The 89,485-nt window shown below is 65.0% G+C and carries 78 protein-coding genes, 1 tRNA gene and 1 pseudogene; 40 read left to right on the top strand and 40 right to left on the bottom strand.

The window, feature by feature from the left end; all coding sequences use genetic code 11:
• Positions 1 to 226 precede the first annotated feature (226 nt).
• On the top strand, positions 227 to 1,093 hold the full coding sequence (locus DB708_RS05810; protein WP_108920966.1) for a 3-hydroxyacyl-CoA dehydrogenase family protein: 867 nt from the start codon (positions 227 to 229) through the stop codon (positions 1,091 to 1,093).
• On the opposite strand, the gene DB708_RS05805 is transcribed toward DB708_RS05810, so the two are convergent.
• From DB708_RS05805 to DB708_RS05795, 3 genes are read right to left on the bottom strand one after another with little or no spacing between them, the layout of a single operon-like run.
• Complete coding sequence (locus DB708_RS05805; protein ID WP_108920965.1) at positions 1,090 to 1,326, bottom strand: hypothetical protein; 237 nt, start codon at positions 1,324 to 1,326, stop codon at positions 1,090 to 1,092. The genes DB708_RS05810 and DB708_RS05805 overlap by 4 nt on opposite strands.
• Positions 1,327 to 1,380: 54 nt before the next feature.
• Entirely contained in the window at positions 1,381 to 1,998 is a 618-nt protein-coding gene (locus DB708_RS05800; RefSeq protein ID WP_108920964.1) for a TetR/AcrR family transcriptional regulator, read from the bottom strand.
• A 3-nt stretch (positions 1,999 to 2,001) separates the two neighbouring features.
• Entirely contained in the window at positions 2,002 to 2,772 is a 771-nt protein-coding gene (locus tag DB708_RS05795; RefSeq protein WP_108920963.1) for an SDR family NAD(P)-dependent oxidoreductase, read from the bottom strand.
• 64 nt (positions 2,773 to 2,836) lie between these two features.
• Here DB708_RS05795 and DB708_RS05790 point away from each other — a divergent pair, with 64 nt between their 5' ends.
• From DB708_RS05790 to DB708_RS05775, 4 genes are read left to right on the top strand one after another with little or no spacing between them, the layout of a single operon-like run.
• Positions 2,837 to 4,090: an alkyl sulfatase dimerization domain-containing protein gene (locus DB708_RS05790; RefSeq protein WP_108920962.1), complete on the top strand. Its 1,254-nt coding sequence runs from the start codon at positions 2,837 to 2,839 to the stop codon at positions 4,088 to 4,090.
• Positions 4,087 to 4,836, top strand: coding sequence for an SDR family NAD(P)-dependent oxidoreductase (locus DB708_RS05785; protein ID WP_108920961.1), 750 nt, complete (start codon positions 4,087 to 4,089; stop codon positions 4,834 to 4,836). Before DB708_RS05790 ends, DB708_RS05785 begins: the two co-directional genes overlap by 4 nt.
• Positions 4,837 to 4,840: 4 nt before the next feature.
• Complete coding sequence (locus tag DB708_RS05780; protein ID WP_108920960.1) at positions 4,841 to 6,034, top strand: sulfotransferase family protein; 1,194 nt, start codon at positions 4,841 to 4,843, stop codon at positions 6,032 to 6,034.
• The gene (locus DB708_RS05775) at positions 6,031 to 7,041 is read left to right on the top strand and encodes a zinc-dependent alcohol dehydrogenase (protein WP_108920959.1); all 1,011 of its coding nucleotides are present in this window, start codon (positions 6,031 to 6,033) and stop codon (positions 7,039 to 7,041) included. Before DB708_RS05780 ends, DB708_RS05775 begins: the two co-directional genes overlap by 4 nt.
• Here the strand turns inward: DB708_RS05775 and DB708_RS05770 are convergent.
• Complete coding sequence (locus tag DB708_RS05770; RefSeq protein WP_108920958.1) at positions 7,038 to 8,459, bottom strand: phytoene desaturase family protein; 1,422 nt, start codon at positions 8,457 to 8,459, stop codon at positions 7,038 to 7,040. The two genes, DB708_RS05775 and DB708_RS05770, sit on opposite strands and share 4 nt — an antisense overlap.
• Positions 8,460 to 8,597: 138 nt before the next feature.
• On the opposite strand from DB708_RS05770, the gene DB708_RS05765 reads away from it, so the two are divergent.
• Positions 8,598 to 9,173: an HdeD family acid-resistance protein gene (locus DB708_RS05765; protein WP_108920957.1), complete on the top strand. Its 576-nt coding sequence runs from the start codon at positions 8,598 to 8,600 to the stop codon at positions 9,171 to 9,173.
• A 285-nt stretch (positions 9,174 to 9,458) separates the two neighbouring features.
• Complete coding sequence (locus DB708_RS05760) at positions 9,459 to 10,343, top strand: cyclopropane mycolic acid synthase family methyltransferase (protein WP_108920956.1); 885 nt, start codon at positions 9,459 to 9,461, stop codon at positions 10,341 to 10,343.
• Positions 10,344 to 10,346: 3 nt separating this feature from the next.
• Here DB708_RS05760 and DB708_RS05755 read toward each other — a convergent pair whose 3' ends face one another.
• Both DB708_RS05755 and DB708_RS05750 read right to left on the bottom strand, forming a co-directional pair.
• Complete coding sequence (locus DB708_RS05755) at positions 10,347 to 10,835, bottom strand: YbaK/EbsC family protein (protein WP_108920955.1); 489 nt, start codon at positions 10,833 to 10,835, stop codon at positions 10,347 to 10,349.
• 4 nt (positions 10,836 to 10,839) lie between these two features.
• A complete protein-coding gene (locus DB708_RS05750; protein ID WP_108920954.1) occupies positions 10,840 to 11,688 on the bottom strand; it encodes an SDR family oxidoreductase in 849 nt (282 codons plus the stop codon).
• Between the two features lie 303 nt (positions 11,689 to 11,991).
• Here DB708_RS05750 and DB708_RS05745 point away from each other — a divergent pair, with 303 nt between their 5' ends.
• Together DB708_RS05745 and rsrA are read left to right on the top strand one after the other, a co-directional pair.
• Positions 11,992 to 12,654, top strand: a complete 663-nt coding sequence (locus DB708_RS05745) for a sigma-70 family RNA polymerase sigma factor (protein WP_165839741.1) — start codon at positions 11,992 to 11,994, stop codon at positions 12,652 to 12,654.
• Positions 12,651 to 12,947 (top strand): mycothiol system anti-sigma-R factor, encoded by a 297-nt coding sequence (gene rsrA / locus DB708_RS05740; protein ID WP_108920952.1) that lies wholly within the window; start codon positions 12,651 to 12,653, stop codon positions 12,945 to 12,947. The genes DB708_RS05745 and rsrA overlap by 4 nt, the downstream gene beginning before the upstream one ends.
• Before the next feature lie 31 nt (positions 12,948 to 12,978).
• On the opposite strand, the gene DB708_RS28305 is transcribed toward rsrA, so the two are convergent.
• On the bottom strand, positions 12,979 to 13,053 hold the full coding sequence (locus DB708_RS28305) for a 50S ribosomal protein bL37 (protein ID WP_011728008.1): 75 nt from the start codon (positions 13,051 to 13,053) through the stop codon (positions 12,979 to 12,981).
• A gap of 214 nt (positions 13,054 to 13,267) precedes the next feature.
• On the opposite strand from DB708_RS28305, the gene DB708_RS05730 reads away from it, so the two are divergent.
• A complete protein-coding gene (locus tag DB708_RS05730) occupies positions 13,268 to 13,483 on the top strand; it encodes a biotin/lipoyl-binding carrier protein (protein ID WP_108921016.1) in 216 nt (71 codons plus the stop codon).
• 49 nt (positions 13,484 to 13,532) lie between these two features.
• Positions 13,533 to 15,035, top strand: coding sequence for a sensor histidine kinase (locus tag DB708_RS05725; RefSeq protein ID WP_108920951.1), 1,503 nt, complete (start codon positions 13,533 to 13,535; stop codon positions 15,033 to 15,035).
• A gap of 25 nt (positions 15,036 to 15,060) precedes the next feature.
• Here the strand turns inward: DB708_RS05725 and whiB1 are convergent, their stop codons facing one another.
• Together whiB1 and DB708_RS05715 are read right to left on the bottom strand one after the other, a co-directional pair.
• The gene (whiB1, locus tag DB708_RS05720) at positions 15,061 to 15,315 is read right to left on the bottom strand and encodes a transcriptional regulator WhiB1 (protein WP_036467351.1); all 255 of its coding nucleotides are present in this window, start codon (positions 15,313 to 15,315) and stop codon (positions 15,061 to 15,063) included.
• 275 nt (positions 15,316 to 15,590) lie between these two features.
• On the bottom strand, positions 15,591 to 16,556 hold the full coding sequence (locus DB708_RS05715) for a diacylglycerol/lipid kinase family protein (RefSeq protein ID WP_108920950.1): 966 nt from the start codon (positions 16,554 to 16,556) through the stop codon (positions 15,591 to 15,593).
• A gap of 117 nt (positions 16,557 to 16,673) precedes the next feature.
• Between DB708_RS05715 and DB708_RS05710 the strand changes: the two genes are divergently transcribed.
• A complete protein-coding gene (locus tag DB708_RS05710; RefSeq protein ID WP_108921015.1) occupies positions 16,674 to 17,102 on the top strand; it encodes a hypothetical protein in 429 nt (142 codons plus the stop codon).
• Here the strand turns inward: DB708_RS05710 and DB708_RS05705 are convergent.
• Genes DB708_RS05705 through DB708_RS05695 form a run of 3 tightly spaced genes read right to left on the bottom strand, consistent with a single transcriptional unit; the run spans position 17,054 to position 19,235 of the window.
• A complete protein-coding gene (locus DB708_RS05705; RefSeq protein WP_108920949.1) occupies positions 17,054 to 17,536 on the bottom strand; it encodes a GNAT family N-acetyltransferase in 483 nt (160 codons plus the stop codon). The genes DB708_RS05710 and DB708_RS05705 overlap by 49 nt on opposite strands.
• Entirely contained in the window at positions 17,533 to 18,633 is a 1,101-nt protein-coding gene (locus DB708_RS05700; protein ID WP_108920948.1) for an isochorismate synthase, read from the bottom strand. Before DB708_RS05700 ends, DB708_RS05705 begins: the two co-directional genes overlap by 4 nt.
• Positions 18,630 to 19,235: an acid phosphatase gene (locus DB708_RS05695; protein WP_108920947.1), complete on the bottom strand. Its 606-nt coding sequence runs from the start codon at positions 19,233 to 19,235 to the stop codon at positions 18,630 to 18,632. The genes DB708_RS05700 and DB708_RS05695 overlap by 4 nt, the downstream gene beginning before the upstream one ends.
• 74 nt (positions 19,236 to 19,309) lie before the next feature.
• On the opposite strand from DB708_RS05695, the gene DB708_RS05690 reads away from it, so the two are divergent.
• Entirely contained in the window at positions 19,310 to 20,110 is an 801-nt protein-coding gene (locus tag DB708_RS05690) for a ParA family protein (protein WP_108920946.1), read from the top strand.
• A gap of 44 nt (positions 20,111 to 20,154) precedes the next feature.
• Here the strand turns inward: DB708_RS05690 and DB708_RS05685 are convergent, their stop codons facing one another.
• Both DB708_RS05685 and DB708_RS05680 read right to left on the bottom strand, forming a co-directional pair.
• Positions 20,155 to 21,366, bottom strand: a complete 1,212-nt coding sequence (locus DB708_RS05685) for an Rv3212 family protein (protein ID WP_108920945.1) — start codon at positions 21,364 to 21,366, stop codon at positions 20,155 to 20,157.
• A gap of 24 nt (positions 21,367 to 21,390) precedes the next feature.
• The gene (locus DB708_RS05680) at positions 21,391 to 22,890 is read right to left on the bottom strand and encodes a DEAD/DEAH box helicase (RefSeq protein WP_108920944.1); all 1,500 of its coding nucleotides are present in this window, start codon (positions 22,888 to 22,890) and stop codon (positions 21,391 to 21,393) included.
• Positions 22,891 to 23,146: 256 nt separating this feature from the next.
• Between DB708_RS05680 and DB708_RS05675 the strand changes: the two genes are divergently transcribed.
• Complete coding sequence (locus DB708_RS05675; protein WP_108921014.1) at positions 23,147 to 23,842, top strand: ferritin-like fold-containing protein; 696 nt, start codon at positions 23,147 to 23,149, stop codon at positions 23,840 to 23,842.
• A gap of 3 nt (positions 23,843 to 23,845) precedes the next feature.
• On the opposite strand, the gene DB708_RS05670 is transcribed toward DB708_RS05675, so the two are convergent.
• Positions 23,846 to 24,619, bottom strand: coding sequence for an MmpS family transport accessory protein (locus tag DB708_RS05670; RefSeq protein WP_235616646.1), 774 nt, complete (start codon positions 24,617 to 24,619; stop codon positions 23,846 to 23,848).
• Positions 24,620 to 24,816: 197 nt separating this feature from the next.
• Between DB708_RS05670 and DB708_RS05665 the strand changes: the two genes are divergently transcribed.
• Entirely contained in the window at positions 24,817 to 25,089 is a 273-nt protein-coding gene (locus DB708_RS05665) for a DUF3107 domain-containing protein (RefSeq protein ID WP_108920942.1), read from the top strand.
• Positions 25,090 to 25,298: 209 nt separating this feature from the next.
• Here the strand turns inward: DB708_RS05665 and DB708_RS05660 are convergent, their stop codons facing one another.
• From DB708_RS05660 to DB708_RS05640, 5 genes are all read right to left on the bottom strand, one after another.
• Positions 25,299 to 26,255 carry a HEPN domain-containing protein gene (locus DB708_RS05660; protein WP_133250978.1) on the bottom strand — a complete coding sequence of 319 codons (957 nt, stop codon included), beginning with the start codon at positions 26,253 to 26,255 and terminating at the stop codon, positions 25,299 to 25,301.
• A gap of 319 nt (positions 26,256 to 26,574) precedes the next feature.
• Positions 26,575 to 27,621, bottom strand: coding sequence for a type II toxin-antitoxin system HipA family toxin (locus DB708_RS05655; RefSeq protein ID WP_235616638.1), 1,047 nt, complete (start codon positions 27,619 to 27,621; stop codon positions 26,575 to 26,577).
• Positions 27,622 to 27,832: 211 nt separating this feature from the next.
• Complete coding sequence (locus DB708_RS05650) at positions 27,833 to 28,183, bottom strand: helix-turn-helix transcriptional regulator (protein WP_108920939.1); 351 nt, start codon at positions 28,181 to 28,183, stop codon at positions 27,833 to 27,835.
• Between the two features lie 553 nt (positions 28,184 to 28,736).
• Positions 28,737 to 29,342 (bottom strand): hypothetical protein, encoded by a 606-nt coding sequence (locus tag DB708_RS05645; protein ID WP_108920938.1) that lies wholly within the window; start codon positions 29,340 to 29,342, stop codon positions 28,737 to 28,739.
• Positions 29,343 to 29,618: 276 nt separating this feature from the next.
• On the bottom strand, positions 29,619 to 30,305 hold the full coding sequence (locus tag DB708_RS05640; protein WP_108920937.1) for a TetR/AcrR family transcriptional regulator: 687 nt from the start codon (positions 30,303 to 30,305) through the stop codon (positions 29,619 to 29,621).
• Between the two features lie 198 nt (positions 30,306 to 30,503).
• Here DB708_RS05640 and DB708_RS05635 point away from each other — a divergent pair, with 198 nt between their 5' ends.
• The 3 genes from DB708_RS05635 to DB708_RS05625 all read left to right on the top strand — a co-directional run bounded on the left by DB708_RS05635 (position 30,504) and on the right by DB708_RS05625 (position 33,718).
• Positions 30,504 to 31,532 carry a DUF3152 domain-containing protein gene (locus DB708_RS05635; protein WP_108920936.1) on the top strand — a complete coding sequence of 343 codons (1,029 nt, stop codon included), beginning with the start codon at positions 30,504 to 30,506 and terminating at the stop codon, positions 31,530 to 31,532.
• Between the two features lie 77 nt (positions 31,533 to 31,609).
• Complete coding sequence (moeZ, locus tag DB708_RS05630) at positions 31,610 to 32,788, top strand: adenylyltransferase/sulfurtransferase MoeZ (protein ID WP_108920935.1); 1,179 nt, start codon at positions 31,610 to 31,612, stop codon at positions 32,786 to 32,788.
• Positions 32,789 to 32,863: 75 nt separating this feature from the next.
• Positions 32,864 to 33,718: a TIGR02569 family protein gene (locus DB708_RS05625; protein WP_108920934.1), complete on the top strand. Its 855-nt coding sequence runs from the start codon at positions 32,864 to 32,866 to the stop codon at positions 33,716 to 33,718.
• Between the two features lie 78 nt (positions 33,719 to 33,796).
• Here DB708_RS05625 and DB708_RS05620 read toward each other — a convergent pair whose 3' ends face one another.
• Both DB708_RS05620 and DB708_RS05615 read right to left on the bottom strand, forming a co-directional pair.
• Positions 33,797 to 34,099, bottom strand: coding sequence for an MGMT family protein (locus tag DB708_RS05620; protein ID WP_108920933.1), 303 nt, complete (start codon positions 34,097 to 34,099; stop codon positions 33,797 to 33,799).
• Between the two features lie 2 nt (positions 34,100 to 34,101).
• Complete coding sequence (locus DB708_RS05615; protein ID WP_108920932.1) at positions 34,102 to 34,887, bottom strand: alpha/beta fold hydrolase; 786 nt, start codon at positions 34,885 to 34,887, stop codon at positions 34,102 to 34,104.
• Positions 34,888 to 34,967: 80 nt separating this feature from the next.
• On the opposite strand from DB708_RS05615, the gene DB708_RS05610 reads away from it, so the two are divergent.
• From DB708_RS05610 to nudC, 4 genes are all read left to right on the top strand, one after another.
• Positions 34,968 to 38,090, top strand: coding sequence for an ATP-dependent helicase (locus tag DB708_RS05610; protein WP_108920931.1), 3,123 nt, complete (start codon positions 34,968 to 34,970; stop codon positions 38,088 to 38,090).
• Positions 38,057 to 41,371: an ATP-dependent helicase gene (locus DB708_RS05605; protein WP_409347558.1), complete on the top strand. Its 3,315-nt coding sequence runs from the start codon at positions 38,057 to 38,059 to the stop codon at positions 41,369 to 41,371. Before DB708_RS05610 ends, DB708_RS05605 begins: the two co-directional genes overlap by 34 nt.
• Positions 41,372 to 41,460: 89 nt before the next feature.
• Positions 41,461 to 42,531: a potassium channel family protein gene (locus DB708_RS05600; protein WP_108920929.1), complete on the top strand. Its 1,071-nt coding sequence runs from the start codon at positions 41,461 to 41,463 to the stop codon at positions 42,529 to 42,531.
• A gap of 54 nt (positions 42,532 to 42,585) precedes the next feature.
• Positions 42,586 to 43,509, top strand: a complete 924-nt coding sequence (gene nudC, locus DB708_RS05595; protein WP_108920928.1) for an NAD(+) diphosphatase — start codon at positions 42,586 to 42,588, stop codon at positions 43,507 to 43,509.
• 4 nt (positions 43,510 to 43,513) lie between these two features.
• Here nudC and DB708_RS05590 read toward each other — a convergent pair whose 3' ends face one another.
• Together DB708_RS05590 and mrx1 are read right to left on the bottom strand one after the other, a co-directional pair.
• Positions 43,514 to 44,176 (bottom strand): sensor domain-containing protein, encoded by a 663-nt coding sequence (locus DB708_RS05590; RefSeq protein ID WP_165839739.1) that lies wholly within the window; start codon positions 44,174 to 44,176, stop codon positions 43,514 to 43,516.
• An 81-nt stretch (positions 44,177 to 44,257) separates the two neighbouring features.
• Positions 44,258 to 44,512, bottom strand: a complete 255-nt coding sequence (gene mrx1, locus DB708_RS05585) for a mycoredoxin Mrx1 (protein WP_108920926.1) — start codon at positions 44,510 to 44,512, stop codon at positions 44,258 to 44,260.
• A gap of 105 nt (positions 44,513 to 44,617) precedes the next feature.
• Between mrx1 and DB708_RS05580 the strand changes: the two genes are divergently transcribed.
• The 3 genes from DB708_RS05580 to DB708_RS05575 all read left to right on the top strand — a co-directional run bounded on the left by DB708_RS05580 (position 44,618) and on the right by DB708_RS05575 (position 47,417).
• Positions 44,618 to 46,717, top strand: a complete 2,100-nt coding sequence (locus tag DB708_RS05580) for an ATP-dependent DNA helicase UvrD2 (RefSeq protein WP_165839738.1) — start codon at positions 44,618 to 44,620, stop codon at positions 46,715 to 46,717.
• 141 nt (positions 46,718 to 46,858) lie between these two features.
• Positions 46,859 to 47,005 carry a hypothetical protein gene (locus tag DB708_RS27195; RefSeq protein ID WP_165839725.1) on the top strand — a complete coding sequence of 49 codons (147 nt, stop codon included), beginning with the start codon at positions 46,859 to 46,861 and terminating at the stop codon, positions 47,003 to 47,005.
• Positions 47,006 to 47,147: 142 nt separating this feature from the next.
• Positions 47,148 to 47,417 (top strand): WhiB family transcriptional regulator, encoded by a 270-nt coding sequence (locus tag DB708_RS05575; protein WP_108920924.1) that lies wholly within the window; start codon positions 47,148 to 47,150, stop codon positions 47,415 to 47,417.
• Here the strand turns inward: DB708_RS05575 and DB708_RS05570 are convergent.
• The 4 genes from DB708_RS05570 to DB708_RS05555 all read right to left on the bottom strand — a co-directional run bounded on the left by DB708_RS05570 (position 47,414) and on the right by DB708_RS05555 (position 52,038).
• Positions 47,414 to 48,754: a macrolide-binding ATPase MABP-1 gene (locus DB708_RS05570; protein WP_108920923.1), complete on the bottom strand. Its 1,341-nt coding sequence runs from the start codon at positions 48,752 to 48,754 to the stop codon at positions 47,414 to 47,416. The two genes, DB708_RS05575 and DB708_RS05570, sit on opposite strands and share 4 nt — an antisense overlap.
• 108 nt (positions 48,755 to 48,862) lie before the next feature.
• Positions 48,863 to 49,717 carry a cyclodehydratase gene (locus DB708_RS05565; RefSeq protein ID WP_108920922.1) on the bottom strand — a complete coding sequence of 285 codons (855 nt, stop codon included), beginning with the start codon at positions 49,715 to 49,717 and terminating at the stop codon, positions 48,863 to 48,865.
• Between the two features lie 64 nt (positions 49,718 to 49,781).
• Positions 49,782 to 50,543 carry a C39 family peptidase gene (locus tag DB708_RS05560; protein ID WP_108920921.1) on the bottom strand — a complete coding sequence of 254 codons (762 nt, stop codon included), beginning with the start codon at positions 50,541 to 50,543 and terminating at the stop codon, positions 49,782 to 49,784.
• 109 nt (positions 50,544 to 50,652) lie between these two features.
• The gene (locus DB708_RS05555; RefSeq protein WP_108921013.1) at positions 50,653 to 52,038 is read right to left on the bottom strand and encodes a zinc-dependent metalloprotease; all 1,386 of its coding nucleotides are present in this window, start codon (positions 52,036 to 52,038) and stop codon (positions 50,653 to 50,655) included.
• Between the two features lie 78 nt (positions 52,039 to 52,116).
• On the opposite strand from DB708_RS05555, the gene DB708_RS05550 reads away from it, so the two are divergent.
• The 3 genes from DB708_RS05550 (at position 52,117) to DB708_RS05540 (ending at position 57,101) form a co-directional block, all read left to right on the top strand.
• Positions 52,117 to 53,139: a YlbL family protein gene (locus DB708_RS05550; protein ID WP_108920920.1), complete on the top strand. Its 1,023-nt coding sequence runs from the start codon at positions 52,117 to 52,119 to the stop codon at positions 53,137 to 53,139.
• A 71-nt stretch (positions 53,140 to 53,210) separates the two neighbouring features.
• Positions 53,211 to 56,195 carry a UPF0182 family protein gene (locus tag DB708_RS05545; protein WP_108920919.1) on the top strand — a complete coding sequence of 995 codons (2,985 nt, stop codon included), beginning with the start codon at positions 53,211 to 53,213 and terminating at the stop codon, positions 56,193 to 56,195.
• A gap of 6 nt (positions 56,196 to 56,201) precedes the next feature.
• Entirely contained in the window at positions 56,202 to 57,101 is a 900-nt protein-coding gene (locus DB708_RS05540) for an SDR family oxidoreductase (RefSeq protein WP_108920918.1), read from the top strand.
• A 13-nt stretch (positions 57,102 to 57,114) separates the two neighbouring features.
• On the opposite strand, the gene DB708_RS05535 is transcribed toward DB708_RS05540, so the two are convergent.
• On the bottom strand, positions 57,115 to 58,086 hold the full coding sequence (locus DB708_RS05535; protein ID WP_201263423.1) for a GlxA family transcriptional regulator: 972 nt from the start codon (positions 58,084 to 58,086) through the stop codon (positions 57,115 to 57,117).
• Positions 58,087 to 58,191: 105 nt separating this feature from the next.
• Between DB708_RS05535 and DB708_RS05530 the strand changes: the two genes are divergently transcribed.
• The 4 genes from DB708_RS05530 to DB708_RS05515 all read left to right on the top strand — a co-directional run bounded on the left by DB708_RS05530 (position 58,192) and on the right by DB708_RS05515 (position 60,266).
• The gene (locus tag DB708_RS05530; protein WP_108920916.1) at positions 58,192 to 58,842 is read left to right on the top strand and encodes an HD domain-containing protein; all 651 of its coding nucleotides are present in this window, start codon (positions 58,192 to 58,194) and stop codon (positions 58,840 to 58,842) included.
• Between the two features lie 10 nt (positions 58,843 to 58,852).
• Positions 58,853 to 59,548, top strand: coding sequence for a nitroreductase family protein (locus DB708_RS05525; protein WP_108920915.1), 696 nt, complete (start codon positions 58,853 to 58,855; stop codon positions 59,546 to 59,548).
• Positions 59,549 to 59,592: 44 nt separating this feature from the next.
• Positions 59,593 to 60,120: a cupin domain-containing protein gene (locus DB708_RS05520; RefSeq protein ID WP_108921012.1), complete on the top strand. Its 528-nt coding sequence runs from the start codon at positions 59,593 to 59,595 to the stop codon at positions 60,118 to 60,120.
• Positions 60,121 to 60,192: 72 nt separating this feature from the next.
• Positions 60,193 to 60,266: transfer RNA gene (locus DB708_RS05515), tRNA-Met, on the top strand.
• 54 nt (positions 60,267 to 60,320) lie between these two features.
• Here the strand turns inward: DB708_RS05515 and DB708_RS05510 are convergent.
• The 9 genes and pseudogenes from DB708_RS05510 to DB708_RS05470 all read right to left on the bottom strand — a co-directional run bounded on the left by DB708_RS05510 (position 60,321) and on the right by DB708_RS05470 (position 72,897).
• Positions 60,321 to 60,560 (bottom strand): hypothetical protein, encoded by a 240-nt coding sequence (locus tag DB708_RS05510; RefSeq protein WP_108920914.1) that lies wholly within the window; start codon positions 60,558 to 60,560, stop codon positions 60,321 to 60,323.
• Between the two features lie 9 nt (positions 60,561 to 60,569).
• Positions 60,570 to 60,854 carry a hypothetical protein gene (locus DB708_RS05505; protein ID WP_108920913.1) on the bottom strand — a complete coding sequence of 95 codons (285 nt, stop codon included), beginning with the start codon at positions 60,852 to 60,854 and terminating at the stop codon, positions 60,570 to 60,572.
• Between the two features lie 103 nt (positions 60,855 to 60,957).
• Entirely contained in the window at positions 60,958 to 63,849 is a 2,892-nt protein-coding gene (locus DB708_RS05500; protein WP_235616645.1) for an MMPL/RND family transporter, read from the bottom strand.
• 39 nt (positions 63,850 to 63,888) lie between these two features.
• Positions 63,889 to 68,120: pseudogene (locus DB708_RS05495) on the bottom strand (AMP-binding protein).
• The gene (locus tag DB708_RS05490) at positions 68,117 to 68,356 is read right to left on the bottom strand and encodes an acyl carrier protein (RefSeq protein ID WP_108921011.1); all 240 of its coding nucleotides are present in this window, start codon (positions 68,354 to 68,356) and stop codon (positions 68,117 to 68,119) included. Before DB708_RS05490 ends, DB708_RS05495 begins: the two are co-directional and overlap by 4 nt.
• 4 nt (positions 68,357 to 68,360) lie before the next feature.
• On the bottom strand, positions 68,361 to 69,959 hold the full coding sequence (fadD10, locus tag DB708_RS05485) for a fatty acid--CoA ligase FadD10 (RefSeq protein WP_108920911.1): 1,599 nt from the start codon (positions 69,957 to 69,959) through the stop codon (positions 68,361 to 68,363).
• 20 nt (positions 69,960 to 69,979) lie between these two features.
• Positions 69,980 to 70,540, bottom strand: coding sequence for an FcoT family thioesterase (locus DB708_RS05480; RefSeq protein ID WP_108920910.1), 561 nt, complete (start codon positions 70,538 to 70,540; stop codon positions 69,980 to 69,982).
• A complete protein-coding gene (gene scoE, locus DB708_RS05475) occupies positions 70,537 to 71,406 on the bottom strand; it encodes a (3R)-3-[(carboxymethyl)amino]fatty acid oxygenase/decarboxylase (RefSeq protein ID WP_108920909.1) in 870 nt (289 codons plus the stop codon). The genes DB708_RS05480 and scoE overlap by 4 nt, the downstream gene beginning before the upstream one ends.
• Positions 71,407 to 71,475: 69 nt before the next feature.
• Positions 71,476 to 72,897 (bottom strand): PPE domain-containing protein, encoded by a 1,422-nt coding sequence (locus tag DB708_RS05470; RefSeq protein ID WP_108920908.1) that lies wholly within the window; start codon positions 72,895 to 72,897, stop codon positions 71,476 to 71,478.
• Between the two features lie 574 nt (positions 72,898 to 73,471).
• Between DB708_RS05470 and DB708_RS05465 the strand changes: the two genes are divergently transcribed.
• On the top strand, positions 73,472 to 74,284 hold the full coding sequence (locus tag DB708_RS05465) for a class I SAM-dependent methyltransferase (protein ID WP_108920907.1): 813 nt from the start codon (positions 73,472 to 73,474) through the stop codon (positions 74,282 to 74,284).
• Here the strand turns inward: DB708_RS05465 and DB708_RS05460 are convergent.
• Complete coding sequence (locus DB708_RS05460) at positions 74,231 to 76,525, bottom strand: heavy metal translocating P-type ATPase (protein WP_108920906.1); 2,295 nt, start codon at positions 76,523 to 76,525, stop codon at positions 74,231 to 74,233. The two genes, DB708_RS05465 and DB708_RS05460, sit on opposite strands and share 54 nt — an antisense overlap.
• Positions 76,526 to 76,698: 173 nt before the next feature.
• Here DB708_RS05460 and DB708_RS05455 point away from each other — a divergent pair, with 173 nt between their 5' ends.
• The 3 genes from DB708_RS05455 (at position 76,699) to DB708_RS05445 (ending at position 79,893) form a co-directional block, all read left to right on the top strand.
• Positions 76,699 to 77,259 carry a zf-HC2 domain-containing protein gene (locus DB708_RS05455; RefSeq protein WP_108920905.1) on the top strand — a complete coding sequence of 187 codons (561 nt, stop codon included), beginning with the start codon at positions 76,699 to 76,701 and terminating at the stop codon, positions 77,257 to 77,259.
• A 77-nt stretch (positions 77,260 to 77,336) separates the two neighbouring features.
• A complete protein-coding gene (locus DB708_RS05450) occupies positions 77,337 to 79,310 on the top strand; it encodes a cytochrome c oxidase assembly protein (RefSeq protein ID WP_409347557.1) in 1,974 nt (657 codons plus the stop codon).
• A 64-nt stretch (positions 79,311 to 79,374) separates the two neighbouring features.
• Positions 79,375 to 79,893, top strand: a complete 519-nt coding sequence (locus DB708_RS05445; protein WP_108921010.1) for a hypothetical protein — start codon at positions 79,375 to 79,377, stop codon at positions 79,891 to 79,893.
• A gap of 41 nt (positions 79,894 to 79,934) precedes the next feature.
• Here DB708_RS05445 and DB708_RS05440 read toward each other — a convergent pair whose 3' ends face one another.
• Positions 79,935 to 80,423 (bottom strand): glutathione peroxidase, encoded by a 489-nt coding sequence (locus DB708_RS05440; protein ID WP_108920903.1) that lies wholly within the window; start codon positions 80,421 to 80,423, stop codon positions 79,935 to 79,937.
• Positions 80,424 to 80,579: 156 nt separating this feature from the next.
• On the opposite strand from DB708_RS05440, the gene DB708_RS05435 reads away from it, so the two are divergent.
• The 4 genes from DB708_RS05435 to DB708_RS05420 form a co-directional block, all read left to right on the top strand.
• Positions 80,580 to 80,825, top strand: a complete 246-nt coding sequence (locus DB708_RS05435) for a hypothetical protein (RefSeq protein ID WP_108920902.1) — start codon at positions 80,580 to 80,582, stop codon at positions 80,823 to 80,825.
• 47 nt (positions 80,826 to 80,872) lie between these two features.
• Positions 80,873 to 82,366 (top strand): DHA2 family efflux MFS transporter permease subunit, encoded by a 1,494-nt coding sequence (locus tag DB708_RS05430; RefSeq protein WP_108920901.1) that lies wholly within the window; start codon positions 80,873 to 80,875, stop codon positions 82,364 to 82,366.
• A gap of 130 nt (positions 82,367 to 82,496) precedes the next feature.
• Complete coding sequence (locus DB708_RS05425; RefSeq protein ID WP_108920900.1) at positions 82,497 to 83,435, top strand: methionyl-tRNA formyltransferase; 939 nt, start codon at positions 82,497 to 82,499, stop codon at positions 83,433 to 83,435.
• A gap of 53 nt (positions 83,436 to 83,488) precedes the next feature.
• Positions 83,489 to 89,485, top strand: a 5,997-nt coding sequence (locus DB708_RS05420; RefSeq protein WP_133250981.1) for a non-ribosomal peptide synthetase, incomplete at its 3' end; no start/stop codon positions are given.

Raw genomic sequence — 89,485 nt, 5'->3', positions numbered from 1 at the left:
CTCCGGGTTGCACAGCATCTGCGTATCGGCGCCCAGGACGGTTTCCAGCGCAGTGTCGAGCACATCGAAAGCCGCCGAAAGCGTCTCCCCGTCCGCGATGACACCCGTACCCATACCCCCGAAACTAAACCGACCCACCGACAAAACACCCCGCCGGGAAACCACTGAAACACGTGTGACACAAGAGGTTTCACAAAGCGGTAGCGGGCAGAGCTAACATGCACTTGTGACTGGTTCCTACACCTACGCCTTCGACGACATCCGAAACCGTCCGGTCGCGGTGATCGGGGCGGGCACTCTGGGCCGCCGCATCGCCCTGATGTTCGCGACCCGCGGCGGAACCGTGCGCATCTATGCGCGCCGCGCCGAACAGCGTGACGAAGCGACGCAGTTCGTGACTCAGGCACTACCCAAGCTGGTGGCCGACCGAGGATTTGGCGATGTCGGCGTCGTAACCGCCACCGGGTCGCTCGACGAGGCGTTGGACAGAACCTGGCTAGCCGTGGAGTCGGTCCCGGAGAAGCTCGACATCAAGATTGCGCTGTGGGGACAGATCGACCAAGTGGCCCCAGCGGGCACCATTTTCGGAACCAACTCGTCGTCCCTGCCCTCGCGCCTGATGGCCGAAAACGTGCACGACAAAACACGTTTGTGCAACATGCACTTCTACATGCCACCGGACATCAACGCGCTCGAGTTGATGTCGAACGGACAGACCGACCGCGGTCTGCTCGAGACGCTGCTAACCGTGCTGCCCGAATTCGGCGTGCATCCCTTCGAAGTGCGCAAGGAGAGCACCGGTTTCATCTTCAATCGCGTCTGGGCCGCCATTAAGCGCGAGTCGCTGGCCGTGGTTGCCGAGGGCGTGGCCCGACCCGAGGATATCGACGGGATGTTCAAGCTCGCCTTGGGTGTGTCGGTCGGCCCGTTTCAGATGATGGACCTGGTCGGCCTCGATGTCGTGCTCGACATCGAAAACCATTACGCCGCAGAGTTTCCGCACCTGCCGCTCAACGTGCGCGAGCTGCTGGCGTCCTATATCGACGCGGGCAAGCTCGGCATCAAGACCGGCGAGGGCTTCTACACGTACTAGTTGCTGAGAACCAGGCGCCAGTTGCCCTGAGCATCACGGTCCGGAACACACCAGAAGTTGTTCCAGCCACCCGGCGTCGTCGCCTTCACGCCCGGTCCGGCATCCTGGCATGCCTGCCGAGACGGATAGCTGCCCTCGGTCTGAATCGTGTCGGCGTTGCTGATGCCCAGCCCGGCAGTCATCAACCCCGCAACGGCCAGCGCACCGGCGGCAAAGAGTCGCTTCATGTTCATGGGCATCACGCTAAGCCTTGTCAGACGTCTGCACAGGGCTTTTGGCCATCATGGCTATGCGCGCTGCAGCGACACCGCGGTCGCGACGGCCTCGAGCAGCCGGGCGAGTTGCTCGGCGTTGCTGATCGTGCGGTCCCCGCCGGCAAGCCGGGTGAACACGCCCGCGATAAACGTCATGACGGCCGTCGTCTGCGCGTCGAGCAGCGCGGGATCGTCGGTGCCGGGTTGCAGGTGCGCGATCGCCTGACGAGTCATCGCGTTCATCCGGGCGACGAACGCCTGTGACGTCTCTGCGAGACCGGGATCGCGCACCGCTGCCATCAGCAATTCGTGCCGCGCGCGGTTCAGCATCAGTCCGGGTCCGTCGGCCTGCATCATGGTCAGCTCCGCCAGGTGCGCGAACGGCGAAAGCGGTTCCAGCGGCGCGTCGATCACCGATTGCAGATTGGCGACATCGATCTCGGCGACCCGCTTGCCGACGCCCCGCAACAACGCCGCTCGGGTGCGGTAGTAGTACGAGGTGGTGCCATCCGGTACTTCCGCGCAGCGATCGACCTGCCCGTGCGTCAACCCGCGCGACCCGTGCTCGGCCAGCACCTGGATCGCGGCGTCACACAGTTCGCGCCGGCGTTCGTCGCCGTTGCGCTTGCGGGATCGTGAGCTGGCTGCCATGGGTCACCGAAGGACGGTGCCGCCGTCGATGTTGACGACCTGACCGTTGATCCATTCGCCTTCCTCGGACAGCAGGAAGGCGACCAGCGCGGCGATGTCCTCGGGATCGCCGACCCGCGTCCCGCGAATGCGCTTGAGCGCCCCGGACTGCAGCTCCTGCCATTGCGTAACGGAGCGGATGGCCTCGGTCGCGGTGAATCCCGGTGCCACCGCGTTGCAGCGGATGCCTTGCTTGCCCCACCGGGAGGCGACATGGCGGGTCAGCGCGCCGATTCCGGCTTTCGCGGTGGCGTAGGCCGGTCGCGCGGGCTCGCCCTGAAACGCCGCCGCCGACGACATGTTGACGATTGCCCCGCCGCCGCTGGCGAGCATGCGCGGGATGGCGTATTTCATCGCGGCGACGTACCCGCGCAGGTTGACCGTCATCACGCGATCCCATACGTCGAAGTCGATATCGACCACATCGGAGTCGGCACGGATCGTGCTCATGTCGGCGCCGACATTGAACAGCAGGTCGACCCCGCCGTAAGTCGTTGCCGCAGTGTCGATCAGGTCGGAGACCGACGCGGGATCCGCGAGGTCGAACGCGACGTGCGATGCCGTGCCGCCGGCTGCGACGATGCGTGCGGCGGTCTGCTCCGCGGCGCCGGCCGCGACGTCGCCCACGACGACCCGGCAGCCTTCGGCCCCGAGCCGGGCGGCGGTCGCGGCACCGATGCCGGTGGCGCCGCCGACTACCACCGCAACTCGTTCGGCCAGACCGCGCAGTCCCATCAATCACCTTTTCCCGCGTCGAGGATATTGACTTTACCTCTAGAACTGTAGAGGATCGCAAGTCATGGCCGGAATTCACCGGGAGCGTCCCGGGGCCGCCGATCTGGCGGCGGCAACCGACACTCCTGCGACGCCGCTGGGCAACGACATCTGGATGTCGCCCGGCGTCTCCAACTCCTACGCCGTCGCCACCGATGAGGGTCGGGTCATCGTCAACGCCGGACTGGTGTTCGAAGGCCCGTTGCACCGCAAGGCTTTTGCCGACATTGCGGGCCTGGTGCGGGCCATCGTGGTCACCCAGGGGCATGCCGACCATTGGGGCGGGGTGACCACGCTGCGCGACGACGGCACCGAGCTGGTGATGCATCGCAACTACCGGTATTGGCGCGACGACAACAATCTGCTGATGGGCTATCGCGTGCCCAAGACGTCGTTCGCCTTCCAGAAGTTCTCCGACGCGGTCCTCGAGCACTTCAAGACCATCGATCCTGCGACGATTGACTTCTCCTTTCCCGAGCCGACAACGACGTTCGACCGCCACCATGAATTCACGGTCGGCGGAAGGGCTTTCGAGCTGTCCTGGACGCCGGGCGGCGAGACCACCGACGCGCTGGTGGTGTGGCTGCCCGAAGACCGAATCTTATTCAGCGGCAATCTGTTCGGGCCGCTGTTCGGCCACGTGCCGAATCTGATGACCATCCGCGGCGACCGGTATCGCGACCCGATTCTCTACATCGAATCGCTGAACACCGTGCTGGACTTCTCCCCGCAGCGCCTGATTACCGGACACTTCGCTCCGATCGAGGGTGCCGATCGCATCGCCGAGGAGGTCACCGCGATGCGCGACGCCATGCAGGCCGTACACGATCGCACCGCGGAGCTGATGAACTCCGGCGCCGACATCCACACCGCTATGCGCGACGTCAAGGTGCCCGAGCAGTTCGACATCGGCGAGGGCTACGGCAAGACGTCGTGGAACGTGCGCGCCATCTGGGAGATGTACACCGGATGGTTCCGGCATCGCTCCACCACCGAGCTCTTCGGTGTGCCAGCTGATTCCGTTGCGGCCGATGTGGTCAACGCCGCCGGCGCCGACGCGCTGGCCGAGGCGGCCCGCGGCCACGTCGACGACGGGCGGCCGCTGCAGGCGATTCACCTGACCGACCTTGTCCTCACCGCCCAACCCGCGCACCCCGGAGCGCGTGCCGTCGCCGCCGACGCCCATGAGGCCCTGCTCGGCGACAGCGAAAACTTCTGGGAAAGGGCCTGGCTCACCAAATCCATCAACGAATTAAGGACCTCGAAAGGACCCGCATGAACTCCATCAGGTTCGACTTCACCGGCGCCAATGTGCTGGTGACCGGTGGCACCAGCGGCATCGGTAATGCGATTGCCGCCGAGTTCGCCAAGGCGGGCGCTGACGTGACGGTGACCGGTACGCACGGGTCGACCGCCGACTATCCCGAGACGGACCTGAGCGCATTCACCTACCGTCAGTGCCAGATCCAGGATCCCGATGCCGTCGACGCTTTGGCCGACTCGCTAGGTGAACTCGACGTCCTGATCAACAACGCCGGCGGCCCGTACCCCGCCGGCGACGAATACGACCCGGATGGCTACGTCGCGTCGGTGACGCAGAACATGTTGGGCCCCATGAGGTTGACGATGCGCTGTCATGAACGCCTGAAGGCGAGCAAGGCGTCCGGCGGCGCAAGCGTCGTCAGCGTGGTCTCGATGTCCGCATTCCGCTCTGCCGTCTTCGTTCCGGGCTATGCGTCGTCGAAGATGGGTCTGGTCGCGTTGACGATGAACCTCTCCCGTCGGTGGGCCAACGACGGGATCCGGGTCAACACCATCGCGCCCGGGCTGATCGACACCCGAATGACGCACCCGGCCATGGCCGTGCCGGAAATCATGGACGTCGAGATCGGCTTCCACACCCCGCTGGGCCGACCCGGTACGCCGCAGGACTGCGCCGGCGCGGCGCTGTTCTTGTGTACCGATGCCGCGTCGTACATCACCGGCAGCACCATCGCCGTCGACGGCGGATACCTGACGGTCTAGCGCCATGAGCGATCAAAAAGACTACGACAACATCGCGACCACCGACGACGTCTTCAAGCTGGCGTCACAACGCACCGGGCTCAGCGAAATCGATTCCGACTCTTGGCGGGACGGACTGCAGCTGATCCTCGACGACCTCAACAATTCGCCGGCGTTCACGCAGTTCGGCCGGGAACGCATCCTCGACGACTCCACCAATGCGTTGGGACGTCGGATGCAGGTGCACGGCTACATCCAGCAGCACCCGGAGGTGCTCGACGCGCCCGTCGAGCGGCCACTGATCGTGCTTGGCATGCCGCGCACCGGCACCACGGTCATCAGCTACCTGCTCGACCGGGACCCGGGCCGCCGCTCGCTGCTGCACTGGCAGTGCGTGGACCCGATACCGCCGGCGCCCACCGAGTCGCTGCGCACCGACCCTCGCTGCCTGGCGCTGCTGGAGGAGCAGGCCAAGATCCTGGAGATGGTCACGCAGGCGAAAGTGGCTCTCCCACACTGGGAAGACGCCGACGGCCCGACCGAGGACATGTTCATTCACAACCAGGACTTCAAGGGCCTGTCCTGGGATTCGTTCCTGTCGACCTCGCGCTACTCCGAATGGCTCTTCGACGAGACCGACATGACGAGCACCTACGAGTACCAGAAGCGCTATCTGCAGGTGCTGCAGTCCACCGCGCCGGGCGCCTGGAGCCTGAAGATGCCCTCGCATTCGGTGCACATCGAGGCGCTGCTGAAGGTCTTCCCGGACGCCCGGCTGGTGTGGGCGCATCGCGACCCCTACAAGGCGACCGGGTCGCTGGCCAACCTGTGGAAGCTGCCCAAGGGGATGACACACAATCCCGAGGCCATCGACTCCGAAGCCATGGGGCGCAACGCGATGTGGCAGATGCGCTATCACGTGGACCGGCCGCTGCGGGCCCGTGAGCGCATCGGCGACGACCGCTTCTTCCACATGTACTACCACGAGATGATGCGCGACCCGATGGATGTGATGCGCCGCATCTACGCGTGGGCCGGCGATCCGCTGACAACCGAAGCCGAAGCGAGCATGCGCAATTGGCTCGCCGAACATCCGCAGGACAGGTTCGCGCTCAACTCCTACAGCCTGGACCAATACGGCCTGAGCGTCGAACAACTCGAGCCGGTTTTCGCCGAATACCTTGACACCTTCGACATCGAACTCGAGGCAGCGCCATGAAAATGTCAATCGTCACCGGACCGGGCCAGGCAGAGGTCATCGACGCCGACCGCCCGCAAGCCGGCCCGAACGACGTCCTGGTCCGGATGCGCGCCTGCGGCATCTGCGGTTCCGACGCCTTCTACATCACGATCGGCGGCATCCCGCCACGCCAGGGACACACACCGCTCGGGCACGAGCCGGCCGGTGAAGTCGTCGAGGTCGGCGATCAGGTGTCGGGTATCGCCGTCGGCGATCACGTCGTGATCAATCCGATGGTTGCGCCGGGCGGCATCATCGGCAACGGGGGAGCGGCCGGAGCGCTGGCGGATTACCTGCTGATCGAAAACGCGGTTCGCGGAACCAGTCTCGAGGTCATCCCCAGCCACATCCCCTGGGAGGTGGCCGCGCTGAACGAGCCGATGGCCGTCGCCCGCCACGGTGCCAACCAGTGCAAGCCCAAGCCGACCGACAAGGTTGTCGTGTTCGGAGCCGGGCCGGTCGGGCTGGGCGCCACGCTGGCCTTCAAATCCCTTGGCGTAAGCCATGTGGTGGTCGTGGACCTGATCCCCGCCCGACTGGAGAAGGCGCTACAGATCGGCGCCGACGCCGTGATCAACTCCGCCGAAGAGAGCGTCGTGCACCGCCTCATCGAATTGCACGGTGAGGGCGAATCGATGTTCCCCGGCAAGGCCGGCACCGATATCTACCTCGACGCCGCCGGGGCATCCGCGGTCGTCGATACCGCGCTGCTCGCCGCCAAGAAGGGCGCAACCCTGGGAATCGTTGGCGTCCACAAAGAGCCGGTACCCGTCGAGTTCGTCAACATCATGAGCAACGAGATCACCATCGTCGGATCGATGGGATATCCCGACGAAATCTTCGAGGTGACCAAGGACATCGTGGCGAACTGGGAGAAATACGCGCTGATCGTCAGCCACACCATCCCGTTCGACAGCGTCGGCGAGGCGCTCGAACTGGCCAGCACGCCCGGCTCCGCCGACAAGGTCGTGGTGACTTTCCCCTAACCCCGCCCGGTCAGGTAGTCGAGGGCGAGCCGCGCGGCGTTGGCGCCGCACATGCCGTGCGCGCCCGGTCCGGGTGGAGTGGCCGCCGAGCAGATGTACATGCCTGGTACACCAATGGTATAGGGCGACAGCGTGATTCGCGGTCCGAAAGTCAGCTGGCGAATGTCCTTCGAGCCGGTCATGATGTCGCCACCGGCGTAGTTGGCGTTGAAGGTGGCCATCTGCGTCGTCGTGCGAACGGTGTGGCCGACGATGCGGTCGCGGAAGCCCGGCGCGAACCGCTCGATCTGGGCGATGATCGCCGCCGTCGCGTCGCCGGTGTAGCCGTTGGGGACGTGCGCGTAGCTCCACACCGGGTGGGTATTGCCGACCGACCGTTGTGGATCGGCCAGGTACTGCTGACCTATCAGCACGAAGGGCCGCTCGGGCATTCTTCCGGCGTGAACGTCTCGCTCGTTGGCGGCGAGTTCCGCGTAGGTGCCGACCAGATGCACGGTCCCGGCCCGATGCGCGTCGGGGTTCGTCCACGGCACGCCGCCCTCGACGGCGAAGTCGACCTTGAACGCGCCGGGGCCCCGCCGGAACTTGGTGAAGGCGGCCGAGATTCGGCGCGGGAGACGATCCCCGAGGATACCCGCGACCGCGCTCGGCGCCAGGTCGAACATCGTGACGTCCGTCGGCGGCAGCTGCGACGAATTCTGCACCCGGACAGCGGTTTCGATCTTGCCGCCCAAGTCGGTCAGCAGCGTGGCCATCGCGTTGGCGATCGACTGCGATCCGCCCTCGGCCACCGCCCAGCCGTGCCGGTGCCCGGCCGCGAGCAGGCCCATTCCGATGGCCGAGGTCATCGGGTAGTGCAGCGGCCGGAAGGCATGGGCCGCAACACCTCCGAACAACCCCCGGCCTTCTTCGGTGCGGAACGCCCGCGCGAACGTCGATCCGGGAAGCAGAGTGGGCGCACCGAACCGGGCCAGCATCAGCGGATGATGCGGGATCCGCAGCAGCGGCCCCATGATGTCGTCGCTGAGTGAGTCGAAATGGGCGGCCGGGTAACCGAACGCGAGGCGCCATAGCGCCCCGTCGCGGCCCAGGCCGGCCGCCGTCTGCTCCACCGAGCGGTGCAGCACGCCGGCGCTGCCGCCGTCGAGTGGGTGCACGCAATCGATCTCCGGCCAGCGCCATACCAATCCGTACCGCTGCAGGTTGAAGCTGCTCAGGAAGGGCGAGCCGACGGCCATCGGGTGGATCGCCGAGCACTGGTCGTGCAGCAGGCCCAGAATGATCGCTTCGGCGCTGCGCATGCCACCGCCGATTTCGTCGGCGGCCTCGAGCACGGTTACCTGCACGCCCTTGGCGGCCATGCAGATGGCGGCCGCAAGCCCGTTGGGGCCACTACCCACCACCACTGCGGTACTCATCGTTACTGTGCACGTTACCGCGAGCACACTTCTGGCCCAGGGGGTTGCGTCCGGCATTGCTGGCAATGCCCGTGCGCGATGCTGAATTGTGTCGCCGCGGACATCTCATTTTCACCAATTGTGGCTAATGATATTGACATGGCTATTCGCGACGACACCGTTTTCGAAGGTCCTCTTGGACGGCTTGCCCGCAGTGCGTGGCAAGTGCTCCTCCTCACCGGCATCCTGGCGGTTGCGCTGGGTGTCATCGTCCTGGCCTGGCCAGGACAGACGCTGTTCGTGGCAGGTGTGCTGTTCGGCATCTACCTGGTGGTTTCCGGAATCGGCTACGTGTTCGCCGCCTTCGGCTCGCACGCCGGCGCGGCGATGAGAGTGTTGACATTTATCACCGGCATCGTGTCGCTGATTCTGGGATTCTTCTGCTTCCGCGAAGAATTCGAAGCCGTCACGCTTTTGGCGATCTGGATCGGTATCAGCTGGCTGTTCCGCGGGATGACGCTGCTCGGCGCGGCGTTGGCCCTGGATCACATGCCCGGCCGCGGTTGGCAGATCCTGTCCGGCTTAATCATTGTGATCGGTGGTGCCGTGCTGATCGTCTCGCCGCTCCGCTCGATCGCCGTGCTGACGCTGGTCGCCGGCTGCTGGCTGATCGCCATCGGCATCGTCGACGTGATCAGTGCCCTGCAGGTTCGCAGCCGGACGAAAGCTGCCTAGCAACGAAATCTTTTGGAACACAACGCCGGTCGCTTTGCGGCCGGCGTTGTGTGTTGACGGCTCAACCGCGGGATGCGGTCGCCCAGGCGACGCGCGTCGTCCGCAAAGCTCCATTTGTTTGCTGAATGCCAGTTTCCTCGTGGTGATAGGTATCGTTTCAGTTAGCTGAAGGCGGGCCGGTCAGTTCGCGGTAACCGGCTCTATAGACTGAGGCAACCGGAAAGTCGATCTATTTCGATCGCATACCGCAAAGCCCAATTAAGCCCCGATATCAAAGGTTGTGCCTTGTCCTCAAAGGAAAGCGAAACTCCTGGTCTGAAGCCGCATTTCGAGGACGTGCAGGTACACTACGACCTGTCCGACGAATTCTTCGCGCTCTTCCTGGATCCGACGCGCACCTATAGCTGCGCCTATTTCGAGCGCGACGACATGACGCTCGAAGAGGCGCAGTTCGCCAAGGTCGACCTATCGCTGGGAAAGCTCGGGCTGCAACCCGGCATGACGTTGCTCGACGTCGGTTGTGGGTGGGGCACCACGATCGTCCGGGCGCTCGAGCGTTACGACGTCAACGTCGTCGGCCTGACGCTGAGCCGCAATCAGCAGGCGCACGTCCAGCGGCGTCTTGATGAGCATCCCTGCGCGCGGAGCAAGCGAGTGCTGCTGCAGGGGTGGGAACAGTTCGACGAGAAAATCGACCGAATCGTGTCAATCGGCGCCTTCGAGCACTTCGGACGCGACCGGTACGACGACTTCTTCAAAACCGCCTACGAGGCGCTCCCCGCCGACGGGGTGATGATGTTGCACACCATCATCAAGCCCAGCGATGAGGAATTCGCCGAGCGCGGACTGCCCATCACCATGACCAAGCTTCGGTTCATGAAATTCATCATGGACGAGATCTTCCCTGGTGGAGACCTGCCCAACGTCAAGTCCGTCGAGGAGCATGCGACGCGCGCCGGTTTCGCCGTCAAGCTCGTCCAGCCGCTGCGCCTGCACTACGCCCGCACCCTCGACACCTGGTCGGCCGCGCTCGAGGCCCAGCGTGACGAGGCCATCGCGATCCAGTCGCAAGAGGTCTACGACCGGTACATGAAGTACCTGACCGGTTGCGCGGAGCTTTTCCGCGAGGGCTACACCGACGTCGCGCAGTTCACGCTGACCAAAGGCTGACAGCTAGGCCGCAATGTTCGCGGTGACCGCGCCGGTAACCCGGATTAGGTCTCGCGGGGCGACTGCCACGTCCCAGCCGCGGCGCCCGGCGCTGCAGAACACCCGTTCCCAGCAGAGCGCACCGGAATCGATGACCGTCGGAAGCGGCTTGCGCTGGCCGAACGGCGACACCGCGCCGAGAACGTAGCCGGTGGCCCGCTCGGCGGCGGTGGGTTCGGCCATGGCCGCTTTGGTCGCCCCCAGCGCTGCGGCGGCCGCCTTCAGTGAGAGCCGGGCGGACGCCTGCACGATCGCGACGGCCAGCCCACCGGGTACCGCGATGACCAGCGTCTTGTAGATCTGCTCGGGCGAAATGCCACCGGCCTGGGTCAGCGCGTTGACCGCTTCGGAACCGAACGAACGCTCCCGCGGGTCGTGGTCGAACTTCACGACCTGGTGCGCCACCCCGGCCTTGGTCAGCGCCGCGATGGCAGGCGTCGCAGCGCCGGCCATCCGGCTAGGGACCCGAGTACCCCGGCGGGTTGACGCCTTCCACCCAGAAGTCCTCGCCGAGCTTCGAACCGGGGATGCAGTCGTACGCGGACAAGTCGGTGACACCCGATTCGAGCAGCACGTCCTCGCACAGCAGCGAGTTGCCGGTGTATTCCTTGGACGGCTTGTTGAGGATGACGTAGGCCGCGTCGGAGTAGATCTCGGGTTTACGGGCCCGCCCCATCGCCTCGTCACCGCCGAGCAGGTTCTGCACCGCGGCGGTGGCCACCAGCGTGCGTGGCCACAGCGTGTTGGACGCGATGCCCTCGCTGCGCATCTCCTCGGCGATCCCCAGCGCGCACAGCGTCATGCCGAATTTGGCCATCATGTAAGCCGTCGGCTTCAGCCATTTGCTCTCCAGCAGCACCGGCGGCGACAGCGTCAGGATGTGTGGGTTTTCCCTGCCCTTCATGTGCGGCAGACACGCCTGGGATACCGCATACGTGCCGCGCACCTGGATGCCGTTCATCAGGTCGAATCGCTTCATCGGCACCTCGGCGATGGAGCCCAGGTTGATCGCGGACGCGTTGTTCACGCAGATGTCGATGCCGCCGAACTGCTCGACGGTCTTGGCCACCGCGGATTCGACGGAATCCGGGTCGCGGACATCCCCAACGATCGGCAGTGCCTGGCCGCCGGCCTCCTCGAGTTCCTTGGCCGCGGTGTACACCGTTCCCGGCAACTTCGGGTGCGGCTCGGCGGTTTTGGCGATCAGCGCGATGTTGGCGCCGTCCTGGGCGGCGCGTTTGGCGATTGCCAGGCCGATACCGCGACTAGCGCCGGAGATGAACATGGTCTTGCCATTCAGGGACATGGCGTCACACTAACGCCATCGGGGTCCGGCCGGATCGGGGGACCGCGCCGATTGTGCCGGAACAGGAAATAGCACGTCGGCTCGCGCTGTTGATCCAATCGGTCTCGAGAAACGCGTGTGAGCGACCCGGGCAAACATTGTCGGTTGCAGCCTTTAGATTGGGAGGAGGATCTGGTGTCAACGGCGACGAGCTTGTTAGGCAGTTCAACAGGCGAGGAGCAGTTTGCTCGCTTATTTGCGAGTCCGGGGTCGCTAGCGGTGCCTCCCGGCGACGCCGCAACAGAAGGGACCGTGTTAATCGAGATGGCCGACATCGCAGATGGCCCAGACGCAGTGACCGGTTCTGACACTGTCGAGCCCACCCCGGTTGAGGAAACCGATGCGGAGCTGACGGCGCGCTTCGAGCGAGACGCGATTCCGCTGCTCGATCAGCTCTATGGTGGCGCGCTGCGCATGACGCGCAACCCCGCGGACGCCGAGGACCTACTTCAGGAAACGATGGTCAAGGCCTACGCCGGATTTCGGTCGTTCCGAGCCGGCACCAACCTCAAGGCGTGGTTGTACCGGATTCTGACCAACACCTACATCAACAGCTACCGCAAGATGCAGCGCCAGCCCGCGGAGTATCCGACCGAGGAGATCACCGACTGGCAGTTGGCGGCCAATGCCGAACATTCCTCAACGGGGCTGCGTTCGGCCGAGGTCGAGGCCTTGGAAGCATTGCCGGACACCGAGATCAAAGCCGCCTTGCAGGCGCTGCCGGAAGAGTTCCGGATGGCGGTGTACTACGCCGATGTGGAGGGTTTCCCGTACAAGGAGATCGCCGAAATCATGGACACTCCCATTGGGACGGTAATGTCTCGGCTGCATCGGGGTCGCCGTCAGTTGCGCTCGTTGCTGGCTGATGTGGCCAAGGAGCGCGGTTTCACCCGGGGTCAGCAGACGCACGAGGAGGTGTCGTCATGAGCGAGTTTCCGCCCGATGTCCCCTCGGCAGGTGCAGATCCGCGGACTAAGGCCGAGTGCGCCGAATTGATCGCCGAGGTATGGACGCTGCTCGACGGTGAATGCACGCCCGAAACGCGGCAAAAGCTGAAGCAGCACCTCGATGAATGCCCGCCATGTCTGCGGCTTTTCGGGATTGAGGAGCAATTCAAGGCGCTGATCTCGACCAAGTGCAGCGGCGAAAAGGCGCCAGCGACCTTGCGGGAGCGGCTGCGGCTCGAGATTCGCCGCACCACGATCATCCGGGACGTGTAGCAGCGCCTCGCGCAAGCGCGACTACCAGGGGTTATGCGTTGGGACGCTTGCCGTGGTTGGCTTTGCTGTGTTTGCGGTCACGCTTCTTGCGGCCACGCTTGGCCATGGGGAGAACCTCCGTCGTTCGTTCATGATCTCGGCGCTGAGCGCCAGTCAGGTTGCCGTCCATTCTCTCACGGCGACGCCCGTGGCATTTCACCCCTCCGGCGCGAGCACGCGCGCCGCTGTGCCCGATGATGTTGTGGTTCGATATACATGAGCTTGATAGAAGCCCGGACCAGCAGTCAGCATGCGGAATGGCCCAAACGAGTGGGGTGAAGATGGCCGAGGATGTTCGAGCCGAGATCGTGGCCAGCGTGCTCGAGGTCGTTGTCAACGAGGGCGACCAGATCGGCAAGGGCGACATCGTGGTGCTGCTGGAGTCGATGAAGATGGAGATTCCGGTCTTGGCCGAAATCGACGGCACGGTCAGCAAGGTGAGTGTGTCGGTCGGCGATGTCATACAGGCAGGCGACCTTATCGCCGTGATCAGCTAGCCGCTCGGCGCTTCGTACCTACCGCCGTGGGACGACACGGGAGTATTTGATGTCCACGCTAGGTGATCTTCTTGCCGAACACACGATGCTGCCCGGCAACGCCGTAGACCATTTGCATGCGGTGGTCGGGGAGTGGCAGCTGCTGGCCGACCTGTCGTTCGGCGATTACCTGATGTGGGTTCGCCGCGACGACGGCGTGCTGGTGTGTGTGGCGCAATGCCGGCCGAACACCGCGCCCACCCTTCTGCAGACCGATTCGGTGGGCAGCGTCGTGGCCGGCGAGCGGCTACCGCTGGTCGCCCAAACCTTCGCGTCGGGCGCCGCTGCGCGGAAAGCCGGTGCGAGCCAACAAGACTCGTGGCAGCTGCCCGGGCCGCACGTCGCGGCCTCCCCGGTGCGCTACGCCGACCAGGTGGTGGCGGTGCTCACCCAGCACCAAACCTCGCTGGCGGATCATCAGAACTCCGGGCAGCTGGAGACTGCCTACCGCGAATGCGCCGCTGATCTCGTTCACATGCTGTCGGAGGGCACGTTTCCCGACGTGCGCGATGTCGCGATGTCGCGTTCGACGCCACGAGTCGGCGACGGATTCATCCGCCTCGACGTCGACGGCGTGGTCGCCTATGCCAGCCCCAATGCCCTGTCGGCGTATCACCGCATGGGACTGACGAGTGAGTTGGAGGGCCACAACCTCATTCGGATCACGCGGCCGTTGATCTCCGACTCATTCGAAGCACAAGAAATGGCCGAGCACGTGCAGGCCTTGCTGGCCGGCGGCAAAAGCATGCGGATGGAGGTCGACGCCGGCGGCGCCACGGTGCTGCTGCGGACCTTGCCGCTGGTGGTACACGGCGCCAGCACCGGCGCCGCGCTGCTGATTCGCGACGTGACCGAGGTCAAACGCCGCGACCGGGCCCTGATATCCAAGGACGCGACGATCCGCGAGATCCACCATCGGGTGAAGAACAACCTGCAAACGGTTGCCGCGCTGCTGCGCCTGCAGGCCCGCCGGACGGTCAACGCCGAAGGCCGGGAGGCCCTGATCGAATCCGTGCGCCGGGTGTCGTCGATCGCCCTGATCCACGACGCGTTGTCGATGTCGGTCGACGAGCAGGTGAATCTCGACGAGGTGATCGACCGGATCCTGCCGATCATGAACGACGTGGCCTCGGTGGACAGGCCGATTCGGATCAACCGGGTCGGCGATCTGGGTGTGCTGGACTCCGACCGGGCAACGGCACTGATCATGGTGATCACCGAACTGGTGCAGAACGCGATCGAGCATGCGTTTGACGCGGCCGCTCAGGAAGGTTCGGTGGCGATCCGCGCCGAGCGCTCGGCGCGCTGGCTGGACGTGGTGGTGCACGACGACGGACGGGGACTGCCCGAAGGGTTCAGCCTGGAGAAGTCCGACAGCCTGGGCCTGCAGATCGTGCGCACCCTGGTAGCGGCGGAGCTGGACGGCACCCTGGGAATGCGTCAAGCGCCCCGCGGCGGCACCGATGTGGTGCTGCGGGTGCCGATCGGTCGGCGGTCCAGACTGCTGCTGTAGCTGCCCGCGCTGTCTAGAGACTGGGTCAGACTCCGCTGCGGGCCTTCGTCCGGGCGTTGCGGCGCTTGAGTGCGCGCCGCTCGTCTTCGCTCATGCCGCCCCACACGCCGGAGTCCTGACCGGTGTTCAAGGCCCACCCGAGGCACTCTGTGGTCACCGAACACCGATTGCAGACCAGTTTCGCGTCAGCGATCTGCGCGAGAGCCGGCCCGCTGTTCCCTACCGGGAAAAACAGCTCCGGGTCCTCGTCACGACAGACCGCCTTGTGGCGCCAATCCATAAGTAGTTACTCCTCACTATGTGCGCAGCATCGCGCACGGGCGTTATTTCTTCGGCTCTTAACGCTTGCATCGGCAAGGGTCCGTTCGGTACCCCCACAAAATCTCTGCATGCAACCTTTCGATCGTTTCACAGGGACAACAGATGTCAATAGCGTGAGTTAGTGCGTGGGCTATCTCACTTTGATTAAGGCTTAGCCAGGCCCTTACTCCGTTGTACTACACTCGCCGGTTACTCTGGCGACGATTTCCGGCCGATCCGGCCGATTCCCACAGTTCAGCGGGCTTTGCTTTGGGGCGGCGCCGCCACGGGCAGCGCATCGCGCACCGCTCGGAACGTCATCGAATCGCGCAGCCCGACGTACTCGCCGTCGTATTGACTGGCGACTGGCTCGCCGCTGCAAGTGATCCGCAGGCAAGCCGTGTCGTCGTCGCGGACAAGTTGTTTCGCTTCCGGGTTCGGCTGCTTCGAGAGAATCTGGCGCAGTAATCGAAGCGTGGGAATCACCTTCATGCTGGTGACTGCGAACACGCCAAGGCCCGACTCGAAGCTGCAACCCGGGTTGGTCACCATTGGCCTGCTGTTGCTGTAGGTCCAGGGAGTCGTGTTGGACACCCAGGCGAACTGCACACCCGAAACCGGATCGCGGCCAGGCAACTCCAGTGTCATCTCGGGTGCGCGGCGGCTGTAGCGCAGCGTGGCCGGCACCGCCACCCGCCAATACCGCAACGGCGTGACCTTCACGCCCTTGTTCCGTTGGGCTTCCACCGCGGCGACCACCTCGGCGTCGACGCCCATTCCGGCGTTGATCACGGCCCACTGCTCGCCGCAGTCGATCAGGCTGATGCGTCGCCAGATCTGGTGGTGTTGGTAGTCGTCGATCAGCTGGATGAGCTGGTTGGTGGCGGCGACCGGATCGCGGGAGATTCCGAGTGATCTCGCCAGCACATTCGCCGAACCGCCGGGCACCACCGCGACCGCGGGAACGTGCCCCGACCGCGTCGCACCGGGACGGCCCAGCATGCCGTTGACGACGCCACTCACCGTGCCGTCGCCGCCGTGTACGACGACCAAGTCCACCCCGTCCTCGGCAGCCGCGCGGCCGAGTTCGGTGCCGTGACCGTGATGATTGGTGTGCTCGACGGTGAGCACGAGGCGGCTCTTGAGTGCGTGCGCCAGCAGATCGCGGGCGGCCGATGTGGTGGACGTTGCTGCTGGGTTCACGATCAGCACGGCGCGCATGACGCACGAGCTTATGCCGGACGGTTAAGGCCCCGCTGTGGGGGAACCGCCGCTCCGAGGGGGATGCGTCAGCGTGGCTACGCTGACGCTGTGAATCGCGGTTCCCGAAACCAGGAGATACCACCGCCCCCTTCCGCCGTTCGTCGCGCGGGATTCATCGTCGCGGCCCAAGGTCTGGCCGCGTTGGCGATGGCCGTGGTCCTGGTGGTGCGCGCCGTCGCCGGAGCCGACCAGCGGGTGGTCAACGGTTTAGGCACCGCGGTCTGGTTCCTGCTGCTCGGCGGGGCGGTGCTGGCGGCCGGACGCGCACTGGTGATCGGTAAGCGCTGGGGGCGCGGGCTGGCGGTGTTCACTCAGCTGTTGTTGTTGCCGGTGGCCTGGTATGTCGTGGTGGGCTCACATCGGCCGGGCTTCGGCATCCCGGTGGCCGCGGTGGCGCTCGCCGCGCTGATCTTGCTCTTCAGCCCCTCGGCGCTGCGCTGGGTCACCGCTGGCGATCAGCGCGGGCCGGCCAACTCGCCCAGTGCCGGCCCGGACAGCCGATAGGTGGTCCACTGGGTCTGCGGTTGCCCGCCGACCTCGTCGTAGAGCGCGATCGCGTCGGTGTTCCAGTTCAGCACCGCCCAGGACAACCGGGTGTAGCCGTTGTCGACGCATTCGGCCGCCAGGGCCGCTAGCAGTCCGCGGGCCAGGCCGCGGCGGCGAAACCTGTTGCGTACGAACAAGTCTTCGAGGTAGATGCCCGAGACGCCGTCCCACGTAGAGAAGTTGACGAACCACAGCGCCATCGCGGCGATCTCGCCGTCAACTTCGGCGACATGTGCGTACGCGGTCGCTGAATTACCGAAAAGCGCTGCAGAGATCTGCTTTTCGGTGACAGTGCAATCATCGGCGGCGTGCTCGAATTCGGCCAGCGTGTGGATCATGTCAGTGATGTCGGCGGTGTCCTTGGGTGTGGCTCGGCGGATTTGCTCGGTCACTGCTCGACTCCCAGCGCGTTGAGTATCGTGGCGAATTTTGTTGTGGTCTCGTCAACTTCGTCGTCGGGATCCGACTCCGCGACTATGCCGCCGCCGGCGCGGGCCAGCGCGCTGCGCCGGTCCGCGGACAGCTGCGCGCAGCGGATGGACACCACCCAACAGCCGTCGCCGTTGGCGTCGCACCAGCCCACTGCCCCGGCATAGAAGCCGCGGTCGCCTTCGAGTTCGGCGATGAGTTCGGACGCGGCCTTGGCCGGCACCCCTCCGACCGCCGGGGTGGGATGCAGGGCCAGCGCCAGATCGATTGCGGTGGTTGACTTATCGCGCAGTGTGCCGCTGATCGGCGTGCACAGGTGCCATACCGCCGCCGTGCGGCTCAACTGCGGTTCGGGCGCTATGAGCAGCTCGTCACAGAGCGGCTCCAGGGCCACCCGCATCGTGTCGATGACCAGCTGATGCTCGTGACGATCCTTGGCGGATGCGGCCAGCGCGGCGCCGTTGGCGGTGTCGATTTCTGGATCCGCGGCGCGTGGGGCCGAACCGGCGAACGGCTTGCAGATCACCCGGTCGCCGTCGCGCGCGACCAGCAGTTCCGGGCTGGCACCCACCAGCGCCGCGCCCGCGTAGTCCGTGCCGGCGGCGGTCAGGTCGACCAGATAGCAGTACGCCGTCGGGTCGTTGGCGATCAGCCGGCTCAGGATGACGCGCGCGTCCAGCCTGCTATCGGCGGCCAGTTGCAATGCCCGGGCCAGCACCACCTTGCTCAGCGAGGTGTCGGGTGCCCTCAGCTCATCCCGTGCGCGGCTGATCCGGGCGCGGTAGTCGGCCGGCGGCGGGATGGTCGCGGCGATGCGCATGCGAGGCAGTGGACCCGTCGGCCAGTCGGGTGGCGCGTCGTTGCGGCATACCGCATCCGGCACCAGCAACGCGGCGGGTCGCTCTACGTCGAAGGGTAACGCGCCCAACACTATTGGGACCGATCCCGACGTCAGAGCGGCTTGGGCGACGCCCACGTCGCTGTAGCGCGTCCGCACCCCTTCGCCGATCAGGGTGCCCCGCGGGCCGCATAGCGCGAACGGCGGCTGGACCGAACTCACCCTGCCGCGATCGGCGCAGCGGTCAGCCCGAGCGCAAGGAGTTGTTGTATTCCGTGCTCGAAGCCGCACATCGCGACCGACGCGGTCCGCATGCCGAATCGGCGGCCCTCCACGAGCGGCAGCTCGACCCAGCGCGTGATCACCGCGCGGGAAAAGTGACCGTGGCTGACGAACACCACGTCGTGCGATTCCAGGTGCTCATAGGCCATCGCGATGGCCCGGTCCGCGCGCTCGCAGACCTCTGCGACGCTTTCCCCGCCGGGACACCCGTGCGTCCACACCAGCCAATCGGGGACGGTTTCGCGGATCTTTTCGGTTGTGACGCCTTCGTATTCGCCGTAATCCCACTCCGCGAGCAGCGGCGAGATCTCGTCGACGGTCAGGCCGGCCAGCTCGGCGGTAACCAGGGTGCGCTGACGCGGGCTGCTGATCACCACGGGGTCCTCGAGGCTCAACCCACTCAGCACGCCGCCGGACAGCTTGGCCTGCGTTCGGCCGTTTTCGGTCAGCTCGATCTCGGTGCTACCGGTGTGCTGGCCCGATAACGACCACTCGGTTTCGCCGTGACGCAGCAAGACTAGTCGGTGGTTGTGCAAGCCCATATCGACTGATTCTGCCCGAGACTTGCGGGCCCGTCGCACTTAGCTCCCGGCCTTGAACATGCCAGGATGGCAGAGTGAGTGAGATGCGTGTATTGGCGGTTGCCAACCAGAAGGGCGGAGTCGCCAAGACGACAACGGTTGCCTCGCTGGGCGCGGCGATGGTGGATAAGGGCCGGCGCGTGTTGCTTGTCGATCTGGATCCACAGGGTTGTCTGACGTTCTCGCTTGGGCAGGATCCCGACAAGTTGCCCCTGTCCGTGCACGAAGTGCTGCTCGGTGAGATCGAGCCGAGCGCCGCGCTGGTCACCACGATGGAGGGAATGACGCTGCTGCCGGCCAACATTGACTTGGCGGGCGCCGAGGCGATGCTGTTGATGCGGGCCGGGCGCGAATACGCGCTCAAGCGTGCGCTGGCCAAAGTCTCCGATCAATTCGACGTCGTCGTCATCGATTGCCCGCCGTCGCTGGGGGTGCTGACCCTCAACGGGTTGACCGCCGCCGATGAGGTGATCGTGCCGCTGCAGTGCGAGACGCTGGCGCATCGCGGTGTGGGTCAATTCCTGCGCACCGTCGCCGATGTCCAGCAGATCACCAATCCGAATCTGCGGCTGCTGGGCGCGCTGCCGACGTTGTACGACTCGCGCACCACCCACACCCGCGATGTGCTGCTCGACGTCGCGGACCGCTACGAGTTGCCGGTGCTCGCGCCGCCGATCCCGCGTACCGTGCGCTTCGCCGAAGCCAGCGCGTCGGGCTCATCGGTGATGGCGGGGCGCAAAAACAAAGGCGCGGTGGCCTACTCCACGCTGGCGCAGGCCTTGCTCAAACACTGGAAGTCCGGCAAACCGCTGCCGACGTTCGCCATCGACGCGTAAGCATCAGCCCGGGCCACCGCATTTTGGGTGGGCGTCGACGGCGTCTAGCCCAGGGCCACCACGGTGTTGCCCCGCTGCTCGAACACGTGCGAGCCGGACACGGCCGGAACGACCGCCTGGTTGCTCGGCGCCCGATCCACGGCAATGTTGCGCTCATTGACTCCCGTCACCGGGTCGTAGACACCGATCGCGCCGGTGACCGGGATGAGCAGCTTGCCGGCCATCATGGTGCCGGGGCCTAACGGGACCGTCCGCTCGCCCGCGGCGACGGTGTAGCGCAGGGTCAGGTTGCTCGCCTCGAAGACCAGCACGGAATCGCCGGTCCACCAGGTCACCAGGTTGCCCGCCTGCGAGACCGCCGAGTTCGACGGCGGCTTGGGCAGCAGCGTGCTCGCCACCGTGGTACCCATTTCATCGACGACGTCGACCCTGGGCTGCGGCAGCGGCAGATACACCGCCGCGTTGCTCTGCCAAACCGTCAGCACGCGAGCGCCCGAGTTCGCCGTGATCCCGGGTTCGGCGACGAAATGCTGCTGCGGCTCGTCGTCTTCCTTGCCCGGGCGCAACAACGCGAGTCGCAGGTTGGCTTGATTCGCGCAGCTCTCCAGCACCGCGACCTCCAGCGAGCTGGCTGCTCCCGACGCCAGCTTGCATCCAGAGTGCAGCCCGCGCGAGGACGGCTTCACCCGGGCGTCGGTCTCGCCATAGGCAAGCATCCGGACCATGTCGGAACGCCACAGCTCCAGTCGGGTGTCGCCGACCGACAACACCGTCGTGCCGTCCGACGACAGGCGCACCTGCGGGTCGGCGTAGCTGCTGCGGGCGGCCCCGCGGCGGCCGGTGGATCCGTCGATGGTGCTGACCTGGCCGCAACCGCGGTCGTCGCGGTAGACCGCGACCGCGTAGTGGTAGACCCAGGACAGGCCGCACAGGTCGGTGTCGCGGGAGTAGCTCCAGCGCGTCTGGCCGGTGCCGGCGTCGCGCCCGTCCACCTCGCGACCGTCGCCGGTGGTCACCGTTCCGCCGACAATCACCGGTGCCGTGGTGGCGGAGCTGGCGGCGGTCCACAGCTGCTTCAGGCTGGCCGGCACCTCGCGGGCCAAACTCGGGTTGGGTGCCGGTGTCGCGGCGGGGCGGCTGATCGTGGCTCGGGCGTCGCTGGTCCACCAGATCAGCGAGGCGATTGCGGCGACAACGACCGCGATTGCCGCGGCGGCCAACAGATCGCCCTTGGTGCGGCGTTCGGGTTTGACCATGCCTGGGCCGTCGATTCAGCTGGTTCAGTTGGCGTTGGTGGCGGCTTCCGCCGGCTTGTGGCGGCGACGGCGACGACGGTTGTTCGCGCCGTTACTGCCATTGCTGGACGCCGAACCCGTCTCCGTCGCGGCTTCGCCGTCGGTGCCATTGCCGGCTGGGCGGCCGTTCACGGGCTCGCCAGCGCGGGTTCGCCGCCGCCGGTTACCCGAGCGGGCCCGGGCCGGTTTTTCCGACGTGGTGCTGCGTTCGGTGTCGCGGCGCTTGACCGGCGACTTGCGCGGCGTACCGATTGTGCCGCCAGCCTCGCCCGGAATGCCCAGCTCGGTATACAGGTGCGGCGAGTTGGAGTAGGTCTCGGCCGGATCGGGGGAGCCCAGGTTCAGCGCCTTGTCGATCGCCGTCCAGCGGGGCAGTTCGTCCCAGTCCACCAAAGTGACGGCGATTCCGGTCTTTCCGGCGCGACCGGTACGGCCGATTCGGTGCACGTAAGCCTGTTCGTCCTCGGGGATCTGGTAGTTGATGACGTGGGTGATGTCATCGATATCGATACCGCGGGCTGCCACGTCGGTGGCCACCAGCACGTCGACGTCGCCGGCCCGAAAGGCCTTGAGTGCCTTCTCGCGGGCGATCTGCCCGAGGTCGCCGTGCACGGCACCGACCTTGAAGCCGCGCTCGGCCAGCTCGTCGGCCACCTTCTGGGCGGTGCGCTTGGTGCGGGTGAAGATCATCGTCGCGCCGCGGCCGTCGGCCTGCAGTATCCGGCTGACCATCTCCACCTTGTCCAGCGCGTGGGCGCGGTAGACGAACTGCTCGGTGGTGTCGTGGGTGGCCGCCGAGTGCGGCGCCTCCGCCCGGATATGAGTGGGCTGAACCATGAAGGTGCGGGCAAGCGTGATGATCGGGTCCGGCATGGTGGCCGAGAACAGCATCGATTGCCGGTCGGCCGGTATCTGGCGCAGAATGCGCTCGATGTCCGGCAAGAAGCCCAGGTCGAGCATCTCGTCGGCTTCATCGAGAACCAGTACCGAGAGCCCGCCGAGCTGCAGGTGACCTTGCTGCGAAAGGTCGAGCAGCCGGCCCGGCGTGCCCACCACGACGTCGGCGCCGGCGCGCAGCGCGTCGATCTGCGGTTCGTAGGCCCGTCCGCCGTAGATGGAGACCACCGACAGCCGGCGGTCCTCGTCGGCGAGCAGATGTTTGGCCGCGGCGGCCAGGTCCTCGGTGACCTGAAGGCACAGCTCGCGGGTCGGCACTACGACCAGGGCGCGCGGCGTGCCATTGAGCGGCCGCACCCCGACGCCATTGGTGACGCGCTGCAGCAGCGGGACGCCGAAGGCGAGGGTTTTACCCATCCCGGTGCGGGCCTGGCCGATGACGTCGTCTCCGGCCAGCGCCATCGGCAGAGTCAGTTCCTGGATGGCGAAGGCGTGCTCGATGCCCTTCTCGGCCAGTGCTCGGACGATCTCGTCGCGGACGCCGAGTTCGGCAAAAGTGGGTTCAGTTTTGCTTGTCAGTGCAGTCATGCGTGGGTGATGTACCTTTCGGTGACTTATTCGTTTGGGTCGGTTCTCTGTCGCGGTCACGGTCGCGGTCACGCGCGCACGAATTCCGACTCCAAGTCGCCGAGTCGCCGAGCCCTGCTGAGATGGGGGGCCAGCGGTGCACGCACATTTCGCCGACAGCAGCATTTGAAGAAATACAGCCGCTATCTATCTGCATGATAGCTGGTCGACAGCGCAGACCCATCTTCTTCCAAGTCCGCCTACTAGAGTGATGGCCATGACTTCGGCCTCCTCTGCCGACCAAGTAGACGATTCGCCTTCCTCGGCACCGAGCGCGGACCACCCGGGTGTCAACGAGCTGTTCGCAGTGCTCGCCTATGGCGAGGTGGCCGCGTTTTATCGGCTGACTGACGAGGCTCGCATGGCGCCTGACCTGCGGGGCCGGATCTCGATGGCGAGCATGGCCGCCGCCGAGATGATGCACTACGAGCTGCTGCGCGACGCCCTGGAAAAGCGCGGCGTCGACGTCGTTTCGGCTATGTCGAGGTACGTCTCGGCGCTCGAGAACTACCACCGGTTGACGATGCCCAGCACGTGGCTGGAAGCACTGGTGAAGACGTATGTCGGTGACGCGCTGGCCGCCGATCTGTACCTCGAGATCGCGGACGTGCTGCCCGACGAGGTCGCCGACGTGGTGCGCGAGGCCCTGTCCGAAACCGGGCACTCGCAGTTCGTCGTCGCCGAGGTGCGCGCCGCGGTGACCGCGAGCGGCAAACAGCGCAGCCGATTGGCGCTATGGGCTCGCCGGCTGTACGGCGAAGCGTTCACCCAGGCGCAATACCTGCTGGCCGACCATGACGAGCTGGTCGATTTGGTGGTAGCCGGAACCGGGGGCCTGGGCCACCTCGGCGCGTTCTTCGAACGTCTGCAGCAAACACATGACCGGCGGATGCGCGAGCTCGGTCTGAGCTGACCCCTACTTCGTGCAGGTCGCCAGGTTCGAGTTGTTGGCCGACGCCACCTCGACCTGACCCTGGGCATTGACGATCGCGCAGCTGATCCGGCTCACGATGCTGGTCGCGACGACGGATCGGGTCGTCACGCCGGGATTCAGCACGATCACCTTCGTCCACGGCAGCGACACGTTGAACTCGGTTTGCGGATAGCCACGGGCATCGGTGTAGACGACGTTCACCAAATCCAGCAGCTGCTTCGTCCCGCTCACGCTGTAGTAGACGGTGCTCGGATTCACTGTGGCACTTGGTGGTACGAGTGCGGGAGGCGATGCGACCAGCGGCGGAGTCGTTAGCGCCACACTCGGCGGTGTCAGCGTGGTGACCGTCTCCGGTGGCAGCTGTGGCGAGGCGCTCGGCGAGGGGCGTTGCGACGCGCTCGGCGGGCTGGTGGTCCGCGGCGCGGACGTCACGGAGCTGGGAGCCGGCGCCCCCACCGTGGCTTTCGTCGACGCGCTGTCGCCGCTGTTGATGATGACGGCCGTCGCGATCGCGCCGATCGCCACCACCGCGCCGAGCACCGCGACGGCCGGGCGCCAGCCGCCGACTGGCCACAGCAGTTCGTTGTACTCGTCGTACTCGTCGCCGGGGTACTTGTCGTCGGCGTACTCGTCATCGTCGTAGCCGTCGTAGCCGTCGTAGTCGGCTCCGTCATAAGTCGCGTCGCCGGGGTAGTCGTGGACAAGGCCACGATCTAGGCCGGCACGGTCATCGAGCGTGTTTCTGATGATGCCGATGTTACGGACGTGAAAGTGCCTGACCCCCCGCCGCGCGCCACCTTGATCTAGCTGGGAGCCAATCGTTATCTGCCGTTAGACAGTGTTTCGCTTACGGCGAACTGGCGCCGGTCACCCTCTGCTCGGGACACACCGGCCGCGTCCACTAACCTGCTGCTGACACGCCTGCGACGGAATATCAAACGGAAGGGGCCATCGTGGAGGTCAAGGTCGGTATCACGGACAGTCCGCGCGAGCTGGTCTTCTCCAGCGCGCAGACGCCTGCGGAGGTCGAAGAAGCCGTGAGCGCCGCGCTGCGTGACGGTTCGGGTCTGCTGGGCCTCAATGACGAGAAGGGCCGCCGCTACCTGATCCACCCCGCCAAGATCGCCTACGTCGAGATCGGTGCCGCCGACGGCCGTCGGGTCGGCTTCGGAATCGGGGCGGACGCCGGCGCGAAGTCCGGTGGGAAGGCCGCTAAGAGCGAGTAAGCGGGTTGGCGGCCGCCACCGGCCGGGCCGTTTTGCCGGCGATGTCCTGCCCGGCTCTGTATACGGCCCCCTCCCGGAGGTTCACACCGCGGACACTACGCAGCGCCACCGACAAGCTCCGAAAAGCCCGAGGTCGCGACCGCTAAGCAGGTGCGGAAATTCCGGACCTGCCGCCGGCGGTGAGCAGAAGGCGTGGGATTTCGTCGCGCTCACTCGGATGCGTCCAGAAAGTCGAGAACCATCCGGAGGAGTTCAAAGTGGACGGCGCTCAACTCTGTTGGTGTTGGGCGCTTTTCTTTCTTACGCCGCTTGCGGTGAAGTAGCCGGCTTCGCATGTCGTAGACCCGCCGAAAAAAGGTATCCACCGTCTTACCGTCGTACGTGTCAGTCAGTACCGCTAACAATTGATCGCAGGCAGCGCGCGATATCGATTCCTCAAGGTCTTCCCTCAGGATGTCGAGCAGCCTCTTTTTAATGTCACCTTCGTCACCCTGTTCAACGTCATTTATAAACTGGCTCAACACATCAAAGACATCTTGAGGTCGATCTTGTTGTTGCAGTAGCACTTCGACGGCCGTGGTCAGTTGGATGTGCTGGGTCTCTGGGTTGGTATCACGTAGCGCAGAGGCTACGACCCGATGGGCAAGCGCTTTCTCGGGAGACCAATTTTGACCACTTCGCTCACGAGCATTATTGAGATTCGCAACGAATTGCTCGTCGCCTCTGGCGACAGCGCCGTGGGCTTGCATGAAGAAGAACTTTGGCCGCGGCTCGGAAGTGACCACCAGCAACCCGTGCTCGTCCGACACAATTCGGTCTCCGGGATCAATTCCCATCTGCGCGAACAGATCTGGAGGGTTCGGGACGATCATGTCTGTGCTGGGAGTTACCGAATCATCAGGCCCGAAATCAGCACCGGCATGTGAGCGGGCAAAAGCGACCGTCAAAGCCCGCCGCCATTCCCGCCCTGCCGCGACGGCGGATCCTTCATCCGGGTACCGGCTACCCTCTACCACCAGATCGCCGGTGTCTTTGATCATCGTTCCAGACGTGCCGGCCCGCAAAACCACGTGTTCAACGCCGGTGTCAGCGAGCTCATGAATATGGGCATCGATGTTCAATCGATCGTCAAAGATCGTGAACCGGTTACGGAATGAGTACGTCATTGATCCAAACCGCTCGCTCCCCGAGGTTCATGCCACGCACGGTACGCAGCACCACCGACAACTTCGTGCACCACCGGCAGACCCGCTGTCAGGTCAGGCCGCTGAGCGCACGATCTAGCAAGACAGCGAATCCGAAGTACAGGTGGCTTAGCCCGACGATAGACAGTAAGGCGATTCGTCGAGCCAAATACTCGGCACTGTTACCCATGCCCGTGATGCTAACTATGAGCACGTCAGGGTTAGCCCTCTCCTTCGTGGTGAGGGGGCTTCTCCCGCGGTTGGTGGCCTTGCCGTCAAGTGCTGCTGCGCGGTGGGCGCGTCAATCCGCGGGCGTGTAGCCGTAGCTCGCGTACGGATTTAGGATCTGCCTGTGCCACAGTAGGTTTCGCTGTGCTCGTCTCAGCTTTGCGAGGTCAGCGACGTCCGTCCACTCGCGCTGGATCAGGTCGATCTGCGCGTCGATGATGTCACGCGCCTGGCCGATGCTCAGGCCGTACACGGGTGCGGCGCGCAGGCATGCGGCGAACGAGCTGTCGCGGGTGCCGTCACGATCGAAAGCCATGGCCTGCGCCGAGGTCTCGCCGGAGCGGGTCTGGGGGCACAGGTCGTAGGCGGGGGTTAGTTCAAGGGTGTGTCCGTCCCAGAACGCGGCGTGGTTGCGCGCGTGGTCGTCGTTGTTGCCGATGGCCACGTTGAACACGATCCGTTCGAACAATCGCTTGCCGACATCGGCATCGATCCCGTTCTGGCGCAACACGTCTAAAAGATCTGGATACGTCGCATACCGCCCCTCCATCTCGTCGAGCCCGAGCATCGTGAGTCCAGACACGACGATGCGCCGGCCACCGGCGGCCGGCCGGTCGAACCGCTCGATCATGAGAACATCGCGGCCAAGTGAGCTGGTGAGGAATGACGCCGTTGTCGCGATCCCGATCCGCCGGGCGAACTCAAGTGCCAGCGCCTCGGCGTTGACCACGGGGTACGTGTCTGACGTCGAAGAGAACTTGGCGATATGGCTCACGCCTTCGACCTCGATGAGCGCCTTAGGCCGTGCACCACCAATGGAAGTGCCCCGCACCAGCGCGGCGGCGAGTTCATCGGAAAGCGGGCGCCCCTCCTGCAGGGCATCAGCAGCCGCATGCAGCTCATCAATCGTCGCGGAGCTACCACGCGGCACGTAGACATCCGGACCCGTCTGAAAGTCCAGGCCGCCGATCCGGTTCGATCCCGATTCCAGGAAGTAGGTGATCTGGTCCAGGTCACCGGGGTCGGCGTCGCGCCCCTTGGCCCCGAGGAGTCGTTCGAGGATCACGCGCTGCCCCCAAGAATCGGGGCCGGCGTCGCGCAGCGCGGAGGCGATCGGCATGTTGGGGCTGGCAATCTGCCACCCGGCCCTCAGCGGCAACTCCGGTGTGTAGAGGCTGATGGCGTCGGGGCGGCTGAGGTAACTGCGTCCATAACCGAATACGTACCGGCGTCCGTTACGTTGGCGTTGCACTCTTCCGGCCACCACTGGCTCGACGCGCCCAGGCAGCCATACCCACACGAAAGCATCACGCTGGGCGGCGATGCCGCCATCAGAAGTTGAGGTCATGGTCACCGTCGGTTGCTATCGATCGTGGCTGGTCTTCGCGGGACGGGAGCAGCGCTAGTCGCTCTTCGCCGCGGCGGCGAAGCCTCGCCAGTTCGTGGTTATCGGCACCAAATAGCGCAACGCCGAGCACGGACGCCGCGTTCAAAACCGTGCCGATGGCGACACCAGGCTCTCCCCGCTCGATGGCGGTGACGGTGTGCCGGCCGACGCCGATGCGCATGCCCAGCTCAGCGGCCGTCCAGTTCTTCTCGTGCCGCGCGAGGCGGATCTGCGCACCGAGCACGGCAAGAGCGTCCGCGGCGGTGCGAGTCGGGGCGATCACCTTCTTCGACATAGTATCGAATGTACTATAAAATTACCCTAATTGCGCTTTATGGTTGTTTTATCGACCCCAATAGGTCGATCTGCGTCTTTAGTGCGGTAGCGTCCGTGCCCAACGGAGTCAGCGGCATTGCGAGCAGCGGGGCATGCCGACAAGTCGTCGGCTCCCAGCCGCCCCGTCATCCGCAAGCCGGCCGGCCGCCGATCATCTGGCGGCGGTCGAGCAGTCAGCCGCCGGATTGCGGGCAGTACGCAGTCACGGAGGCGTCTCACTATCGCGGCGGACTGGGCCGGTGTGAACAAGCTGTCGTTTGCGAGCACGGTGGCGACGGCACCGTCCCGCGTGTGCGCAACCCGGAGATAGCTCCGGCCGCCACGGTTTACCAAGTGGCATGTGACGAGAATGCACGATGTACGAGCCGCCGCCTCCGAGTGCTTTCTGCGCAGCAGCTACTGCTTCGGCTTGACCAAGGTCTCGTGGCTCATGCGATTGGCTCCTTCGGGTTTGCCCGCAGTTATAGCCCACCGGTGCGACAACTGGTCGCCGGTGCCACTGCATCACTACCTCAAGGGGCTGAAGCGCCGGCTTCGTCACCGAGACGAATGTCTCGGAGGGCCAGCAGCGACGCTTTCTCTGTGCGCCAAGGAACCACCCATTCTGGGGTGTCGATGGGGTGATCGTCAGGGAGGTCTGGACTGTCTTTCAAGGTATGCACTATGCGTCCTAGTGCGTGGCACCAATCGATGAGCTCTTTTAGCTCGGCGAGTGTGTCCCGAAGCTCCTGTTCGGTGATCCAGTCTTCGTGGCGGGATTGCCGAACCAACCCCTCATCGAGCCACTCCAGTCCAAGTGAGTTGCGTTCTGCCTTGAAGGAAGCGGCGGGCGTTCCCAGGCTGGTGAAATACAGCGTGCGGTTCGGCGGTTCGACGCCGACAATTGCGCTGACGAAAAGGAAGTGGGCGAACTTCTGGCGGACCTGATTGCAGCGGTGGACTTTGGCCGCGAAGCGGTCGTGGGGCCAGCGGAGCCGGAATTTCTTCGCCAGCTTGTTCATCGCGGCGGGAAGGTCTTCCTGGCCGAGCGGGTCGCCGTCGGGACCGGCGTCCAAGAACCGGTACGCGTTGACGGTCGCCTTGAGCTGCTCCCAGCCGCCGATGATTTTCAGCACCATAGCTTCGATGTTCGATGTTCGATGTTGGGGTGAATGCCATCTCTTGCTTAAACCGTGCCTGCTGTAGCGCCTCGGCCTCCGTGAGCCGCGGCAAGGTCGCCGATTCTCGGCCAGCGTCATCCCCAGTCATTAACACAATCGTAGTAGTCGCAGCCGTGGTCCGTTTTTCCCAGACAGGGCTCGGGGGATCCGACGGGCGACGAGGCGGCATACTATCGAGGTTGCTTTGCTCGACTAGATACCCAACTTTAAGTGCGCGAACGCTCTTGGTTGCCGCTAAGAGCGAGTAAGCGGCACGTGGGACAGCCCACCCCACGCGAACGCAACCGTGCCGTCGACCGCGTCCGACTTGGAGATCGGGCGGTCGGAGTCCAGCCAGTATCTGGCGCAGTCGACGCTGATGCCGACCAGCCCCACCGCGATCATCCGGGCGCGGTGCGGGTCCAGGCCGGAATCGGCGCTGATCAGTGCGAAAACGGCGTCGGTGCAGGATTCGGTAGCCGCCCGCACCTGCGTGGCGACCTCGGGCTCGGTGACGTAGTCGTTCTCGAAAATCAGCCGGTAGCCCTGGCTGTCGTGCTCGATGAAATCGAAGAACGCCTGGATCGCCGCACGCAACCGCTGCCGGTTGTCGGTGGTGGTGCTCAGTGCACTCTGCACCCCCGAGACCAGGTTTTCGACGTGCCGATCGAGCACCGCCAGATACAGCTCCAGCTTGCTCGAAAAGTGTTGATACAGAACGGGTTTGCTGACACCCGCGCGGTCGGCGATCTCATCCATGCCGGCCGCGTGGTAGCCGTGGTCGACGAAGACATCGCTAGCCACGATCAGCAGCTGGCCACGACGCTCGTCGCGCGGCAGCCGATTACCCCGCCGGTTCGAGGTCGCAATGCCGTCACTCGGCCGACCGCGGTCACCCGATCTGACCGCACGCCGTGCCGCCGGCTTGGCGAGATCGCTCACTTGGTCCTCATTTGAATTGTGGCGACTGGCCATTCGCTATAGACGGGCCAGTCGCGCGCCGCTCGTCGCACAGACATTACTACCCATGGTGTACCCGGTACCGGCATCGGCGCCGTAGGCGCAGGCTGAACCGGTGCGGTGGGGTGCGCTCGGGCGCGCCAGGGACTCCGTCGGTCCCAGCTGTGCCATCCTGGGGCAATGACGTCCGAGCCGCCAGTGCCCGGCACCGGTCGAGTGCCTGTGCTGCGTGACGAGTGGCGCGAACCACTTCGGGCGCTGCGTGACCCGATCGGGCGTGGCACCGGACGGTCCCGGGGCGACCGTGAACGTCCTCGGCAGTGGCGGAAACAATCGTGGCTGGGCCGTTTTATCTCCACCTACGGCTGGCGCGCGTATGCGCTGCCGGTGCTGGTAGCGCTGACCGCCGTCGTTATCTACCAGACGGTGACCGGCGTCGGCGCACCGAAACCGACCGCGAGCAAGCCGTCCATCCAAGACCCACCGGCGATCGGGGCGGTGGGCACGGCCATCCTCGACGCACCGCCTCGTGGCCTGGCCACCTTCGACGCCAACCTCCCGGCCGGGACGCTGCCCGACGGTGGTCCGTTCACCGAAGCCGGCGAAAAGACCTGGCGTGTCGTGCCCGGCACCACGCCGCAGATCGGTCAGGGCACCGCCAAGGTGTTCAAGTACAGCGTCGAGGTCGAGAACGGTCTGGACCCCGCGATGTTCGGCGGCGACGACGCATTCGCCACGATGGTCGATCAGACGCTCGCCAATCCCAAGGGCTGGACGCACAACCCGCAATTCGCCTTCGTCAGGATCGACAACGGGAAGCCGGACTTCCGGATCTCGCTGGTGTCTCCGGTGACGGTGCGCGAGGGGTGCGGCTACGAATTCCGGCTGGAGACCTCCTGCTACAACCCGGTGTTCGGACCGGACCGGGACGCGCGGGTGTTCATCAACGAGGCACGCTGGGTCCGCGGGGCCGTGCCCTTCGAAGGAGACATCGGTTCGTACCGGCAGTACGTGATCGATCACGAGGTGGGCCACGCCATCGGCTATGTGCGCCATGAGCCGTGCGACAAGCAGGGCGGGTTGGCGCCGGTGATGATGCAGCAGACGTTCTCCACCTCCAACGACGACGCCGCGAAGTTCGACCCCGAGTATGTCAAGGCCGACGGCAAAACCTGCCGCTTCAACCCCTGGCCGTATCCGATCGCCTAGCGGCCGGGGAAGCATTGCCGGCGGCCGAGGCGTTCACTAGGGGTAGTGCATCGCGAAGTTGACCGAGGAGATATTCGGTGTCCACATCGTTGCCGCCACTAGTTGAGCCAGCCGGCGAGCTGAGTCGCGATGAAGTGGCGCGCTACAGCCGCCATCTGATCATTCCCGACCTGGGTGTCGACGGGCAGAAGCGGCTTAAGAATTCGCGAGTGCTGGTGATCGGCGCCGGCGGGCTCGGAGCCCCGGCGTTGCTGTATCTGGCCGCGGCCGGCGTCGGGACGATCGGCATCGTCGAATTCGACGTCGTCGACGAGTCGAACCTGCAGCGCCAGATCATCCACGGCGTGGCCGACGTCGGACGCGCCAAGGCCCAGTCGGCCCGCGACTCGATCCTGGCCATCAACCCGCTGGTGGAAGTGCGACTCCATGAGTTCCGGCTACAGGCGAGCAACGCGGTGAGCCTGTTCAGGCAATACGACCTGATCGTCGACGGCACCGACAACTTCGCCACCCGGTATCTGGTCAACGATGCCGCGGTGTTGGCCGGCAAGCCCTACGTCTGGGGGTCGATCTACCGCTTCGAGGGTCAGGTTTCGGTGTTCTGGGAGGACGCCCCTGACGGCCTGGGCCTGAACTATCGCGATCTCTACCCCGAGCCGCCGCCGCCCGGCATGGTGCCGTCGTGCGCCGAAGGAGGCGTGCTGGGCATTATCTGCGCTTCCATTGCGTCGGTGATGGGCACCGAGGCGATCAAACTGATCACCGGCATTGGAGAGCCGCTGCTGGGCCGGTTGATGATCTACGACGCGCTGGAGATGAGCTATCGCACGATCAAGATCCGCAAGGACCCGGCGACGCCGAAGATTACCGAGCTGATCGACTACGAGGAATTCTGTGGTGCGGTGTCCGAGGATGCGGTCGAGGCCGTTTCAGGCTCGACGATCACCCCGAAGGAGCTGCGCGCGTTGCTGGACTCCGGCAAAAAGCTGGCCCTGATCGACGTCCGCGAGCCGGTCGAATGGAACATCAATCACATCGACGGCGCGGAGCTGATTCCTCAGTCGTTGATCACTTCCGGTGAGGGTCTGGCAAAGCTGCCGCACGACCGCAAGGCGGTGCTGTACTGCAAGACGGGCGTGCGCTCGGCCGAGGCGCTGGCCGCGGTGAAGAGAGCCGGTTTCTCCGATGCTGTCCACTTGCAGGGTGGAATCGTGGCGTGGGCCCAGCAGATGCAGCCCGACATGGTGATGTATTAACCGCCCAGCAGTGCGTCGCGTTGCTCCTCAGCGCGTCGTAACGACGCGCATCGCTGCCCGGCTAGGCTAACCCCCGTGACTGTCGAACCACCGCCGGAGCACGTGCTTTCGGCGTTTGGTTTGGCCGGCGTCAAACCCATCGCGCTAGGCGTCAGCTGGGAAGGCGGCTGGCGATGCGGCGAAGTCGTTCTCTCGGTCGTGGCCGACCATGCGCGCGCGGCCTGGTCTGCGCGAGTGCGGGAAACGCTGTTCGTGGACGGGGTGCGGCTGGCTCGGCCGGTCCGCTCGACCGACGGGCGCTATGTGGTGTCGGGCTGGCGGGCTGACACGTTTGTCGCCGGCACGCCGGAGCCCCGGCATGACGAAGTCGTCTCGGCGGCGGTGCGGCTGCACGAAGCCACCGGCAAACTGGAACGGCCGCGCTTCCTGACCCAGGGACCGACCACGCCGTGGTCAGACATCGACGTGTTCATCGCCGCCGACCGCTCGGCGTGGGAAGAACGCCCGCTGCAGTCGATTCCGCCCGGCGCGCGGACGGCCCCACCGCCCGCGGACGGCCAGCGTTCGGTAGAGCTGATCAGTCAGCTCGCCACGTTACGTAAGCCGACCAAGAGTCCCAACCAGCTGGTGCACGGGGATCTCTACGGCACCGTGCTGTTTGTCGGCACCGCCGCGCCTGGGATCACCGACGTCACGCCGTACTGGCGTCCCGCGTCGTGGGCGGCCGGTGTGGTCGTCGTCGACGCGCTGTCCTGGGGCGAGGCCGACGACGGACTGATCGAACGCTGGAACGCCCTGCCGGAATGGCCGCAGATGTTGTTGCGTGCGTTGATGTTTCGTCTGGCGGTACATGCGCTGCATCCGCGGTCCACCGCCGAGGCTTTCCCGGGTCTGGCGCGTACGGCGGCCCTGATCCGGCTGGTGCTCTAGTCGGCCATGCCGACATCGACGCTACCGTGACGACACGCCGAAAACCCGCACGGTAACGTCGATCTCGACGGGCATGTGTCACTCAGGAAACGCGTAGCGCACTTCATTCAGCGCGATTTTGCCGTCGACCGAAAGAACTCCTTCGGCGCGCAGTAGTTCCAGTTGCCGGGTGGTCAGATGCCGTGCCGGGCGCCCGGATGCGGTGATCACCCGATGCCAGGGCAGGTCAGAGGAGTCGGTGCGCATAATCCATCCGACGATCCGTGGGCTGGAAAGCCCTGTGACGGCGGCAATGTCGCCATAGGTACAGACTCGGCCAGGCGGGATGGCAGCCACCAGTGCACGCACCCGCTCGACTTGCTCGTCGGTCACCGGCGCCACGGTCAGCGGACCTGCAACTGCTTGCGGATCAGTGTGGCGACCTCCGTCGGCTTGGCGCCGGGCACCATGTGGTTGCACTCGAAATCGAGCAGCTCGAAATCGGATCCCAGGCGTTCTCGAAGTCCGTCGATGAGTTGGTCGGTGACGTAGGGCGGCGACGTCCACTTCGCCCGCACCAGCGTCGTTGCCGTTCCTGCCGGCGGAAGCACGGTGGGACGGGCCAACTCGCTCCAATACGACATCATCGCCGGCACGCTGACCCGCCAGCCGTAGCGTCCGCTGGGCAGCGCGACCAGATGCTCGTCCAGCTCGGCATCGAGCACATCCGCATCGACGTCCGACCATGAGCCTGTGGCCTTTTCCATGCGAGCTTCGGATGGATCCGGGTAGTCGGGCGAGGAAAACATCGCCTCGGCGATGTCGCGCATCCACCCGCCGTCCAAACCGACCGCGGGGTCTAGCAGCAGCAGCGCTGCCACCAAGTCCGGCCGGACCGCTGCCAAATGCATCGCCAGGCCGCCACCGAACGAGTGCCCGACAATCAGCACCGGGGCCTGAGCCACTTCATCGAGCAGCGCGCCCAGCGCCCTGACATTGGCGTCAATGGTCCACGGCGCGGCCCACGACGACCTGCCATGGCCCAGCAGATCAGGCGCGGCGATGGAGATTTCGGGCACATAGTCGCCCACCTGTTGCCAGCGCTGGCCGTGTCCGGTCAGTCCGTGCAGGGCGAGCAATTGCACCGGGCCAGCCGGACCGAAGCGGTGCACGTGAAGGTCGGTGGTCACGCGTCGATGATGCCAGGCTCCGCAGACACCGCCGGTCGTAGCCGGATGGACTTGTCAGACCCTCGTGATGTCATGCCGGTATGTCATTGACCTGGGGTGCCGAGGCGGATGCCGTGCTGGCGCCGGGTACCCGCGGGCTGATCCGTATCCTGGGCGGCCCGGGAACCGGGAAGAGCAGCCTGCTGGTCGATGCCGCGGTCGCTGCGGTCGACGGCGGGGTCGACCCCGAATCGGTTCTGCTGCTTACCGGTTCGGGTCGGATCGGAATGCGGCAGCGCAGCGCATTGACGATGGCATTGCTGCGTGCCCGCGGCGCCGGCTCGTGCCGGTCCGCGATCCGTGAGCCGGTGGTCCGCAGCGTGCACAGCTACGCCTATGCCGTCCTGCGGCGAGCCGCCGAGCGCGCCGGTGACGCACCGCCGCGGCTGGTCACCAGCGCCGAACAGGACGCCATCATCCGCGAACTGCTGGCCGGCGACCTCGAAGGCGCGGGAACCGGCGCGTGGCCTGCGCATCTGTGGCCCGCCCTGAGTACCGCGGGCTTTGCCACTGAACTGCGAAACCTGTTGGCACGCTGCGCAGAACGCGGTGTGGATCCCCACGAGCTGCAGCGCCTTGGACGTCGGTGCCGGCGACCGGAATGGTCCGCGGCGGGCCGGTTCGCCCAACAGTACGAGCAGGTGATGTTGCTGCGCGCGGCGGTGGGGACCGCGGCGCCGCAGGCGACGACGCCGGCGCTGGGCGCCGCCGAACTCGTGGGTGCCGCGCTGGAGGCTTTCGCGGTCGATGCCGAGCTGCTGGCCGCCGAGCGTGCCCGGCTCCGCGTCTTGTTGATCGACGACGCCCAGCAGCTAGACCCGCAGGCGGCCCGCCTGATCCGGGTACTGGCCGCCGGCAGCGAACTGGCCTTGATCGCCGGGGATCCCAACCAGGCCGTGTTCGGCTTCCGGGGCGGCGAGCCGGCCGGGCTGTTGGACGGTGAAACGCCCTCGGTGACCCTGACGGACTCGCATCGGTGTGCGCCCGCGGTCGCGCGCGCCGTCAGCGGCATCGCACGACGACTGCCGGGCAGCAGCGGCGGCAGGCAGATCGACGGCACCGGCGCCGAGGAGGGATCGGTCACCGTGCGGCTGGCGGCCTCGGCGCATGCGGAGGCCGCGATGATCGCGGACGCGCTGCGGCGTGCGCACCTGGTCGATAAGGTGCCGTGGTCGCAGATGGCGGTGATCGTGCGGTCGGTGCCGCGCGCCGGGGCCCGATTGCCGCGGGCGCTGTCGGCCGCCGGGGTCCCGGTGGCCGCAGCCGCGGTCGGCGGGTCGCTGGTCGAGGAGCCCGCGGTGCGCGCTCTGCTCACGGTGCTGGCAGCGACCGCCGACGGTCTGGACGGCGACCAGGCGCTGGCGCTGCTGACCGGGCCCATCGGTCGAGTCGACCCGATTTCGCTGCGGCAGCTGCGCCGCACCCTGATGCGCGGCAAAACAGCCGACGCGGCAAGCGGTTTCGGTGATGTGGTGGTCGCCGCGCTGAGTGCCCGGACGCCGGCTTCGGCGTCTCGCCCATTGCAACGGGTGCGTGCGGTTCTGGACGCCGCTGCGCGTTGCGACCGCGACGGCCAAGATCCGCGCTACACGCTGTGGGCGGCGTGGAGCCGGTCTGGTCTGCAGCGTCGCTGGTTGGCGGCCAGCGAGCGAGGCGGCACCGCCGGGGCCCAGGCCACCAGGGACCTCGAGGCAGTGACCGCGTTGTTCGACGTCACCGATCAGTACGTGTCGCGCACTCCGGGTGCGTCGCTGCGTGGCCTCATCGAGCACGTCGCGGCGCTGCAGCTGCCGGGGGGCAAGACCGAGCCGGCGTCGACGGCCGAACAGGTCCGGGTGCTCAGCGCACATGCCGCGCTGGGACATGAATGGGATGTGGTGGTGATCGCAGGATTGCAGGATGGATTGTGGCCCAACACCGTTCCGCGCGGGGGAGTGTTGGCCACGCAGCGACTGCTCGACGTCATGGACGGCGTCGGCGAGGACGCCGCGGTGCGTGCACCGCTGTTGGCCGAGGAACGCAGGCTGCTGGTGGCTGCGATGGGCCGGGCCCGGCGCAGGCTGCTGGTGACCGCAGTCGACAGCGAAACCGGCGGGGCGGACCAAGGGGCCGCGCTGCCATCGCCTTTCTTCTTCGAGGTTGCCCAATGGGCCGACGATGATGCCGGCCCCGTTGCGGTGCCGCCGGTTTCATCCCCACGCGTGCTGTCGACAGCGGCGCTGGTCGGCCGGTTGCGTGGGGTCGTCTGTGCCCCGGACGGTGCCGTCGACGATGCCGCTCGCCATTGCGCGGCAACGCAATTGGCCCGACTGGCCAGCGCCGGCGTGCCCGGCGCCGACCCGTCCAGTTGGCACGGGCTGACCGCGGTCAGCACCAGCGATCCGCTCTGCGCAGGCAGTGATCGCGTCACCTTGACGCCATCGACCCTGCAAACCCTCAACGACTGCCCGCTGCGCTGGCTGGTCGAACGGCACGGCGGAACCAACCCGCGTGAGCTGCGGTCAACGATTGGCTCGGTGCTGCACGCGCTGATCGCCGAATCGGACAAGAGCGAAGCGCAGCTGCTGTCCGAGCTGGAACGTGCCTGGCAGCACCTGCCTTTTGACGCTCGATGGCATTCGGCTAACGAGCTGACGCGGCACCGCGCCATGATCGAGGCATTCGTCGAGTGGCGTGCGCAGACGCGAGGCGAGCTGACAGAGGTCGGCGTCGAGATCGACGTCGACGGAGTCCTCGCCACCTCACGCGATGGCGGCGGCGATGTCCGATTGCGCGGCCGGGTCGATCGGCTGGAACGCGACGGGGCCGGCCGGCTGGTGATCGTCGACATCAAGACCGGCAAGACGCCGGTCAGCAAGGACGATGCCCAACAGCACGCTCAGCTGGCGATGTACCAGCTGGCCGTGGCCGAAGGCCTGATACCCGACGGCGACGAGCCCGGCGGCGCGCGGCTGGTCTACATCGGCAAGAGCGGGGCAGCGGGCGCCACCGTGCGTGAGCAGGACCCGCTGACACCGGCGGTCCGCGACGAATGGCGCGACCTCGTCATGCGGGCGGCCGACGCGACGGCCGGCCCGCAGTTCGTCGCGCGGCGCAACGACGGCTGCTCGCACTGCCCGATTCGGCCGTCGTGCCCTGCCTACGGCGAAGGGTCCGCGCTGTGACGGCGTGCTACAGCCCGGACGAATTAGCCGATGCACTAGGGCTTTTCCCGCCCACCGCCGAGCAGGCCGCCGTGATCGCCGCGCCGCCGGGTCCGCTCGTCGTCATCGCGGGGGCGGGCGCGGGTAAAACCGAGACGATGGCTGCGCGGGTGGTGTGGCTGATCGCCAACGGGTACGCGGACCCAAGCCAGGTGCTGGGATTGACGTTCACCCGCAAGGCTGCCGGGCAGCTGCTGCGCCGGGTCCGCTCCCGGCTGGCCAGGTTGGCCGGCATCGGGTTGGGCGCGACCAGCCCGGGGGCCCCCGAATCGGCAGGCACCCCGACGGTCAGCACCTATCACGCGTTCGCCGGCTCACTGCTGCGCGACTACGGGCTGCTGTTGCCGGTCGAGCCCGATACCCGGTTACTCAGCGAGACCGAGCTGTGGCAGTTGGCTTTCGACGTGGTGAACCGGCATGGCGGGCAGCTGCGCACCGACAAGACCCCGGCCGCGGTCACCTCGATGGTGCTGCGACTGTGGGGCCAGCTCACCGAGCACCTGGTCGACACCGGCCAGCTCCGCGACACCCACCTGGAGCTGGAGCGGCTGGTCCACGCCCTGCCCGCCGGCCCTTACCAGCGCGACCGCGGACCGAGTCAATGGTTGCTGCGGCTGCTGGCCGCCCAGACCGAGCGCACCGAACTGGTGCCGCTGCTCGACGCCCTGCAAGACCGCATGCGCACCGACAAGGTCATGGACTTCGGCGTGCAGATGGCTTCGGCGGCACGGCTTGCCGCGAACTTCCCGCAGGTTGCCGACGACCTGCGCAACCGCTACCGGGTGGTGTTGCTCGACGAGTACCAGGACACCGGCCATGCCCAGCGAGTCGCCTTGTCGGCGTTGTTCGGCGGCGGCGTCGACGACGGGCTGGCCCTGACTGCTGTAGGCGACCCGATTCAGTCGATCTACGGCTGGCGCGGCGCCTCGGCAACCAACTTGCCGCGGTTCACCACCGACTTCCCGCGATCCGACGGCACGCCGGCGCCGGTGCTGGAGCTGCGGACCAGCTGGCGCAACCCGCCCAGCACACTGCATATCGCCAACGCGATCTCGGCGGAGGCACGACGCCGGTCCGTGGCCGTGCACGCGTTGCGACCTCGCCCGGACGCCCCGCCGGGCAACGTCCGCGCAGCGCTGCTCGCCGACGCCGCCGCCGAACGCGAGTGGATCGCCGACCACCTACACGGGCATTACCAGCGCGCGCACGCTGACGGCGTCAGCCCGCCGACCGCCGCGGTGTTGGTGCGCCGCAACGCCGATGCCGCACCGATCGCCGATGCGCTTCGCGCGCGCGGCATTCCGGTCGAGGTCGTCGGGCTGGCCGGCCTGTTGTCCATCGGAGAGGTGGCCGAACTGGTGGCCATGCTGCGCCTGGTCGCCGACCCAACGGCCGGCGCGGGCGCGATGCGGGTATTGACCGGCCCGCGCTGGCGGCTCGGTGGCCGGGACATCGCCGCGCTCTGGCAGCGCGCGCTGGCTCTTGGTGCGGGACGCTGTGCTGACGCGGCCTGCGCCCAGGCGATCGCGATGACAGCCGGTCCGGATGCCGACACCGCATGCCTGGCCGACGCGATCGGTGATCCCGGCCCGGCCGCCGCGTATTCGGTTGCGGGGTATCAACGCATCGCCGCGCTGGCCGCCGAGCTGAGCGCGCTGCGCGGCCATCTCGGTCATTCACTGCCCGACTTGGTTGCCGAGGTGCGACGGCTGCTGGGTGTCGACTGCGAAGTCCGCGCCGCCGCGGGCCACGGCGGCTGGGCCGGCGCCGAACACCTCGACGCCTTCGCCGATGTGGTCGCCGGCTACGCGGAACGAACCAGCGCAACGGACGTGTCGGCAGCGGCGTCGGTCACGGGGCTGCTGGCCTACCTGGACGCGGCCGAGGTTGTCGAAAATGGCTTGGCACCAGCACCGTTGGCGGTCGCGCGGGATCGAGTTCAGGTGCTCACCGTGCACTCCGCCAAGGGCCTGGAGTGGGAAGTGGTCGCGGTGGCGCACCTGTGCGGCGGAATATTCCCGTCGACCGCGTCGCGCAGCAGCTGGCTAACCGATGCCGCCGAGCTGCCGCCGTTGCTACGCGGCGACCGTGCTTCGGAAGGTGCACTGGGCATCCCGGTGTTGGACCTTTCGGACGTCACTAATCGAAAGCAGCTGTCGGACAAGATATCCGAACATCGTCGCCAGCTGGATCAGCGTCGCGTCGACGAAGAGCGCCGGCTGCTGTACGTCGGCATCACCCGGGCCGAGGACACGCTGCTGGTCTCTGGCCATCACTGGGGCCCCACCGGGATCAAACCGCGCGGCCCGTCGGAGTTCTTGTGCGAGCTCAAGGACGTCATCGAAAGGTCCACCGCGGCCGGTGATCCCTGCGGAGTGGTCGAAGAGTGGGCTCCCGCGCCCGCGGATGGTGAGCGAAATCCACTGCGCAACAGCACTATCGAAGCTATCTGGCCTGCAGATCCGCTGGCCGGGCGTCGTGCCGAGGTCGAATATGGGGCGGCGCTGGTGGCCGGGGCGATGAGGGCGGACGCGGTGGCAGACTGCGTCGACGTCGACGGCTGGTCGGCCGATGTCGACGCGCTACTGGCCGAGCGCGCGCGCTCGCAGCGACGGGTCGCCCGTGCGCTGCCCAGCCAGCTGTCGGTCAGCGGTCTGGTGGACCTGGCCCGCGACCCCGAGGGCGCGGTGCAGCGGCTGGTGCATCGTCTACCGACTCGACCCGATCCACATACACTGCGGGGCAATGCCTTTCACTCCTGGGTGCAACAGTTCTACGGAACCGAATGGTTATTCGACCTTGGCGATCTGCCGGGTGCGGCGGACTCTGATCTCGGCCACACCGAAGAATTGGCCGCGCTACAAGAGGCGTTCACCCGATCGCAGTGGGCGGCCCGCACGCCCGTCGCCGTCGAGGTCCCCTTCGAGATGCCGATCGGCGACACCGTGGTGCGCGGGCGCATCGACGCGGTCTTCGCCGAACCCGACGGCGGAGCCACCGTGGTGGACTGGAAGACGGGCGAGCCCCCGCGCGAGCCCGAGGCGATGCGTCAGGCCGCCGTCCAGCTCGCCGTCTACCGCCTGGCGTGGGCGGCGTTGTCCGGATGCCCGGAATCCTCCGTGCGGACCGCGTTCCATTACGTGCGCGCCGGCGTCACCGTTGTCCCCGGCGAGCTGCCCGATCCCACCGAGCTGGCCGGGCTGCTAACTGATCGCGCTGGCGAGCGCGATGTCGCTGTCTGAGGCGATCAAGTGTCTGAGAACCGGCGATCGTGGTTACATGTGAGTCGTGGGTGCGGTGTGCGGTGGTGTTTTCCCGATGACGGGCCGCTGTGGCCGAGGGTAGGTTGCGACGGCTGAGGGGTCTCGACGAGAGACTGACCGCGCAGCCCGGACATCTGCTGGTCGGCGTGCTGCGCATCCCCGAAGACCATGGCAGCCCGGGCCGTGTCATCGCCCGCAGGCTGCTCATTGCGCTGGTGTTGTTGTTCGGGGCCGCCGTCACTGTGTACGCGGACCGCACCGGTTATCGCGACGTACGCGGCGAACCGCTGAGCTTCCTGGACTGCCTCTACTTCTCGGTCGTCTCGCTCTCGGCGACCGGATACGGCGACATCACGCCGTACAGCGAGGTGGCGCGCCTGGTCAACACCGTGGTCTTTACGCCGTTGCGGATCGCGTTCCTGGTCCTGTTGGTCGGCACCACGCTCGAGCTGCTCTCCGAGCGGTCCCGGCAAGGATGGAAGATCCAGCGTTGGAGGAACAGAGTGCGTAATCACACCGTAGTGATCGGGTATGGCACCAAGGGCAAACGGGCCGTCGATGCCCGCGTCAGCGATGAGGCCGCGCAGGGCGAGATCGTGGTCGTCGATACCGATCGCGGCGCCCTCGAGCATGCCGCGACCGCCGGTCTGGTCACCGTGCACGGCGACGCCACCAAATCCGACGTGTTGCGGCTGGCCGGCACTCAACACGCGTCGTCGATCATCGTCGCCACCAATCGTGACGACACCGCTGTGTTGGTGACCCTGACGGCGCGGGAGATCGCGCCCAAGGCCAGAATCGTGGCCGCCATCCGGGAGGCCGAGAATTCGCACCTGCTGCAGCAATCGGGTGCTGACTCGGTGGTGGTCTCCTCGGACACTGCGGGGCGGCTGCTCGGTCTTGCCACCACCACGCCCAGCGTCGTGGAGATGATCGAGGATCTGCTCACTCCGGACGCCGGCCTGGCCATCGCCGAACGCGAAGTGGAGCTGAGCGAAGTCGGCGGATCCACGCGACACCTGCGCGACATCGTGCTCGGCGTGGTGCGCGACGGACACCTCGTTCGCATCGGCGCCCCCGAAGTGGACGCCATCGAGGCCACCGACCGGCTGCTCTACATCAAAAACGCGGGACATTAGCGGCGATCACGAGCGCGGCGAAGCCGGGCCCGGCTCGGCACCAGGAGGAATAGCGTGGACTTTCAGCTGCGGAGTGTTCCGTTGCTTTCGCGCGTCGGCGCCGACCGAGCCGATCAATTGCGCACCGATGTCGACGCGGCCACCGCCGGATGGGCGGACGCGGCGCTGCTGCGGGTGGATTCGCGCAACCAGGTGCTGGTCGCAAACGGCCGCGTCGTGCTCGGCTCGGCGGCCGGACTGGGCGATAAGCCACCGCACGACGCGGTGTTTCTCGGCCGCATCGAGAACGGTCAGCATGTCTGGGCCATCCGGGGCGCGTTGCAAGCACCCGAGGACCCCGACGTTGCGACCGAAGTGGTGAACCTGCGCAGTCTCGGCCCGATCTTCGACGACACCAGCAGCCAACTGGTGTCGTCGGCAGTCGCACTATTGAATTGGCATGAGCGCGCACGGTTTAGCGCCGTGGACGGCTCCCCGACGAAACCGGCCCGGGCCGGCTGGTCGCGCGTCAACCCGGTCACCGGTCACGAGGAGTTCCCGCGCATCGACCCAGCGGTCATCTGTCTGGTGCACGATGGCGGTGACCGTGCGGTGCTGGCCCGCCAGGCGGTGTGGCCCGAGCGAATGTTCTCGCTGCTGGCCGGATTCGTCGAAGCCGGTGAGTCTTTCGAGGTCTGCGTGGTTCGCGAGATCCGTGAGGAGATCGGCCTGACCGTGCGCGACGTTCGCTATCTGGGCAGCCAGCCCTGGCCTTTTCCGCGTTCGCTGATGGTTGGCTTCCATGCCCTGGGCGACCCCGACGAGGCCTTCTCGTTCAACGACGGGGAGATCGCCGAGGCGGCGTGGTTCACTCGCGACGAGGTGCGCACAGCGCTGGAAGCGGGCGATTGGAGCAGCTCTACGGATTCCAAACTGCTTCTGCCGGGCTCGATTTCGATTGCGCGGGTCATTATCGAATCGTGGGCTGCGCTCGACTGAGACGTCAACTGATGCGATCGGTGATGATTTGCATGACCGAGTTCGCGATCTCATCGGCCGATTCAAGACCTACCACGCCGACCGAAACGATTACCGCGGATTTGAGGCGGTACAGATGGCTCCACTTGTGGGCGCCGATCCTCAGCGTCGATGGCGCCGGCCTGTCCAGGGCGAAGTCGTAGTTGGGATCGTGCAGATCCGTACAGGCCTGCAGCGACGATTCCAGCTGGCGGAATGCGCCCTGCGCCGCATCGGGGTTCGCATATCGCGCCGCCGCTTGAGTGACTCCGTTGATCATATCCCGGCCCAGCGGCTTGACGTCGTCGGTGACGCCGTGATAGCCCGCACTGCGAAACTCGGTCCAGTTGCTACCGAAGGTGAGGTCGTTGTGACCCACCGCCCGGCACGGCCCCGGAGCGTTGGCTTCCGACGGCACCGGCCTGTGCGAGGTGTCCTCGTCGCGTGGGATGAGGTCGTCCGCTTTGGCGATGCGCCGGACAGTGTCAAGGCCGACGATCATGTCGTCGACATGTGTGACGGTGCTCGGCGACTTAGCCGGAGAGCTCGAATGCGAGCAACCCGAGATAAGCATCACCGCGCAGCAAGCGAAAGCCAATACGGTGCTACAAATTGCGCCGCCTTTTCCCCACCGCAACTTCGACGCCATAGTCCGTATCGTAAAACGATTGAGACGCATTGCGCCGTAAAACGATTGAGAAGCATCGCGCAGTACCAGACTTTGCCGCTCTCAGCCGGCGACCTCAGCCAGCTTCGCCTTTACCTCGGCGGCACTCGGGTTGGTCAGCGTCGATCCGTCGGCAAACTTCACCGTCGGCACCGTTTTATTGCCACCGTTGACCGAACCCACGAATTCCGCGGCCGCCGAATCGTGTTCGATATCGACGGTTTCGTAGGGGATTCCGTTGGACTTCAGCACCGTCATGAGCCGGTGGCAATAGCCGCACCATGATGTCGTGTAAACGGTGATCGCAGCGTTGCTCATAACTCGATAACGTAGCCCTGCCGCGCTGCGTTGTGCACCGGGGGCGCCAGGTTCGGGCGTGGCGAAACACCCGGTTTGTCGGCGACCGCTGCCAAGATGGACGTCATGCCGATGGTCGCCGACCCACTGACCGCCGGACTGGACGACGAACAGCGCGAGGCCGTGCTGGCACCGCGCGGACCGGTCTGTGTGCTTGCGGGAGCCGGAACAGGCAAGACCCGCACCATCACTCACCGCATCGCCCAGCTGGTGGCGAGTGGGCATGTCGCCGCCGGGCAGGTGCTTGCGGTCACGTTCACCCAGCGTGCCGCGGGTGAGATGCGGTCGCGATTGCGGACGCTGGACGCGGCCGCGCGGTCCGGATCTGGCGTCGCCGCCGTGCAGGCCCTGACCTTTCACTCGGCCGCACACCGCCAATTGCGGTATTTCTGGCCGCGGGTGGTCGGTGGCACCGGCTGGCAACTGCTGGACACCAAATTCGCCGTCGTGGCCAGGGCCGCCAGCCGCATCAGGCTCAACTCCGGCACCGACGACGTGCGCGACCTGGCCGGCGAGATCGAATGGGCCAAGGCGTCGCTGATCAGCCCCGAGGCGTACCCGGGCGCGGTGGCCGGCTCGGGCCGCGACATCCCGCTGGACGCCGGCAAGATCGCCGAGGTCTACGCCGCCTACGAGGCTCTCAAGGTTCGCGACGAATCGGTGACGCTGCTCGACTTCGACGACCTGCTGCTGCACACCGCGGCGGCGATCGAGAACGACGCCGCGGTTGCCGAGGAATTCCGCGACCGCTACCGCTGCTTCGTGGTCGACGAGTACCAGGACGTCACCCCGCTGCAGCAGCGGGTGCTGTCGGCGTGGCTGGGCGATCGAGACGACCTGACGGTCGTCGGCGATGCCAACCAGACCATCTACTCGTTCACCGGGGCCTCCCCGCGCTTCCTGCTCGACTTCTCGCGGCAGTTCCCGGACGCCACCGTGGTGCGCCTGGAGCGCGACTACCGCTCCACCCCGCAGGTTGTCTCGCTGGCCAACCAGGTGATCGCCGCGGCGCGCGGCCGGGTCGCCGGCAGCAAGCTGCAACTGTCCGGCCAGCGTGCGCCGGGTCCGGTTCCGACGTTTCGCGAGCACCCCGACGAAACCGTCGAGGCGGCCGCGGTCGCGAAGGCGATCGCCGGGCTGATCGAATCCGGCACCGCGCCATCCGAAATCGCGGTGCTCTACCGCGTCAATGCGCAGTCCGAGATTTACGAGGAGGCCTTGACCGAGGCGGGCATCGCCTACCAGGTTCGCGGCGGCGAGGGCTTCTTTAATCGCCAGGAGATCAAACAGGCGATGGTGGCCCTGCATCGGGCCGCCGAGCGCGGCCTGGCAGGCCCATTGCCCGAGGTGGTGCGCGCGGTCCTGGAACCGCTGGGTCTGACGGCTGACGAACCCATCGGTACTCGTGCCCGGGAGCGCTGGGAGGCGCTGACCGCGTTGGCCGAATTGGTGGACGACGAGGCAGCCCAGCGTCCGCAGCTGGAACTGCCCGGCCTGGTGGCCGAGTTGCGGATTCGGGCCGACGCGCGGCACCCACCGGTGGTGCAGGGCGTGACGCTGGCGTCGTTGCACGCCGCCAAGGGGCTGGAATGGGATGCGGTGTTCCTGGTCGGATTGGCCGACGGCACGCTGCCCATCTCGCACGCATTGGCGCACGGCGCCGAGAGCGAGCCGGTCGAAGAAGAGCGTCGCCTGCTCTACGTCGGAATCACAAGGGCCCGAGTGTATTTGGCGCTCAGCTGGGCACTGTCGCGCAGCCCGGGCGGTCGGCAGAGCCGCAAGCCGTCGCGGTTTCTCAACGGTATTGCGCCACAGACACGGGCCGACACTGCGCCGGGCAAATCCCGGCGCAGGCAAGGCGCGACCCGCTGCCGGATCTGCAACAAGAACCTGAGCACGCCGGCGGCCGTCATGCTGCGGCGTTGTGAGACGTGTGCCGCCGACGTCGACGAGGAGTTGTTGTTGCGGCTCAGACAGTGGCGCCTCGACGTCGCCAAGGAGCAGAAGGTGCCCGCGTATGTGGTGTTCACCGACAACACGCTGATCGCGATCGCCGAACTGCTGCCCGACGACGAAGCCGCGTTGATCGCGATCCCGGGTATCGGCGCACGCAAACTCGAGCAGTACGGGTCCGACGTGTTGGAGCTCGTCCGCGGCCGGTCTTGATCGGCGACGACGCGATCCCGCGGACAAATGTGCAGGTCAGAAAATCGTTTGTCAGTGCCGTCGGCTAACATCTATCCTCAGAAACGCATTCCGCTGCCGGCTGCAGGCCGGCGCACGTCTAGGCGAGAGGAGGTGGCCACGATGATCAACGACTCGTTCGCGGTAGTAGTGGCCGGCGCGGCGCTGATCGCGGGGACCTCCCATGCCACCCACGCCGCCGTACCGGCGGCCGGTGTAAAGCATCGCGCCGCCGCGACTGACGCGTCCGTGGATCGGGGAACTACGTAATCAGCCCGAATTTCAAATGGCCACGGACCCGAAGTCACAAGGATCCGTGGCCATAGTTTTTGGGACCTGAATTTTTTCAAAGCCCGCAACCTGGTCCGGATCACCGAAAAGGACACCCAACCAGGAAGTAGGTGAGCAGGACATGTCGGCATTGACAGTCCCCAGACAGCCGCAGCCGGCGGTGCCATGTCACGCCGGCAATCCCGATCTATGGTTCGCTGAGACCCCGGCCGACCTGGAGCGCGCCAAGACGCTCTGCACGGATTGCCCGGTCCGGCGGCAATGCTTGACGGCTGCACTGGACCGTGCCGAACCGTGGGGCGTCTGGGGCGGCGAGATATTCGAGCGGGGCTCGGTCGTGGGCTACAAACGTCCGCGCGGACGCCCCCGCAAGGGTGCGGTTGCCGCCTAGATGGCGGCTGTGTCGGGCTCGACGAACCCGGGGATCAGGTCTTCCGACAGCGCCTTGATCGGCACGTGGGCGTCGAGCTGGCACAGAATCGCGGCCACCGACATGATCACCCGCATCGGGATCACCAGCTTGGGCGGGAGGTCCATCTGCCGGGCCGTCCGGATCTGCGACACCGACCGGTCGAACTCGATGGTGGACATCTTCTGCAGCCATTTACGGGTGTAGTGGAATACCTCCACCTCGACCGGCTCGACGTACTGGCGCAGCATGTCGTCGATGTCGCGCACCGACACCTGCTGGCCTTTCTGGATGAAGCCGGCCTTTTCCATCGTCGGCAGCAGCAGGTCGTAGTTCTTGTCGCGGGCCAACCGAATGGTCATTCCGAGTTCGATCGGAAAGCCACCGGGCATGGGCGCGACGGCGCCGAAGTCGATGACGGCCATCCGGCCGTCATCGAGCAGCATGAAGTTGCCCGGGTGGGCATCGCCGTGCAGCATCTGCAGCCGTCGTGGCGCATCGAAAGTGAGCTCGAGGAGGCGGGTGCCGATCAGATCGCGTTGTTCGCGGGTCCCGTCGCGGATGATCTCGGCCATCGGCACGCCCTGGATCCATTCCTGGACCACCACCTTGGGCGCGCTGGCCACCACGTGTGGCACCGCGAAGTCCGGGTGGTCCTGATACGCCTTGGCGAATGCGCGCTGGTTGTCGGCCTCTAGCCGGTAGTCGAGCTCCATCTCGGTGCGCTCGATCAGCTCGTCGACCACGCCTTTGACGTCGGCGCCGGGTGCGAGCTGTTTGGCCACTCCGACCAACCGCTGCATGGTCTTGAGGTCGGCCCGCAGTGCCTCGTCGGCGCCCGGGTACTGGATCTTGACGGCCACCTCACGACCGTCAGACCACACCGCCTTGTGCACCTGGCCGATGCTGGCCGAGGCCACCGGGGTGTCGTCGAACGAGCTGAACCTGTCGCGCCACTTGGTGCCCAGCTGCGCGTCGAGCACGCGGTGCACCTTCTCGGCGGGTAACGGCGGGGCGTCCTTCTGCAGCTTCGTCAGCGCTTCGCGGTAGGGCTCGCCGAATTCCTCGGGAATGGCGGCTTCCAGCACCGACAAGGCCTGGCCGACCTTCATCGCCCCGCCCTTGAGCTCACCGAGCACGGTGAACAGCTGGTTGGCCGCCTTCTCCAACAATTCGGCCTGGACCTCGTCTTTTGACTTACCGGTCAGCCGTTTACCGAAGCCCAGCGCCGACCGCGCGGCGAACCCGACAGGAATGCTGGCCAGCTTCGCATTGCGCGCAGCGCGCCCCCGTTTGATCTCAGACACAACACCCATCATCCATGACGGCAGGGGGGTGCCGGGGTTGATCTAGGCAACAGTGGGGTGTCAGGGCGACCGGTGGTCACGTTGCGGCGGGCTTTTCTGACCGCTCGGATACCGGCTCCATCAGCACGAACACAACGGATGCCTGGCCCACTGCCGGGTGACGATGGCGCCGGCGTTGAGGTCGAATTCCAGGGTGGCATTCAAAGCCTGCGGGGGCCCGGGATCAGGCCCCGCGTCGTGCCCGCGCACCGCGGCGATCACGCGATTCACCTGACTGAGCGCCAGCGCCGCGGTCGCCAGCAGGGTGGCTCGATCGGCCACCCCGACGGTCTCGCGCAACTGGGCGGCGACCGCCGGCCACGCGGCGTCGCGGTCGCTGCGGTGTAGGTCGGCGCAGCCCAGGCAGCTGGTGACGCCGGGGATGACGAGCGGCCCGACCAGCCCGGTGCCATCTCGGACCCGGACCGCTAGGTGCGCAACGCCCTGGGTGTGCAGGTCGCGCACCATACGTGGGTCGGCGACCAGGTAGTCGGCCAGCACCACCAGATCGACGGCGGCTCGCGACACCGCGGCATGCGGCTGGCTACTGTGCGCGATCCGGGCGCCCGAGCAGCGCAACGACTCCATCAGCAGGTCCGACAGCGGCCCGCGGCCGTGGACGCGGATCGATGCCGCCCGCCCGCCGGTCTGCCGGCAGCCGCGGGTCACCACGCCGGCGCCGATCAGCTGCGTGACGAGGTGCGCCAGGCCGTCGGCGTCGGACAACCCGCGCTCGACCGCTTGGCGCTGCAGCTCGGTGATCGCCACGGGTGATCGCATCGAGCGCAGTAGCGCCGCCAGCGCCGAGGCGGCCAACCCACGTGGCGGACGAACCAGCACTGCACGCCGCGGATCCCAGCCCACTTGCACGGCGCCGTCGGGGCGCAGTAGCACCGGCATCGCCGGGTCCAGTGCGTAGACAGCGGCCCTCGGCATGGATCCAGACTGTGCCACGGCCGTGGCAGCTGCCTCGATCAGTTATCCACAGAGCCGCCGGGGGTCAGCTGGTCGGCGCGGTGACGATGACCGTTTGCTGCCCGGTTTTCCAAGCGGTCATGAATCTCGCGATGCTGACCTTCGTGTCGCCGGAGTCGGCGTAGGGGTCGTTGAGGTGAACGGTCTCGTTGTTGGTGTCGATCCCGGTGACAACGAGCAAGTGATCGGCCGTTTTACGCTGATCGTTGCTGTCCAAGATGGTTCCCCCATTGACCCAGGCAATGAGCTTACGGTTGGCGCCGAGGTACCCCTCTAGCGCGGGCAGAGTCACCTCGTCGGGGTTTTTGTCCCAGGTCATGCGCGATTTCACGCCGTAGTGCTCGAGCAGCACGACGGTGTCGGCCGCATCGATGCCACCCTTCTCGGTTTCGTGGCCGGGGTCGCCGGTGGGCAGGTAGATCGGGCCGTCGCGGATCGACGAGGGAGTGTTCTGTGCCACCTTGATGATCTGCTGCTCCGTCGGAGCGTTGCCGGTGACCTCACCGACGACGTCGGCCACCGAAGCCAGCCCACAAGTGTCCTCGGTCGACTGCTGCACCCAATACTTGGCGGCCGCCGCCGGGTCGCCGTATACACCGCTGGCGCTCGCCTTGGCCGTCGCGGGCGGGTTGCCCGATGTGCTGCCGGCGGGGGGAGCAGGTGACGTCGTCGCGTGCACCGATGGCGGCGCCGTACCGCACGCCGAGACCAACGAAATGTTGGCCACGCCGACAGACGCGCAAACCAAAGCAGTGCGCAGCGCGGTTGCAATCCGGGAGTTGAACATGTTGCCGCCAAGGCCAGTCGGACAATTGGTTGGTCGACAAACTAGCACCGCTCAGCAAACAGCGGGGGCTGAATTTAACACAATTCCAATAAGGCGGCAGCCGGCCTGATCAGTTATCCGCGGAGCCGCCGTCAGAACCCGAGTCGTCCTGCTCGAGTCGCGCGATCGCTTCGTCGATACCGGAGGTGTCACCGCCGATGACCCCGTCGATGAAGCCGGCCGGCTCGTCGAGATCCTCGGCGCCCGGCAACAGATCGGGGTGTTGCCACACGCGGTCACGGACGTCGGCTCCCGCGGCTTCGGTCAGGCGCTCCCACAATGCGGCGGCCTCCCGCAGCTTGCGCGGCCGCAGCTCCAGGCCGACCAGCGTGGCGAACGTCTGCTCGGCCGGGCCTGCGCTGGCGCGACGTCGGCGCAGCGTTTCACTGAGTGCGGCCGCGCCCGGAATCCGGTCGCCCAGGGCCGCGGTCACGACGACCTGCACCCAGCCTTCGATCAGCGCGAGCAGCGTCTCCAGCCGTTCCAGCGCCTGGGTCTGCGCGGGCGTTGCTTTGGGCTCGAAAACGCCTTGGCCGAGCAGGTTTTCGATCGCGGCCGGATCGGACAGCGAGGCGGGGTTGAAGTCGCGCGCCAGCTCCTCGATCCCGCTCATGTCGATCTTCATGCCCATCGCGTAGGCCTCGACGGCGCCCAGCAGCTGGCTGGCCAACCAGGGAACGTGGCTGAACAGCCGGTGGTGGGCGGCCTCACGGGCGGCCAGGAACGTCATGATCTCGCTGCGGGGCTGCTCGAGTCCGGCGGCGAACGCTTCGACAGCTTCCGGCATGATCGCCGCCACGCCCTTGGGGCCCAGGGGCAGACCGATGTCGGTTGACGTCAACACCTCCCGGGACAACCGGCCCAGGGCCTGGCCCAGCTGCGAGCCGAACGCCATGCCGCCCATCTGCGACATCATCGCCATCAGCGGGCCTGCCATGCCCTTGGCCTCTTCGGGCAGCGAAGACGCCCACACCGTCGAGATCTGTTGAGCCATCGGGTCGCACAGCCGCTTCCAGGTCTCCAGAGTGTTGTCCACCCAGTCGCTGGGACTCCAGCCGATCGCCTTGGTGGTGCCGGCGGGCAGCGCGGTGACGCCGTCGAGCCAAGTGTCGGCGAGGTGTACCGCGTCGGCGATCGCCGAGTTCGTCGCGGCGGGGATCGGAGCGACGAATCCAATCGAGCTGGACGCGACCTGCCGGGCCAGTTCGTAGTTGACGGGTCCCGACGGGGTGCCACCGCCGGGCATCGTGCCCGCGTTGGAAAACATCTGACCCAGCTGCGTGAAGATCTGGCCCAGGTCACCCATGTTGAAATCCCCGCCCATGCCGAATGCGCCGAGCGGGTCTGACGCGCCCGAGCCGGACTCGGGATCGTTCTTCCCGTGCTTGTCGCGCTCGGGGTCCTCTCCGGAATTGAAGCCGAAAGGCAGGTCAGCCATAACCCCAACGGTACCCACCGCGGGAACAGAAGGATCCATCCGCCGTCACGCTTGTAGCTGAACGAGCCGCAGCGGTGTCCGGTTAGGGTAAGCGGCGTGAACAGGCGGATTCTCACCTTGATGGTCGCGCTGGTGCCGATTCTGGTCTTCGGCGTGTTGCTCGCGGTGGTGACGGTGCCGTTTGTCTCGCTGGGCCCCGGACCCACTTTCGACACGCTTGGTGAGGTAGACGGCAAGCAGGTGGTCGCGATCGAAGGCACCCAGACCCACCCGACCACTGGCCATCTGAACATGACGACGGTGTCCCAGCGCGACGATCTGACCCTGGGCGAAGCCCTCACGCTGTGGTTCTCCGGCCAGGAACAGCTGGTACCGCGCGATCTGATCTACCCGCCCGGCAAGTCCCGCGACGACGTCGACAAGGCCAACACCGCCGACTTCAAAGATTCCGAGGACAGCGCTGCCTATGCCGCCCTGGGCTATCTGAAATTCGCACCCGCGGTCACCGTCGCGACCGTCACCGACACCGGTCCATCGACGGGCAAGCTGAAGGCCGGTGATGCGATCGACGCGGTCAACGGCACCCCGGTGGTCAATGTCGAGCAGTTCACCGGATTGCTGAAGAACACCAAGCCCGGCCAGGAGGTGACGATCGACTTCCGTCGCAAGAACGAACCGGCCGGCGTCGCGCAGATCACGCTGGGCACAAACAAGGACCGCGACTACGGCTTCCTGGGTGTCGCGGTGCTCGATGCGCCGTGGGCGCCGTTCTCGGTGGACTTCAACCTCGCCAACGTGGGCGGGCCGTCGGCCGGCCTGATGTTCAGCCTGGCGGTCGTCGACAAGCTGACCACCGGCGATCTGGCCGGCTCGACGTTTATCGCGGGGACCGGAACGATCACGTCCGACGGCAAGGTCGGCCAGATCGGTGGCATCACGCACAAAATGGTGGCCGCCCAGGAAGCGGGCGCCACGGTATTCCTGGTGCCCGCTAAGAATTGCTATGAAGCGACCTCGGACAACCCGCACGGTTTGCGCTTGATCAAGGTAGAGACTCTCGGTCAAGCCGTGGACGCGCTACACGCGATCCAACAAGGAGGTCAGGCACCGAGTTGTTAGCCTGCGATTCCGCGTGTTGCGGTGCGTACAGTTGTGACCGTCCCGGCCACATTGATCAGGGAGCGTAGCCAGTGGGGATGCGGCCCACCGCAAGGATGCCGAAGCTGACCCGGCGCAGCCGGATTCTGATCTTGATCGCGCTTGGTGTGATCGCGTTGCTGCTTGCCGGCCCGCGACTCATCGACGCCTACGTCGACTGGTTGTGGTTCGGGGAGCTCGGGTACCGCTCGGTGTTCACTACCGTCCTGGTGACCCGCATCGTGGTGTTCCTGATCGCCGGCCTGCTGGTCGGCGGCATCGTGTTCGCCGGGCTTGCGGTGGCCTACCGCACCCGCCCGGTGTTCGTCCCGAGCAACGACAACGATCCGGTGGCCAGATATCGCACCGCGGTCATGTCGCGGCTGCGGTTGGTCGCCATCGGTGTCCCGGCGACGATCGGGCTGCTGGCCGGCATCATCGCGCAGAGCTACTGGGTGCGCATTCAGCTGTTCTTGCACGGCCAAGACTTTGGGATCAGGGATCCGCAGTTCGGTAAGGACCTGGGCTTCTACGCATTCGAGCTGCCGTTCTATCGGCTGGCGCTCAGCTACCTGTTTGTGTCGGTGTTCCTGGCGTTCGTGGCGAACCTGCTGGCGCACTACATCTTTGGCGGCATCCGGCTGTCCGGCCGTACCGGCGCGCTGAGTCGCTCGGCGCGGATTCAGCTGGTCAGCCTGATCGGCACCCTGGTGTTACTCAAGGCCCTTGCCTATTGGCTGGACCGCTTCGAGCTGTTGTCGCACACGCGCGGCGGCAAGCCGTTCACCGGTGCCGGATACACCGATATCAACGCGGTGTTGCCGGCGAAGCTGATCCTGATGGCGATCGCGGTGATTTGTGCCGCCGCGGTCTTTTCCGCGGTCGTGCTGCGCGACTTGCGGATTCCGGCGATCGGCCTGGTTCTGTTGTTGCTGTCGTCGTTGATCGTGGGCGCCGGCTGGCCGTTGATCGTCGAGCAGATCAGCGTGAGACCTAATGCCGCGCAAAAGGAAAGCGAATACATCGGCCGAAGTATCACCGCGACGCGGGAAGCGTATGGGCTGACGTCCGATCAGGTGACGTATCGCAACTACAGCGGCGACGGCCAGGCCACCGCCCAGCAGGTCGCGGCCGACCGCGCGACGACCTCGAACATCCGGTTGCTCGACCCGACGATCATCAGCCCGGCCTTCACCCAGTTCCAGCAGGGCAAGAACTTCTACTACTTCCCCGACCAGCTGTCCATCGACCGCTACCTGGATCGCAACGGCTCGTTGCGTGATTACGTGGTCGCGGCCCGAGAACTCAACCCGGACAGGCTTATCGACAATCAGCGCGACTGGATCAACCGGCATACCGTCTACACCCACGGCAACGGATTCATCGCGTCTCCGGCCAACACGGTGCGTGGCATCGCCAACGATCCCACCCAAAACGGCGGTTACCCGGAGTTTCTCGCCAACGTCGTCGGCGCCAACGGCAGCGTCGTGTCCGACGGACCGGCACCGCTCGATCAACCGCGTATCTACTTCGGACCCGTAATCTCCAACACCTCGGCCGACTACGCGATCGTCGGGAAAAGCGGCGCCGACCGCGAATACGACTACGAGACCAACACCGAAACCAAGAATTACACCTACACCGGGATCGGGGGAGTCCCGATCGGCGATTGGCTATCCCGCAGCGTGTTCGCCGCCAAGTTCGCCGAGCGAAACTTCCTGTTTTCCAGCGTGATCGGCTCCAACAGCAAGATTCTGTTCAACCGCGATCCGGCAGCGCGGGTGGAGGCGGTGGCGCCGTGGCTCACGACCGACAGCTCGGTGTACCCGGCGATCGTCAACAAGCGCCTGGTGTGGATCATCGACGGCTACACCACGTTGGACAACTACCCGTATTCCGAGCTGACTTCCTTGGAATCCGCGACCGCCGACTCGACCGAGGTGGCGTTCAACAAGCTGGGTCCCGACAAGCAGGTCTCCTACATCCGCAACTCGGTGAAGGCCACGGTGGACGCCTACGACGGGACCGTGACGCTTTACCAGCAAGACGAGCAGGATCCGGTGCTGAAGGCCTGGATGCAGGTCTTTCCGGGGACGGTCAAGCCCAAGAGTGACATCAGCCCCGAGCTCGCCGAGCACTTGCGGTATCCCGAGGACCTGTTCAAGGTGCAGCGGATGCTGCTGGCGAAGTATCACGTCAACGACCCCGTGACGTTCTTCTCCACTTCGGATTTCTGGGATGTGCCGCTGGACCCGAACCCGACAGCCAGCAGCTATCAGCCGCCGTATTACATCGTCGCGAAAAACATTGCGAAGAACGACAATACGTCTTCGTATCAGCTGACGAGCGCGATGAACAGGTTCAAGCGTGATTATCTCGCCGCCTACATCAGCGCCAGCTCCGATCCGGCGACCTACGGCAAGATCACGGTGCTGACGATCCCGGGTCAGGTCAACGGTCCGAAGCTGGCCAATAACGCGATCACCACCGACCCGGCGGTGTCCCAGGATCTCGGTGTGATCGGGCGAGACAACCAGAACCGAATACGGTGGGGCAACTTGCTGACGCTGCCGGTTGCTCAGGGTGGGCTGCTGTACGTCGAACCGGTTTACGCCTCTCCGGGGGCCAGCGATGCCGCCTCGTCGTACCCGCGGTTGATCCGTGTTGCGATGATGTACAACGACAAGATCGGCTACGGCCCGACCGTCGGCGACGCGCTCACCGGGTTGTTCGGGCCCGGTGCGGGTGCGGCCGCGACGGGGATCGTTCCTACCGACGGGGGTGCGCCGCAGAGCCCGCCTGCCGGTCCACCCACGCCACAGGCCGGGCCACCGGGATCGCCGCCGCCGCCGACGGCGGTGCCGCCCGCTCCGGACGGATCGTCGACCTTATCGCCGGCCAAAGCCGCTGCCCTACAGGACATTCAGACCCAGATCAACGCGGCCCGGGACGCCCAGAAGAAGGGTGATTTCGCCGGCTACGGCGCCGCGCTGCAGCGGCTCGACGACGCCATCACCAAGTACAACAACACCAAGTAGCGCGCCATGGGTCACGTCATCGTGGTTACCGGCGCATCGAGCGGTTTTGGCCGGCTGAGCGCCGAAGCGTTGGCGCGCGCCGGCCACACGGTCTACGCGTCAATGCGTGACATCAAGGGCCGCAACGCATCCCAGGTTCAGGCTGCCGGCAACTTCGCCAAGGAGAACGGCGTCGACCTGCGGACCGTGGAAATGGATGTGCAGTCGCAGCCTTCGATTGATACCGCGATCCAAGAAGTTGTCAGCGCCAATGGCCGCATCGATGTGCTGGTGCACAACGCGGGCCACATGGTGTTCGGCCCGGCCGAGGCGTTTACGCCCGAACAGATCGCGCAGCTCTACGACATCAATGTGGTCAGCACACAACGGGTCAACAAGGCTGTGCTGCCGCACATGCGACGCCAGCAGCGAGGTCTGCTGGTGTGGGTGTCCAGCAGCAGCTCCGCCGGGGGCACGCCGCCGTATCTGGCGCCGTACTTCGCAGCCAAGGCCGCGATGGATTCGCTGGCCGTGTCCTATGCACGCGAGCTGACCCGGTGGGGCATCGAGACTTCGATCATCGTGCCCGGCGCATTTACCAGTGGTACCAACCACTTTGCCAATGCCGGCACGCCCGGTGACCAGGCCGTGGTGGACGAATACGAACAGGGCCCCTATCCGGACTTCGGAACCCGAGTGCAGCAGGCCTTCAACGCCATCGTGCCCGCCGACGCCGATGTGGCCGAGGTTGCGGACGCGTTGGTCGACGTGGTCGACACGCCATTCGGCAAGCGCCCGTTCCGGGTTACCATCGATCCGTCCCAGGACGGCGCCGACGTCGGCTTCGCCGTACTCGATCGGCTCAAGGCCGAGATGCTGCATCGCGTCGGACTCTCGGATCTGCTGATACCAACCGATTTTAGTTGAGCTACAGCAACTTTCACGCGCAGGCCGTGCGGAACCGATCCCGGTAGGCCTTCGGGCTGATACCCAGGTGGCTGGCGAATACCCGCCGCAACGTTTCGCTGCTGCCGAAGCCGGCCAGGTGCGCGGCCTCGGTCACGGTGCGGCCGGATTCCAGGCCGGCACGGGCGAAATCGACGCGCACCAACTCGACGTAGCGAGCCGGCGTCATCCCCAGTTCGGCCTGAAACAACCGGGTGAGCTGACGGGTACTCAACGATGCCCGCGCCGCGAGCTTCTTGACGCTGTGGTCGCGAGCGGGATCGGCGGTGATCGCATCGGTGACCGTACGTAGCGGCGAACCCGGCGGCGGATCGGCCTCGACCAGCACCGAGAATTGCGATTGCCCACCGGCGCGTTTGAGGTAGACGACCAACCACCGGGCCACGTCGCGCACCAGCTCGGTGCCGTAATCCATTTCGACCAGCGCCAGCGCCAGGTCGATGCCCGACGAAATACCGGCCGAGGTGAAGACATCGCCGTCGCGGACGAAGATCGCGTCCGGCTCGACGGCGGTGTCGGGGAAGGCCCGGGCCAGTAGCCGGGTGTCGTGCCAGTGGGTGGTGGCGCGGCGGCCGCGGAGCAAGCCGGCCTGCGCGAGGAGGAACGACCCCGTGCAAATGGAGGCCAGGCGCCGGGTCCGCGCCGACAGAGCCCTGATGGCCTCGACGAGCGCGGGATCGATCGCCCGCCCGGGCAGGCTGTCGCTGCCGGCGACCAGAACGGTGTCGGCGGAATCGATCGACGAGATGCTGTCGGTGACACCCAACGGGGTGCCGATCGAGGTCTTCACGTCGCTGCCGTCCAGCGACGCGATTTTGAGCTGATAGTCGGCGCCGAACCGGTTGGCCTCGACGAACACTTCTCCCGCTCCCGCGACGTCTAACAGCGTCACCTCGTCGAAGACGACGATTACTACCACTCGCGAACGCGCTCCGGCTTCGGCCACGAAGTCATTGTGTCCCTTTCTGTGGAAAAGACGGCTGGAACGACATAGGCCGGTTGGCTCGCGACGTCGCACACTCGCTAGCAAGACCACACCAGGAGGCAACTCATGGATATTCAGTTGATGGACACCATTGCCGGCATCGCGATACCCGACACTGCACTGGTACGCGAGATCACCGAGGTCATCCGCGAGGCCGAAGACGACTTGCTCTTTGACCACTCCCGCCGGGTATTCCTCTTCGCTGCGTTGCAGGGGCGCCGCCGGGGGCTGGAGCCAAACCTGGAGTTGCTTTACGCCGGAGCGATGTTCCACGACCTGGGTCTCACCGAGCGATACCGGACTTCGCAGCTGCGCTTCGAGGTGGACAGCGCCAATGCGGCACGGAAGTTCCTGTTGGAGCGCGACGTTGATCAGGCCGACGCCGACAAGGTGTGGCTGAGCATCGCGTTGCACACCACTCCCGGCATCCCCGAGTTCCTGGCACCCGAAGTCGCTCTGGTCACTGCCGGTGTCGAAACCGACGTGCTGGGCATCGACCGCGACGAGCTTTCACCCGAGGCTCTTGCCGCAGTCACCGCTGTCCATCCGCGCCCGAATTTCAAGCAGCGCATCCTGACGGCGTTCAACGACGGGATGAAGCACCGCCCGCACAGCACCTTCGGCACGGTCAACGACGACGTACTTGCGCACTTCGACCCCGCATTCATCCGCGACAACTTCGTCGACATCATCGTGGGCAACAGCTGGCCCGAATAGGAGCAGCGAAATGGACATCTATGAAGGTCTTTACACCACCAGGATGATGCGCCGGTTGCGGCCGGATCCGATTCCGCTGGATACGCAGGCCCGCATTCTCGACGCGGCCGTTCGCGCTCCCAACGGGGGTAATACCCAACGCTGGCACTTCCTGGCCGTTGACGATCGCGAACTCATCCGCGAGTTCGCCCAGCTGTTCCGCCAGGCCCGCGCCCTGGAATACGACAAGTTCAAAACGGGCACGGGACCGATGGTTGCGACAGCGCCCGGGGCGGACCCGGCCGCTCACGCCGACACGATGCGTCGAATGAAAGGCTCGGGGGATTACCTGGCTGACCATTTCGAAGAAATCCCCCTGTTGCTATTCGTCTTCGCCATCGACGACCTCGGCGGTGCCAACATCTACCCGGCGATCTGGAGTGTGTTGCTCGCCGCCCGAGCCGAGGGCGTCGGCGGTGTCATGACGATGGTGCTCCGCAATTTCGAGGACAGGGTGAACGAGTTACTGGGCGTGCCGGTTGCCGAAGGCTGGAAGATGTCGGCCATGCTGACCCTGGGTTATCCGTCGGGCAAGTGGGGCGTCGCGGCCAATCGCCATCCGGTGCACGAGGTTTCATCTCGAAACGGTTGGGGCAAGCCGTTCGGAATCGAAGTGCCGCAGCCACTCTGGCCGCCTCGGAACACCCTGTCAGCCATGGTGGGATGAACGAGGCATTGCAGCGCAAGGGATTTCCGAGGAAGGTGGATCAGATGGACCAAATCGGGGTCACCGTCGTGCAGCCGGGGGAGGGCGACGTCGTCGCGCTCCCGGGCTTCGGGGCGGTGTTCAAGCTCTCCGGCCAGACCAACGGCGGGGAGGTGTCCATTGTTGAGCACCCGTTTGGGGTCGGCTTGCTGACCGCGGCGCATCGGCACACCCGCGAGGACGAGCATTCGATTGTGCTGGCGGGCGAGATCGGCTTCCGCTCCGATGACAGCGAAGTGGTGCTCGGTCCCGGCGGCTACATCACCAAGCCGCGCGGGCAGATGCACGCGATGTGGAACGCCGGCAACGAGCCCGGGCGCATCGTCGAGATCATCACCCCGGGTGGATTCGAGAACTATTTCCGGGAGCTCGGCGAGCTGCTCGTCGAACACGCGGACGGCCCGGTGGGCACGCCGCTGCATGAGTTGCCCGAGTTCGGCGAACTGGCCGACAAGTACGGGCTGACCTACGGGTCGCCGGCCTGGATGGAGGACATCGCGCAGCGGTATGGGCTGAACCCGCCTTCGCACTGACCCTTCCGTTACCCCCGCTGAGCCCGCGATTTGGTCGGCTCGACACCGGGCCGGTAACCTTGCATTCACCGACGCGGGGTGGAGCAGCTCGGTAGCTCGCTGGGCTCATAACCCAGAGGTCGCAGGTTCGAATCCTGTCCCCGCTACTAGCGAGTGGCCCCCGGGATCCTCCGGGGGCCACGTCCATGTTTGGCCGACAATCATGAGCTCTTTGCCGCCATCAAGGTCGCCTTGTTGCCCTGCACCCGGACGACGTGCGTCGTATGCAGTTCGACGACGTGCTCGATCGTCCTGACGTGCTCGGGCAGTTCGAGTTCATGGATCTGCTGCCCATCGAGTGCGTTGAAGCCGTACATCACGTGGCTGTTCGGCTTTTCGTCTGGATGCGGACCGGTCGCGATGATGTGTCCGCTTTTGTCGCTCACAACGAGTCGCTTCATGGATCCTCCTCAGCTCAATTGACCAATTTGGACTCGGAAAGCGGCCGGGCTACCCGTGCCGTTGCCCTCCGCATGCAGATTCACCGTGTACACGATTCCGCTGGGACCCGCGCCGCGAGACCAGTCCATCGAGTGACTGTCGGCTACGACGCGGCTCGACTGAGTCCATACCGCCGATGGGAACGGAAACCCGATGTTGTAGGCATCGACGCCGGTCCACCACACCTGAACGCCCGCGCCCGGATTCAAGGTGAAGTTCACCAAGGGGTTGTGGTCACCAATGATTTGAGACATTCGTCCTCCCTGAAACCGGTTGCGGATTCGATGTGGCCGCACCTTTTAAACGTAGGCAGCTGCCCGACATCAAGCATGCGTAGTCGACTACTCGAATTCGCTACTAACAAGTTGACGTTTGCGGCACCAGAGAACGATCGGACGGATCGGCTTGGACGGGCACGGTCGACCTCCGGGCCGGTCGTGAGCGCACCCTGATCGGCCACCAGAACCAGCGACCCAGCAGCGCAGCGATGGACGGCGTCATGAACGCCCGGACGATCAAGGTGTCGAACAGCAGACCCAGACCAATGGTGGTGCCGAGCTGACCGATCATCTTCACGTCGCTGACTATCATCGACGCCATCGTGAATGCGAACACTAAGCCGGCGTTCGTCACGACTTTGCCGGTGCCGCCCATGGACCGGATGATTCCGGTATTGAGGCCGGCGTGTATCTCTTGTCGGAACCGGGAAACCAGCAGCAGGTTGTAGTCCGAGCCCACCGCCAACAAGACGATGACGGACATCGCAAGCACCAGCCAGTGCAACGGGGTGCCGAGAATGTACTGCCAGACCAACACCGACAACCCAAACGAAGCGCCGAGCGACATCGCGACCGTCCCCACAATCACCCCAGCAGGCACCAGGGCTCGGGTGAAGACCAGCATGATGATGAAAATCAGGCACAGCGAGGAAATGCCCGCGATCACGAGATCCCATTTGGCGCCCTGGGAAATGTCTTTGAAGACGGCGCCGATTCCGGCGACGTAGATCTTGCTGCTCTCCAGCGGAGTTCCCTTGAGCGACTCCTCGGCCGCCGTGCGTATCGTGTCGATACTCGCGATCCCCTCATCAGACGCAGGGTCACCCCGATGCAGAATGATGAAGCGTGCCGCGTGGCCGTCCGGCGACAGGAAGTTACTCATAGCCCGCCGGAAGTCGGCATTTTCAAAGACTTCCGGCGGAAGGTAGAACGAGTCGTCGTTCTTGGAACCGTCAAAAGCACGACCCATGGCCGACGCATGTTTGGTCATGTCGTCCATCTGATTGAAAATGCCGGACATGGTGCTGTGCAGCGTCAGCATCATGGTCCGCATGTTCGCCATGGTCTCGATCATGGGTGGCAGCTGGGCGATCATCTCGGGCATCAGCCGATCGAACCCTTTGACGTCAGCCACCAATGTGTTCAGTTTCTCGTCGATCCGGTCCACGCCGTCAACCGCGTCGAACATCGATCGGACCGACCAGCAGATCGCAACGTCGTAACAGTGCCTCTCCCAGTAGAAGTAGGACCGGATGGGCCGCCAAAAGTCGTCGAAGTCGGCAATGCGATCACGCAGGTCGTCCGTGATTTGTTGCATTTCTTCGGTATCGGCCACCACCCGATGCGTGTTGGCCGCAAGTTGCATCATCAAGTCATACATCCGCTGCATCGTGGCGACCGTCTTGCCCATCTCGTCAGCCTGCTTGCGCATGTCGTCCATCCGATCGCGCTGAAACTTCATGTCCTGTGCGATCCCGGCGTTTTGCATGCTGAGTTGGAACGGTATCGATGTGTGGTCCATCGTCGCCCCGTCGGGTCGGGTGATGGCTTGAACGCGCGAGATCCCCTGAACGTGAAAGATGCCCTTGGCCAACTTATCCAAGATCAGAAAGTCCGTCGGATTGCGTAAATCGTGGTCGGACTCCAGCATCAATACCTCCGGCTTCATCCGTGCCTGGGGAAAGTGGCGATCCGCGATCGCCAAGCCTTGATTGGCCGGGATGAAGCTGGGTAGGTAGGCCCGATCGTCGTAGCTGGGACGGTAGCCGGGCAGGCTGATCAGGCCGACCAGGGCGACCGCGCAGGTAAGGGCAAGAACGGGCAGCGGCCAGCGCACTACCACCGTGCCGACTCGTCGCCAGCCACGGACGTCAAGCCGCCGCTTCGGGTCGCAGAGACCGAATCGGCTGCCGACGGCCAGGACGGCCGGTCCGAGTGTCAGCGCGACGAGAACCGCGACCAGCATCCCCACCGCGCACGGAATTCCCAGGGTTTGGAAGTACGGCATCCGGGCGAAACTGAGGCACAACGTCGCAGCGGCGATCGTGATGCCCGAGCCCAAGATGACATGGGCCGTTCCCCGATACATGGTGTGGAAAGCCGCTTCCCGGTCCTCGCCGGCCTGACGGGCCTCCTGGTAGCGACCGAACAGGAATATCCCGTAGTCCGTTCCGGCGGCAATCGCCAGCGAAGTGAGCAAGCTGACCGCGAAGGCCGACAGCCCGACCAGCCCGCCGTGCGCGAGCAGCGCGACAACTCCTCGTGCCGTAGACAATTCGACGCCGACCGTCAGCAGTAGCAGAATCACCGTGGGAAGCGACCGATAGACCAGGAGCAACATAGCGAAGATTGCCACGACGGAGACGAGGGTGATTTTCGCGATGGACTTGTCGCTGCTGTGATGCAGATCCGAGGCCAGCGCCGACGGCCCGGTGACGTAGGCCTTGACCCCGGGCGGCGCCGGCGTGCTGTCCACGGTGCTACGGACCGCGTCAACCGAATCGTTGGCGAGCTGCTCGCCTTGGTTACCGGCGAGGTTCACTTGCAGGTATGCGGCCTTGCCGTCGTTGCTCTGCGAACCCGCCGCCAACAGCGGATCTCCCCACAAGTCCTGAACACCGACCACGTGCTGCTTGTCTGCACGCAACTTGCGAACCACGGCGTCATAGAACTTGTGGGCGTCAACGCCCAGGGTCTTGTCACCCTCCAGCAGGATGAGCGCCACACTGTCGGTCTCTCCCTCGTTGAAGACGTGGCCGATACGTTTCAGAGCCACCAACGACGGTGCTGCCGTTGGGCTTAGCGCCACCGACCGCTCTTGTCCGACCACCTCCAGCGGGGGGACGAATACGGTGAGGATGACAACGACTGCCAGCCAGAAGAGGATGATCGGCACGGCGAAGGTGTGGATCGTCCTGGCGATGAATGACCGGTTGGTATGGATGGCACCGGACGGTTCGGAATGGGTGATGCTCACGCGATATTTCCGTGTGCCACAGTGCTTTCCATGCTAGACACCTTCCTGGTGGTGAGATACAGCGCCTACGCCGAGTGCGTCGATAGACGCCCGAACCGACAGAGGCTTCGCATCGAGTTCGGCGACTGACGCCACGTCGAGGGCGATCGTGGGGTAGTCCGCGAGGTACTCCGCGTAGGACCGGGTACCCAATCTCATCCCCAGCGTGACCCACGCATCGAGCACCGACCACCTGCCCGGACTTCGCTTCGCCCAGTCGCTTTGATCCAGCCGGTGCTTCCACTCGAGGGGATCGACCTCTTCGAGTTCGTATTGGCGCAGAAAATCCGCGTATGCCACCGCTGCACCGCGCACCACGGTGATCCCACGTCCCAGCCGGGGTGGTCCGGCCACGTCTGCCAGCACACCCAATATGGCATTCGCGACGGCTCGGGCCGTGGTGACTTCCTCCGTCAATGTCACGGAAGGGTAGGCCCGCAATGCGATACAGGCATCGACGACCGAAACCAGAATGTCGGCAGAGTCGCGCAATTGGTAGTCGTCGCCGAGCACTCGGGGCAGACGTGCGATCGTGAAGTCCAGTTCCGGCGGTGAGGTGGTCAGTGCCAGCTCGGCAAGTGACTTGGATGCCGCATACGGGTAGGGCGCGCTGCGGGGGTCGGTGACTCGCGGCACCGTGACCTGGCCGTTCACAACGAACGTCGACAGATGCACCAGTCGCGTCCCGCGGGTCGCGCACGCCGCGGCGATCGTCGAAACCATTTCCACATTCGCCGACCGAAGCGTGCGGTATCCCACCAGCACATTGGTGTTGCCGATGCAGTTCACCACGGCTCCGGCGTCAGCCTCGCGAAGCAGGGCTTCTAGTTCTGCCGCGCCGAACTCGGGCGGGAGTTGTTCAATCCGCACTCCTGCGACATCGCGCAGCGTCGTCCACGGATCATGTTCGGGCAGCGTCGATCTGGTAGCCAGAACTACCTTGGGAGAAGGCGCCCCAAGCCGTCGCAGGTCCAGGACCGCCTGGGCGAACCCAGTGCCGAGAATTCCGGACGCGCCCAGCACAACGATCGCGCGCCGGTCTGGCGGGCCGTTTGTGGGGGGTGCCAGGGTCGCCGCGAGAGAAGGGGGTTGCACCGACAGCGCGGCGAGATCGTGTTCTATCTCGGCAGCGGTGTCGGCGTCCATCCAGGTATCTGTCGGAGCGCCAATGCCGATGTCGGAGACCAAGTTGGTGGCCGTGTCGGCACTGATCAGATCAAAGATCGAGAGGTGCCGGCCCAGATACCTGCGTGTATCGGGCAGGATCCTGATGAGATCCAACGAGCCGATTCCCTCGCCGAGCAGCGATGTTTCAGGCGCTACCGCCCTGCCGAGATGCTGACTCCACAGCTGCGCCAAGCCAGTCGCTCGTTCACCCCCCGCGGTCTGGGCCGGCAGAGCGTCGACGACCTCGGGCATTGCCCGTAGGGTTTCGCTGTCGACCTTCCCGTTTGCCTTCCGGGGGATAGCCGGCACATCGAGCACGAAAAACGATGAACCCCAAGACTTACGAGAACGAGCCTGATTCGCGCCGCTGTCGCCGCGTCCTCGATGCCGTTGCGGGTCCGGTGCGATTCGAACCACACCGCCAGGCTGCCGTTGTGTGGCTCGACGGCAACATCGACGATCGCGGGGTCACCAGAGATGCGTCTTGTCACCTCGGCGGTGTCGACTCGCTTGCCGGAGATTTTGACGATGGCGTCTTTACGCCCGGCGAAGACGGGAAAGCCTTCGTCGTCGATGGCTACCCGATCGGCAGTGGCAAAAGCACGGTATCGCAGGCCGTTTGCGGTGGTCACCGTTCCGAAGCCGTGACCATCGATCCCCAGATAACCGGAGGCGACCAGATCTCCGACGATGACGACTTCACCGAAGGCGATGAACACGGTGCCGGCAACCATCGGCCGGCCCAGCCTCAGTCGAGCATCGCCGGCGACGGTTGCGTTGTGGCCGGCGATCCGAAGATGGGTGACGACAACGGTGGCCTCTGTCGGTCCGTATGTCGAGACTAGCGAGATTCCTTGTGAACAACCGGAATCGATCCACTTGTCGACCGCGCTCGGGCGGACGGCTTCACCGCCGATGACGATCTGGCGCAGGCGCGAGCGGCGGATCGCGCCCATCGCGTCGCAGTCCTCGCACAGGAGATGCCAGAGGGCGGTCGGTAGGTCGAGGAGAGTTGCTTGGCTGGCGACCAGGTCTCGCGCGAGGGCGGCCAGGTCACCGGCTCTCGTCGCGGCGGATCGGATCAGCGCGGACCCGCACAGCGCAGCACCGAAGATTTCCTCGACGCTGACGTCCGATGTCAACGGTGCGCATTGCAGGACGGTGTCGCGGGGTCCCCATCCATAGGCCTGTCTGACCGCATCACAGAAAAGTGCGAGTGAGCCGTGTGAGACTCGGACGAGCTTGGGCTGCCCGGTCGACCCTGAGGTCGGCATGATGTACGCCGTTTTGGTGGCGAGCGCGTCGTCGGCAGCCACCTGTTCGATGCGGGCGTCGACCAAGTCTCGTAGTTCGCTTTCCGGAATCACCGCGAGACTGGTGGCAGCGGTGTCGGCCACCCGCACCGAGATTCCATCACCCGAGTTGGCAATCGCGTTCGCGCGTAAGGAAACGTCGTCGGCGTCGTCGCAGACGCTGTAACCGCACCCCGCAAGGTGGCACGCGATCAGCAGGTCGATGGTCTTGTCCGTGTCGTCGTCGCTGAACACCACGACGTCACCCGGTGCCACGCCGCTGCGCACCAGCCAGGCAACCCACGGAAAAATGTGGCGGCGCCTTTCGAGAAACTGCTGGCTTGCCGGCTCGAGAAACCAGGCGGGTGTGGCTTTTCGGTGCGTTCCGACTGCCGCACCGGGTGGGTGGCAGGCCCCGTCCGGGCCGACGTCGGACCACTCGTTGACGATCATGGCGACAGGTTGGTTCCACAGCGCGGGCATCGATTCCAACGCCGCGGCGATCCGCTTCGCGACGCCGCGGTGGATCTTCGGTTCGGGCAGGTCGGCCCGGTTCCAGATGGCGACGCTCAGTATGCGTTGGCTTTCGTCTAGAACCGAGGCCACGGTCATGCCCTCGACCGGACCGATGTCGGTCGCAACCGGGGCTTCCGACAAGAACGGCCGCAGCCCGGGCGCGCATGCCTCGCGGATGAAGTTGAGCGTCAATGCCTCTACGTGGGGTGTGTGGTTGACCGCCAAATACATTCGGCGGTAGTGCTCTTCACGAAGCCACCGGCGTCTGACGGCCTTGACATAGTCACGGTCAAGCGCTCGTGCGACATCCTCCACCGAAGCGTATGGCGGAAACCGGACCGAGTGTGCCACCGAATTGACCAGACACGTCGCGACGTTCAGATCGGGATCACCGAAGCGGTTGTCCACCGCGTGAACCAATACGCTCTCGGTGCTCTGACGCAGGCTCGCATCCACGGCCACCGCCGCGGCGGCCACCAGCACATTGAGTGGGATCTGCTCGGTCTCGGAGAGAGCGAGGATCGCATCGAATGTGCGGCCGGATATCAGCGCGGATTCGGAAAGTACGCCCTTGGCTGTGGTCCCGGGAGCGTCGTACGAATGCCGGCCGTGCCCGCCGTGGCGCGCCTCGTCGGCAAGCTCACGCCGGACGCGGCCCGCGAGACGCTGCTGTGATTCCTCGACCTTCGTCGTCTCAAGCAGGTTCGCCGCCGCTACCTTGCGCAGAGAGTTTGTCACGCAAGGGAGTTCAGTTGGGCCGTTTGTGGTGAGATGTCGAGCCAGATCGGCCTCGATGATTGCCGTTGCGCCGCCGTCAAGCAGGATGTGATGGGTGCGGACGTCGAGGCCCGAAACCCAACCGCATTCGTCGGTCCGCACGGTGTAGCGCACAAGTGGCTTGGCGAAGATATTGGGAGACCAGGTGCGTTCGAGCTCATCGTCGCAGTGCTCTGTCTGGTGCTGATTGTCTCGCCGCACCCGCACTATGTCGCTGGGCTGCAGGCGTGGCACCAGATCTGGATAGTCGACCCCCGCCGGTGGTGGCTCGAGAACGCAGAGTTGCACCGGGTTTTCGAGAATCGTCGTTTCCAGGGCGGCCAGTAACTTCGGCAACTCCAAAGGGTGGAATCGATAGCTCTTGCGAATCAGATACAAAGCGGGGTCGTTATCGTGCTGCACCCCGTTATAGAGGTTCTGCTGAGACTTACTTAAGGCAACTCGATCCACCGAAGCTTCTGCAGGCACGGTCACGAGGACTTTTCCAGCTCGGGTTGCCCGAGTTCCGCAACCCAGCCGCTGATCGACAGGTTCTTCGCCAGTCGGGCCGGTAACTCGGATTCTTGGTTCACGCCGAGTTGCTTCATCAGGAGAACGAATCGAACGGAGTCCAGACCGAGGTCGCGGAGATCGGTTGCGTCGCCGTCGATGAGATCTGCTTCGTCGATGTACAGCACCTCACGGAGTGCATCGAAGATCCGTTCCCGCACCGCCTCAGCCACCTACCATCACTGCGGCATCGTCGCCGTTGATTGTCGCGGCCAGCGATGTCCGCATGACCTTGCCGGATTGAGTTCGCGGAATATCGGCGACAAGAACGATTTCCGACGGCCGCGCCATCGATTCGGACTCACGCCGATATCGGGCCGCGATCGTCTGCTTGAGCTTGCGGGCTCCGGACTCGTCGATAGCCGTATCGGGGACTACGGCCAGACCGACGAGCGCTCCGAATACATCATCGAGAATTTCGTAACACGCGGCCTCGCGAACCCCAGTGACGCTTTGCGCGATGCGGTCGACCTCGTCGGGCACTACGTTGACGCCACCGGAGATGATCAGCTCCGACGATCTTCCCTTGATGTAGAAGAACCCGTCCTCGCGACGCTCGAGGAGGTCGCCGGTATTCACCCATCCGTCAACCAGTACTTCCCGGGTGCGTTCGGGATTGTTCCAGTAGCCCAACATGTTCGCCGGTGATTTGATCCACAGTGTGCCGAACGAGGCGGAAGGCGGTGCGCCGGCCGCGGCGGGTCCGTGGCCGTCGGGACCTGCCAGATAGACGTCCACGCCGGGGTACGGGCGGCCCACCGCACCCTCCTCGATCTTGGAGATCGAGCCATCTTCGGTCGGCAGACACATGGCGGTGCAACCGGTCTCGCTCAAACCGTAGACCTGAACGGTGTGGATACCGGCGGCTTCGATGAAGCGTAGATCGGCCGCGATTGCGCGCGAGCCACCGTATCCCAATTCTCGCAGCGACTGAACTGTCGTGTCACCGGACTTCAGCTCGGAAACGAGCTTCGAAATAAGAAACGGCACCAGGCATGTCGTCGTCACCGCATTGGTGTTGAGAATCTCCAGCAGTGACGTCGTGTTCTCTGCGCCGGTGATGCACAGCATGCCATGCGACAAACAGGTGAGGATCCACCACAGCCCACCGATGTGCGTAGCGGGCAGCGGCGAGTAGGTGGTTTCGCCGACGACCCAGGTGATCCAGTCCAAACCTTCGTCCCGCAAGATATCCGGGATCGCGAAGAAGGTGCGATTGGCCAGCAACACGGCCTTGGGCTCGCCCGTGGTGCCACTGGTGAATACCATCGCCAGGGGATCATCGGGACCCAATGCCGGCGTTCCGGCAAGCCAATCCGCCTGTACGCTTACGTCGGTGTCGTCCATGCCGACCGCCATGTCTACCGTGATCGCCGGTATCGAGGCGAGTGTCTGCGGCAGCGAAACCCTGCTCCCCGGCGCGATGAGAATTGCACTGGGGGCGGTGATCTCACAGAAACGTTCGATCGTTGCGGACGGGAGATAGCCGTCGGACATCACCGCGATGGCCCCGAGCTTCGCGCATGCCAGCACCGAAAGATACGTCTCGGGCCCGTTGTCCGAAACGACGAGCACCCGGCAGCCCTGAGAAACAGACCGCTCCCGTAACGCCGCAGCGAACCTGTCCACTTCGGCGACGAGTTCCCCGTACCGGATTACGCTCGTCTGATCGCAGCGACGCATGGCTATTGCCCCCGGCCGCTGCCTCGCCTGCTCGAAGACTCGTTCCAGCACCGTGCGCGCTGGGTAGTGAGACTTAGCCATAAGTGGTTCCCTCCAATGATTTAGGGGATGTTGAGGGCGGCGAGTTCGACCTCGCCGGATGCCGCCCCGCCGTTGTCGTCCCAAAACTCGATGACGCACGGGATCAGCAGGTAGCGCAACGCTCGTTCGACGACTCTGAAGTTTTGGCACATCAGGCGTGCGGAAAATTTTTGGGCGTTGATCGGCTTCCTGAATCGAGACGACGTCCTCTTGATCAGCATGGCGGGAAGCTGATTGTCGAAGAAATCTTCGATGGAATAGCCTGGGACTGCGGGGATCTGCTTGTTGATGACGGCAGGAGCGAAAGCGCAGTAGGCGAGTTGGTTGAAGCAAATCATCAGTTCGGCCGCATTGAAGTGTCCCGTGCTCCGAATGTAGGCGGACTCGGCGATGCTGAAGTTCCCGTACGCCATCACGTGTGTGGGGCCAGCGCCGTACTGCGCGTCCAGCAGATAGCGGCATCCCTTGTGGGAGTAGGGTTCCAGCACTTCGCTGATCAGCTCCTCGGTGATCGGAACCGTGGTCTTGAGTTCCATTTCGGTCTGGGTGGACGGCGCGGGCGCGCTCAACTCGGTGCTCATGCCGCGTATCCGGGTGTCTCGAGGCCGTCGAGCATCGTCAGACGGTGGGTTGTCAGCGTGCCCTCGGCGGTACCGTGCTTGGCCCGATGGATGAGGACCCGGTTATCCCACAGAATTATGTCCCCGACCTGGTAATGCTGAGTGTGGATGAACGGTGATCTGTACTCGGGATCGAGTTGCCCCGTTGCGATCATGAGTTCTTGCAGCACCGTCGGGTCGAGGACATTGCCGTCCCTGTCCTGGATCTTGGTGGTTGCTTTCGCGCAGATGTAGAGGATCTCTTGATCCGTCTTCGGGTGCCTGATCACTGTGGGCCACGTTCTGGGTGGCGTGGTTCGAGTGATGTCGTCCCAAATGTCTCCAATGGGTTTGTGGACGTCGCTCGGGCGGATCTTGATGAAACTCCGCGGGTCGTGTGTGCTGAATGTCCCGCGGACCGGGTTTTGCGTCCCAGCGGGCAGGGACTCCCACACCTTGTTGAGATCGATGAAATATGTACCGCGATCAGCCCCGGGGACAGCGAGCGGCACAACCATAGTGAACGCGATGGGTTTTGGCATGAAGCCATAGTCGACGTGCCAGAATGCGCCGGTGCGCGGAACGCCCTGGCCCTCCTCCGTGGACGAAACAAAAATCTCCGGATGCTGTTTGTGGTGGTACATGGGCTCGTAATACGGCACGATGTCGCCGATTATTCTGCCCAATTTGACGAACTGCTCCGGCGATGGATGGACGTCTTTGAGGATGACAAGCTTGTTCTCGTAAACTATTTCGCGTATCTCACCGGTGGACATCTTGTCCAAGTCTTCGGCGTCGAGCCCAGTGATTTGTGCACCGAGTCCCTCGCCTTTCACATTCAGCGTCATCGGAATCTTCTCCTCGTGAAGTTTGTCTTGTTCCGTCCAACCTTGGGTCGTCCCGTCGCACGCATGGAGTTAAGGGCTCCTCCCGTTCGCCCCCGGTACTTTGTCGGTTGTCCAAGTGGCGGGAAGCAACGGCGCGGTGGCGGTAGCGCTGTCCGACGACAGCTGTACCAGTCCGTCGGGAGTGCCGCCGGTGGCTCTGGCCGCGGTCCCGCTAAACCCGAGGGTTCCGGAGCCTTGGCTGCTCGTCGAACGGGCAGTGGGTTCAGCGTCAACGAGGGGATCGATATCGCCGAAAGTGACTGTTCCATCAAGAAATGCATCGCGATAGCCGCGCGCGCCGGCCGTGGCCTTGCGACGCCTCTTGCGTCGGGCTGCGGCGGGGATGCCGCTGCGTGCTGCCACGGCGGCGGCGATGTTGTCAGTGGTTGGGTCGGGCAACTTGGCGTCAGATTTGGGGCCGGAACCAACCCCGGGGGGAGCCAGACCGGAGACTGCGTAGTTGACGGCGGGTGAGGGTGCGGGCGCGCTAGCCGCAGCGGAGTTCGGCGCGGGGCTCGTTGGGTGCGGGCTTGCGCTGGGCGTGGTCAGGCTCACGGGCGCGGCAGCCACCGCGCTTGGGCCAATGTCGTCGGCACGGTCAGGTTCTGCGAAACCCGCAGGCAGGTCATCTATGTCAAGATCGAACGGGTCCGTGCCGAACAACAGCAGCAAGGCGCTCAGTGCGCTCAGTGCGGGAGCGAAGAAGGGAAGTAGCAGCAGTGCGTAGGAAGCGTAGTACGGGTACCAAAGCACGTCGTAGGCCAATAGCGCGATGAATGCCAAGATGATGGCGGTGGCGGGATGAAATCCGAGTCGTTGGAAAAACTCGCGAAAGTACTTAAGCGGGTCGGCGAGAAAATCCAGGATGTCCTGCAAAAGTTGACCGATTGAATTCCATGCGTTGGCCCGACTGTTCGCGGCATCGCCAGCGACGGCAAGGATGCGTGGCGCCGGCTGGATGGGTGGTGTCGCTGAGCTTGCTGCCTCGGCGACTGCCTGGTAGGCGGTCATCGTGTCGGCGGCTTGAATCCACATCCGGACGTAGTCGGCTTCGTTGAGCGCGATCGGAATCGTGTTGATACCGAAGAAGTTTGTGGCCGTGAGGATGCCATGAGCGGCATGGTTGGCGGCCAGTTCTGGCAGGGTGGGCATGGCGGTCAGGGCGCTGCTGTACGCGACTGCGGCCGTTTGGTGTTGTGCGGCGGTGAGTTCGCTGTCGACTGAGGCTTGTTCGAGCCATGCCAAGTATGGAGTGTGCGCAGCGACATACTGGGTGGCAGTCGTTCCCTGCCAGCTGGCGGCTAGTGCGTCCGCCAGCACTTGAGCCAGTTCTGCGGCGGTGTGAGCATATTGACTGCTGAGCTCCTGCCATTGCGCGGCCGCGGCAAGTAATGAACCCGGACCGGGCCCGGCGCTCAACAGAGCGGAGTGCACCTCTGGAGGCACAGCCATCCATAGGGGGACCGTCAAATGCCTAACCTCCTTACCCAAGCGTCAAGTGCGCGATCGGACGGTCCCCCAACCGCTTCGTGTCTCACTGAGTTGTTAGTCGGCCGGAGCAAACAAAAAGTTCCCGCTGCATCTGGCCTGGGTTTGGATGTCTGCTCCACCCGCTCTTCGGGACGGTCGGCGCTGATACTCGTCCTCAGCGCAGGGCGGCGACCTGCGCTGAGGGCAGCGGTCGCCGCGGATCGTGGTTAGATCATTGTCGGCCAATGCATTTCCGTGCGGCCTCGAAAACTCATTGCCAGGCGCCGCCTCGATGAGGGCCGGCTCTGAATGCCGGGTTCATCGGCTCCCGTGTCACTCGGCCAGGTGTGACTATCGCTCCGAAGTGGTGATGAGCTGTCGCGCAGCAACGTTGCGATGGGTCAGAACTTTCGTCGTGAATCAAGCCCGCCGCCGTTTTTCAGGCCAAATTCCTACGAGGTGAATGCGTAAGCTACGCACAAAGTATGCGGAATTGCCTGAATCCCAATTATTCTCGCGCACGCATCGCGAGCCCTCAACTAGTACAGTCTGATTCATGCCAGCGACCGACGCTCGTCATCTGGGCGGGATTTCCGAAACCGCACTCCTGACACTGCATCAACGAGCGGTCGAGGCGGCTCGGACCGACGGTGTCATCGAGGACCCGGAGGCGATCGTCCTGCATGACAGCATCGATTACGACTACCATCACTTCGGTCGTACGCATCAGACGACTGCCCTACGGGCCATGGCATTTGATCATGCATCCCGTGAGTACCTGGATACACATCCGCGCGCAACGGTGGTCGCGCTGGCGGAGGGACTGCAGACCAGCTTCTGGCGCCTCGACAACGGTGCGCTGAACTGGCTTTCGGTCGACCTGGCGCCGATCGTCCAACTGCGCGAGCAGCTTCTCCCAGCGTCGGAGCGGCTGCGCTCGTGTGCTCAGTCCGCACTCGACTATTCCTGGATGGACGAAGTCGACGACAGCAATGGGGTGCTGATAACGGCAGAGGGGCTGCTGCAGTATCTGGAACGCGACGTGGTGTTCGATCTGATTGCGGCGTGTGCCCAACGCTTTTCAAACGGCCAGCTTATTTTCGACAGCGTTCCGTGGTATCTGAGCTTCTATTCGCGGCGGCGCGGCGGGTTCAAGCTCAGCCAGTACTACACGGCACCCTCGATGCCTTTCTGGTTCACCGCCAACCAGTACGACGAACTCCGCGCTATCGCCGGTATCCGCGCGGTGCGTGAACTGCCGGCGCCGCCGGGCCGAGGCATGTTATTGCGGTGGGCGATCCCTTTCGTCTACCGGCTAGCACCGCTGCGTCGCTTCCGGGGTCCCGTGACGCTGGTCGAATTCGGTTGATTCGCAATGGGTGGCTCCGAAGTTGCGCAATCGCAGGCTGTTTGAAACCACGAAGAACGACGAGAACGCCATGGCCGCGCCGGCGATCACGGGGTTGAGCAACCCCGCCGCAGCAACGGGGATCGCGGCGATGTTGTAGCCGAATGCCCAGACCATGTTGAGTTTGATGGTGCGCATCGTTGCCGCAGCAAGATCAAGGGCCAGCGGCACGACGTTGAGGTCATCTCGGACGAGGATGATGTCGGCGGCGCCGATGGCTACGTCGGTGCCGTGTCCGATGGCCATACCCAGATCAGCACACGCGAGTGCGGGTCCGTCGTTGATGCCGTCTCCGACCATGGCGACTATCCGCCCGCGGTCGCGTAGCTGCTCGATGACGTCGACCTTGCCTTCAGGAAGAATGTCGGCGACTACCTCGTCGATGCCCACGTTGGTGGCCACCGCGGCTGCCGATGCGGGGTTGTCGCCGGTCAACAAGATGGTTCGCAGGCCACGGCGATGTAGTGCCGCCACGGCGGCAGCCGCCGAGCTCTTCACCGCATCGGCCACCGAGATGACGCCGCACGCTTCACCATCGATCTCGACGAATACTGCCGTCTCGCCTCGTGATTCGGCGGCACGCCGAGCGGTGACCAACTCTGTAGAGCTGCACGCCGGCGCAATCCATGACGGCTTGCCAACCCGGATTTCTCGTCCCGCCACGGTGCCACTGACTCCGCGTCCGGGTACGGCGCAAAAGTTGACGACCGGTTCTCGCTGTGCTGTTGACGACGCGATCACAAGCCCGATGGCGTGCTCGGACGCAGCTTCCACCGACGCGGCCAGTTCGAGAATCTCTTCGGTGCTCCAGCCGGGCGCGGCTCGCAGGGCGCTGACCGTCAACCGACCCGTGGTCAAAGTGCCGGTCTTGTCAAAGACCACGGTGTCGACTGCGCGAGTGGCTTCCAGCGAGCTATGGCCCTTGAGGAATATTCCGAGTTGGGCTCCGCGGCCCGACGCCACCATCATCGCAGTCGGGGTCGCGAGTCCCAGCGCGCACGGGCAGGCGATGACAAGGACCGCGAGGGCAGCCGAGAATGCCCGGTCCAGCCCGCCGCCGGCCACGAGCCATCCCGTGGCGGTCAGGACCGCGACGGCGAAGACGCAGGGCACGAAGACCGAGGCGACGCGGTCAGCGAGTCGCTGCGCGTTGGCTTTCTGCTCCTGTGCTCGTTCGACCAGGCGGACCATGCCCGCGAACTGGGTGTCGGCACCGACCGCGGCGGCTTCCACGATCAGCCTGCCATCGAGCACCACGGTGCCGCCGATGACGTTGGTGCCGGGCGCCACCCGGACCGGCTTGGCCTCGCCGGTCATGGCGCTCATATCGATCGCGGCGGACCCGTCGATGACAAGACCGTCGGCGGCGATCGTCTGCCCGGGCCGCACCACAAACCGGTGCTGCTCTTTGAGTTCCGCGGCCGGAATGACCATTTCGGATCCGTCGGGCCGCAGGACAGTGACATCTTTGGCGCTCAGCGCTGCCAGGGCCCGCAACGCCCCGGTTGCCTTCGACTTGGCGCGGGCCTCGAAATATCGTCCCGCTAATACGAATACCGTGACACCTGCGGCCACCTCGAAGTAGATGGCGTCACTTCCCAGTAGCGCTTGCCAGATCCCCTTGCGATCGGTGGATTGATGATTGCCGAAGACGGTGTAGAGCGACCACACCGTGGCCGCGGTGATACCGGTCGAGATCAGCGTTTCCATGGAGGCGCCATGGTGGCGCGCATTGCGTAATGCAACCCGGTGGAATGGCCACGCCGCCCACGTCACCACGGGGATCGCCAGCCCGGTGAGTACCCACCCCCAGCCGGCGAAGCGGGTGCTGGGTACCACCGCGAACATCACCGACAAGTCGGCCAACGGAACGAAAAGTACTGCGGCGACCGCTAACCGGATCAGGAGATACCGCGCGTGATCGCTATCGGGATCGCTGTCGCTTTGACTGCCGGCCGCCGCTGGTTCGGCGTCATAGCCCGCCTGGCGAACCGCCTCGCACAGCGCGTCGGACGCTACGTCCTCGGTGGTGTCGATGGTCGCGAGTCGGGTGGCGAAATTCACTGATGCCCGAACGTCCGGCAACTTGTTGAGCGCGGACTCGAGTCGTCCGGCGCAGGCGCCGCATGACATCCCGGTGATCTCGAGTTGTACTCGCTGCCCAGGCACGAGCCGTGCCTCAGGTGCCGTCGCTGACGACATCGTGATTTCTCACATCCTCTCGCAAACCCCCGTGCTACCCAGAGCAAGTCGTCGCTGGTAGGCAAAAAGTTCCACGCAACTTTCGCCGAGGCGCAGCATTTGCGGGCAGTGGCGCTGGCGACGACCAGTGGGTCACAGGGAACATTCCAACGCCTTTGCACGACTATAGGGACATGGATTGCGAAGTAGCTCGCGAGGCGCTTTCTGCCCGGATCGACGCCGAGCGAGAGCCCGTGCCCTCGGCCCGGGTCGATGAGCACCTGAACCAGTGTGCCGTGTGCCGCGCATGGTTTGACCAGGTGGCGACCCAAGCGGCCGGGCTCCACCAGCTGATCCAGTCCCGGGCGGTCATCGCGGCTGTTGGCCGGTACGCGGAATGCCCGGCGCCGTGCCGTTCAGCTATGCCTTGGCGGCGTTGCACCCTGCCCGGCGTGGGCGCGGCGCTGCGTCCGCGCGCGGTGCTGCGGCTGGCGGGCGTTTTGACGGTGTTCGTGACTGTTCTCACTGTTGGTGTCGTCATCGCCGCAGAGCCCGGCACTCTCAAGGGCGTGATAATGGTCACTCACCTGCCAGTGGTGATCGGTACGGTCCTGGCAATTTCGTTGTGGCGAAAAAGCTCTCGCTCCCGGTCGGCACCGGACGCGGTGGGGGAACTCGATATCGTATTGCCCGAGAACGCATCACGTGGGCGTCGTCGCGGCCATCTGTTTCCCACCGACGGCTCGGCGGCCTAGTCCGGCGATACGACGGCCAGTCGTAGACTGCTGACGAGATCGCATTGGCTGAGTGAAAGGGCGCAGCGACGGTGCAACTGAGCCAGACCGTTCGGCCGGAGCCGGCGAACCGACGCGGGTTCCTACTGTCGTTGGCCGTCGGCTGTGTCACGGTGTTGGGCGGCCTGGCCTATTACGCACTCGCCGCCGGCCAGCGGGTCTACACCGCCAAGGGTGACTCGTACCCAGGTGCCCCAACGGCGATGGCGGAGCCGTTGGGCTTCTTCGTCGCAACTTTGGCCGGCTGCGTTTGTTTAGGCGGGCTGCTCTACGTGGTGGTTGTCGCGCGCCCCGACGTACATCTGGTGATCGACGAAAGGGTATTCCGGACACATCTGATCGTCGAGCGGTCGGCAGTGCTATGGACGCTTACCGCAATGGCAATGGTGGTGATACAGGCAGCTAATGACGCGGGTGTGTCGGCGGCCCGGCTGATTCGGAGTGCCGCATTGGCGGACGCCATTGCTGCCTCCGAGATGTCGCGGGCGTGGATCGCGGTTGCGGTCGCCGGCGTCATTGTGGCGATTTGCATTCGGCTGTCCTTGAGTTGGCTGACGCATTTCGTTTTAATCGTGCCCGCGCTGCTCGGCATCGTCGCTGTGCCGGTGAATGGCAACGCAGGGCAGGGACCTGATCACGACTACGCGACGAGCACCGTCATCGTGTTCGCCGTTGCGCTGGCAGTGCTTACCGGCACCAAGGTGGCCTCGGTGATCAGTCCACCCGCCGCGGCGCTTGTGCGCCGCGCGCTTGTCCTGGAAACCGTTTGCGGTGCAACCGCTCTCGGTTACGGCACGGTGCTGCTGTGCTTGCTGATGGGTTCAGCGCATCCGGGCGAAACTACGTACGGGCGGGCAGCCATCACAGCCGCCGCTCTGCTGTTGCTGGTTTGGCTCGGCGACGTCACGTCGTTGGCATTCCCGCGGACCCGCAGTCTGCCCGCGTCCGGGTCTCGTAGCGCCGTGGGTGCCCTCGTGATGATCGCGGTGGTTGCGTTGACCTCATCGATGGCGACGCAGACGGCACCGCGGCTGCTTGCGCACCGATTCACGACGTGGGATGTCTTCCTGGGGTTTACGTTGCCAGAACCGCCGAGCGTGCTGGGGATACTGACAGTCTGGAGGTTCGACACCTTTATCGGTGTCGCGGCTGCGGCGTTGGCCGCGGGGTATGTGTGGGGCTTTGTCCGCCTGCGCCGCCGTGGCGACAGTTGGCCGTCCGGGCGTCTCGTCAGCTGGCTTCTAGGGTGCCTGATCTTGTTGTTTACCACTAGTTCCGGGGTGAAGGCCTACGGTTCGGCGATGTTCAGCGTCCACATGGCCGAACACATGACCCTGAACATGTTTGTTCCGGCATTGCTGGTGTTAGGGGGGCCGGTGACATTGGCGTTGCGTGCGTTGCGGCCGGCTCGGGACAATCAGCCCGCGGGCCCGAGGGAATGGCTTCGGTGGCTGATTCACTCCAACGTGGTTGCGTTTTTGGCGCACCCCGTCACGGCCTTCCTTCTTTTTGTGTCCTCGTTGTACGTCGTGTATTTCACTCCGCTGTTCGACACCCTGGGCCGCTACCACTGGGGTCACGAGTTGATGAGTCTGCATTTCTTGCTGGTCGGGTACCTGTTCTACTGGGGCATCATCGGTATCGATGCGGGGCCGCGGAAGCTGCCATTCTTGGGCCGGCTCGGGCTGCTTTTCGCCGTAATGCCCTTCCATGCTTTTTTCGGCATTGCCACCATGGCGATGACGACAATCATCGGTGGCCGGTTCTACCGCGAGGTCGCGCTGCCCTGGCTGTCCAGCCTCCGTGGTGACCAGCACTTGGGTGGAGCGATCGCCTGGGGGGCCAGCGAACTGCCGGTCATCTTAGTGGTGATTGCGCTTGTCACACAGTGGGCGCGCGAGGATCGTCGAACCGCAACTCGAGCGGATCGGCATGCCGATTCCGGCTACGTCGACGACGAACTTGACGCCTACAACGCCATGTTGCGCGAGCTCTCGCGTAATCGGCGGTGATGGCCAGACCGTTCCTCGAGCACCGACGTCTCGTCGCTGGGGACCTGCATAGAGGAGAATGTGGATGACCGATCAGCGGTGCCCCTCCGGCCAACGGCGCATGCTGCGAAGAATCGAAAACCGGGTCCTCGAACAAGTTTGGATTGCACGCGCCCGGCGGGGCGTGGGCGGTGCCTTGGTAGTAGTGCTGGCAATCGCGGCGTGGGCGTGGTGGCTTGAGGCTGTAGCCCGGGGATTGTCGGGTGCGGCTATCGCCTTGCCTGCGGCGGCTGTCGTGTTCTTTGTCGCGGCGTCAGCCCTCTCGGCATTGGCACTTGCGCTGCGACGCTTTCGCTGGTGCTGCGCCGCGGCGTATTGCTGCGGATTGGCCGCGGTGATCGGGATCGGCGCCTTCTGGTGGGCGCGTACCGGAACCTTGGCGATCGGGGTTTCGTGGCTGGTGCTCGCCGATCTGACGACCCTGGTGTTGTGCGCGGGATGGCTCGCGGTGATCCTTACTCCGATCGAACGTTCCCAGCCGGACATGCGGAACCGGTTGGCGGTTCGGGCCGGTTGGCGCAGGCGGCACCCCACATCGCGCTGACGTCTGCGTGGTCGACACAGCCGTGCTCGTGGCGGTTGTGGCTATCGGGGCAGCACGGCCTCGATAGCCGTGATTACCTCGGGGGCATCGGGCTCAGTGCGCGGCCGGAATCGGTTGGTCACCGCACCGTCGGGCGCTAGCAGGAACTTCTCGAAGTTCCACTGGATGTCGCCTGCCCCACCGTCGGCATCGGCGGCCTTGGTCAACTCGTCATACAGCGGGTGGCGGTCACCGCCGTTGACGTCCGCCTTCGCCAGCAGCGGGAAGGTCACTCCGTAGGTCGTCGAGCAGAACTCCTGGATCTCATCGGCGGTGCCCGGTTCCTGGCCCATGAACTGGTTGCACGGGACGCCGACGACCGTCAGGCCACGGTCGCCGTAGTCCTTTGCCAGTTTCTCCAGCGCTGTGTATTGCGGAGTAAGTCCGCATTTGGAGGCTACGTTCACGACCAGCGTTGCGCCGTCGGACAATTCGGCCAGCGTGGTCGGTGTGCCGTCGAGGGTGGTCAGGGCGATGTTTTTGAGGGTCACGCCGACGACGCTAATGCAACGTGGTTCTCGCGGCCAGGCCGAGTAAATACCCAAGAATCTAAGCCCGTTCCGGCATCGCGGAAGTGGGTAAACGACTCAGTAGCGCGCGGGACGTGAGCTCAGAAGACAGGTTGTTACTCGGGAAGGCGGGATCAAATGGCTAGTCAAGAGGGGAGCCGGTGGGACGTCAGTATCAAGAGCAACGCGATTTGCCTTGAGCGCATCTCTGCCGACGAAGACCAGGTGTCCGAAGATTCGCTGGCGGCAGAGGAGGCCCGCGAACTTGCTGGCCTGTTGACGAAGTTCGCCGACAAACTCGACGAGTCGGGGGACTCCGATAATTCCGACGGCTCGGACGACAAGGACGAATCCGCCGATAAGTCCGACAACTCCGAGGATTAATCCGCGCGGGTCGCACAGCCCGGTTGGGAGCAATCGGTCGCCGCTATATGCTCGGCAACGCTATGAACGACGCGTCGTCCGCAACCATCGGGCAATCGGGCGTGGATGACAGCGACCACCCCGACAAGCTAGACGCCAGGCTGCTCCGCATCGGTGCGGTATGCGGGCTGGCGACCCTGATGGGGTTTCTGGACGCCACCGCGGTCGCCGTTGCCCAGCGCACCTTCGTCGCACAATTCGGTTCCACGCCGGCCGTGGTCTCATGGACGATCGCCGGCTACCTACTCGCGTTCGCGGCCGTTGTCCCGGTGACTGGCTGGGCAGTCGACCGGTTCGGCACCAAGCGACTCTTCATGGCCGCGGTCGCGGTGTTCACGGTGGCGTCGCTGCTGTGCACGATCGCGCCAAACATCTTGCTGCTCATAATCTTCCGGGTGCTTCAGGGGGCCGGTGGTGGCATTTTGTCACCACTGAGCTTTGTGATCGTGACGCGTGAGGCCGGCCCCAAGCGACTCGGCCGCTTAATTGCGGTGGGGGCGGTTCCCTTCTTGCTCGGCCCTATTGGTGGACCGATCCTGGGCGGGTGGTTGATCGGCAACTACGGCTGGAAGTGGATATTCCTGATCAACCTGCCCATCGGGCTGATGACGCTCGCGCTCGCGGCAATCCTGTTCCCGAAGGATCGTCCGGCGCCATCGGAGGCACTCGACGTCGTCGGTGTGCTGCTGCTATCACCCGGCGTGGCGACATTGCTGGCCGGGGTGTCATCGATACCCGAGCATCACACGGTCGCTGATCCGCATGTGTCGCTACCTATCCTGATCGGCCTGACATTGATCGTTGCCTTTGTCGTTCATGCCTGGCGTCGCACCGATCACCCACTCGTCGACTTGCGACTGTTTGGCAACCGTGTGGTCGCATTGGCCAACGTGACGCTGCTGCTCTTCGCCGCCACCTACGTCGGCGTCTTGCTGCTTATTCCAAGCTATTTCCAGGTCGCGCTGCACCAGACACCAATGCAGTCGGGGCTGCACTTGATTGCGATGGGAGTCGGCGTCATCGTGACCACGCCGCTGTCGGGGGCAGTCATGGATAAATTCGGGCCCGGCAGGATGGTGCTGATCGGATTCCCGCTGATGGCAGCGGGCTTGGGCATTTTCACCGTCGGAGTCGCCCGACAAGCCGACTATTCGCCGACACTGCTGGTAGGCCTGCTGATCATGGGCCTGGGAATCGGCTGCGCGGCGACGCCACTTTCCGCGGGGTGTGTGCAGTCGTTGGCACCGAATCAGATTGCGCGGGCGACAACACTGCTGGGCATCAACGATCAACTCGGTGGCGCCATCGGCGCCGCGTTGATGGCGGTGCTGCTGACCAATCAGCTCAGCCGCCATGACGACATGGGTACCTCCCCCCACCTCGCGCATGCCTACACGACGGTGTTTGTGGTGGCTGCCGCTCTGGCCACCTGCACGATCGTCCCCGCGGCATTTCTGCCGAGGAAAAAAACAGCAGAGCCCACGCCAGCAGTCGAGGGCTGATTCTTCGCGTTCACGCAGCCGCGGGCGGGTCGCTAAGTTAGGGGAGCCTAAGGTAAACTTCCACGCTTGTAGGCGGTGCTCGCTAAGCGCCGTCGTTGCCGGGGCGAAGAGAGTGAGTGGGTTTCGCGTAATGCGCATTGTGTTTTTCGGATTTCAGACGTGGGGATACAAGACGCTTCGGGCGTTGATAGATCTCGAGCACGAAGTCGTACTCGCCGTCACCCACCCGGCCAGCAGCGAATCCTACAAGGCGATCTGGTCGGCGCCGGTCGACGAACTCGCTCGCGAGCACGGCATCCCAGTCCACTTCGCCGAGCGGGTCGACGCCGAGACCATCGATTTGGTCAATCACTTTGAGCCCGATGTCATCGTCGTCAATAGCTGGTATCACCGGATGCCGGCCGAGTTGTACGACCTGCCGCGACACTGCACCTTGAACTTTCACGATTCGCTGCTGCCGAAATTCACCGGGTTTTCGCCTGTGCTGTGGGCGTTGATCAGTGGCGAGTCCGAGTTCGGATTGACCGTGCACCGGATGGATGGCGGTCTGGACACCGGGGACATCCTGGTGCAGCGCTCGCTGCCGATAGGTCCGACCGATACCGGCACCGAATTGGTAATGCGGGGCATGGGTTTGATTCCGGGCGCGCTGGACGAAGCGCTGAGTGCTTTGGAGTCCGGCGATGCGGTCTTTCGGCCGCAAGAAAAGGCTGAGCGGAGCTACTTCCACAAGCGTTCGGAGCGCGACAGTTTGATCGACTGGAGTTGGCCGGCCGAGGACCTGGCGCGGTTTGTCCGCGCACTGTCCGAACCCTATCCGCGTGCGTACTCCTTCTATCGGGGTGAGCGGATCGAGATCCTCGAGGCGAGTGTTTCCGATGCCCGTTACGGCGGGACGCCGGGCCGGGTGATGGTGCAGGAAGAAGGCGGAGTCGTGGTGTGCGGGTCCGACACACGCCGGGGCTCTAATCGAGGATTGCTGATCACTCGGGTCCGTTCGTCGGACGGAGTCGAATGCTCTGGGGAGAAGTACTTTCGGCACGGGGGCTACCTGGATAGCCACGCATAGTGCGACGATCGACTGGAAATTCTTGCGCGGCTGATGATTTCGGCCCGTCGTAGATGCTGAATTACGGTACGCAACCCGAAGTGTTGGGGCCGCTGACCCCCGCGCAGCGTTCGATGTGGGTTGCCCAGGAACTCCTGCCCGAAGTCCCCTACAACTTCGCCGGTTACGTCGCGATCGATCACGATGTCGATGCCGAGAGGCTGATGGACGCGTGCAGATCGGCGGCGACGCGGTTCGGCACACCATGTGCTCGGCTGTCCCTCGACGATGGCGAACCGGTGTTCATGCTCGACCATTCGGTTCCGCAGACCCTGCAGTGTATCGATCTGCGGGCCGAGTCCGACCCGGTAGCCGCTGCTCGCGCCTGGATGGACCACGACTACCGCCGGCCGGTCGATATGGTTCGCGACCGGCTCACCGATTTCGTGCTGCTTCGAATTACCGACAACTTGGCCTACTTTTACCTGCGGGTGCACCACGTCCTTCTGGACGGCTACGGCTCCTACAGTTTCATGCGGCACGTGGCGGAGGTCTACTCCGGAGCGGCTGCCACTACGGGTGAGGTTGATTTCTCGGAGTTCGACCTATTCCGTGTCGCGGACGAGAAATATCGGAGCTCTTCACGCAGTCAAGCCGATGCCGAGTACTGGCAGAACGTGCTGCGCGGGTCCCCGGAAGTCACCGACTTGTCGGGAAGACAGCGGACAGTGGCCCCGCGCCACCCGCTGGTGCGCGAATTGGCCTGCCCACATCGGTTCGACGTCGCGAGGGTTGTCGCGGCCATGGCGGTGTTCCTCGCGAAAACGACAGGGCAACAGACCGTTTCGCTGTCGCTGCCGGTTTCGGCGCGCACCACCGCTGCGCTGAAAAAGTGTGCGGGCATGGTGTCCAACATGGTGTCGCTGGTCATCGATGTTCTCGATGGAGACACCATTGGCGCACTCACCGATCGGGTTGGCACGGCCGTGGTGGGCGCACTGCGGCATCAACAGTTCAGGGGTTTCCCGGACATCGCCGGCGATGGAAACCGTCGCGACATGAACCTCGAGTTCGGCCCGACGGTCAACGTGCTCGACTTTGCGGCCCCGCTCTATTTCGGCTCGTCCGAAGCCATCGTCAACATACTGAGCAACTTCCCCATCCAAGACATCGCGGTCAACATCTATCCACAGCTGGGTGACGGCGCACCGCAGGTTCACTTCGCCTGGAATCCGGACCGGTACGCCGCCGACGAGATCGCCGGGCACATCACGCGTCTGGAATCGCTCTTTGACCGTCTGCTGTCGGCGGATCCGTCCGTGGTGGTGGGCGAGGTGCCGTTGCTCGGCGACGATGAGCGGGCGCGGTTGGACCTGTTGGGCAATCGTGCGGTGCTGGACCGGCCGGTGGCCGGGGAGTCGATACCGGAATTGTTTGCCGCCCAAGTCGCTCGCACGGCGGATGCGGTGGCGATTAGTTGTGCGGCCCGCTCGATGAGTTATCGAGAGCTTGACGAGGCGTCTAATCGGTTGGCGCACTTGCTGGTTGGTCTGGGTGCGGGTCCGGGCCGGTGTGTGGCGGTGATGTTTTCGCGCTCGGCCGAGGCGATCGTGGCGATATTGGCGGTGCTCAAGTCGGGGGCGGCCTACCTGCCGATCGATTCCGCGGTGCCCGATTCTCGCGTCGAGTTCATGCTCGCCGATGCCGCGCCGATCGCGGCGCTGACCACCGCTGAGTTAGCCGGGCGGTTCGAAAGTCACGGCGTCGTGGTGATTGATGTCGAGAATCCCGACATTGGCGCGCAGCCCGGTGTGGCGTTGCCGTTGCCGGTCGCCGATGATGTCGCCCACATTGTCTACACCTCGGGCACCACCGGCGTGCCCAAGGGGGTGGCGACGACTCACCACAACGTGACTCAGCTGTTGAGCCCACTGCATATGGGTCTGCCGTCGGGGCCGGGGGAGGTCTGGTCGCAGTGGTACTCCTATGCGTTTGACGCCTCGGTCGAAGAGATCTGGGGGGCGTTGCTGCACGGGTCTCGGCTCCTGATCGTGCCCGAGTCGGTGGCCGCGGTGCCAGATGACTTCCAGAACTTGCTGATCGACGAACGCGTCACCGTGTTGCACCAAACTCCGTCGGCGGTGTCGGCGCTGTCGCCCGAAGGCTTGCAGTCGGCGGCGTTGGTAGTCGCGGCTGAGCCGTGTGCAGTGGAGTTGGTCGATCGTTGGGCGCCGGGGCGAGTGATGACCAACGCCTATGGTCCCACCGAGACCACGCTATGCGTCACCGTCAGTGTGCCGCTGCAGGCGGGAACTGGGGTGGTGCCCATCGGGGTGCCGATTCCGGGGGCGGCGTTGTTTGTGCTCGACGCGCGATTGCGGCCGGTGCCGCCCGGCGTGGTGGGCGAGTTGTATGTGGCCGGTGCAGGTGTGGGGGTGGGCTATCTACACCGGGCCGGGTTGACCGCCTCGCGGTTTGTGGCCTGTCCGTTCGCCGGCGCGGCAGCGCCAGGGCAACGTATGTATCGCACCGGGGATCTGGTGAGCTGGGGTACCGACGGGCAGCTGCGCTATGTCGGGCGGGCTGATGAGCAGGTCAAGGTCCGCGGTTATCGGATCGAGCTGGGCGAAATCCAGGCGGCGCTAAGCGGTTTGGATGGAGTCGAGGCAGCGGTTGTGGTGGTTCGTGAGGACCGTCCCGGCGATAAGCGGCTGGTGGGTTATGTCACCGAGGCGGTTCCCGGGTTCGTCGATGTCGATGGTGTACGCGCCCGGTTGGCCGAGCGGTTGCCGGCCTACATGGTCCCGGCGGCGGTCGTGGTGGTGGCCGCATTGCCGTTGACGGTCAACGGCAAACTCGACACCCGCGCATTACCCGCACCAGAGTACCGTGACGCCGACTACCGGGCTCCGTCCAACGCCATCGAGGAAATCCTGGTCGCTATCTACGCCCAGGTCCTCGGCCTGGACCGGGTCGGAATCGACGACTCCTTCTTCGACCTCGGCGGCGACAGCATCTTGTCGATGCGGGTCGTGGCCCGGGCCCGCGCCGCCGGGGTGCTGTGTCGCCCGCGCGACATTTTCGTCGAACAAACCGTGGCCGGTCTGGCGCGAGTGGCCACGATCGCCACCGGCGACGATGATGCGGTCGACGAGGGTATCGGCTCAGTCGTCGCGACCCCGATCATGCGCTGGCTGCACGGAGTGGACGGCCCGATCGACCAGTTCAACCAGACGATGGTGGTCCAAGCCCCTTCCGGCGTCACCGATGCCGATGTCAGCGTCGTGCTGCAGGCCCTGCTGGACCGGCATGCCGTGCTGCGCCTCTACGTCGACGACGACGGGGCCGGGGTTTGGTCACTGCAGGTGCCCGAACCAGGCTCGGTGCGCGCGCAAGACTGCCTGCACATCGCCGAAGAGTTGTCCGATCGGGCGCTGGTCGAAGCGCGGTCGCGGCTGAATCCGGCTGCCGGGGTAATGGTGAGCGCGTTGTGGATTACCTCGACCAGTCAGCTGGTGTTGATCATCCATCACCTGGCCGTCGACGCGGTGTCGTGGCGAATCCTGTTGGAAGACATCAACGTTGCCTGGGCGCTGCACCACACCGGCCGACCCGTCGCGTTGCCGGCGGGCGGCACATCGTTTGCCCGCTGGTCCTCGCTGATCGATGAGCACGCGCGCCGGCCCGACGTCGTGGAGCACGCCGGCGTGTGGCGCAACGTGATGGCGACCCCGGCGGCGTTGCCGGCGATGCAACCCGGCGCAGACACCCACGCCAACGCCGGGAAGCTGTCGCTATCGCTGGATATCGAGACGACACGCATGCTGCTCGGTGAGGTACCCACGGCGTTTCACGCTGGTGTGCAAGACATTCTGTTGATTGCCTTCGGGCTGGCATTCGCCGAGTTCTTGGGCACCGCAGATGTACCGGTCGGTATCGACGTGGAAGGCCATGGTCGCCAGGAGCAGCTGGACGCCCGCGTCGATTTGTCGCGCACAGTGGGCTGGTTTACCGCCAAGTATCCGGTGGCGCTCAACGTCGGCGGGCTGGACTGGCACCTGGTAACCGCTGGGGAGGTCGGGCTCGGGGGAGTGATCAAAGCTGCCAAAGAACAACTGCGCGGCTTACCCGAAGGCTTGACCTACGGATTGTTGCGCTACCTCAACAACGAGGTGGATCTGAGTGGGCCAGACCCGGCGATCGCGTTCAATTACCTTGGCCGCCTGGGCGGTGCCGCCGATCTGACCGAGGATCTGTGGCGACCCAGCGTCGACGCTTTGTCGGCCACCACGACGGCGACAGCGGTACCGATACCGCTGAGTTACACCGTGACACTTGACGCCGGCACCATCGACAGCGAGGCCGGCCCGCACCTGCATGCCAACTGGACATGGGCACCGTCAGTTCTGAATCAATCCCAGATAAATCGGTTGAGCCAGTTGTGGTTTGAGGCCCTGTCCGGTATCTGCGCGCACGTGCGGCGCGGTGGGGGCGGGTTGACCCCGTCGGATGTGCTTCCCGCCCGTCTTACCCAAAGCGAGCTCGACGAACTCGAGCGGCACCATCAGATTGCCGATGTGTTGCCGTTGACGCCGCTGCAACAAGGACTGTTCTTTCACGCCACCATCGCGCAGAGCAGTGGTGTCGATCCGTACGAGCCACAGCTGGACATCACCATGACCGGCTCGCTCGACGAGGTTCGACTGCGTGAGGCGGTGCACGCCGTCGTGACCCGTCATCCCAACCTGGCGGCACACTTCTGCCCGCAATTCGACCCGCCGGTGCAAATCATTCCCGCCGACGCCGCCCCCGCGTGGCAATACATCGACCTGAATGGCGGCGACTTCAATGTCGACGAGCAGGTGCAGCGATTGTGTGTCGACGAACGTGCTGCGGTCTGCGACCTGGCCAACCCGCCGGTCTTTCGCGCGGCGCTGATTCGCACCGCGCCAGACCAATACCGGTTCGTGCTCACCAACCATCACATCGTGCTCGACGGCTGGTCGCTGCCCATCCTGCTGCAGGAGATATTCGCGAGCTACGACAGGCAGCGGTTGCCAGCACCGGTGCCGTATCGCAGATTCGTTGCCTGGCTTGCCGATCGAGACCTCGACGCTGCCCAGGCAGCCTGGCGGGAAGTGTTCGACGGCTTCGAGACGCCGACGTTGATCGGCGCGCGGCACACGCAGCAACTCGGACCGCGCGGTCTGAGATCGTTGCGGCTACCCGAGCAGACCACGCAGGCTTTGGCCCAACTCGCCCGCGCACACCGCACCACCGTCAATACCGTGCTGCAGGCCGGCTGGGCTCAGCTGCTCATGTGGCTGACCGGTCAGCACGATGTGGCCTTCGGCGCCACCGTCTCCGGACGTCCAGCCGAGGTGGCTGGGTTGGAATCGCTTGTGGGCCTGGCGATCAACACGGTGCCGGTGCGGGCACGCGCCACCGCGCTCACCACCGCGGCCGAGCTACTCGACCAGCTGCACGACGTCCATCAACAGACGCTGGATCACGAGTATGTGGCGCTCAGCGATATCCACCGCCTCATCGGTCACGAACAGCTGTTTGACACCTTGTTCGTCTACGAGAACTACCCGATCGACGCCGCGGCATCATCGGGACTCGGTGAGCTGGCGATCACCCAGTTCACCAGTCACGAATCCACGCACTACCCGCTGACACTGCAAGCTACGCCAGGCTCAGAACTGGCGCTACGCGTCGAATACGACGCCGATCTATTCGACGCTGAAAGCGTTGAGGTGCTTACCGATCGGCTGTGCCGGGTGTTGTTGGCCATGGTGGAGGATCCGTCGCGGCGGTTGTCGTCGGTGGATTTGCTCGATGCCGATGAACATGCCCGTCTGGACGAGATCGGCAATCGCGCGATGTTGGTTCGGCCGGTGGCCGGGGAGTCGATACCGGAATTGTTTGCCGCCCAAGTCGCTCGCACGGCGGATGCGGTGGCGATTAGTTGTGCGGCCCGCTCGATGAGTTATCGAGAGCTTGACGAGGCGTCTAATCGGTTGGCGCACTTGCTGGTTGGTCTGGGTGCGGGTCCGGGCCGGTGTGTG

It is taken from the genome of Mycobacterium montefiorense (assembly GCF_003112775.1).
Taxonomy (GTDB): domain Bacteria; phylum Actinomycetota; class Actinomycetes; order Mycobacteriales; family Mycobacteriaceae; genus Mycobacterium; species Mycobacterium montefiorense.
The sequence above is the reverse complement of the archived record's forward strand: the minus strand, read 5'-3'. Positions and strand labels throughout refer to the sequence as shown.

Coding starts and splice junctions, on each gene's coding strand:
- DB708_RS05805 (WP_108920965.1), bottom strand. CDS start 1,326: ATGAACATGAAGCGACTCTTTGCCGCCGGTGCGCTGGCCGTTGCGGGG.
- DB708_RS05800 (WP_108920964.1), bottom strand. CDS start 1,998: ATGGCAGCCAGCTCACGATCCCGCAAGCGCAACGGCGACGAACGCCGG.
- DB708_RS05795 (WP_108920963.1), bottom strand. CDS start 2,772: ATGGGACTGCGCGGTCTGGCCGAACGAGTTGCGGTGGTAGTCGGCGGC.
- DB708_RS05790 (WP_108920962.1), top strand. CDS start 2,837: ATGGCCGGAATTCACCGGGAGCGTCCCGGGGCCGCCGATCTGGCGGCG.
- DB708_RS05785 (WP_108920961.1), top strand. CDS start 4,087: ATGAACTCCATCAGGTTCGACTTCACCGGCGCCAATGTGCTGGTGACC.
- DB708_RS05780 (WP_108920960.1), top strand. CDS start 4,841: ATGAGCGATCAAAAAGACTACGACAACATCGCGACCACCGACGACGTC.
- DB708_RS05775 (WP_108920959.1), top strand. CDS start 6,031: ATGAAAATGTCAATCGTCACCGGACCGGGCCAGGCAGAGGTCATCGAC.
- DB708_RS05770 (WP_108920958.1), bottom strand. CDS start 8,459: ATGAGTACCGCAGTGGTGGTGGGTAGTGGCCCCAACGGGCTTGCGGCC.
- DB708_RS05765 (WP_108920957.1), top strand. CDS start 8,598: ATGGCTATTCGCGACGACACCGTTTTCGAAGGTCCTCTTGGACGGCTT.
- DB708_RS05755 (WP_108920955.1), bottom strand. CDS start 10,835: ATGGCCGGCGCTGCGACGCCTGCCATCGCGGCGCTGACCAAGGCCGGG.
- DB708_RS05750 (WP_108920954.1), bottom strand. CDS start 11,688: ATGTCCCTGAATGGCAAGACCATGTTCATCTCCGGCGCTAGTCGCGGT.
- DB708_RS05745 (WP_165839741.1), top strand. CDS start 11,992: ATGGCCGACATCGCAGATGGCCCAGACGCAGTGACCGGTTCTGACACT.
- rsrA (WP_108920952.1), top strand. CDS start 12,651: ATGAGCGAGTTTCCGCCCGATGTCCCCTCGGCAGGTGCAGATCCGCGG.
- DB708_RS05730 (WP_108921016.1), top strand. CDS start 13,268: ATGGCCGAGGATGTTCGAGCCGAGATCGTGGCCAGCGTGCTCGAGGTC.
- DB708_RS05725 (WP_108920951.1), top strand. CDS start 13,533: ATGTCCACGCTAGGTGATCTTCTTGCCGAACACACGATGCTGCCCGGC.
- whiB1 (WP_036467351.1), bottom strand. CDS start 15,315: ATGGATTGGCGCCACAAGGCGGTCTGTCGTGACGAGGACCCGGAGCTG.
- DB708_RS05715 (WP_108920950.1), bottom strand. CDS start 16,556: ATGCGCGCCGTGCTGATCGTGAACCCAGCAGCAACGTCCACCACATCG.
- DB708_RS05695 (WP_108920947.1), bottom strand. CDS start 19,235: ATGGGCTTGCACAACCACCGACTAGTCTTGCTGCGTCACGGCGAAACC.
- DB708_RS05685 (WP_108920945.1), bottom strand. CDS start 21,366: ATGGTCAAACCCGAACGCCGCACCAAGGGCGATCTGTTGGCCGCCGCG.
- DB708_RS05680 (WP_108920944.1), bottom strand. CDS start 22,890: ATGACTGCACTGACAAGCAAAACTGAACCCACTTTTGCCGAACTCGGC.
- DB708_RS05675 (WP_108921014.1), top strand. CDS start 23,147: ATGACTTCGGCCTCCTCTGCCGACCAAGTAGACGATTCGCCTTCCTCG.
- DB708_RS05660 (WP_133250978.1), bottom strand. CDS start 26,255: ATGACGTACTCATTCCGTAACCGGTTCACGATCTTTGACGATCGATTG.
- DB708_RS05655 (WP_235616638.1), bottom strand. CDS start 27,621: ATGCCGATCGCCTCCGCGCTGCGCGACGCCGGCCCCGATTCTTGGGGG.
- DB708_RS05650 (WP_108920939.1), bottom strand. CDS start 28,183: ATGTCGAAGAAGGTGATCGCCCCGACTCGCACCGCCGCGGACGCTCTT.
- DB708_RS05645 (WP_108920938.1), bottom strand. CDS start 29,342: ATGGTGCTGAAAATCATCGGCGGCTGGGAGCAGCTCAAGGCGACCGTC.
- DB708_RS05635 (WP_108920936.1), top strand. CDS start 30,504: ATGACGTCCGAGCCGCCAGTGCCCGGCACCGGTCGAGTGCCTGTGCTG.
- DB708_RS05610 (WP_108920931.1), top strand. CDS start 34,968: ATGTCATTGACCTGGGGTGCCGAGGCGGATGCCGTGCTGGCGCCGGGT.
- DB708_RS05590 (WP_165839739.1), bottom strand. CDS start 44,176: ATGGCGTCGAAGTTGCGGTGGGGAAAAGGCGGCGCAATTTGTAGCACC.
- mrx1 (WP_108920926.1), bottom strand. CDS start 44,512: ATGAGCAACGCTGCGATCACCGTTTACACGACATCATGGTGCGGCTAT.
- DB708_RS05580 (WP_165839738.1), top strand. CDS start 44,618: ATGCCGATGGTCGCCGACCCACTGACCGCCGGACTGGACGACGAACAG.
- DB708_RS27195 (WP_165839725.1), top strand. CDS start 46,859: ATGATCAACGACTCGTTCGCGGTAGTAGTGGCCGGCGCGGCGCTGATC.
- DB708_RS05575 (WP_108920924.1), top strand. CDS start 47,148: ATGTCGGCATTGACAGTCCCCAGACAGCCGCAGCCGGCGGTGCCATGT.
- DB708_RS05570 (WP_108920923.1), bottom strand. CDS start 48,754: ATGATGGGTGTTGTGTCTGAGATCAAACGGGGGCGCGCTGCGCGCAAT.
- DB708_RS05565 (WP_108920922.1), bottom strand. CDS start 49,717: ATGCCGAGGGCCGCTGTCTACGCACTGGACCCGGCGATGCCGGTGCTA.
- DB708_RS05560 (WP_108920921.1), bottom strand. CDS start 50,543: ATGTTCAACTCCCGGATTGCAACCGCGCTGCGCACTGCTTTGGTTTGC.
- DB708_RS05540 (WP_108920918.1), top strand. CDS start 56,202: ATGGGTCACGTCATCGTGGTTACCGGCGCATCGAGCGGTTTTGGCCGG.
- DB708_RS05530 (WP_108920916.1), top strand. CDS start 58,192: ATGGATATTCAGTTGATGGACACCATTGCCGGCATCGCGATACCCGAC.
- DB708_RS05525 (WP_108920915.1), top strand. CDS start 58,853: ATGGACATCTATGAAGGTCTTTACACCACCAGGATGATGCGCCGGTTG.
- DB708_RS05520 (WP_108921012.1), top strand. CDS start 59,593: ATGGACCAAATCGGGGTCACCGTCGTGCAGCCGGGGGAGGGCGACGTC.
- DB708_RS05510 (WP_108920914.1), bottom strand. CDS start 60,560: ATGAAGCGACTCGTTGTGAGCGACAAAAGCGGACACATCATCGCGACC.
- DB708_RS05505 (WP_108920913.1), bottom strand. CDS start 60,854: ATGTCTCAAATCATTGGTGACCACAACCCCTTGGTGAACTTCACCTTG.
- fadD10 (WP_108920911.1), bottom strand. CDS start 69,959: ATGGCTAAGTCTCACTACCCAGCGCGCACGGTGCTGGAACGAGTCTTC.
- DB708_RS05480 (WP_108920910.1), bottom strand. CDS start 70,540: ATGAGCACCGAGTTGAGCGCGCCCGCGCCGTCCACCCAGACCGAAATG.
- scoE (WP_108920909.1), bottom strand. CDS start 71,406: ATGACGCTGAATGTGAAAGGCGAGGGACTCGGTGCACAAATCACTGGG.
- DB708_RS05470 (WP_108920908.1), bottom strand. CDS start 72,897: ATGGCTGTGCCTCCAGAGGTGCACTCCGCTCTGTTGAGCGCCGGGCCC.
- DB708_RS05465 (WP_108920907.1), top strand. CDS start 73,472: ATGCCAGCGACCGACGCTCGTCATCTGGGCGGGATTTCCGAAACCGCA.
- DB708_RS05460 (WP_108920906.1), bottom strand. CDS start 76,525: ATGTCGTCAGCGACGGCACCTGAGGCACGGCTCGTGCCTGGGCAGCGA.
- DB708_RS05455 (WP_108920905.1), top strand. CDS start 76,699: ATGGATTGCGAAGTAGCTCGCGAGGCGCTTTCTGCCCGGATCGACGCC.
- DB708_RS05445 (WP_108921010.1), top strand. CDS start 79,375: ATGACCGATCAGCGGTGCCCCTCCGGCCAACGGCGCATGCTGCGAAGA.
- DB708_RS05435 (WP_108920902.1), top strand. CDS start 80,580: ATGGCTAGTCAAGAGGGGAGCCGGTGGGACGTCAGTATCAAGAGCAAC.
- DB708_RS05430 (WP_108920901.1), top strand. CDS start 80,873: ATGCTCGGCAACGCTATGAACGACGCGTCGTCCGCAACCATCGGGCAA.
- DB708_RS05425 (WP_108920900.1), top strand. CDS start 82,497: ATGCGCATTGTGTTTTTCGGATTTCAGACGTGGGGATACAAGACGCTT.